This window comes from Alkalibacterium psychrotolerans, assembly GCF_054784355.1.
In genome coordinates, this window is record NZ_BAAGPH010000046.1 from 1 (window position 1) to 83,500 (window position 83,500).

75 protein-coding genes, 2 pseudogenes and 1 riboswitch are annotated in these 83,500 nt (G+C 42.5%); of the genes and pseudogenes, 16 read left to right on the forward strand and 61 right to left on the reverse strand.

Going from position 1 to position 83,500, the window contains the following annotated elements; translation table 11 throughout:
- The coding region (locus ACYVLS_RS08185) for a muramidase family protein (RefSeq protein WP_460323430.1) at positions 1 to 2,530 on the reverse strand (2,530 nt) is incomplete at its 3' end.
- A 173-nt stretch (positions 2,531 to 2,703) separates the two neighbouring features.
- Here ACYVLS_RS08185 and mnmM point away from each other — a divergent pair.
- Positions 2,704 to 3,267: a tRNA 5-(aminomethyl)-2-thiouridylate-methyltransferase MnmM gene (gene mnmM / locus ACYVLS_RS08190; protein ID WP_460323432.1), complete on the forward strand. Its 564-nt coding sequence runs from the start codon at positions 2,704 to 2,706 to the stop codon at positions 3,265 to 3,267.
- 72 nt (positions 3,268 to 3,339) lie between these two features.
- Here mnmM and ACYVLS_RS08195 read toward each other — a convergent pair whose 3' ends face one another.
- The 5 genes and pseudogenes from ACYVLS_RS08195 to ACYVLS_RS08215 form a co-directional block, all read right to left on the reverse strand.
- Positions 3,340 to 4,296 carry an ABC transporter permease gene (locus ACYVLS_RS08195; RefSeq protein WP_460323434.1) on the reverse strand — a complete coding sequence of 319 codons (957 nt, stop codon included), beginning with the start codon at positions 4,294 to 4,296 and terminating at the stop codon, positions 3,340 to 3,342.
- Between the two features lie 2 nt (positions 4,297 to 4,298).
- Positions 4,299 to 5,372, reverse strand: coding sequence for an ABC transporter permease (locus ACYVLS_RS08200; protein ID WP_460323436.1), 1,074 nt, complete (start codon positions 5,370 to 5,372; stop codon positions 4,299 to 4,301).
- Complete coding sequence (locus ACYVLS_RS08205; RefSeq protein ID WP_460323438.1) at positions 5,356 to 6,939, reverse strand: ABC transporter ATP-binding protein; 1,584 nt, start codon at positions 6,937 to 6,939, stop codon at positions 5,356 to 5,358. The genes ACYVLS_RS08200 and ACYVLS_RS08205 overlap by 17 nt, the downstream gene beginning before the upstream one ends.
- Positions 6,940 to 7,164: 225 nt before the next feature.
- Entirely contained in the window at positions 7,165 to 8,271 is a 1,107-nt protein-coding gene (locus tag ACYVLS_RS08210) for a BMP family lipoprotein (RefSeq protein WP_460323575.1), read from the reverse strand.
- 196 nt (positions 8,272 to 8,467) lie between these two features.
- Positions 8,468 to 10,755: pseudogene (locus ACYVLS_RS08215) on the reverse strand (FtsK/SpoIIIE family DNA translocase).
- 208 nt (positions 10,756 to 10,963) lie between these two features.
- Between ACYVLS_RS08215 and ACYVLS_RS08220 the strand changes: the two are divergent.
- Together ACYVLS_RS08220 and yidC are read left to right on the forward strand one after the other, a co-directional pair.
- Positions 10,964 to 11,332 carry an acylphosphatase gene (locus ACYVLS_RS08220; protein WP_460323440.1) on the forward strand — a complete coding sequence of 123 codons (369 nt, stop codon included), beginning with the start codon at positions 10,964 to 10,966 and terminating at the stop codon, positions 11,330 to 11,332.
- 87 nt (positions 11,333 to 11,419) lie between these two features.
- Complete coding sequence (gene yidC, locus ACYVLS_RS08225) at positions 11,420 to 12,415, forward strand: membrane protein insertase YidC (protein ID WP_460323442.1); 996 nt, start codon at positions 11,420 to 11,422, stop codon at positions 12,413 to 12,415.
- 663 nt (positions 12,416 to 13,078) lie between these two features.
- Here yidC and ACYVLS_RS08230 read toward each other — a convergent pair.
- The 4 genes from ACYVLS_RS08230 to gndA form a co-directional block, all read right to left on the reverse strand.
- Positions 13,079 to 13,993, reverse strand: a complete 915-nt coding sequence (locus tag ACYVLS_RS08230; RefSeq protein WP_460323444.1) for a nuclease-related domain-containing protein — start codon at positions 13,991 to 13,993, stop codon at positions 13,079 to 13,081.
- Between the two features lie 110 nt (positions 13,994 to 14,103).
- Positions 14,104 to 15,627 carry a HAMP domain-containing sensor histidine kinase gene (locus tag ACYVLS_RS08235; protein ID WP_460323446.1) on the reverse strand — a complete coding sequence of 508 codons (1,524 nt, stop codon included), beginning with the start codon at positions 15,625 to 15,627 and terminating at the stop codon, positions 14,104 to 14,106.
- Positions 15,624 to 16,316, reverse strand: a complete 693-nt coding sequence (locus ACYVLS_RS08240) for a response regulator transcription factor (protein ID WP_460323448.1) — start codon at positions 16,314 to 16,316, stop codon at positions 15,624 to 15,626. The genes ACYVLS_RS08235 and ACYVLS_RS08240 overlap by 4 nt, the downstream gene beginning before the upstream one ends.
- Positions 16,317 to 16,532: 216 nt before the next feature.
- On the reverse strand, positions 16,533 to 17,972 hold the full coding sequence (gndA, locus tag ACYVLS_RS08245) for an NADP-dependent phosphogluconate dehydrogenase (protein WP_460323450.1): 1,440 nt from the start codon (positions 17,970 to 17,972) through the stop codon (positions 16,533 to 16,535).
- A gap of 194 nt (positions 17,973 to 18,166) precedes the next feature.
- On the opposite strand from gndA, the gene ACYVLS_RS08250 reads away from it, so the two are divergent.
- Complete coding sequence (locus ACYVLS_RS08250) at positions 18,167 to 18,289, forward strand: hypothetical protein (RefSeq protein ID WP_460323451.1); 123 nt, start codon at positions 18,167 to 18,169, stop codon at positions 18,287 to 18,289.
- 36 nt (positions 18,290 to 18,325) lie between these two features.
- Here ACYVLS_RS08250 and recN read toward each other — a convergent pair whose 3' ends face one another.
- From recN to ACYVLS_RS08345, 19 genes are all read right to left on the reverse strand, one after another.
- A complete protein-coding gene (recN, locus tag ACYVLS_RS08255; RefSeq protein WP_460323453.1) occupies positions 18,326 to 20,047 on the reverse strand; it encodes a DNA repair protein RecN in 1,722 nt (573 codons plus the stop codon).
- A 27-nt stretch (positions 20,048 to 20,074) separates the two neighbouring features.
- The gene (argR, locus tag ACYVLS_RS08260) at positions 20,075 to 20,524 is read right to left on the reverse strand and encodes an arginine repressor (RefSeq protein ID WP_460323455.1); all 450 of its coding nucleotides are present in this window, start codon (positions 20,522 to 20,524) and stop codon (positions 20,075 to 20,077) included.
- 135 nt (positions 20,525 to 20,659) lie between these two features.
- On the reverse strand, positions 20,660 to 21,463 hold the full coding sequence (locus ACYVLS_RS08265) for a TlyA family RNA methyltransferase (RefSeq protein WP_460323457.1): 804 nt from the start codon (positions 21,461 to 21,463) through the stop codon (positions 20,660 to 20,662).
- 23 nt (positions 21,464 to 21,486) lie between these two features.
- Complete coding sequence (locus ACYVLS_RS08270) at positions 21,487 to 22,365, reverse strand: polyprenyl synthetase family protein (RefSeq protein WP_460323459.1); 879 nt, start codon at positions 22,363 to 22,365, stop codon at positions 21,487 to 21,489.
- Between the two features lie 48 nt (positions 22,366 to 22,413).
- Positions 22,414 to 22,626: an exodeoxyribonuclease VII small subunit gene (locus tag ACYVLS_RS08275; RefSeq protein ID WP_460323461.1), complete on the reverse strand. Its 213-nt coding sequence runs from the start codon at positions 22,624 to 22,626 to the stop codon at positions 22,414 to 22,416.
- 20 nt (positions 22,627 to 22,646) lie between these two features.
- Positions 22,647 to 23,999 (reverse strand): exodeoxyribonuclease VII large subunit, encoded by a 1,353-nt coding sequence (gene xseA, locus ACYVLS_RS08280; protein WP_460323463.1) that lies wholly within the window; start codon positions 23,997 to 23,999, stop codon positions 22,647 to 22,649.
- Positions 24,000 to 24,171: 172 nt separating this feature from the next.
- Positions 24,172 to 24,657, reverse strand: a complete 486-nt coding sequence (gene nusB, locus ACYVLS_RS08285; protein ID WP_460323465.1) for a transcription antitermination factor NusB — start codon at positions 24,655 to 24,657, stop codon at positions 24,172 to 24,174.
- Positions 24,657 to 25,073: an Asp23/Gls24 family envelope stress response protein gene (locus ACYVLS_RS08290; protein WP_460323467.1), complete on the reverse strand. Its 417-nt coding sequence runs from the start codon at positions 25,071 to 25,073 to the stop codon at positions 24,657 to 24,659. Before ACYVLS_RS08290 ends, nusB begins: the two co-directional genes overlap by 1 nt.
- A gap of 31 nt (positions 25,074 to 25,104) precedes the next feature.
- On the reverse strand, positions 25,105 to 25,662 hold the full coding sequence (efp, locus tag ACYVLS_RS08295) for an elongation factor P (protein ID WP_460323469.1): 558 nt from the start codon (positions 25,660 to 25,662) through the stop codon (positions 25,105 to 25,107).
- A gap of 121 nt (positions 25,663 to 25,783) precedes the next feature.
- On the reverse strand, positions 25,784 to 26,845 hold the full coding sequence (locus tag ACYVLS_RS08300; protein ID WP_460323471.1) for a M24 family metallopeptidase: 1,062 nt from the start codon (positions 26,843 to 26,845) through the stop codon (positions 25,784 to 25,786).
- Between the two features lie 304 nt (positions 26,846 to 27,149).
- Positions 27,150 to 27,533, reverse strand: coding sequence for a hypothetical protein (locus ACYVLS_RS08305; RefSeq protein WP_460323473.1), 384 nt, complete (start codon positions 27,531 to 27,533; stop codon positions 27,150 to 27,152).
- Positions 27,534 to 27,580: 47 nt separating this feature from the next.
- Positions 27,581 to 28,057: a competence type IV pilus minor pilin ComGF gene (gene comGF, locus ACYVLS_RS08310; RefSeq protein WP_460323475.1), complete on the reverse strand. Its 477-nt coding sequence runs from the start codon at positions 28,055 to 28,057 to the stop codon at positions 27,581 to 27,583.
- A complete protein-coding gene (locus tag ACYVLS_RS08315; protein ID WP_460323477.1) occupies positions 28,014 to 28,340 on the reverse strand; it encodes a hypothetical protein in 327 nt (108 codons plus the stop codon). Before ACYVLS_RS08315 ends, comGF begins: the two co-directional genes overlap by 44 nt.
- Positions 28,327 to 28,767 (reverse strand): competence type IV pilus minor pilin ComGD, encoded by a 441-nt coding sequence (gene comGD / locus ACYVLS_RS08320; RefSeq protein ID WP_460323479.1) that lies wholly within the window; start codon positions 28,765 to 28,767, stop codon positions 28,327 to 28,329. Before comGD ends, ACYVLS_RS08315 begins: the two co-directional genes overlap by 14 nt.
- A gap of 17 nt (positions 28,768 to 28,784) precedes the next feature.
- Positions 28,785 to 29,120: a competence type IV pilus major pilin ComGC gene (comGC, locus tag ACYVLS_RS08325; RefSeq protein WP_460323481.1), complete on the reverse strand. Its 336-nt coding sequence runs from the start codon at positions 29,118 to 29,120 to the stop codon at positions 28,785 to 28,787.
- A 23-nt stretch (positions 29,121 to 29,143) separates the two neighbouring features.
- Positions 29,144 to 30,208 carry a competence type IV pilus assembly protein ComGB gene (gene comGB / locus ACYVLS_RS08330; protein ID WP_460323483.1) on the reverse strand — a complete coding sequence of 355 codons (1,065 nt, stop codon included), beginning with the start codon at positions 30,206 to 30,208 and terminating at the stop codon, positions 29,144 to 29,146.
- On the reverse strand, positions 30,156 to 31,229 hold the full coding sequence (gene comGA, locus ACYVLS_RS08335; protein ID WP_460323577.1) for a competence type IV pilus ATPase ComGA: 1,074 nt from the start codon (positions 31,227 to 31,229) through the stop codon (positions 30,156 to 30,158). The genes comGB and comGA overlap by 53 nt, the downstream gene beginning before the upstream one ends.
- Before the next feature lie 137 nt (positions 31,230 to 31,366).
- Complete coding sequence (locus tag ACYVLS_RS08340; protein ID WP_460323485.1) at positions 31,367 to 32,092, reverse strand: YebC/PmpR family DNA-binding transcriptional regulator; 726 nt, start codon at positions 32,090 to 32,092, stop codon at positions 31,367 to 31,369.
- 112 nt (positions 32,093 to 32,204) lie between these two features.
- Entirely contained in the window at positions 32,205 to 32,726 is a 522-nt protein-coding gene (locus tag ACYVLS_RS08345; protein ID WP_460323487.1) for a VanZ family protein, read from the reverse strand.
- A gap of 102 nt (positions 32,727 to 32,828) precedes the next feature.
- Between ACYVLS_RS08345 and ACYVLS_RS08350 the strand changes: the two genes are divergently transcribed.
- Positions 32,829 to 34,631, forward strand: a complete 1,803-nt coding sequence (locus ACYVLS_RS08350) for a M3 family oligoendopeptidase (protein ID WP_460323489.1) — start codon at positions 32,829 to 32,831, stop codon at positions 34,629 to 34,631.
- A gap of 134 nt (positions 34,632 to 34,765) precedes the next feature.
- Here the strand turns inward: ACYVLS_RS08350 and ACYVLS_RS08355 are convergent, their stop codons facing one another.
- Positions 34,766 to 36,385 (reverse strand): C40 family peptidase, encoded by a 1,620-nt coding sequence (locus tag ACYVLS_RS08355; RefSeq protein ID WP_460323491.1) that lies wholly within the window; start codon positions 36,383 to 36,385, stop codon positions 34,766 to 34,768.
- 264 nt (positions 36,386 to 36,649) lie between these two features.
- On the opposite strand from ACYVLS_RS08355, the gene trhO reads away from it, so the two are divergent.
- Entirely contained in the window at positions 36,650 to 37,615 is a 966-nt protein-coding gene (trhO, locus tag ACYVLS_RS08360; RefSeq protein WP_460323493.1) for an oxygen-dependent tRNA uridine(34) hydroxylase TrhO, read from the forward strand.
- A 186-nt stretch (positions 37,616 to 37,801) separates the two neighbouring features.
- On the forward strand, positions 37,802 to 40,549 hold the full coding sequence (locus ACYVLS_RS08365; protein ID WP_460323495.1) for a transglycosylase domain-containing protein: 2,748 nt from the start codon (positions 37,802 to 37,804) through the stop codon (positions 40,547 to 40,549).
- Positions 40,550 to 41,190: 641 nt separating this feature from the next.
- On the opposite strand, the gene ccpA is transcribed toward ACYVLS_RS08365, so the two are convergent.
- On the reverse strand, positions 41,191 to 42,192 hold the full coding sequence (gene ccpA / locus ACYVLS_RS08370) for a catabolite control protein A (RefSeq protein WP_460323497.1): 1,002 nt from the start codon (positions 42,190 to 42,192) through the stop codon (positions 41,191 to 41,193).
- Between the two features lie 225 nt (positions 42,193 to 42,417).
- Here ccpA and ACYVLS_RS08375 point away from each other — a divergent pair, with 225 nt between their 5' ends.
- Positions 42,418 to 43,515 carry a M24 family metallopeptidase gene (locus tag ACYVLS_RS08375; protein WP_460323499.1) on the forward strand — a complete coding sequence of 366 codons (1,098 nt, stop codon included), beginning with the start codon at positions 42,418 to 42,420 and terminating at the stop codon, positions 43,513 to 43,515.
- Positions 43,516 to 43,609: 94 nt separating this feature from the next.
- Here the strand turns inward: ACYVLS_RS08375 and ACYVLS_RS08380 are convergent, their stop codons facing one another.
- The 4 genes from ACYVLS_RS08380 to ACYVLS_RS08395 all read right to left on the reverse strand — a co-directional run bounded on the left by ACYVLS_RS08380 (position 43,610) and on the right by ACYVLS_RS08395 (position 45,842).
- Positions 43,610 to 44,104 carry a DUF421 domain-containing protein gene (locus ACYVLS_RS08380; RefSeq protein ID WP_460323501.1) on the reverse strand — a complete coding sequence of 165 codons (495 nt, stop codon included), beginning with the start codon at positions 44,102 to 44,104 and terminating at the stop codon, positions 43,610 to 43,612.
- Positions 44,105 to 44,140: 36 nt separating this feature from the next.
- A complete protein-coding gene (locus tag ACYVLS_RS08385; RefSeq protein ID WP_460323503.1) occupies positions 44,141 to 44,653 on the reverse strand; it encodes a DUF421 domain-containing protein in 513 nt (170 codons plus the stop codon).
- A 229-nt stretch (positions 44,654 to 44,882) separates the two neighbouring features.
- The gene (locus ACYVLS_RS08390; protein WP_460323505.1) at positions 44,883 to 45,407 is read right to left on the reverse strand and encodes a YtxH domain-containing protein; all 525 of its coding nucleotides are present in this window, start codon (positions 45,405 to 45,407) and stop codon (positions 44,883 to 44,885) included.
- Between the two features lie 36 nt (positions 45,408 to 45,443).
- Entirely contained in the window at positions 45,444 to 45,842 is a 399-nt protein-coding gene (locus tag ACYVLS_RS08395) for a DUF948 domain-containing protein (RefSeq protein WP_460323507.1), read from the reverse strand.
- 165 nt (positions 45,843 to 46,007) lie between these two features.
- Between ACYVLS_RS08395 and ACYVLS_RS08400 the strand changes: the two genes are divergently transcribed.
- Positions 46,008 to 46,910: a mechanosensitive ion channel family protein gene (locus ACYVLS_RS08400; protein ID WP_460323509.1), complete on the forward strand. Its 903-nt coding sequence runs from the start codon at positions 46,008 to 46,010 to the stop codon at positions 46,908 to 46,910.
- A 66-nt stretch (positions 46,911 to 46,976) separates the two neighbouring features.
- Here ACYVLS_RS08400 and cbpB read toward each other — a convergent pair whose 3' ends face one another.
- The 4 genes and pseudogenes from cbpB to racE form a co-directional block, all read right to left on the reverse strand.
- The gene (cbpB, locus tag ACYVLS_RS08405; RefSeq protein ID WP_460323511.1) at positions 46,977 to 47,468 is read right to left on the reverse strand and encodes a cyclic-di-AMP-binding protein CbpB; all 492 of its coding nucleotides are present in this window, start codon (positions 47,466 to 47,468) and stop codon (positions 46,977 to 46,979) included.
- A gap of 181 nt (positions 47,469 to 47,649) precedes the next feature.
- The gene (locus ACYVLS_RS08410) at positions 47,650 to 48,171 is read right to left on the reverse strand and encodes a metallophosphoesterase family protein (RefSeq protein ID WP_460323513.1); all 522 of its coding nucleotides are present in this window, start codon (positions 48,169 to 48,171) and stop codon (positions 47,650 to 47,652) included.
- A 29-nt stretch (positions 48,172 to 48,200) separates the two neighbouring features.
- Positions 48,201 to 48,803: pseudogene (locus tag ACYVLS_RS08415) on the reverse strand (XTP/dITP diphosphatase); the annotation flags it as partial.
- Positions 48,799 to 49,623, reverse strand: a complete 825-nt coding sequence (gene racE, locus ACYVLS_RS08420; RefSeq protein WP_460323515.1) for a glutamate racemase — start codon at positions 49,621 to 49,623, stop codon at positions 48,799 to 48,801. The gene racE and the pseudogene ACYVLS_RS08415, both read right to left, overlap by 5 nt.
- A 226-nt stretch (positions 49,624 to 49,849) precedes the next feature.
- Between racE and ACYVLS_RS08425 the strand changes: the two genes are divergently transcribed.
- Positions 49,850 to 50,275 (forward strand): YslB family protein, encoded by a 426-nt coding sequence (locus ACYVLS_RS08425; protein ID WP_460323517.1) that lies wholly within the window; start codon positions 49,850 to 49,852, stop codon positions 50,273 to 50,275.
- Positions 50,276 to 50,335: 60 nt separating this feature from the next.
- Here the strand turns inward: ACYVLS_RS08425 and ACYVLS_RS08430 are convergent, their stop codons facing one another.
- The 8 genes from ACYVLS_RS08430 to pheS all read right to left on the reverse strand — a co-directional run bounded on the left by ACYVLS_RS08430 (position 50,336) and on the right by pheS (position 60,697).
- Complete coding sequence (locus tag ACYVLS_RS08430) at positions 50,336 to 51,793, reverse strand: FAD/NAD(P)-binding protein (protein ID WP_460323519.1); 1,458 nt, start codon at positions 51,791 to 51,793, stop codon at positions 50,336 to 50,338.
- A gap of 121 nt (positions 51,794 to 51,914) precedes the next feature.
- Complete coding sequence (locus tag ACYVLS_RS08435) at positions 51,915 to 52,196, reverse strand: hypothetical protein (RefSeq protein ID WP_460323521.1); 282 nt, start codon at positions 52,194 to 52,196, stop codon at positions 51,915 to 51,917.
- A 706-nt stretch (positions 52,197 to 52,902) separates the two neighbouring features.
- Positions 52,903 to 53,214, reverse strand: a complete 312-nt coding sequence (gene trxA, locus ACYVLS_RS08440) for a thioredoxin (RefSeq protein ID WP_460323523.1) — start codon at positions 53,212 to 53,214, stop codon at positions 52,903 to 52,905.
- A 102-nt stretch (positions 53,215 to 53,316) separates the two neighbouring features.
- On the reverse strand, positions 53,317 to 55,689 hold the full coding sequence (locus ACYVLS_RS08445) for an endonuclease MutS2 (protein ID WP_460323525.1): 2,373 nt from the start codon (positions 55,687 to 55,689) through the stop codon (positions 53,317 to 53,319).
- Positions 55,690 to 55,810: 121 nt separating this feature from the next.
- Entirely contained in the window at positions 55,811 to 56,371 is a 561-nt protein-coding gene (locus ACYVLS_RS08450; RefSeq protein WP_460323527.1) for a CvpA family protein, read from the reverse strand.
- 24 nt (positions 56,372 to 56,395) lie between these two features.
- On the reverse strand, positions 56,396 to 56,668 hold the full coding sequence (locus ACYVLS_RS08455) for a cell division protein ZapA (protein ID WP_460323529.1): 273 nt from the start codon (positions 56,666 to 56,668) through the stop codon (positions 56,396 to 56,398).
- 564 nt (positions 56,669 to 57,232) lie between these two features.
- Positions 57,233 to 59,647, reverse strand: coding sequence for a phenylalanine--tRNA ligase subunit beta (gene pheT / locus ACYVLS_RS08460; RefSeq protein ID WP_460323531.1), 2,415 nt, complete (start codon positions 59,645 to 59,647; stop codon positions 57,233 to 57,235).
- A 6-nt stretch (positions 59,648 to 59,653) separates the two neighbouring features.
- A complete protein-coding gene (gene pheS / locus ACYVLS_RS08465; RefSeq protein WP_460323533.1) occupies positions 59,654 to 60,697 on the reverse strand; it encodes a phenylalanine--tRNA ligase subunit alpha in 1,044 nt (347 codons plus the stop codon).
- 111 nt (positions 60,698 to 60,808) lie between these two features.
- Here pheS and ACYVLS_RS08470 point away from each other — a divergent pair, with 111 nt between their 5' ends.
- Positions 60,809 to 61,000 (forward strand): hypothetical protein, encoded by a 192-nt coding sequence (locus ACYVLS_RS08470; RefSeq protein WP_460323535.1) that lies wholly within the window; start codon positions 60,809 to 60,811, stop codon positions 60,998 to 61,000.
- On the opposite strand, the gene ACYVLS_RS08475 is transcribed toward ACYVLS_RS08470, so the two are convergent.
- Both ACYVLS_RS08475 and mgtE read right to left on the reverse strand, forming a co-directional pair.
- Entirely contained in the window at positions 60,997 to 61,353 is a 357-nt protein-coding gene (locus ACYVLS_RS08475; RefSeq protein ID WP_460323537.1) for a winged helix-turn-helix transcriptional regulator, read from the reverse strand. The two genes, ACYVLS_RS08470 and ACYVLS_RS08475, sit on opposite strands and share 4 nt — an antisense overlap.
- A gap of 114 nt (positions 61,354 to 61,467) precedes the next feature.
- Positions 61,468 to 62,841, reverse strand: coding sequence for a magnesium transporter (mgtE, locus tag ACYVLS_RS08480; protein WP_460323539.1), 1,374 nt, complete (start codon positions 62,839 to 62,841; stop codon positions 61,468 to 61,470).
- A gap of 198 nt (positions 62,842 to 63,039) precedes the next feature.
- Positions 63,040 to 63,204: riboswitch (M-box (ykoK) riboswitch) on the reverse strand.
- A gap of 153 nt (positions 63,205 to 63,357) precedes the next feature.
- Between mgtE and ACYVLS_RS08485 the strand changes: the two genes are divergently transcribed.
- Both ACYVLS_RS08485 and ACYVLS_RS08490 read left to right on the forward strand, forming a co-directional pair.
- Positions 63,358 to 63,819: a hypothetical protein gene (locus ACYVLS_RS08485; protein WP_460323541.1), complete on the forward strand. Its 462-nt coding sequence runs from the start codon at positions 63,358 to 63,360 to the stop codon at positions 63,817 to 63,819.
- A gap of 42 nt (positions 63,820 to 63,861) precedes the next feature.
- On the forward strand, positions 63,862 to 64,722 hold the full coding sequence (locus ACYVLS_RS08490) for an SDR family oxidoreductase (RefSeq protein WP_460323543.1): 861 nt from the start codon (positions 63,862 to 63,864) through the stop codon (positions 64,720 to 64,722).
- A gap of 91 nt (positions 64,723 to 64,813) precedes the next feature.
- On the opposite strand, the gene ACYVLS_RS08495 is transcribed toward ACYVLS_RS08490, so the two are convergent.
- The 4 genes from ACYVLS_RS08495 to ACYVLS_RS08510 form a co-directional block, all read right to left on the reverse strand.
- Positions 64,814 to 66,010 (reverse strand): YibE/F family protein, encoded by a 1,197-nt coding sequence (locus ACYVLS_RS08495; protein WP_460323545.1) that lies wholly within the window; start codon positions 66,008 to 66,010, stop codon positions 64,814 to 64,816.
- A gap of 120 nt (positions 66,011 to 66,130) precedes the next feature.
- Positions 66,131 to 66,658: an HD domain-containing protein gene (locus tag ACYVLS_RS08500; protein WP_460323547.1), complete on the reverse strand. Its 528-nt coding sequence runs from the start codon at positions 66,656 to 66,658 to the stop codon at positions 66,131 to 66,133.
- 188 nt (positions 66,659 to 66,846) lie between these two features.
- Complete coding sequence (locus ACYVLS_RS08505; RefSeq protein ID WP_460323549.1) at positions 66,847 to 67,605, reverse strand: TrmH family RNA methyltransferase; 759 nt, start codon at positions 67,603 to 67,605, stop codon at positions 66,847 to 66,849.
- Between the two features lie 253 nt (positions 67,606 to 67,858).
- A complete protein-coding gene (locus tag ACYVLS_RS08510; RefSeq protein WP_460323551.1) occupies positions 67,859 to 69,310 on the reverse strand; it encodes a peptidoglycan DD-metalloendopeptidase family protein in 1,452 nt (483 codons plus the stop codon).
- Positions 69,311 to 69,792: 482 nt separating this feature from the next.
- Between ACYVLS_RS08510 and ACYVLS_RS08515 the strand changes: the two genes are divergently transcribed.
- Both ACYVLS_RS08515 and ACYVLS_RS08520 read left to right on the forward strand, forming a co-directional pair.
- Entirely contained in the window at positions 69,793 to 70,557 is a 765-nt protein-coding gene (locus ACYVLS_RS08515; protein ID WP_460323553.1) for a GNAT family N-acetyltransferase, read from the forward strand.
- Positions 70,554 to 71,636: a GNAT family N-acetyltransferase gene (locus ACYVLS_RS08520; protein WP_460323555.1), complete on the forward strand. Its 1,083-nt coding sequence runs from the start codon at positions 70,554 to 70,556 to the stop codon at positions 71,634 to 71,636. The genes ACYVLS_RS08515 and ACYVLS_RS08520 overlap by 4 nt, the downstream gene beginning before the upstream one ends.
- Before the next feature lie 98 nt (positions 71,637 to 71,734).
- Here ACYVLS_RS08520 and ACYVLS_RS08525 read toward each other — a convergent pair whose 3' ends face one another.
- The gene (locus ACYVLS_RS08525; protein ID WP_460323557.1) at positions 71,735 to 73,432 is read right to left on the reverse strand and encodes a M3 family oligoendopeptidase; all 1,698 of its coding nucleotides are present in this window, start codon (positions 73,430 to 73,432) and stop codon (positions 71,735 to 71,737) included.
- Positions 73,433 to 73,541: 109 nt separating this feature from the next.
- Here ACYVLS_RS08525 and rpoN point away from each other — a divergent pair, with 109 nt between their 5' ends.
- The gene (gene rpoN / locus ACYVLS_RS08530; protein ID WP_460323559.1) at positions 73,542 to 74,819 is read left to right on the forward strand and encodes an RNA polymerase factor sigma-54; all 1,278 of its coding nucleotides are present in this window, start codon (positions 73,542 to 73,544) and stop codon (positions 74,817 to 74,819) included.
- 88 nt (positions 74,820 to 74,907) lie between these two features.
- On the opposite strand, the gene ACYVLS_RS08535 is transcribed toward rpoN, so the two are convergent.
- The 7 genes from ACYVLS_RS08535 to ACYVLS_RS08565 all read right to left on the reverse strand — a co-directional run bounded on the left by ACYVLS_RS08535 (position 74,908) and on the right by ACYVLS_RS08565 (position 83,129).
- Complete coding sequence (locus ACYVLS_RS08535) at positions 74,908 to 75,849, reverse strand: PTS system mannose/fructose/sorbose family transporter subunit IID (RefSeq protein WP_460323561.1); 942 nt, start codon at positions 75,847 to 75,849, stop codon at positions 74,908 to 74,910.
- Between the two features lie 19 nt (positions 75,850 to 75,868).
- Positions 75,869 to 76,666: a PTS mannose/fructose/sorbose transporter subunit IIC gene (locus ACYVLS_RS08540; RefSeq protein WP_460323563.1), complete on the reverse strand. Its 798-nt coding sequence runs from the start codon at positions 76,664 to 76,666 to the stop codon at positions 75,869 to 75,871.
- A gap of 27 nt (positions 76,667 to 76,693) precedes the next feature.
- Positions 76,694 to 77,668, reverse strand: coding sequence for a mannose/fructose/sorbose PTS transporter subunit IIB (locus ACYVLS_RS08545; protein ID WP_460323565.1), 975 nt, complete (start codon positions 77,666 to 77,668; stop codon positions 76,694 to 76,696).
- A 48-nt stretch (positions 77,669 to 77,716) separates the two neighbouring features.
- The gene (locus tag ACYVLS_RS08550) at positions 77,717 to 78,208 is read right to left on the reverse strand and encodes a mannose/fructose/sorbose PTS transporter subunit IIB (RefSeq protein WP_460323567.1); all 492 of its coding nucleotides are present in this window, start codon (positions 78,206 to 78,208) and stop codon (positions 77,717 to 77,719) included.
- Between the two features lie 213 nt (positions 78,209 to 78,421).
- A complete protein-coding gene (locus ACYVLS_RS08555) occupies positions 78,422 to 81,301 on the reverse strand; it encodes a sigma 54-interacting transcriptional regulator (protein ID WP_460323569.1) in 2,880 nt (959 codons plus the stop codon).
- A 360-nt stretch (positions 81,302 to 81,661) separates the two neighbouring features.
- Positions 81,662 to 82,231 (reverse strand): polymer-forming cytoskeletal protein, encoded by a 570-nt coding sequence (locus tag ACYVLS_RS08560; protein ID WP_460323571.1) that lies wholly within the window; start codon positions 82,229 to 82,231, stop codon positions 81,662 to 81,664.
- A gap of 367 nt (positions 82,232 to 82,598) precedes the next feature.
- Positions 82,599 to 83,129: a polymer-forming cytoskeletal protein gene (locus ACYVLS_RS08565; protein WP_460323573.1), complete on the reverse strand. Its 531-nt coding sequence runs from the start codon at positions 83,127 to 83,129 to the stop codon at positions 82,599 to 82,601.
- Positions 83,130 to 83,500 lie beyond the last annotated feature (371 nt).

Genomic DNA, 83,500 nt, shown 5'->3' on the forward strand with positions numbered 1-83,500 from the left:
AGTCACGAAGCTGAGTCACTGTGGTATTGTTTGTACGCGCAATCCCACTTAGTGTATCACCAGCTTTTACAGTGTAGCTTGCCTCACCTGGTTTGGCTGGTTCCGCTGGTGTTGGGGCTGGTGTTTCAGGTTGTGGAGCTTCTTCTTTCTGAGCAGAAATTACTAGGCGCTGACCTACAAAGATGCGGTCTGCATTTTCCAGGTTGTTCCAGTCACGTAGTTGGGTCACAGTTGTACTGTGAGTTCTCGCAATCCCACTCAAGGTGTCGCCTGCTTTAACTGTATAGCTAGCCTCACCTGGTTTGGCTGGTTCAGCTGGTGTTGGCGCTGGTGTTTCTGGTTTCGGAGCTTCTTCTTTGTCAGCAGTCACGACTAAACGTTGACCTACAAAAATGCGGTCCGCATTTTCCAAATTATTCCACTCACGAAGCTGAGTCACTGTGGTATTGTTTGTACGCGCAATCCCACTCAGTGTGTCGCCTGATTTTACAGTGTAGCTTGCTTCGCCTGGCTTTTCTGGTTTAGCTGGTTCAGCCGGTTTTGGTACTGAAGGGGTTTCAGCTTGAGCAGCAGGTAAAATCAACTGCTGGTTTACAAAAATAGTGTCCCCTTTCAAGTTGTTAGCTTCTCTAAGCTGGCTGACAGTAGTATTGAATTCTCTGGCAATTCGAGTCAGCGTGTCTCCTCGAACAACTGTATATAATTGATCTTTTGACTCCTCAGTTTCTTTAGGAGGTGTTTCAACTGGTTTAGACTCTTCAGGTTTAGTTTCTTCCTTAGGAGGTGATTCGACTGGCTTAGTCGGAGCAGTCTCCAGTTTTGGAACTTTCAATGTCTGGCCGACAAAGATTAAGTCACTCGAAATATTGTTGGCAGCTCTTAATGCTTGCACTGTCGTATTATAATCTCTCGCAATTTTACTCAACGTGTCTCCTCGAACCACCGTATAATTGGTGGTTTCCTTAAATGTATTCGATGGAGACGGTGTTGTCGGTGCAGGTGCCGGGTTTGGCACTGGCGTCGGTTTATTTCCACCAGATACAGGCATATCGAAACGAGTCAAATCAAATAACTGAATTAAGTTGTTCAATTTATTGGCATAGGTCGGATCTGTCGCGTAACGTCCCTGCAGCCATGCCGTAGCATCACGGTACGACGTAGTATTTTCAATCCAAGTGCCACTATAAAAGAGTGGATTCCAGCTCGTTCCGCTTCTTAGGAGTCTGGCGTTATCTCTTAACGACTCTTCGTAGCCAGGGTATTTTTTGAAGTTGTCGACTATTGTAATCCAGCCTGTGTGAGCATAATACTCTCTTGTCTGTTTAGCTACACTTTGACCATTGTAGCTTCCTTTGATTCCAAATAAGTTATGATTTGGTGGCAAAGATAAACTACTTTTTCCGTAACCCGACTCCAAACTAGCCTGAGCAATCATTACGGATGCATATAAGCCATGTTCAGCAGCGACTTCCTGAGCAAAGCCGGAAATCTGGTTAATAAATGCTGCTGGCGTGTTTGCCTGTCCAATATTACCTGGAGTTGTCGGTTGCGGTTGTCTAGCCTCTGCTACTCCTGCTTCGTTGATAGCCAAAACCTGCCCAACTGACAGTCGATTGACGTTAGTGATATTATTCAGACTGGCTATTTTAGCCACTGTAGTGTTGTAGGTCTGAGCTATTCTTCCAAGCGTGTCACCAGATTTAACCACGTAGACAATCGGTTTTTCTTCAGGCTTAGGTGCGGGCGTCGGCTCTGGTTTTGGTTCGGGCTTCGGTTCTGGAACTGGTTCGGGTTTTGGCTCGGGAGCCGGTTCGGGTGCAGTCTCAGGTTCAGACTTCTCCTCTTCCACTACTTCAGTTTCAGCTTCTTCATTAACGTTTTCATCAACATCACTGGAAGACTCTGAATCAGCCTCATCAGCTTCAATGGAATCCATGTCGCTTTCTTCCTGATCTTCATCAATAATCATATTTTCCTGCACTGATAAATATTCTTCAGCGAGCACTTCAGTTGCGGCTTCAAGTACTTCTTCCGATTCGCTGACCATTTCATCCGATTCATCTGACAAATCGTTCTCGGCTGCCTCTAGGTCATCATTTTGACTGTTTAAAGCATTTTCAACTAATGCATTAAATATTGTATCTAACTGTTCAACCGATAACTGGTCATTATGTAATTGTTCCAGTATCTCTTCTCCACCGGCAAGTTTTATCATGCTGACTAACTGGGTTCTGATGAATTCCATTTCTTCCGTCAATTCAGTGTGTTGGAATTCATCTAGTTCTAATGGTTTAGTTTCTTCACTGTTTTCAAGATGTGGGACTTCATCTTTTTCTTCAATTGTGAAGTTTAAGGCTGTATACTGTTCATATAAATCCAGTAATTCTTCCTTATTCAAATTCAGTTCCTGAGCTTCTACTGTGCTGGCTAAGGGGATGAATGCCATCAGACTGCTGAGAATTCCAGCGGACAACGTAATATTTCTCTTTAAATTCGGGGATTTGGGAGATAACGGTGTTGTTTTTGTCATATTCGTTTTGCTCCTCTCGGGATTACTGATTGTTGTGATACTATATTATACCCCGAGACTGAAAGAATCGGAATCATTATTATGACCATTTTCACTTTGTAAACTTACTGTAATATATCTTTGAGCAAACTCTAATATTTACTTAAATTTAACCCTCAGAAAGGACAATTTATATGCTTTTAAATCCTCTCCGCTTTTCCCATGCAGTACTTGAAAATACTGTTCAAGTAGGTGATGTTGTTATTGATGCGACGGTTGGTAATGGGCATGACACCCTGAAACTGGCCAGTCTAGTTAAAGACGACGGTAAAGTTTACGGTTACGATATACAATATGAAGCTATCCAATCAACTAGAGTTAAACTTAAGGAAACTGGTTTGTCTGACATTGTTGACCTTCTTCACAAGGGTCATGAAAATATAGCACACTTGCCTATCGAACATTCAAAAGTCAGTGCTGTAGTCTTCAATTTGGGTTACCTTCCATCTGGAGACAAAAATGTCATTACTTTACCAGATACAACTATTTCAGCTATAGACAGCTCCCTGCCTCTTCTAAAAAAAGGCGGAATAATTAGCCTGATGATTTATCATGGTCATGAAGGTGGAGAAGAGGAAAAAGATGCTGTGACGAATTACGTATCCCAACTTTCGCAAAAAAAGTTCAGTGTTTTGCGCTATGGTTTTATTAATCAGAAAAATAATCCTCCTTTTCTCATCGTGATTGAAAAGAAATAGCAGCACGACCTGTGATTAAACCATGCATATTAAAAAGGCAGCCTCATATAGGAGACTGCCTTTTTGTCATGCTTATTTAGATTTAATGTATGTTTTACCAATTGCAGCGGGTGCTTCAGCACGACCGATGACTCCAACTAATACTAGAATAGTCAGGAGATACGGTAAAACCTGCAGCCAAATGCCAGGCACATCTTGAATGATTGGAATATAGTTTCCGATACGCGCCAGACTTTGTGCAAAACCGAAGAATATAGCCGCTCCCATTGCACCCAGCGGGTTCCATTTACCAAAGATCATCGCAGCCATAGCGATAAACCCTTGTCCTGCAACAGTCAAAATACCGAATTCATTATGAATAGCCTGAGCTTGAATGGCTCCACCCATACCACCTAAGAATCCTGAAATCAAAACGCCGGCATACTTCATTGTATACACTTTGATACCTAGAGTTTCTGCAGCATGTGGGTGTTCCCCAACTGAACGCAGACGTAAACCAAAGCGTGTTTTAAAGAGAACGAACCAGGCAATAACTGCAATGATAATTCCCAGATAAGCCGGTCCAGATGTATTACGGAAAAAGATAGGTCCGATTACCGGAATACGGTGCAGCAGTAAAATATTTGAACGTCCGAATGCACGCGGCAGTGGACCTGTCTGTGCAGCGCCATGAATAGCTCGCGTCAGGAAGACAGCTAGTGCCGGAGCAGCCAAGTTGATTACTGTACCCGAAACGATATGGTCCGCACGAAGATTAATTGTAGCAACCGCATGAAGAACAGAGAACAGGAGGCCAATGAATCCGCCAGCCAATAACCCAATCCATGGGGTCATATTTCCAAACGTGCCGAAAAACTGAATATTAAAGATAGCTGACATGAAGGCACCCATAACCATGATTCCTTCTAGTCCAATGTTAACAACTCCACCACGCTCAGAGAAGGTCCCTCCAAGTGCTGTTAAAATCAAGGGAGCGGCATACATTAACGAACTTGATACTATAAGTGACAACAGTTGTACAATGTCCATGCCTATTCTCCTCCTTCTGTTGCTTGTTTATTTGTCTGTACTTTTTCAAGAACTACACGAATCAGGTAGTTTGCCCCAACAAAGAAGATGATGGCTGCAATAACGATGCTTGCCATTTCATCCGGAACACCGGCACGGTTTGGCAGGAAGCCTGCACCTACATCCAGCACACCAAAGAGGATGGCTGAGAAGAAAATACCAATTGGATTACCCAATCCTAATAAGGCAACCGCGATTCCGTTGAAACCGACGTGCGGCAACCCGCTTTGTGTAAAGATATTCCCGAAGGTTCCCAGTCCGTGAATCGCTCCGCCTAGACCAGCTAATGCTCCACTGATTACCATGGACAAGATAATGTTCTTTGTGGCACTCATCCCTGCGTAACTTGAAGCGTGAGGATTCAGCCCCACTGATCTTACTTCAAATCCAGCTGTTGTCTGTGTCATAAATACCCAATAAAGGACAACCACAATAATAGCGATAAAGAAACCGACATTCAGTCTGGAACCGGCAGTCAAATTGGACAGCCAATCCAGTCTTAAGCTTGCATTCTCACTGACTCTTTCTGTTGTATTACCACTAGAAATAACATTTCTAATTAAATAGTTTGTTAGATGTAAGGCCGTATAGTTAAGCATAATAGTTACGATAACTTCACTCGTTCCGAAGTATGCTCTTAATGCTCCGGCAATTCCTGCCCAGATGGCTCCGAAGATTATTCCTACTAACAGACTTAGTGTAATTAATATAATTCGTGGTAAATCGGGAAATGCTAGAGCAATCCATATAGCACTAACCCAGCCAATCAGTAATTGTCCTGCAATCCCAATGTTGAAAAATCCTGCTTTAAAAGCTATAGCAAACCCAAGTCCAGTAAAGGTCAGGACGGTTGCCTGTCTCAATGCTTCACCGAAGAAGTACGCACTGGTGAACACTCCGGACAGCATAGCCTGATAAGCTGCAATAGGACTGTAGCCGAAAAACAGCATGAGCAATGCCCCAAATATGAACCCCATAATTATTGACAGGATGGGGACGAGCAGATTATTTAATCGATTGTTACTTGTTGTTAACAAGGGAATCGCTCTCCTTTCCTTCTGTTTCAGCCACTTGTTCGTGTGCCTTTTCTAAAGGAACACCCGCCATCAAGAGACCCAGTTCTTTTTCATTTGTTTCATCAGCTTTTACAACGGCTATAATATTTCCGTCATACATGACAGCGATTCTATCTGACACGTTCATAACTTCGTCCAATTCATAACTCATCAGCAAAACGCCTTTACCGTTATCACGCTGTTCAATTAATCGTTTGTGAATGTATTCAATTGCCCCTACATCAAGTCCTCGTGTCGGCTGAGCTGCTATTAATAGCGCCGGATCACGGTATATTTCTCGTGCAATAATTGCTTTCTGCTGATTACCACCTGACAAAGAAGCAGCAGTGTGCTCTTCACTTGGTGTACGTACATCGAACTCTTCAATTAGTCGTTTAGCATGTTCTTTTATTTCCTTGTGATTCAGAAAACCATGATTACTGAAGGGTTTCTGGTAATAGGTTTGCAGTGACATATTTTCTTCCAGTTTCATTGGCAGAACGAGACCATAACGCTGTCTGTCTTCTGGAATGTGTCCCAGACCAGTTTCAGTAATTTTTCTAGGTTTCTTATTAGTAATATCTTTTCCAGCTAATTTGATGCTTCCAGAATCGACTTTTGTCAGACCAGTAATCGCTTGAATCAGCTCGGATTGCCCGTTTCCGTCAACCCCTGCTATACCCAAGATTTCTCCTGCTTTGACGTCCAGGTCGATTGCTTTAACAGCATCGTATCCTCGCGCTTCTTTTACAGTGAGGTTTTTAATTTCAAGAACCGGATCTTTCGGATTAGCTGGCTTCTTGTCCACTTTAAAGGTAACAGAACGTCCCACCATCATATCAGCCAGTTCCTGCTGTGACGTAGTGGCTACATCTACAGTATCGATACTCTTACCTCTACGAATAACGGTACAGCGGTCGGCCACCTGTTTGATTTCATCCAGCTTATGAGTAATCAGAATAATCGATTTGCCTTCTTTAACAAGAGATGCCATAATTTCCATTAATTCATCAATTTCCTGTGGCGTTAATACCCCGGTCGGTTCATCAAAAATAAGGATGTCTGCCCCTCGGTAGAGAGTTTTTAAAATTTCAGCACGCTGCTGCATACCTACAGATATATCTCTAATACGGGCTTTCGGGTCAACACGCAAGCCATACTGGTCAGACAGTTCTTTTACATCCTTTTCAGCAGAAGCCTGATCCATAAAACCAAATTTATGCTTCTCCTTACCTAACATAATATTTTCTGTAACGGTAAATTTATCTACGAGCATAAAGTGCTGGTGCACCATTCCAATACCTAGTTGGTTTGCTGCATCTGGTGATGAAATGGAGGCTTTCTCTCCATTTACCCATATTTCTCCTTCTGTCGGTTCCAGTAATCCAGACAAAATGTTCATCAAGGTTGATTTTCCGGCACCATTTTCTCCCAGCAGCGCATGAATTTCGCCCTTTTTAAGGTCTAAAGTGATGTTGTCATTCGCTTTGAAGTTGCCGAACTTCTTTGTAATGCCTTTCATTTCAATAACCTTGTTTGCCTCAGACATGACCGATCCCTCCTTCGTTTTTCATTCATTTAAATAGAAACAGTTATTTTATCATTATACATTATTGTATTACGTTGGTAAATTGCAGTTAGATAAATCCTTATTAAAAATCTTCTTAAAAGTAAGTTTACCTTTGCTTTTAAAGATGAAAAAAGCGCCAGCCCAGAGACCAGCGCTTTATTCAATTCACTTGTGCCTATTCAAGTTTATATCGGTTGGGTACTGTTATTCGCTGTATGAAAACTCAGGAACTTCAATTTCACCGTCGATAATTTGCTGACGCGCTTCTTCAACGACTGACCATGCTTCATCAGACATGTTTCCGCGAGTAACGTCAACACCTTCTTCTTCAATTCCGTAAGCGATATTTTCTCCACCTGGGAATCCTTCTTCCATAGTCTGGTTAGCAGACATTTCGATTGCTGAACCTACACCTTTCAATGTTGAAGTTAGAGTGAAGTTTCCGCCGTCCCAGTTTCCTTCTTCTTCCTGGTCACGGTCAACACCGATTACCCAGATTTCGTCATCAGGATCTGATTCCAGACGGTTACGTGCTTCTGTGAATACTCCGTTACCTACTGCTCCTGCAGCGTGGTAAACAACGTCCGCACCATTGGCAAACATACCCGCAGCAATCTGCTGTCCAACACCGGCATCAGAGAATGATTCTGCGTACTGAACATCCACTTCGATGCTATCGTCAACATGCGCTACACCAGCAGTAAAGCCAGTTTCGAAACGGTCAATAACTGGAGAAGCGATTCCTCCAATAAAGCCAACACGGCCTGTTTCAGTTGTTTCTGCAGCCGCTACACCAGCAAGGAACGCTGCTTCGTGGTCACGGAATGTCAAGGAAACAACGTTATCACGATCTGAAATGTCATCAACAATTCCGAAGTTCTGATCAGGGTTCTGGTCAGCTACATCATTGACTGAATCAAGTAGCAGGAATCCGATACCGTAAATAATGTCGTATCCGTCAGCATTAGCCTGGTTCAAGTTAGGAACAAAGTCAGCTGAATCATTTGACTGATAGTAAGCAATGTTGTCATCGCCAACGCCATGGCTGTCTGCCCAGTCATTCATACCTTCCCAAGCGGACTGGTTGAAAGAACGGTCATCTACGCCACCTTCGTCGGTAATCATGGCGATACGGAAGTCGACATCTTCTGTGTCTTCACCATTTTCTTCAGCAGTGTCTTCTCCGTTATCTGTTGTTTCTTCTGTATCGTCTTCGATTGTATCTGTTGTGTCTCCGGCATCTTCACCTTGACACGCAGCCAATACAAAAGCAGATGTACCTAAAGCGAGCATAGCTCTTAATTTTAACATAGTCACGAATAATTCCCCCTAAATAATTTTTATTACTGGACCGACCAAAGAGCTTCTCATTTAAATTTAATAGGCACCTATAAATGATTACGCTATCAGTCAGTCCTTTCAACGTTATAGTAACATTATTGTAACAAAAAGGAAAGTTAGAAATTGATTGCCAATATAATTAGATTGCTCTCATAGTAGTCTGTTTTTAACTTTCCTGATTCATTTCCATTTCATCTTCACCGGATGAAGTCTCGGAAACCAGTACCTCTCTCGGCTTCGATCCTTCAGACGGCCCCACTACGCCATTGATTTCCATCTCATCAACGATACGAGCCGCCCGGTTATATCCTATACGAAAACGTCTCTGGAGAAGTNTTTTGGAATCATTTCTTCTACATAATTCGCTTCCTGCTGATCTTTTACAAAATTAACGACTGCTTCGACTTCTTCATCTGAGATAAAGGCTCCCTGTACACGTGTTGCCTTATTGGCTCCCATCGGTCTGAAGAGCATGTCGCCTCGTCCTAATAGTTTTTCTGCTCCGTTGCCGTCTAAGATGGTTCGAGAATCTGTTCCACTGGATACAGCAAACGCAATACGTGACGGCACATTCGCCTTGATAATTCCGGTAATGACATCGACACTGGGTCTCTGTGTGGCTAGAATCATGTGAATACCGGCAGCTCGAGCCATTTGGGCTAGTCTGATAATGGCATCTTCCACTTCATTTGACGCCACCATCATCAGATCTGCCAGCTCATCTACGATAACAACAATGTAAGGAAGCGGCAGCAGGCCTTCATCGCTTTCGGCATTTTTCTTTTTAACGAAGACATTGTAGCCTTCCATGTTTCGCGATCCACTGGCCGCAAAGAGTTCATAGCGTCTTTCCATTTCCTGAACGACTTTCTGAAGAGCCTGAGCCGCTTTTTTAGGATTAGTCACTACTGGTGTCAGTAAATGCGGAATGCCGTTATACACATTTAACTCAACCATTTTCGGGTCAATCATCATCAGCTTGAGTTCATTGGGTTTAGCTTTCATTAATAGACTGGTAATCACACCGTTAATCGCTACTGATTTACCGGAACCCGTTGCTCCTGCTACAAGCATGTGAGGCATCTTAGCCAGATCGGCCATCGCTACGTTCCCGGCAATATCTCGCCCTAGAGGAACTTCAAGCAGTTTCTCCTTATTTTTCACTTGTCCTTCAATAATGTCTCTGAAGGACACCGTACTCACTTCAGAATTGGGTACTTCTATTCCAATAACTGCTTTTCCTGGAATAGGTGCTTCCATTCGAATATCTTTTGCCGCTAATGCCAAGGCCAAATCATCTGACAAACCGACAATTTTGCTGACCTTCACTCCTGTCGCGGGTTGAATTTCGTATTTCGTTACAGCCGGACCTAAGTTAGCTTTAGTCACTTTACAATTCACACCGAAACTTTCAAAGGTCTCTTCCAGCTTTTTGACGTTTTTCTGAATAATTCCGTACTCATCCGACTGGTCCACTGCTTCAATCTGATTTAATAAAGAGACTGGCGGCAGTTTATAGGCTTCGTTTTCTTCTTCACCAATTTCAAATTCGACAGGGCCAGTATCCTCTTCACTCGCATTGTCTTCAGACTCAGTCTGTTTGCTTGTTGATTGAGAATTCTGGGTGTCTTGAGGTGTTGCTTCGGCTAATTTATTTTCCTGGATCTGCTGATAGCCTTCAATTTCCAGAGCAGTCTGTTCGCCTTCTGAACTATGGTTGTCTTTAATAGGCTGATGTTCATCAGATGATTCGATTTGATTCGTTTTAGCCTGCTGTTTCTTCGGTTTGCTAGCTTTTTTCGTTTTCTTAGCTTTCTTCTTGGTTTTGCGTCTGTCTTTCTGCTTGGCAGATAAGGATTTCAACTGTGCGCTAACCCATTTGAAAAATGACTTGAGTGCCAGCCGAATTCGTTCAAACAAGCTTCGGTAAGAGAACTGAAAGAACGTCATGATACCAAAAAATACCAGAACCACGATCATCATGTAGGTCCCTGCCATAGCAAAAAGGAAATAACTTACTGCAAAAAAGACTGCACCTATCATGCCACCACCAATATTTCCAGCTATACTGTTATTCACAAATTGTGGCCAGAGTGCCTGCCAAGTTGCGGATACACTGTTGGTCGTGTCCGACAGCATCGGCAGTACCCATCGACTATGGACAAATACCAGCCAGGCCGTATATAAGAGAGCAGACCCTCTCGTTCGAGGTCCTTTGAAACTCGGCCATTCCCCTTTTAAAATTAAGTACACACCTGTTGCCAATAATAGAATAGCTAATAAGGCATAGGTTTCTCCTACAAACAATCTGAAGACGTTGGTTAAAAAGCGTCCTAAAAATCCAAATGATCCCAGCACGAGCAGGCTGAAGAAAAATAATATAAATCCAATTAATTCTGGGGCGACCTTGTGCGTTTTTTTCTTCGGTCGTCCACGTTTTTTAGTTCTTGCCATTGTATGTCTCCTTCCTGTTAATCCTGTGCCATTATAGCACGAATTGCTCTATTTCGGTAGCGAACACCGGACGCTTCATATGAATCGGAATTCTAACTGCACTTAATTTAACTGTCTTCAATACATGTGCTCAGGTACCGTTTTCTTTGACCTCTTAAAGCCGAAAGAAGTAAACTAAAGGTAAGAAATTAATCAGGAGGGATAAAGAATGGGATCATTATTTGGTGATTTTTTTAAAAAGGGACAGAATAGAGATTCAAGTGGAGAAGTCATTTATACTAACGAGCCATTTGGAGAGGATACACAGAAGTTCCGTGCAACAGTGTCCGGGCGCGTTCAAGGCGTCGGTTTCCGCTTTACAACGAAACAGGCAGCCGATGAGTTGGGTGTTCGTGGTATCGTGCGTAACGAAAGCGACGGTACAGTTTATGTTGAAGCGGTTGGATCAGAAGAAAAGATCTCTCAATTTATTGAAGCATTACGAAAAGGCCCGAGTCCGTCAGCTGAAGTGGACAAAGTTGTCGTAACTTATGACAAAAACATTGAAGAAAAATCTAATTTTTCTCAAGCCAATTGAATTATAGCTCCCTTTATTGTATAGTGTTGAATAGCGTGTTCGATTCGATGACTATGCTACAAACTCACAATTAAGGGATGAATTGATTTGAAAAACAGAACTAAAAAGTGGTTACTTTCAGGTGGAATGCTTTCCATCGTATTATTCTTATCCGGATGTATGCGTGTTGACCAAAGTGGTACACCGACTGGCGGATTTTCTCAGTTTTTATATGACTATCTCGTACTACCTACTCAGTCTTTCATTGAAATACTGGCGAATGTCTTTGGCGGAAGTTACGGTCTGGCGATTATTGCCATTACTATTATTGTCCGTATTCTGATTTTGCCCCTATCCATTAAGCAGCAGCGTACCTCAATGGAACAGCAGACAAAAATGGCTGTTGTCAAACCTGTAGCTGATGAAATCCAGGCTGAAATGAAAGAAACAAACGACTCTCAGGAAAAACAGGAACTCCAGCAGGAATTAATGGAAGTTTACCGTGAAAATAATGTGAACGCTCTAGGCGGTCTAGCTGGCTGTCTGCCGCTCCTGATTCAGATGCCCGTCTTTACTGCGATGTTCCAGGCCATCCGAATGTCTGAATCCATTCAGGAAGCTACGTGGTTAGGGATTCAGTTAGGTGAACGAAGCGTTCTACTTGCTATTTTGACCGGTGCAGTCTACTACTTGCAGACTAAAGTAATGATGGCTGGTATGCCAGAAGAACAGCGTAAACAGTCCAGCACGATGATGATGATGAACCCGATTATGATTCTGATGTTTTCTATCAGTGGTCCTGCCGGTCTGACACTTTACTGGTTTGCCGGTGGATTTGTAGCCATTGGACAGTCTCTGATTACAAACTTGTACTACAAGCCTAGACTGGAAAAAGAAATGAAAGAAAAGCATGGCGATAAAAAAGTCGTTGAGCGTAAGAAACGTAAACGAAAAACGGTCACTGCTGAAGAAACACCTGCAAAAGGTAAACGCGCAACTCAAGCGCCTTCTGCTAAAGATCGCCGTCAGACAAACAGTCCTTTCGAACAAAAAGCCGGCCGCAATGCCCGAAATTCCGGCAAGCAACAGCGCAACAACAGATAATAATGATTAGGAAGCAGAGAGCCGTGGCTCTCTGCTTTTTTCGTCTTATAATAGTGTAGAAACTCGAAGCGAGTTTCTACCTTTTTAGTTTATACGGTTGTTTTGGAGACTCGGATGAGTCTCTTCCTTTTGATTCCCTTAACTCACCTTACTTGTTGTTCGCCAGTTCATCGAATACTGAATTATTCCACTAACTCAGATTGCTCACTGTTCATCAGTTCATGGAATACTACTTTATTCCCCTAACTCAACTCGCTCGCTACTTGCCAGTTCATCGAATACTGCTTTTTTCCGTTAACTCAGCTTGCTCACTGCTCATCAGTTCATGGAATACTGCTTTTTTCCCCTAACTCAACTCGCTCGCTACTTGCCAGTTCATCGAATAATGCTTTTTTCCCCTAACTCAACTCGCTCGCTACTTGCCAGTTCATCGAATAATGCTTTTTTCCCCTAACTCAACTCGCTCGCTACTTGCCAGTTCATCGAATACTGCTTTTTTCCACTAACTCGTCTCGCTCACTGCTCATCAGTTCATGAAATACTACTTTTTTCCTCTAACTCGTCTTGATCAATACTCATCAGTTAATGAAATACTGGTTTATTCCTCTAACTCGTCTCCCTCGCTACTCGCCAGTTCACGTTATGCTACAAGCTTCCGTTACTTTACTCATAGTACCTTGCCTTAGAAGTACCTATCTTTTTGTAGTGATTCCCCAAGGTATTACCTATCTTATACTTCGAAACCTCTCCTCCCATCCAATTAAACAGATTCAGTGTCGTCAATTTTTTCTGAGGGAACAGTAATTTGTATTCATCAATTGCGTAGAGGATGCAGGACTGAATGGCTGTTTGTTTTTGGCAGGTTAAACAACTGCAGCTCCTCTGAGTTAATGCCACATTAAAGTTATTACACTGCGGACATTTAACGCCTTTTCTCAACTGTTCATATTCATAAGGAGGTAATTGTTTCTGAAATGGAACTTCCTGCTTGTTCATTTCTGATAAACGTTTGCCAAGTATGCGATTCGAACTAGACAGTGGTTTATTCTGATGGTTTAATTTCTTTAAAAACGAATCTAGCTGGGTAGGCAAAATGATGTGTTCAGGTGGAGTTTTAGTGAATAATGTAAAGCCTGGGTTTACACAAACCACTCTTCCGTCAATCGGTATTTGAATATTCCACTGTTTCAGTAACTGAGTCAAAATAGTTAAACTTCTATTCAGCTGATCCAAGGGGTTACCTATCACGTATCCATTTAAGTTTTTCATCACATTTTCGTTAAACATGTACTCACCAGTATAGTTTTTCACTTCAAATACATAGAGACAATTTTCAATAATCAATACCGCGTCAATTTGAGTACTCTTACCATTGATATTGAGCAGCAAATCACTTATATAAACAGCCTCATTGTCAATTGCTCTCATTATTTTCCAGTCAAAAAACTGTTCTCCTTCGTATCCTGACACTAGTGAGTTATAGTAGCTATTATCTTTAGGTGCCAGCTCTACGCGGTTGTGCAGAGCTTCCATCCCTCTAAGCAGACTGGATTTTTCTCTTTCTTTTATTACATTCATTTCATTCCTCCTCTCTCTTTATAGTATTACCCAATCAATTTCATTCTCACTAAATTTATTAAATTAAATTAAAAAAAGGTCCGGCGCATGGCCGGACCTTCCTAATTTCTTTATTCTTTCTCGGATGATTCTTCTTTTTCTTCTTTCAAAATAGGCAGTTCGATACGGAATATCGAGCCGTGATTCAAGACACTTTCGGCCCAGATTTTACCATGATAGCCTTCGACAAGTTGCTTGGCGATGGATAGTCCCAGGCCATTACCGCCTTTATGACGGCTTCTTGCTTTGTCTACACGGTAGAAACGGTTAAATATTTTAACTGTATCTTCCTGAGTCATCCCTTCACCGTAATCCTGGATTGCTATCTGAACCGTTGAGCCATGGTCGGATACGCTCATATGCACTTCCTGACGGTCCGTGGAGTACTTCACAGCATTGTCCAGCAGAATAATCAGAATCTGTTCCAGATGGTTCCGGTAGATATTGACATGTACATCGTCTTCCAGATCATCATCAAGGATGAACATGAAGTTCGGATGAACAAGCTTGAAGTTGTTGTACGTCTGGTGAATGATATCCGTAATCGCTGTGCGCTCATTTTTATAATGAATCTCAACCTGTTCGGCACGAGACAAGTCCAGCATTTCCTGAACCAGACTCTTCATCCGCTCGATTTCCTGAAGGGATGCGCTCAAGGATTCTTCCAGCACAACCGGGTCGTCTTTTCCCCAGCGGTTCAGCAGTTTCATGTGACCCTCAACTACGGCCACCGGTGTTCTCAGTTCATGAGAGACATCTTCCACAAACTGCTTCTGCTGTTCAATATTCCGCTGCATCCGGTCCAGCATGGCATTGTAGGCATTGGCCAGCTCGGTCAGTTCATCATTTCCGTCTCCTACATCGATGCGTTCTTCTGACTCCGGGTCTTTTTCAATAATGTGCATCGCTTCAGTTAAACGTCTGATAGGCTGCAGGAAGGAAATCGCTATAATGTATCCGATGACGCCACTGAAGAGCAGCGCAATGACACCTGTGAGTAAAATGGCACCCAGTACACTTCTGAAGAGCTGATGATAAGACGACAAGGTGTTAATGACTTGAATATAGCCGATTTTCTCATTATTCAAAAAGGAGTAGACCGGGGTTACCGCAGAAAGTGACTCCCCATGAGGGCCCTCCTGAACGGTTTCAATCTGCAGATTTTCACGGGTTTCAAAGCCGACATCGACTGAGTTTGTTTCGTAAAGCAAGTCTTCATTCGGACTGTAGACGCGAATAACAATATTGCCCTGACTCGCTCGAAGCGGCGTACTTCTCTGATTTTGAGTTTCTTCCATGATGGGCATTTCGGGTGTCAGGTAAAGCTCCTGCTGGTCCAACGTGTCTTCTACATCATTTTCATCCAGTTCATAGAAATGCTGTCCGAAACGCTCGGTTAAGTTAAACACCACGTTACGAACAGCCTGTTGTTCATTATCTATCATGATTTGCTGAAAGGTAATAAACAGTATGGTAGAAAAGATTGTATACGTTAGAAACAGTGCAATTGCAGCCCCGATCGTCCACTTCCATCTCAAAGAAATCCGCTTCTCTTGATTCACAGCAGTCGTATCTAGTGCTGCTTGTGGTTTCACGTACGCATCACGTATCCTGTTCCTCTTACTGTTTGAATGTAGCTTTCTTTACCCGCCACATCGATTTTATTTCTCAAGTAACGAATATAGACATCAACGACATTGGTCTCCACTTCTGTCTCATAGCCCCAGACTTTATTCAAAAGGACTTCACGTGACAAGACAACATTGACATTCTCCATCAGTTCAACGAGCAATTCATATTCTCTTTTAGTCAGCTCAATAACTTCATCACCGCGCTTAACGACACGGTTCTCTTTTTCAACCGTGATGTCTTTGTAGGTAATCGTCGTTTGACGGCTGACATTTTCTTCTGTTTCAATTTCAATTCGACGAAGCAGTGCACGCATACGCGCAAGCAGCTCTTCTATCGCGAATGGTTTGACGACATAATCGTCTGCTCCGTGATCGAAGCCGGAAACGCGGTCAATAACAGAATCGCGTGCGGTCATCATGATAATCGGAACATTGCTCACCTGGCGGATACGTCGAGCTACATCGATACCGTTAAGTTCCGGAAGCATTAAATCCAGAAGGATAATGTCCCAGGAGTAGTCATCACTGATAGCCGCTTCCAGACCGGAACGTCCATCAAAGCGTACTTCTGTTTTGAAACCTTCGTGGTTTAGTTCCAGTTCGACAAAGCGCGCCAGGTTTTTTTCATCTTCAATAATTAAAATATTTGCCACTCTATTCACTCCTTGCTTAATTTACCTATTCACTATTCATAACCAATTGTTAAATCTATCAAATACTATCAGTAGGCCATTTTAGTGTACCATAATTTATTGTTAAAAGGAATGTGTGAATAAGTTATTATCGCCATTATAACAGTAAAATAGCAGGCTTTCTAATCGAAAACCCACTATTTTACAATCTTTATTTAATTTAAGGTGCGATTAAGCTTAATCCCAGCTTTCTTCCCCTTCATTTCCATACCAGTCAAAGTGGAATGTTCCTTCTTTGTCCACACGTTCATAAGTGTGGGCTCCGAAGTAGTCACGCTGCGCCTGAATAATATTTGCAGGCAGGCGTTCTGAACGGTAAGAATCGTAGTAGGCAATCGCTGAAGAGAATGCCGGTACGGGTACGCCAGCCTGAACAGCCAAGCCAACCAAATCTCTAACCGATTGCTGGTAACGTTCTGCAATATCCATGAAGTATTCATCCAACACTAAGTTTTTCAACTCAGGTTCACGTTCATAGGCTTCAGTAATCTTCTGCAGGAAGCGTGCACGGATGATACAGCCAGCGCGGAAGATTTTGGCAATTTCACCATACTGAAGGTTCCAGTCGTATTCTTTTGAAGCTGTACCCATTTGAGCAAAACCTTGAGCATAACTCATGATTTTACTGAAATATAATGCTTCACGCATTTTTTCGATGAGTGCTTTCTTGTCGCCTTCAAACTTTTTAGCGGCCGGTTTAGGCAAGACTTTGCTTGCTGCCACGCGTTCATCTTTTAGAGCCGAAATGTAACGGGCAAATACTGATTCAGTAATCAGTGGCAGTGGCAGGCCTAAGTCAAGCGCACTCTGAGATGTCCATTTTCCAGTTCCTTTGTTACCGGCACGGTCAAGAATAACATCAATCATGTGCTGACCGGTCTGCGGATCTTTTTTAGTCAAAGCGTCTGCAGTAATTTCGATAAGGAAACTGTCCAGTTCGCCAGTGTTCCAGTCTTTGAATACCTCGGCAATCTCTTCATTAGTTAAACCAAGCATGTCTTTCAGCAGGTGATACGATTCAGCAATCAGCTGCATATCGCCGTATTCAATGCCGTTATGCACCATTTTTACGTAGTGTCCTGCTCCGTTTGGACCAATGTAAGTGACACACGGTTCACCGTCTGCTGGTGCTTTGGCTGCAATCTGTTCAAGGATAGGTGCCACTAGGTCATACGCTTCTTTCTGACCACCCGGCATGATAGCTGGCCCTTTCAGTGCGCCTTCTTCTCCACCAGAAACACCTGTACCGATAAAGTTGATACCGGAATCTTCAAGCTCTTTGCTGCGGCGAATGGTATCCTGATAGAAAGTATTTCCTCCATCAATCAGAATGTCGCCTTTATCTAAGTGAGGCAACAGCTGCTTGATCACTGCATCTGTTCCTTTACCTGCTTGTACCATCAAGACTATTTTTCTAGGTGTTTCAAGATTATTTACAAATTCTTCCAGTTCAAATGCCGGAGTCAGATTCTTGTCCGGATTTTCTTCGATTACAGCTTCTGTCTTGGAACCTGTACGGTTATATATCGCAACAGAGTAGCCTCTGCTTTCAATATTCAACGCCAGGTTTTTCCCCATTACCGCCATACCAATAACGCCGATTTGCTGCTTGCTCATATTCAATCTCCTTCCAATTTTTAACTGCTGCTAAGCTATTTCAGTGCTTTTCAGCAGTAAACTCTCTCATTAATAGTAACAAAATTTGAACACTTTTGGAACACTCATCTATTGACCTTCATATAGACTTGCAATTTCGACTTACTTTGAGTAAACTAATACGTGTAAGAATCAAGGAAAGTTGGTGTACACTTATGCCTAAAAAACAACGTGAAAAAGGATCGACCAGTTTAGCATCAAAAGTTATAATCTGGGTTTTAGTCCTTTCAATGGCGATTCCAGCCTTTGCCTCTATCTTAAGTATTGCTTTTAATTAATGAAATCAAGCCCTGTTTAGTCTTTTAATTTAAGGACTAAGCGGGGTTTTTTGCTGCCGTTTTTTTTCGGTCAGCCAGCTTCAGCAGCTCTTCTGCCGTTTCGATTGTCAGCTGAGTCAGTTCTTCACCGGAAAGCATGCGGGCAATTTCTTCTGTCCGGTCTCCTTTGACAAGCTGTTCGACAAAGGTTCGTGTGCGCTCTTCATTCACTTCTTTTCGAATATACAAGTGATGATCCGCCATGGCAGCAACCTGCGGCAGGTGCGTGATACATAGAACCTGTGAATGGGAGGCTACAGAATGAATCTTATCTGCTATCGCTTGAGCGACCCGGCCGCTGACTCCTGTATCCACTTCATCAAATATGATGCTCGTAATGCCTTGTGAATGCGAGAAAATCGTCTTCATCGCCAGCATCATCCGTGACAGTTCTCCTCCAGAGGCTACTTTTGCCAGTGGTTTCAAGGGTTCTCCAGGATTGGTCGCCACATGAAATTCCACTTTATCCATTCCATTTTCGTTCAGAGGACTGTCTGAATCTTTAGACGAACTGACTGATTTGAACTGAACAGAAAATTTCACTTTTTCCATATACAACTGATTCAGCTGTTCCAGGATAGACGTTTCGAGCGATTCGGCTGTTTTCTTTCGTATGGCTGACAGTTTTTCTGCCAGTTTTAATGCTTCCTGTCTCAAGGCTGCTGTTTTTTGAGCCAGTGAATCCACCTGCTCTTCGCGGTTTTCCAGTTTCTCAAGTTCTGACTGCGCCTGATTATAGTGAGCGAGGATATCGGAAATGGAATGCCCGTATTTTCGTTTCAGCTGCTGAATGAGATTCAAGCGTTCTTCTATTTCGTTTAAACGCTCTTCGTCGTACTCAAGCTGATCCATCTCATTGTACACATCGCTTGACACTTCCTGCAGCTGGAAAAAGGCACTGGAAAGCGTATCGGCAATCTGTTTGAATGACTCGTCAATCGCACTGATACCATCCATCCGTTCCATCGCCTGGCCGACCAGATCAAGGCCACTCAGTTCCTCTCCTTGAAGCAGAGAATAAGTAGTGGACAAAGCCTCTACGATTGCCTGGTGATTCGCCAGTTTCTGCTCTTCTTCCTTAAGCTCTTCCTCTTCATTTTCCTGAAGCTTGGCTGCTGCAATTTCATCCACTTGATACTTCAAGACATCGATTCGCTGAGCCAGTTCCTGCTCGTTAAATTCCCAGTCCCTTCGTTCCCGTTCAAATTTCCGCAAATCCCTGTAGACCGATGTATAGTCCTGCTTCAGGGAAGCGAGTTCCTTTGAACCGAAATAATCCAGCAGGTAAATATGATTCTCGGGCACCATCAGTTCCTGGTGTTCATTCTGACCATGGATATCGATGAGCTGACTACCAATTTCTTTTAATATCGCAATCGTCACAATACTTCCGTTGATGCGACAGACATTTCGTCCTGTAGAGAAAATTTCTCTCTGAATCAAAAGTGTCTGATCTTCGGCCTCTATTTCATTCTCTTTTAACAGCTGTGACAGGGTTTCAGTTGGATTATAAGAAAACTGTCCTTCCAGAATACATTTCTTTGACCCGTGACGGACAAATTCACTCGATCCTCTTCCACCGGCAAGTAAACCGACCGCATCAATGATAATGGATTTACCTGCACCGGTTTCTCCCGTCAGGACTGTCATCCCTCTTCTAAAATCTAGAGAAAGGTCTTCTATAATAGCAAAATCTTTAATTTTCAACGATTCAAGCAAAGATTAACCTCCTACTCCTGAACAAAATTAAATAAAGGAAATGATTCTTCTTTGAAAACTTTCGGCCTTGTCCGAATCCCGACAGATAACCAGAACGGTATCGTCTCCGGCTACACAACCGAATACTTCCTGATAACTGGCGGTTTCAATCAGATTTCCAAGCGCAAAAGCATTGCCTGGGAGCGTTTTGATAAGAACTAACTCTTTTTGAGTATCTATTGAGACAAACGCATCTTTCATCATCCGTGCCAGTTTCTTGGATACGTTATAGTTCATTTCGGGCGGTAAATTGTACTGATAACCTCCGTCATTTGCAGGAACCTTTATCAGCTGCAGTTCCTTGATGTCTCTGGAGATAGTAGCCTGGGTAATGTCTATACCTTTTCTTTGAAGTATTTCAACAAAATCTTCCTGCTTACGAATGACTTCCTGCTCAACTAATTGTCTAAGCAGTTGATGCCGTTCCTTCTTTTTCACACGATTCACTCCTACGTCTGTTTATAAACTAAAAGGGTATATTTATACACTGTATCACTCTAAGTATACTGCATAATCTCTCCAGTTCCAATAGAAACAAATCAGTGATGAGAAATAAGTCCTCTAACTGCAGTTTCAGCTGAAAAGTGCGTCTGAAATCAGGTTACTCAGTTCTTTTCTTTCTCCCTGACTATCTGATGACCTCTTCTGAATATAGGCTAAAAATTCTTTATTCCCTTTTCCACCTTTTATAGGTGACTGTATAATGCGTTCAACAGAAAATCCGCTATCATGCAGAAAAGCAACAATCTTTTCCAGGACATAGCGGTGCACCTCCGGGTCGCTGACTATACCGCCTTCGCCGACCATTTCTCGCCTCGCTTCGAACTGAGGTTTAATCAAGGCAACCACTTCTCCCTTTTCCGACAGGATCGGCTTAAGAGCAGGGAAGATTTTTTCAAGGGAAATAAAAGACACATCTATCGTAGCAAATTCCGGCCGGCCGTCTTTGAAATCCTCAGGCACGGCCGTACGGAAATTAGTCTGTTCCATCACAACTACTCGCTCGTCTGTTCTTAGTTTCCAGGCCAGCTGATTGGTGCCCACATCCAGTGCATACACCAGTCTGGCTCCATTTCGAAGAGCAACATCAGTAAAGCCGCCGGTGGACGCTCCTATATCAAGAACCGTTTTTCCGTTCAAATCTAAATTAAAGGCTTCTATGGCCTTTTCCAATTTAAGACCGCCTCTGCTGACGTAAGGCTGATCTGCTCCTTTAACATAAACAATTGTGGTGTGAGGCAGTTTTTCTCCAGCCGTAAAAACTTTTTCCTCTTTACCTGTATAGACTTTCCCTGTCATAATTAGTCTCTGCGCTTTTTCTTTCGTATCCGCCCAGCCTTGGGCTATCAGTAAGTCATCTGCGCGTGCTTTTTTCATAACCATGCCCCTCGTCCGTTATCTTATAAAGCAAGTGAATGAATGAAAGAGGCTAGAATTTCCTCTTCATATGTCTCTTCTCTTTGTTTAATCCGTTTATTTAAAGCTTGCGCTTTTTCAAGTTTTTCCGAAAACAGCGCATTAGCCTGATTCAAACCAAGCAAAGCGGGATACGTACTTTTACCAAGTTTGGCATCCGCACCGGTACGCTTGCCGAGCTCTTCTTCTGTTCCCTGCACGTCTAAAATATCGTCACGTATCTGATAGGCAAGACCCAATGTATAGGCCATCTCCTCCAAGTCGGTTACCGTTTCGACTGAAGCGCCGGCCAGTGTCCCCCCCGCCAGAAAAGCAAAATGAATGAGCTGACCCGTTTTTCTGGCGTGAATACTTTCGAGTTCATCAACTGTCAGATTGGCAAATTCACCGTCCATATCTGCCTGTTGTCCGCCGACCATTCCCTCATGACCAGATGCCTTCGCCAACTCTTCTATCAGCATCACTTTCACTTCGGCTGAAGCATCGCCGCGTGTCATCAGTTCAAAGGCCTTGGTCAGTAGGGCATCACCGGCCAGTATCGCTGTCGCTTCAGAATACTTAATGTGACTGGTCGGCTTTCCTCTTCTTAAATCGTCATCATCCATCGCCGGCAAATCGTCATGGATTAAAGAATAAGTATGAATCATTTCCAGTGCCGCTCCATAGTAATAAGCAGGTTTAACAGGTTTATTAAAGGCTTCCAGTACGGCAAATAAAATCAGTGGCCTCAGTCTTTTTCCCCCAGCTTCCAGAGAGTAGCGCATGGCCTCTTCCAGATGGGTCTGACTTTTAAAGGACACTGTATCAATCATGAATTGTTCAAAAGGATTTTTATGTGTGTGAGTTAATTCTGTAAAATTCATCTTCTGCTCCTTTGTCCATTAATCCGGTGTACGTTAAAGCGTCTGGCATTAGCTTTCAGATGCATCCGTATGCTCTTCGCTCGCCATATTAGTAACCGTTTTTTCTGCCTCTTCCACAATACCTCTGCAGTAACGGCTCAGTTTAATGCCTTCCTGGAACTTATCCAATGCTTCTTCCAAAGGAACATCCCCTTGTTCCAGTTTCTGCACAATCTGCTCGAGGTCTTTCATCGCTTCATCAAATGTCTGCTCTTTTTCCATTTCTTAATTCCTCACTTCTATTAATTTCTCAAATCACTCTTTTTAGTATCGATTACTTTGGCAGATATCGATCCGTCGGCAATTCGTATATCGATTTCATCTTCTTTCTCTACCTGACTGACAGAACCGATGATGGTCTCGTTCTTTCGCGTAATTGAGTAGCCTCTGCCGAGAACGTTTAATGGAGACAAGTAGTCCAGAGACTGAATCAGATAGTCCAGTCGTTTAGCTTCTTGTTTCACGGCATTATTTGAAAGGCTCAGCAGCTGTTTTTCAAGACGATCTGTATCAATTTTTGCCTGTCTGATTAACGTGTTCGGATGAGAAGCCTGTAATTTCTGCGTAACAAGCTCGGTTTTCTGCTTCTGAATCCGCACCTTCTGATCGGTTACCCGAATCAGCTGTTCGGTCAACTGGTCAAGATTCTGACTGTAGCCTTCATAGAGCCTGTTTGGCTGTCTGAAGATATAAGACGTACTCAGCTGAGTGATTCGCTCGCGTTCACGTTTCAACAACGTCTGTACCGCTTGAAATAAGCGCTGTTTAGCCAGGTCTATTTTCCCCAGTTCTTCCGTCAGAACGGGAACAGCAATTTCTGCAGCTGCAGTAGGTGTTGCTGCTCTGACATCTGCGGCCAGATCAGCCAGTGTCGTATCTGTTTCGTGACCGACTGATGAAATAATAGGCGTCGCCGCTTGAGCGATAGTCAGTGCCACTCGCTCTTCATTGAAAGGAAACAGGTCCTCAAAAGAGCCACCCCCTCTGGCAACGATAATTGTGTCATAGATTCCTTCTTTATCGGCTTTTTTAATACTTTTTACAATGGAATCCGCTGCTTTGTCTCCTTGAACAAGCGTTGGAAAGACGGTCAGTTCCGCTATTGGAAACCGCCTGGCGACAGTCGTCTCGATGTCTCGTATGACCGCTCCACTCGGGCTAGTAACTACTGCAATTTTTTTAGGAAAACGGACAAGCGGTTGCTTTCTATCCTGATCGAACCAGCCTTCTTCTGTCAGTTTCTTTTTAGTCTGTTCATAGGCTGCATAGAGCTGTCCTAGACCTTCGGGTTCGATATGGTCCGCATACAACTGATAGGTGCCGTTTTTTTCAAATACTGACAAACGTCCGACAGCGAGAACGGACATGCCATCTTCCAGCTCAACCTTAAGTTTTTTCGCTTCTCTCTGGAACAAAACAACAGAAAGCTTGCTTCCTTTATCTTTGATACTAAAGTATTGATGGGCATTTCTTCGATGCGGATTATAGTTTGATATCTCCCCTTTTACAAACACCCGCTCCAAGTAGGGATCCTGGTCAAATTTACGTTTCACATAGGTAGTGAGCTGTGAGACAGTTAAGTAGTCCTCAGTCATGACAAACTCCTTTCTAATCAGGCATCATTTATACCTGGCTTATATTTTAAAAAAAGAGGGCCAAAAAACAGAATGTAAGGTACACTCTATTTTTCCACCCCCACTTACGTTTTCACTTTATATTCGGTATATCCCTGCATTGCTCTTTGAGGTTTATATCAGAAACTAGTGTCTAAACTTTATTTTCATCGACTATACTCTGCAGCACACCGTTGATAAATTTACTGGCTTTTTCATCATTAAATGTCTTGGCCATTTCAATGGCTTCATTCATGACAATACGTTTATCTGTCTCGTCTTCAAATAGAAGCTCATAAGCAGCCAGACGCAGCAACAGCAAATTTGTACGCTCCAGTCGGTTCAGAGACCAGTTTTTCAGATGTCTCGTGATTGTTTCATCAATCACTGCATTGTTTTCCCGCACACCTACCACCAGTTTTCTCAAATAGTGGAGCGCATCGGTGACAATCTGCTGGGTATTTTTTTCTTCAGGCAAAGCCGCTTTCATTGCTTCTTCAATCGTTCGCTCATCGTTAAAGTCCAGATCGCTTTCCAGAGCTAATCGAATGGCCTGATCTATCGTTAATTCATCATGTGTCGATAACTGGAAAAGAGACTGAAAGGCCTTTTCCCTAATCACACGCCTTACAGTACTCACTATTCCTCATCTTCTTCCCCATCCAGATCAAACAGTTCCTGGATTGTAGTTTTTTCAGGTACGATGTCTGCGATATGGATATTTACTTCAGCGAGTTCAATATCGGTCATATGCAGAACCTGCTCGCGCACACGCTGCTGAATTGTTTTGGCTACTTCCGGCACATTGACCCCGAAGTTGAAGTAGCAGTAAATCTCCACTTTCAGCCCCTCTTCATCCGATACCAGATGAATGCCTTTTTTATGGTTAGTCTTGCCAAAAACATTTTTCATTTTTTTGGTGAATTTACCCTGCATTGCATGAACGCCGTCCACTTCATTGGCTGCAATTCCGGCAATGACCTCCAGCACTTCCGGTGCAACTTCAATTTCACCCAGTGTATTCATTTTGTTTGTTTCATTCACTTTATCAACCATTATTGTTCCTCCTTCGCTTCTTTAAGAGTAGTTAGGCACGAGAAACATAACTGCCTTCATCTGTATTAATAACCAGTACATCATCAACGTTTACAAACAATGGAACCGTGACAACTGCACCAGTTTCCAGAGTTGCAGACTTGGATCCGCCACCTGATGTGTCGCCTCTGATTCCTGGTTCCGTTTCAACCACTTTCAGTTCAACTTTTTTAGGTAATTCGACGCCCAGCACTTCACTGCCGTACATCATGATTTCAACTTCCATATTTTCTTTCATAAATTTCAGCTGTTCTACTATGCGTTCTCCGGGAATCTCCAGCTGTTCATATGTTTCAGTGTTCATGAAGACATAGCTGTCGCCGCTTTCGTATAAATACTGCATCGTACTCGTTTCGATGTGCGCCGCTTCCATCTTTTCGCCTGCACGGAAGGTTTTATCCTGAAGAGCTCCGGTACGCAGATTTTTTAATTTTGACCGAACAAAGGCAGAACCTTTACCTGGTTTAACATGCTGAAACTCTACTATTCTCCAGATGCTTCCATCGTACTCAATAGTCAGTCCGGTTTTAAATTCACTTGTTGAAATCATTACATTTCCTCCTAATATAAAATGCCTGCCTAAAGCAAAAAGCATTTTATTTCTTTCTCTATTGTATCATGATTTATTCCGAAAACCTATTCGCAATTATCTTAATTAGTCGCTTATTTGACTACAGCTGAATGCGTTCCTTCGATACGGACATAAGGTTTACATTGCCGTCTTTTGTAATGAGCAGATCATCTTCAATTCGAACCCCACCTAGTCCAGGAATATAAATACCCGGTTCATTTGTGATGACGTTGCCTTCAACCAGCTTGTTTTCATTACGGAAATGAATACCAGGGCCTTCATGCACTTCAAGACCAATACCGTGTCCGGTTGAGTGTCCGAACGCTTCACCATACCCCTGCGCTTTGATGTAGTCTCGTGCAACAGCATCCAGTTCTTTACCGGTCACACCAGCCTTGGCCTGTTCGGTTACTTTCAAGTTTGCATCCATAACAATCTGATGAATTTTTTTCAATTCTTCTCCCGGATCACCCAGAGAAAATGTACGGGTCATATCAGACACATACCCTTTATAATAGCAGCCGAAGTCGATAGTAATCATATCGCCTTGTTCAATCAGTTTGTCACTGGCCACTCCGTGCGGCATCGCTGAACGTTTTCCACTCGCCACGATTGTGTCAAAAGAAACACCGGTTGCACCCTTTTCACGCATCAAAAAGTCCAGACGGTTCGCCACTTCTATTTCTGAAACGCCCGGTTTGATGTAATTGAGTATTTCTTCAAAGGCATACTCTGTAATTTTTATCGCTTGCTGGATGGTCTCGATTTCTGCTTCTTCCTTGACTTCTCTGAGTGATTCAATCAAGCCGCTGACTGGTTTTAAATCGGCGGAAAGCAGAGACTTCAACAAGTCATAGGTAGCAAAGGTTACGAAATCTTTTTCAAAGCCTAAAGTTGAAATGTGTTCTTTTTCGACAATGGCTTTAACTTCTTCGTAAATCGAGCCTGTATTTTTGATGATTTCAAATCCTTTGGCCTGCTCAGCTGCCTGTTCGGTATACCTAAAATCAGTCACAAAGTAGGCTTTATTTTCTGTTATAACGCTTAAACCTGTCGATCCGGTAAAATTGGAGACGTAACGCAAGTTATACGGACTGGTAACCAGTAGTGCATCCACACCGCTATCCTTTAATTTCGATTGAACTGCTTTTACTCGTGACATCCAAACACCCTATCTTGTAGTTTTTATTTTCAATTTATTCCGTCCTTATCATTATAGCAAAGCTGTTGTGAAAAATAAATGAATGGCCTCTATAGACTGCTTTCATTATTCTCCAGCCCCTATACATTGTAGTATGAAACACACTGAAAAGGTGTGGACGAGTGTTAAACTACCGTCCACACCTTTTCAGTTTTCTCTTGCTGTATTTAAAATATATTACTGGGTTTCTTATGCTTTACTAGCTGTTTTCCAGATAGTAAAACATAAGTGAATCGATGATAATAGTCCGATAATCTTTTCCCAGTTAATCACTAGAATGGTCACTTTCGGCTGATTCATTTTCGTTGATTGTTTCATTGACAGTATCGTTCTCAACATCAAGCGGCATGTTACCTGGCCACGTGACTTCTTTTCTGCTCGTGTACCGGTTATGGAGTACTGCTTCCAGAAGATAAACAGAAGATTCTTTTCTCGATACTGTCACGTTTCCTGTTGAAAACTCTACTTTTTTAAGGTAGCCTTGGTCCGGATTTCCGGTCTCCAACAGTAACACTTCTGTCATTTCAATTAGAGCTTTTGCTTCATAACTGTAGGCTGTCTGCCTGTACTGGTGAATCTGATGCTTCACTACACCTGTAACAGAGGTGAAAACAACTGACAGAAACACCAGCAGAAGCAAGGTAGACATCAGACTGCTCCCCTCTTCTGAGGAGAAAAGTCCGTACCGGCTGCTTCTCATGTGTTTTCCATCACTTTAATTCGGCCCGAATAAGCTTCGCCATTCTGGAAGGTGACATGGATATCTATTCGGTTCCCGTCTCTTTTGAGTGACATCGATTCAATCTTCAAGAGCATCAGTTGCTGTCCCGTTCCGTTCCGAGTACGGACATAGCGTTTATTCGTATTCAAGTTATAGGCGATGACATCGCTTTGAACCACTCCGTCAGTCACTTCCCACATTCTGATGCGATTGGCAACGACATCTCGCAGAACATTATCCTTCATGTCATACTCCAGCTGATTCAAAAACAGATGCCACTCAATTTGTCTGTCGTCATGTGTGTGATTTCTCAGCGTGATAAGCTGAGTTAGAGCAGCTGAAAACAATAGAACACTTATACTGGTCACACTTAAGGTAACCAGCAGCTCTATTAGTGTGAAGCCTTCATCACTCCTGCCAGCTGACCGTCTGAATTTCCACTTTTTTCTCATGGCCACTTTCTCCTGTGATTAGTATTGAAAACTGTCCTGTTTTTGACTGCAGCAGTTTCTCTCCCGATAACCAGTCGCCTTCTGTTTCCTGACGAGTCCAGAACAGGGCTTCTTCATAGAGGGCCCGACTGAGCTCCACCGTATCCTTTGACAAGTCCCTGACGTGATACAGCTCGATTAAAAACGGGAGTGTGACGAGTAGAAGTGCGGTAATGAGCCCGAAACTGAGTAAGGCATCCACTAAAACAAAGCCGTTATCTTCTGTCACTTTACCTGATATCAAAGCGGCCACTCCCTATCTGAAATACACACTCAACTTTTCCGTTCACCGTTTGAAAAGCCAGTGTATGAGGATTAGATATGGTTCCCGACTTGCTCAAAAAACGCACTTCATTGGCTGTACTGAGTATTGTCATGTGATCTGGAACCGTCAATACATGATTAACCGGGTGGCTGTTGTCTCCCAATACTTTAAAATAAATGGTGCCTCTGCTCGGACGGTATTCCATTGCTGTCCATTCATTATTTAAAACAGCATAATTCTGAATCAGGGTAATACTGGACGACAGCGAATCAAAAAACAGCTGGGTTTCTGACTGCTTTCTCACATGCGTCAGCTGCAAAACAGGCAAACCGATAATAAAACTGATCACGCTCAGGACCATCACACTTTCGATAAAGGTAACTCCTGTATCATCTCGATACTTCATCCTTATCCCTCTTCATTTCATTTTTCAGTCAATGATCCATTGGAATAAATAAATAATTCATTAGCTTTCTTAAGTTGCTTAGCAGTTAAGTAATCGTTGCCTTCCAATATCTCAAGTGTTGCAGGTGCTACGTTATTGTTGTCCATTTTATACAAATCGATTTGCGTTATCAGGACAGTTTCCATCGCGTCTTTCCCAGTTGCAGCCGCACTATCCTGTCTTCCTGATAAATTGGGTATGAACAGTATCAGCAAAAAGGAAATAACAAACAGAACCAGTGACATTTCAATTAACGTGAACCCTTTGTCCAGCTTACATGTGATAACCATTTTTCTAATCCATTTTTTTATCATGACTGTGTCTCCTCTTATTTTTTTTATAGTGTATCCAGTATACTAAAGGTCGGCAGCAGCAAAGCAGCATAGATGGCTATAATCATCACAGCCACAATGGCAAAGACAATCGGCTGAATGAGGGACATCAGCTGTTCCACCTTCGTATCAAACTCTTCTTCACAACTGAGCGCATACAGTTTCAGTTCAGCTCCCAGCTTGCCGCTTTGTTCCCCATGCCTGACGACATCTTTCATCTGACTTGTCAGAAAATTGAAGGATTCCAGAGACTGACTGAAGGAGTAGCCTTTTGACATGTCCTCCTCAATTCGCCTCCCTGTTTCTTTGACTAACATTGAATTGTCCTGTCCTTTCATTATCGTGACTACTTCAAGCAGACTGCAGCCACCTTTCAGCAGCTGTCCCCATTCATACGCAAAATACTGGCTCCAGTATAACTGAAGCACATATGAACGGCTCACTCTGCAAAGGATGATAAGATTATCGAGCGGATTCTTTCTAGCAGCTGCTTGTTTGATAAAGACTAAACCGGCGAGCACCCCTATGGCTGAAAGCATTAGAATCACAGGCGAGTCATATACAAACTGTACAATCAGTCGCGTGCTGAAAGGAAGCGCCTCTGTTCCAAGAGAGGTAATCTGCTCGATATGCGGAATGAGAACAGTTCGCATGACAAAGAGCATAATGACTATAAAACAGAGAAGCATCAGCGGATAAGTCAGCACCGCGGTCAGCTTCCGTTTCTTTTCAGACTGCTTGATCAACTGGTCGCCCGCGCGTGCCACTGCAAGGGGAAAATCGCCGTGAAACAATGCAAAATACAGCTGCGTGACGCTCTTTTCCGGAAACTGACAAGTTGCGAGTCCTTCAACAAGTGAATGCCCTTCCAAGACACTTTTCTCCAATTGTGCAACCCAGACTTTTGATTCTTTTTTAGATACTGTACTTAAAAAACTCAGCGCTTCTCTGAGTGAAAAGCCTTCCGACAGCATTTTCCCCAGTCTGCTCAAAAAGAGACCTTTTGACTGCAGGTGCTTACTGGTTCGGAATTTGGAATCGGTTGTGCGTCTGTTCGGAAATAAACCCATATGCGTTCACCTTTTTCAGCAGCTGATTAAATTCTCTCTTTGGTTGACTGGCTCCTATCTGAGAGTTAACGTCGTCTTCAAGCCAGCTCATCAAGTCTGTACCGGTCTTCACTTCAAACAGTGCGGCCCGTTTCTGATCCCTAGGGTAATGGCTGCAGTCCACCTGGCAGTTTTGTCCGCACAAGGGACAGTACAGCGGCAGGAGGTTCTGAAAGGATACGCCTATCAGTGTCTGTTTCATCAGGGTCCGACTGATTCCCAATTCATTTAATCGAGAAATGACTCCGCGACAGTTTTTGGCATGGATGGAAGCCACGATTAAATGGCCGGTCAATGCTCCGCGCATCACCATCCGGGCCGTTTCTTCGTCTCTTATTTCCCCTACAATGATGACATCCGGATGATGCCTGAGCGAACTTTTTAACAGATGTTCGTAAGAAACACCCGCGGGCTCGTTCACCTGACACTGCAAAAAGGCAGACTCTTCAATTTCAACCGGATCTTCCACTGTAATAACCTGCTGTTTTTCACCTCCCAGTCTATTTTTGACCAGATGGTACATGGTTGTAGTCTTGCCTGAATCAACCGGTCCGGAAAACAAGAGCAGCCCGGATTTAGCGTCCACCAGCTTTTTCAGCATCGCATATTCATAATTGAAAAAAGTCTTGATATCCTGGTCACTGGTTTCCTTCTGTTTCAGCAGGCGTATAACCAGCGACTCCTGGCTCTGATAATTACTGATGGTTGAGAACCTTAAATCCACTCCTTTTTCCTTCAACTGAAATGTCATGGACCCACTCTGCGGCCGTCTTTTTTCGCTGACATCCATGTTTGACTTGAATTTGAAATATGAAATCAATCGACTCCCTTCTTCATGATCCAGATAAAACTGCTTGGACATTTGACCGTTTAAACGAAAATAGATGTCATAGTGTTTCTGTTCGGGCAGCACATGAACATCACTCGTTCGAAACGAATCCGCCAGTGTTAATAAGTGTTCGGCAAATACTTCCGCATTCAGTCGTCATCACTCCTGTCGAATCATAATAATTGTACGCATTATATATATTGTGCTTTTATTTAAAAACTAACGAAAAAACCTGCAGAAAAGTAGAAATAATTTCCACTTCCTGCAGGTTTCTCTATTGTAGGGGTTATTTACATAGCGGCGTTATGGTAAACGTCACTAACGTCATCGTCATCTTCAAGCGCATCAATCAGTTTTTCAAATACACTGACTTTATCTTCAGGCACCTCAACTGTTGTCTGAGGAATCATGGTCAGTTCTGACTGGTCCAGCTCAAAGCCGGCTTCTTTCAGTGCATCGCGGACAGCAGCAAAATCTGTCGCTTCCGTATAAATTTCAAACACTTCATCAGACGTTTCCAGGTCTTCACCGCCGGCTTCCAGTACATGCATCAGCATATCGTCTTCATTCATATCAAGATTTTCACGGCTGATGGCAATGTAGCCTTTACGGTCGAACATGTAGTTAACGGTTCCTTTTTCACCCATTGACCCGCCGTTGCGGTCAAAAGCAACTCGGATATTGGTGCTGGAACGGTTCAGGTTGTCGGTCAATGCATAAACCAGAACAGCAATCCCGCTTGGTCCGTACCCTTCATATAGAATTTCCTTATAATCGGCACCCTGGCCGGAATCTGTCGCCCGTTTAATCGCACGGTCAATATTATCGTTTGGCATGTTATTGGATTTCGCTTTGTCTATAGCCAGTCTCAGTGCTGCATTCGTTTCAGGATCTCCGCCGCCGTCCTTGGCTGCCTGATAGATTTCTTTGGACAGCTTCTGAAAAATCTTTCCTCTTTTTGCATCTTGTGCGCCTTTACGGTGCTGAATGTTACTCCACTTCGAATGTCCTGCCATATCATTTCCTCTTTCCTTGTCATTAAGTCTCTAATCCTTAGTCATTATACCAAAATAAGGGTAGGATTCAAGCAGTTAGGGTGCGCTTACATCTCGTCTCCATAGCCCTTTCTTATGCGCGGACTCTTTTTCGCCTTCTTCTTCTGGCTGGCTTTGTCGGTAGTATACCCATGACAATCCCAACCAGTGCCCCAGCTGAATCCAGCATCACATCTTCCATTAGAGCCGTACGATTCGGATGAAAGGACTGTCTCAATTCATCAAAGGAAGCGTAGCCGACAGCCAAAAGCAGCGCCAGCAGAGCAGTTAGATAAAGATTGTCTACCCTGTTTCTCAAGCCGAGAAACCAGAACAACCCAAGGAAAAAGTAAGACACAAAGTGAGCACCTTTTCTAATAAAGAATTCGATAAAACCTATGTAGCCATTTGACTGGACACTAATTTCACTGCCTGCGTACATAAATTCAACGCGTTCCAGCAATCCTCTGAGCGGTTCATTTTCCAGCCACTGATGCAGCAAGGACTGAACGGACTGGTCCTGGTAACTCATTGACGAGCTGTAATACAATACAGCCATGACGATAAAAGCAAGGGCAAGATACACATTATCTGCCGTGCCGGGTTTTCTTCTCATCTATTCCACCTCTTTATTCAATAGCTCTATTCTAACCGATGTGACTTTATATGAAAAGCAAAAAACGATACAATGACTGTATTACTTAAAGGGGGAGAATACATGTCAACACAATTAACATGGGATATGGATACCATTTTCAAAGGGGGAAGCGAGTCGGAGGAACTGCAGAGCTTCATGGAAAAGCTGGACAAAGATATCAGTGAGGCTCACGAATTGATAGCTGACTGGAACGAAGAAAATCCGGATGCGAATCATTTAAATACCTTTCTGGACAAGCGCGAAGAAGCTTATGACGGCTTGTCTGAAGCGTCAACCTTTTCCAGAGGACTATTGTCCGCCAATGTGGACGATTCCGCAGCCGCTAAGGTTGTCAACAAGTTAAGCCATACAGGCAGTCACATGTGTGAAGTCGAAACACTGTTCATGAAAAAACTGAAACAAATCGATGACTCAACCTGGGGTGATCTTTTAAAAGATGAGAAGCTGGCCAAAAGTGCCTTTAATTTGAGTGAAAAACGCGATAAAGGGAAAAAACTTCTATCTGAACAAGAGGAAAAAATTATTCAGCAGCTGTCTCTCGATGGACTTGAAGGCATGAACAATATTTATCAGTCACTGGTCAACAGTGTCCGAATTCCTTATAAAGAGGACGGTGACGTAACGACACTGTCAGCTGGGCAGGCGGCGAACAAACTGACAGGACATAAAGATCCGGAAGTACGGAGTCACCTCCTGACGGTATGGGAAGAAGCCTGGCGCGCTAAGGCACCACTCTTTGCCGATACACTGAACCACCTTGCCGGTTTCCGCCTGCAGACGTACAAACTTAGAGGGGAAGATGATTTTCTTAATCCGCCACTAGAATATAACCGTCTGAAAAAAGAAACCCTGGATACGATGTGGGATACGATTACGGAAAACAAACCGGCGCTGGTCGATTTCCTTAACCGAAAAGCCCGTCTGATGAATAAAGAAAAGCTGGGCTGGGCTGACATTGCTGCACCCCTATCACTAGGGGCATACGAACCAAAAACCTATTCCTTTGAAGAAGCTCAGACCTTTATTACTGATAATTTTGCAACATTCAGTACAGAAATGAAGGAAATGGCTGAAACAGCCTTTAAAGACAACTGGGTGGAAGCAGAAGACCGAGAAGGTAAACGCCCAGGTGCCTACTGTGCCAACCTTCCCGTCAGCAAGCAGTCGCGTGTCTTTATGACTTTTTCAGGGACAGCCAATAATGTGTCTACACTGGCTCATGAACTTGGCCACGCCTACCACAGTCATGTGATGCGGGACCTGCCACAGTTGAACAGACGGTACGCAATGAATGTCGCTGAGACAGCATCCACACTGTCTGAAATGGTCATCTCAAGTGCAACAGTGGATGCGGCTGAATCTGTGGAAGAAAAAATTGATTTACTCGACAGCAAGCTTTCCCGGGCCGCTGTCATGTTCATGAACATTCATAGCCGCTTCCTCTTTGAAAAACGTTTCTACGAGAAACATCAGGAAGGTCTGGTTAATGACAAAGAGCTGCGCTTACTAATGGAAGAAGCTCAGAAAGAAGCCTTCCAGAATTCATTGGAAAGCTATCACCCAATGTTCTGGGCAAGCAAACTCCACTTTTACATTACAGGCGTGCCTTTTTACAATTTCCCTTATACGTTCGGTTTCCTCTTCAGCCTAGGTATTTACTCTTATGCCAAAACTCAAGGCGATTCCTTTGAAACAGATTACCGTAATTTACTTCGGGACACGGCCAGCATGACAACGGAAGATCTGGCTCAGAAACACTTGAATGTTGATTTGACCCAGAAAGACTTCTGGCAAGCTGCCATCGACGAGATTTTATCAGATGTAGAGGAATACATGGCTTTGACTGAAGATTATATTAAATAAAAACTGAGACCTGGTTTGTCTACTCCTATTTTACAGCTCATCTACGGATGGGCTGTTTTTTATACAAAAACAGTCCATCCTCTTAGATTAACTAGAGAATCGACTGTTTTAATTATACAAACGGTGACACTTTTTTAATACCTTCCGTATCCGACTAAACGGGAGCCCCAGTAACCAGTCGTTGCACTCGTATAGGCGACTCCTGTGCTGGTCTGCGATCCGATAAACTGCCCACCGCCAGTATAGATACCCACATGAGTCATACGGCTGCCTTCAGCAAAGAAAACCAAATCTCCAGGCTGAGGGTTGGACACCTTTTGAGCGGATGCGTATTGTCCTGCCGCTGTTCTCGGAAGAGAAATGCCGACTTGTCTGAATACTAGACTGGTGAAACCTGAACAGTCCAGTCCGCTCGCTGTACTGCCCCCGTATAAATAAGGCGTTCCCAGTAAACGGGTTGCATGTGGACTCAAGCTTGACCAGCTTGTTCCCGTATTCGGTGCAGGTGTCGGTGCTGGAGCAGGTTTGGGTGTTGACGTAGTGCTTTCAGACGGTGTACTCTCGCTTGCACTCGCACTGCTTTGACTTGTCGTGCTTTCTGATGACTGTGCACTCGATGCACTTGGACTGGACGCTTGCGTTGATGAGCCAGTGTTTGTGCTGCTTTCTGAAGCTGTGCTCCCTGCTGATTCCGAGCTGCTGGATGAACCAGAGCTGACAGAAGCTGGTGGAGTGCTTTGGCTTTCAGTTCCTGCTGTTGCGTTCGAGTTTGCGGAACTCGTCTGCTGCGCATTGCTGGATGAAGATGCATTGCTCTGAGTTTCAGATGCAGTAGATGATGATGTACTCATTTCTTCTGACTCAGAAGCCGACTGATTGGACTCTTCAGGCGGTTCAGATGATTCAGTAAAAGAGAGTGCCCGTTCAGCTTCAGCGGCTCTTTCTTCTTCCAATTGCTGAATACGTCGCTGCTCTTCAGCTTCACGCGCCGCTTGTGCTGCTTCTTCTCGAGCAGTCAAGAGTTGAGCCACTGCCTGTTCAGCCTGCGCTCTCTGAGCTAGAAAATAATCGCGTTCAGACTGAGCCGTGGCACGTTCAGAAGCTATCTGGGCAATCAGCACTTCTTTTTCAAGATGCTGCTCTTCCAGATTCTCTGCCGTCACTTCAAGCTCTGCAGCTAAAGCATTCTGCTGCACAATTGTCTGCTCTGTTCTTTCCTCTTTTTCTACAACTGCTTCCATGTCTCTGACTTGAGCACGCACGAGTTTGCGGTTGGATGAAATCAAGTTGGATACGATATCCAGCCTGCCGATGATGTCGGTTAAGGATTCGGCTTCGATAATAAATTCTATATAATTAACCGGCTGACCGTTTACTTGAATTTTTCTAGCCTGCTGCTCCAGCTGGTCTGTTCGTTTCTCGATAATCAGGTTCAGTTCAGCGATTTCTTCCTGAAGTAGGGTCATTTCAGTATGAGCCTCTTCCAGGCGATTCACTGTCTCTTTGATTTTAGCTTCATTGGAATCTATTTTCTGTTCCAGTTTGCCCAGTTCTTCTTCTGCATTCTGAACTTTTTCTCTAAGAGCACTGATTGTATCTTCCAGGGTATGTACTCTTTCTTCTGATTCATTGATTGTGTTCCTATTTTCTTCAATAGCCTGATCAAATTCGTCTGCATGTACGTTCGGAGCAACTGCTAAAGTACTTAATAATACTGTACTCGTGAGTGATGAAACTATTAACTTTTTAATCAAAAAAGTTCCCTCCATTTATCATAGCCAACTGAAATTAGTGCAGTTATTTTATTGTTTTTACTAACTGGATAAAGTATACCACCCTTGTTCGTTGTAAACGTTTCAAATCCATTACACTTCAGCTACACTTGTGCATCTTTCACATGACAGCAAAACACTATGATTACTTGCAATTTGTAAGCAAAAAGACTATACTTTTTAGTGATTCAGTTTACTTTTTACCGAAAAAGAAGTAAGTGAATAAGTAATGAGGAGGAATAAATAATGAGCGACTATCGCGTACTGCTATACTACAAATATGTGACTTTAGATAACCCGGAACAATTCAGAGAAGAACACCTTAAGTTATGCAAGGACATTGGACTGAAAGGACGTATTCTGGTTTCTGAAGAAGGGTTTAACGGAACAGTGTCCGGTACCATCGAACAGACAGACCGTTATATGGAAGCAGTCAAATCTGATGAACGCTTCAAGGATACGTTCTTCAAAATGGACCCTGCAGATGGTCATGCCTTCAAAAAAATGCATGTCCGCTACCGTCCTGAAATAGTTTCTTTAAAGTTAGGTGAAGACGATTTGAACCCAAATCAGCTTACCGGACAGTATCTTGAACCAAAAGAATTCAAGGAAGCTCTGGAAGATGAGAATACGATTGTTCTAGATGCGAGAAATGATTATGAATACGATTTGGGTCACTTCCGCGGATCCGTTCGCCCGGATATTCGTTCTTTCAGAGAACTACCTGAATGGATTAAAGAAAACAAAGAACAGTTTATGGATAAGCGCGTGGTTACTTACTGTACAGGTGGCGTTCGCTGTGAAAAGCTGACCGGCTGGCTGTTAAAAGAAGGCTTTGAAGACGTTGCTCAACTGCATGGCGGCATTCATCATTACGGAACAGATCCTGAAACCCAGGGTGCGATGTGGGACGGTAAAATGTACGTTTTTGATGAACGAATCAGTGTTGACATTAATCGAGTCGACAAGCGGGTCATTGCTAAAGACTTTTTTGACGGAACCCCCTGCGAGCGTTACGTCAACTGCGGCAATCCTTTCTGTAATCGTCAGTTGATTACTTCAGAAGAAAATGAACACAAATATTTAAGAGGCTGCTCACATGAGTGCCGTGTCCACCCTGAGAATCGTTATGTTAAAGAACATAACCTCAGCAGAGAAAAAGTAGAAAAGTGTTTAAATGAAATCGGTGAATCTTTACCAGAAAAAGTATAGTCAACTAGTCCCCTTTGCGAATGAACCTTCTTTTCGCAGAGGGACTTTTGTTAATGGAAGCAGTGACAATTCTGTCACACTCTCCTTCAATCCAATACTCAAGCTGCCTAATATATTTTATTTTTCCAGCTAGTTTGCTATAATATAGCAAGCTATAACAAACAAATGAAAATTAAGGAGTTCATAATGAAACGTTCTGAAGAAAAAGAACCAAAACAGACAGAAGAAACGAATGAACCCTCACGATTTGCTTCATTCGTCTACTACTTTGATATTTTTTATCGGGTGATTAAAGCCCTCGTAATTATGATTATCGTCCTTGTACTTGTTGGGGGCTCCTTGGGTGCAGGAACAGCTATCGGCTATTTTGCCTCACTCGTGCATGGAACGGAAATCCCGGAACATGAAGATATGGTTGCCCAAATTTATGATTACAATCAGACATCGACTATGTATTACGCAGGCGGCGAAGTCATCAGTGACTTGCGTGCCGACTTGATGCGTTCTCCAGTGTCTCTTGATGAAATGTCTCCCCTTCTAGTTGACGCCATTGTTGCGACAGAAGATGAGTATTTCTTTGATCATGAGGGAATCGTTCCTAAAGCAGTAGCACGTGCACTGGTTCAGGATTTGACTGAATCAGGTGCTTCAACGGGTGGGTCCACTCTAACCCAGCAGCTCATCAAGCAGCAGCTGATTGGAGCAGAGGTCTCCCACGAGCGGAAAGCCAATGAAATTCTCTTGGCTATGCGCATTGAAAACCATCTGGATAAAGATGAAATTCTGGAAGCTTACCTTAATGTCTCACCGTTTGGCCGAAATAATAAAGGACAGAACATCGCAGGAGTTGAAGAAGCAGCCCAAGGTATTTTCGGTGTTCCTGCTTCAGAGGTAACACTTCCGCAGGCCGCCTTTATAGCAGGCCTGCCTCAGCGTCCGATTGTTTTCAGTCCATACACGAACACTGGAGAAATTAAAGAAGACCACGAACTCAGTTTAAGACGTCAGCGGGAAGTTCTCTTTAGAATGCACCGTGAAGGCATGATTACTTTCGATGAGTATCAGGAAGCTGTGGAATATGATTTATCACAGGATTTCCTGAACCGCGAAGAAATTGACTATGAAGACATGTCTTACTTGTATGACCGAGGCGAATATGAAGCGAGACGTATTCTCGTTCGACAGGCTATGGAAAATGACGGCATTACGAACGAAGATATTGAAGAAAACCCGGATCTTGTCAGTGAATACGAAGAAGAAGCCCGCTACCTTATTCGTAACAGAGGCTACCAGATTCATACAACCATCGACCGTGATGTTCACCGTGCTATGGAAAGTGTTGTAGAAGAATATCAGGATGAACTCGGTGTCGAAAAAACATACAATTGGGAAGATGCGGACGGCAATATGCAGTCTACCAATTATCCTGCACAATATGCTGGAGCCCTTGTCGACAATGAAACAGGAAGAGTGATCGGCTTTATAGGTGGCCGCGATTATGATATCAGCCAATTTAACAATGCCTTCCAGATGACCCGAAGTCCCGGGTCAGTTATAAAACCATTGGCTTTATATGGACCAGCGTTCGACCAAGGTCTGATGACGCCCGCAACGATTATTCCGGATACTGAAATAGAGGTACCTACTTGGGATAGCCAAACTAACAGAATGTCGTCTTACTTCCCTACTAACGTCGGTCCGACAACCAATGAATGGATAAGCGCTAGACAATCGCTAATCGAATCCAAGAACCTTGCATCATTCAGAATTCACGACCTGTTGATGGACAACGAAGTAGACATGGAAGGCTATATCCGCCGAATGGGTATTGATGAGGAAACTATTCCTTCAAATGAAATTGATAATCCATCGTTTTCAATCGGAGGTCCGGATGGTCCCTCACCTGTTGGCTTAGTCAGTGCTTTTTCAACTATGGGTAATAACGGTCAGCATACTGACTCTTATATGATTGAACGAATTGAAGACAGCACGGGTGAAGTTGTTTATGAACACACGCCCGAACCCACTGAAGTCTGGAGTCCACAGGCTAACTACTTGCTCGTGGATATTTTAAGTGAGGTTCACGTGTCCGGTACAGCCCAGGGAACTATGGATATGCTCAACTTTAATGCCGACTGGATTTCGAAAACTGGTACGACTCAAAATCTGAACGATGTCTGGTATGTTGCCAGTACCCCTCGTGTATCGTTTGGAACATGGCTGGGATATGGAACAAGCGAGCTATCTCTCACCACTGATTTCGGTGTACACCCTAGTCGACGAAACCGAAACATGTGGGCTCGCGTAATGAATGCTGTTCATGACGTTAACCCTGATATATTAGGTATTGGAGACAGCTTCGAACGTCCTGATGGCCTGACGGAAGATTCAGTTATCGCTAACACAGGAATGAAAGCTGGTGAAGTGGAAACGCCAGATGGCGATACCTTCCGCTATTCCGGCGATACAATTACAGAACTCTTTGACGAGGATCATATACCTGGCGAAACAGTCTATGATTTCCCTGTCGGAGCAAGTGATGAAGAATTGGAAGATTTCTGGAGAAGCTATATTTCTAATCGTTCTGATGACGATGAAGATGACGAAGATGATGAAGATGACGAGTCTGATTCTGAACCGGAAGAACAAGAAGAATCTGATCCTGAACCTGAACCTGAGCCCGAACCTGAACCGGAAGAAGAGGAAGAAGAACCAGAACCAGAACCTGAAGAAGAGGAAGAGGAAGAAGAACCCGAACCAGAACCGGAACCTGAACCAGAAGAAGACGATTCTTCCAACGGTAATGGGAATGGCTCTTCCAATGGTAACGACAACGGGAATGGAAATGGCAATGGATCAGACAACAATTCTGAAGCGACGCCTCCCGAAGAACCCGAAGAAGACGATGACAACGACGATGATGAAGAAGAATAATTCATAAGTTAAACCCTCTCCACTCTGAATATAGAGTTGGAGAGGGTTTACTTTATTGGATTCAATTCACTTGGTTATTAAAGCAATTGGTTAATTTAGATGATAGATTATGTATATCAATAGTTCTTCGATATTAACAAGCTCGAGTATCCTTATTTTTCTGAGTTGCCCCTATCTCTTTTTATTCCACCAACTGAGCACCTCACTATACTCTCAGTTTATGTTATTTCCTTTTATTCTATTAACTGGCTCATCATTGGCTTCCTGAGTTACCCCTATTCCCTTTTATTGCACCAACTCAACACCTCACTATACTCTCAGTTAGTGTTATTTCTTTTTTTTCCATTAACTGGCGCATCCCTGGCTTCCTGAGTTACCCATATGTCCTGTTATTGCACCAACTCAACACCTCACTATACTCTCAGTTTGTGTTATTTCCTTTTATTCTATCAACTGGCGTATCCCCGGCTCCATGAGTTACCGCTATCTCCTGTTATTGCACCAACTCAACTACATACTGTAAGCTCAGTTAGCACTATCCCCTAATCTCCCATTTGACAATAAACTTATTAAATAGAAAAACCCCCTAAACAACCATACTACATGATGATTAGTTTAAGGGATTTTTATACTTTTAATTCTTACTTAGTTGAGCCTTTACCTGCAATAGTATAAGGCAACTTAACAGTTTTTTCGTCGATTTCTTCTTTATTCATCAGTTTTGTCAGCAGTCGCATGGCTACCGCACCAATGTCATATAGCGGCTGGACAACAGTACTTAGCTGTGGTCGAGTCATTTCGGTCAGCTTTGAATTGTTTGAAGTAATAATTTCAAAGTCTTCCGGAACAGAGACGCCTCTATCCAGTGCCGCATTTAAGATTCCCACTGCCAGTTCATCATCAGCAACTACAGCTGCTGTGGCACCTACTTTAACTAGCTGCTCGTAGACAGCTTCTCCTACTTTATACGTGTATTCGGATTGGAATACAAGATCTTCATTATAGTCAATTGAAGCGTCTTTAAGGGCCTGCTTGTAACCATTCAGACGGAACTGCCCATTAATCGGCTCATCGTGACTCTCGGAAACGAAAGCGACGTTTTTGTGGCCGTTATTTAACAGCATTTCTACACTGTCTTTAGTAGCTGTTTCATAGTCGATGTTGACACTGCCTACCTGCTCGTCTGGATCGACTGTTCCTGCAAGAACAACCGGTGTACGTGAGCGGGAAAACTCTGCACGAAGCTCTTCAGTAATTTTATTACCCATGAAAATAACACCATCGACCTGTTTCGCTAATAGTGTATTCAGCACCTGAACTTCTTTCTGCTCATTCTCATCAGAGTTTGCCAAAATGATATTGTACTTGTACATCGACGCAATATCGTCAATCCCTCTCGCTAGAGATGAGAAATAAAGATTAGTGACATCGGGAATGATAACCCCTACTGTAGTAGTCTTCTTGCTGGCAAGTCCTCTGGCAACAGCATTCGGTCGGTAATCGAGACGGTCAATGACTTCCAGAACTTTCTTGCGAGTCGTCGGCTTGACATTCGGATTTCCATTGACTACTCGCGATACTGTAGCCATGGAAACGCCGGCTTCTCTTGCCACATCATAAATTGTAATTGTTTGTTTATCCATTGTTTTATTAACTCCTTCATATAAATGTATGTTCGTTCAATGAGAGCGCATACTTCTTTTATTAGAATAACAAGAAATGAAAACAATTTCAACTGTAATCATTCTATTTTCATGAAATTTTCAAAAACTTTTCAGAAAGGGCTTTCTTCGGAATTGGTTAACCGTGCTAATCAACCTTTTATTTGTTACACTTAACTCACTAATTTATTTTAAAGGAGTCTATTTATGACAAAAATCAGCCAACTAAAAGATTATATGCGCTCTAATGATGTATCCTTGATTTTTTCGGATAATCCCGATACTGTGGCCTACTATACTGACTATTTCAGTGATCCACATGAACGGCTGCTGGCACTTGTTGTATTCAATAGTAAAACGGTCCTCATCGTCCCTAAACTGGAAGAAAATGAGGCAAGACAGTCCAGTTCCGTTGATAAGGTCGTTGGCTACAAAGACGACGAGAATCCCTGGGAAACCCTCGAGCAGCTTGTTAAAGCCAACGGACTAATGGTTACTTCTGTCGGAATTGAGACAGATCAGTTAGTCGTTGACCGCTATTATCAATTAAGACACCTCTTCCCTGACGCTGTCTATCGTTCAATCACTTCAGACGTTCAAAATCAGAAGGTAATTAAGTCCGAGAAAGAAATTGCCCTTATGCATGAAGCTGGCCAACTTGCAGATGCCGCTCTACAGACCGGAATGAATGAGCTAAAAACCGGTATAACTGAAACTGAGGTCGTCGCAGCGATTGAGTTCGAAATGAAAAAACGAGGGGTCTCTGACATGAGTTTTGACACTATGGTCCTCTTTGGTGATCATGCCGCAAGCCCTCATGGGACACCGGGTGACAGGCAGCTTAAGCCGGGAGAACTTGTATTGTTCGATTTGGGAGTGGTCTGGAAAGGCTACACCAGTGACGTCACCAGAACTGTAGCCTACGGAGAGGTTGATGATGAGATAAAAGCCATCTATTCAGTCGTTTTAGAAGCCCAGCTTGCTGCCCAAAATGGAGTAAAACCGGGGATGACCGCTGACGAAGTAGACAAATCTGCACGGGATATCATCACCAAAGAAGGTTTTGGAGACTACTTCACTCACCGCCTAGGACACGGTCTTGGTCAGTCTGTTCACGAATTCCCGGATATTGCTCCTGGCTCGGAAACGGTCCTTCAAAAAGGGATGTGCTTTTCAATCGAACCGGGGATCTATATTGCCAATAAGGCCGGTATTCGAATTGAGGACTGCGTGACGCTGACAGATGAAGGGGCTGTCCCCTTTACTGCTACCTCTAAAGAGTGGACAGTTGTTCCTGTCAAATAAAAACATAATAAAGACCAGTTATTCTCTCATCAAAAAGAATAACTGGTCTATTTTTATAGCATAAAATAATCGTTAACCTAGCAGAGCGAACCTCTTAGATAAAGAAATCATCTTTTTCAAGGTGCTGTTTTTGAGACCGTTCCATCACTGTAAGGGTTCCATCTGACTCGAGAATAACGGCAGCTATGCTATCGAGTGAAACATACCCATCCTTACGAATGGATTGTATGACTTCCGCTTCGGTTATGCGTTCCTGTTTCATTTTTTTCTTATCATACTGATTATCATAATAAATGAGAGAAGGCTGCGATTTCAGTAGTGACTGAACTTTTGCGGATCGCGCTGATAGCCAAGTAGACACATATTGCAGGAAAACGAGCAGACAAAAGGCAACTATCCCCTCCCAGAACAGCGTCTCATGGTTTACTATGATATTAGCGAGTACCGACCCTAAGGCGACGGTCACAATAAAATCGAATGCATTCATTTTTGACAAGGTCCGTTTGCCCGAGAGCCTAAGTACCAGCACAATCAGAAAATAACTTAGTGTACCAAGTAAAAGCATACGTAAGAAGTTTTCAATAGTCATCATATTCTTCCTTTACATTAAAAATTTCTCTTGAATTTAAGCTTCTTCGTTTTCAAGATTTTCTAGAACATTCAAGTTTTCCATTTCATTATTCTCTTTCGGCAAAACAGATATCGCTCCATCCGTTTCCAATACAACAGCCGCTACTTCTTCTACTTTTCCGATACCCGTCTCTCTGATTGCCTGCATCACTTCAGATTTTGGAATTCTCTCTTTTTTCAGGTGATGGTCATAGTACCGGCCATCATAAAAAAGCAACGTGGGATGAGCTTTAACAATCCGACTGAATGTATTACTTCGAGACGATAGCGTACTCGTTCCATATTGAAACAATAGCAGAAGACAGAAAATTAACAAGCCTTCCCATAATTTCTCTTCCTGGTTAATCAAAATATTACCAAACACCGTCCCTAATGATACGGTTATGATAAAATCAAAGGCGTTCATTTTAAGCAATGTCCGTTTCCCAGACAATCGGAGGACGAACAAAGTAAACACGTAGACAACGAACGATACACCAGTTATTCGAAAAAAATCGACTATAGTCATTATTATACACCTGCATTCTAAAAAGCTTTGAATTCATTTTTTAAAGGTTACGTATCCGAACAACTTACACCAGCTGAGTAATAAAGCAGCGCCACCTGCTTATAGTATAAGGATAACATCGCCTGATTTATTTAGCTGGCTTCTTGCAACTTAGGACAAGCTTGAATTATTCTTCTGTACAAAAAGGATGCGCAGTGCGCATCCTTTTATGTGTACGTATATTAACTCATTATGATTTGTTGACGTTAGAGCTCACTGTCTGACCTCTAGAATCAGAATCAGTTGATTGGGAATCAGCAATTTCTTTTTCTTCTTCCACGCCTTCTTCAACAGTGTCTTTTATATCTTGAGCCGCATCTCTAGTAATTTCTTTGTCGACTTCCGTTCTTTCTTTCATGATATTTTTAGTGTCTTCAGCTGCATGCTTGGCTTCCTGTTTAATGTTATCCAGGTTTGCTTTTGTTTCATCCATATCGGATCCCACTTGGTTACTTAGCTGATCATAGGTTGCTGAAGCATTATCTAGATAGTCAGAGCCAGCTTTTTCAACTGTTTCTTTCAACTCACGGCCTTTGTCTTTTGCGACATTTAGATATTCACGTGCCTGACCTTTTGTCTTGTCTGCCTGGCCTGCGATGTCCCCTCTAAGGTCTTTTCCAGATTTAGGAGCCAGTAATAAAGCTGTTAACCCTGCTACTGCCGCGCCGACAAATGTTCCCATTACAAAGCTTTCCAGATTGTCATGATTTTTCATTATCAGTCATCTCTCCTTAAGTATTGTATTGATGGTTTACCCTTTTACTTTTCCGCCGACTTTCTTGGCGATACCGATTGATGCACCTTTTTTAGAGGCACTTGCGAGGTGTGAAGTCAGGTTACGCGTTGAGTCGTTTAAACTTGAAACGGACTCACCTAAATCTCCAACTGCCTTGAACAGCGGATCTGTCAAGCCTAGTTTACCGTTGACATCATCCAGTGTGGTATTTGTTTTATTCAACAGTCCCTCGACTTCAATAAGTAAATGGTCTGCATCTTTGGTAATGGTGCTCAGACTCTTGTTTGCTTCTTCAACTGTTGTATTAAGTTCCGAAACGACATTCGCCACTTTAAACAATACAAAGCAAAGTCCAAGAACAAGAATTGCAAAAGCGCCTGCTGCTATAAGTGCTGCTATTTCTCCACCTGTCATAGTTATCCCTCTTTCTTGTTTTCTGTATAAATTAAGATTACCATTATCACATAATTAATTGCAAACAAGACGGCCTTTTCTACCAAATAATATAAAAATTGAAAACTTCATAAAAACTGGTAAAATAAGGTTACTTCAAGTTATAAGTAAGGAGAGGACGCTTAGATGTTATATTCAGCTGAAGATTCGGATACAGGCACCGGTCTCGGTTCAGATATAGATGAGGGGGTTAATTTTTTCATCGAGTTCTGGAACGATATTGACTGGGATGCCATATTCAGTTCCATCATTATTGCTTTAATCCAGATACTAGCTGCTGTGATTATCTTTTTCATTTTAAAGAAACTCGGGCATTACCTTATTGATCTTGTATTCAAAGGCTACATGAAAGATAAACACACTGTACCCAATCGTTTGAACACTCTATATAAACTCAGCAAAAACAGTTACCATGCGATTTTATACTTTTTTCTAGTCTATACAATTTTAGAGGTTATGGGCATACCTGTAGGGACCCTCGTAGCCAGTGCCGGTGTGGTCGGTCTGGCCTTGTCTTTAGGCGCTCAGGGTTTCGTGTCAGATATTGTTAATGGCTTTATGATTCTTCTGGAAAAGCAAATTGACGTTGGCGATGTCGTTGAGCTCAGCGGCATACTGGGAACCGTTGAGGATGTGAATCTGAAAACGACCCGCGTCAAAGATTTTGACGGAACGACTCATTTTATACCCAATCGCTCCATTACCATCATCAGTAACCGTTCCCGAAGCGACATGCGGGTAATGATTCAAATTCGACTGCTGCCTCACACAGACTTGCATTTTGTCAGAAAAGTGATGGAAGAAGTTAATGCTGAGATGATTCCAAAGCAGGATGAGATTACTATTGAACCAATGGAAGTGTCTTTTGTTCCAATTGGCACAGCCCAAATGGCTGCTCAAATTATTATGTATACAAAAGCCGGTACAGAATTTGCCATGCGCAACCTTTTTTATGAGAAGTATGTGGATGCCTTGAGACAGGCTGGCGTTACATTACCTACGATTAATGTCGATATGCAGAACCAATAAAAAATCCTCCGTCAGATGCTTTGAATCAGACGGAGGATTTTTATTTTTTTATTATAGCAAAAAAGCTTACTGATTAACCGTTTCTCTAGCTTCCTGCTTTTCTTTTAATGTGTATTTCTTTTCCAGATCATGCGCAATTCGATTGGTTCCCTTGAGAATTTCACTCCGGGTAATAATTCCCTTGAAATTGTTATCTTCGTCCACCACAGTAATAAAGGCATGATTCACCAGCATTCTCAATACATCTTCCAGCTCATAGTTTTCATAAACATACGGGTAATCTGTATCCATAACTTCCTGAACTTCAATTTCACCTAGTTGTTCAAAGTGCACATTTTCAATATTCATAATAGCCTGCATGATTATCGGCATGGAAATAAGACCACACATTCTTGACTGATCGTCTAAAACAGGTACAACTGCATATTTATCAGAAGTTAATATCAGTAAGGCATGATTCAGACGATTCTTTAAACTAACGACTGCAACTTCTTCAGCGGGCTTCACCAGTGACTGCTCATCGTCAATTAAAAAGGCTTTAATTTTCTTACTTATCATTTCTTCACTCCTTGTAAGCGTTCTATTCCACTTCTATTTTACCTGTTATGAAACATTTTCCCAAACAAATATGACTATTAAAAGAAAATTCTTAGGTGAAAATAATACATTTTTATCCTACACCCCTATATAGCAAGGATATGTGATTATAAAGATTGGAATATGATGAGAGATTGCTTTCTCACGCTTTGAGTGAGTATGTGCCTGATAATTCATCTAGTTTATTATGATCCTGATCAAAATAAGTTAACGAAATATCTTCAGAATCCTGATTCATTTCCATAAACACATACGTACCGATATTTCTATCTCTCGGTTGAGTCAGACTTCCCGGATTGATGAATAAAATACCATCTTCCTGCTCGACCTTGGCAATATGCGTATGACCGTAAAAAACAACATTAACTCCTTCTTCTTTTGCTCTTCTTTTCATCTCTTCATTGGATTGTTTAACCGCATGCTTATGACCATGAACGACTAGAAATTTATGGTTATTGAATTCTATCAGTCTTTCCAGTTCAAAACCTGTGGCGTGGTCCATATTTCCTGTTACTGTTTTATAATTCTGCCATAGGGGTTGATCTTCCATGAGTTCGGAATCACCACAGTGAATCCATGTGTCTACGTCATTTTCGTATATAGATAGTATTTCTTCCATGTAATAGGTATTTCCGTGAGTATCGCTTACTGCAATCAGCTTCATTTTTTTGTCATCCCTTCGAATTTCTTACATTAGTTTAACCAGTCATCCAGTTCTTTACTCAATTTTTGTAGTGCCACAGCCCGGTGACTAATTTTATTTTTCTCTTCTTGAGAGAGTTCAGCCATTGTCTTGTCTTTTTCCGGAATATAAAACAAAGGGTCATACCCGAAGCCGTGCGTTCCTCTAGGCACATCGGCTATGCGTCCTTTTACCTGGCCTTCAATCACGAGTGATTCTTTCCCCGGCTCAGCCAGTGCGAGTGAACAGTGAAAAGCTGCCTGACGTTTGTCACTCGGCGTATCTGCCAATTCGTTAAGCAGCTTTGCATTGTTTTTCGCATCGTTCTTTTCTTCTCCAGCATAACGCGCGGAGTAGACACCAGGCTGGCCATATAAGGCCTCGACAATTAATCCTGAATCATCTGCCAAAACGAGAGTATTCAGTTTTTCAGCTATCGTTTCTGCTTTCAAAAGAGCATTTTCATTAAAGGTTGTGCCGGTCTCCTCTACGTCATCGAGTTCCGGAAAATCAAGCAAGGTTTTTATGGCGAAGCCTTTTTCATTAAATAAGGCTTCGAATTCTTTCGCTTTTCCTTTATTCTTTGTTGCTATTATAACTGTATGGGCGTTACTCTGCATTCTGTTTCAGTCCTTCTACATCTATTTTCTTCACTTCAAGCTGGTCATCTTCCATCCATTCTCCCGCGATAGCTTTGAACAATTGAGCATCTCCGGTGGTATAGATTTCAGTCGTAACTGGACTGGTGGTCTCTTCCGCGGCCATCTGATATTCATCCAGTACTTGATCAATTTGCTCAGCTGTCAGTGCACCTGAGTCAATCAGTCTGACTTCTTTACCCATTTCCTTTTGAATAAAGGGGGCGAGCAGCGGGAAGTGTGTACAACCCAAAATCAGGGCATCAATTCGAGAATTTTTAAGCGGAAATAACTTCTTCTTTACTAAAGCTTCAGCTTCTTCAGACTGATGCTGATTTGTTTCAACCAAATCAACAAATTCCGGACAAGCGAGACTTGTCACTTTTACTGCAGCGTTCATCTCACTGATTTTCTGGTTATAGTAAGAAGAATCTACTGTACTTTGCGTGGCCAGAATTCCAATTTCTTGTGTAGCTGTATGCCGGACCGCTTCCATACTTCCTGCATGAATAACACCGAGCACAGGTATGGGTAAAGTGGCTTTCAGTTCTTCAAGCGCAACAGCAGTTGCAGTATTGCAAGCTATGACTATCAGCTTTACCTGTCTGTCTACAAGAAACTGCGCCAACTCTAATGTATACCGTCTGATTTCTTCTATCGAGCGCGTACCATAAGGATTACGTGCATTGTCTCCTATATATATAAATGATTCATTCGGCAGCCTTTTTCGGGCTTCCTTTAGAACGGTGAGGCCACCTATTCCTGAATCCAGTAAACCAATTGGTCTTTCTGACATAGCTAACATCCTCTTCTAACTCACTGACTAATAATAAGTCAATTTTACAGTTTGTATTTTATGATTACTCGCACAAATATGTGAATAATCTCCCTTTGACTAGAATCTTTTCTTTGAACACGGTAAAATAAAAACGCGCGTCAGTTTACTCCACTTTAATTATAAAGAATTGACTTGTAAATATAAAGACTAAACCATTACTATACTTGATGAATGAGGTTTTAAAATGACTAACGATCAAACCATACATGCTTCCCAGTCGGCAGTTCTATTGCTGCGAGACCGCCTGCTGCCTAACTTATTCAGAGATGACGAAGCGGATATTTTATACTGGGCCGGCAAGGAACTCGCTCGTGACTATGATTTGTCATCTGTGGAAGACTTAACCGCTCTAATGACTCAACTCTCTTTTGGAAAGCTGACTTTGGTAGAAAAGAAAAAAACGTCTTATACTTTTCAACTTCAGGGCGAAATCGTCCACGAACGCCTGAAGGCAAACAGTGAGGCCAATTTTTCTCTAGAAGCCGGCTTTATTGCTCAAGCCGTTCAGAATTTTTCCAAACATTACACCGAATCCTCCTATACCGTTGACAAAAAAGCACGACTGGTGCGTATGCAACTGGAAACAGACCCTAAAGAACCTTTACATTAAAAAACTTTCTTCAGATTACTGACGTCACTTGTACGTCCTTAATTGAAGAAAGTTTTTTCGTCAAATCTGTTTCTGTGTTGCCGCTATCATGTGTCTAACTCCGCTTCGTGCACTCAGAGAAATCAGCTCCACATTGTTATTTCCAAACTGTACTCCCGATACCATCTGCCCGTAAGTTTTAAACAGGCTATGCTTGAAGTCGGAGGTGTCAATAACACTCATACTTGGGTAGTCAATCTTGACTCCCCCATATTTATGAGGAGACAGCTGTCCATTTTTGATTAGATTCTGAACAAGCTTGGTCTGCAACGGCAGAGAGTCTGCTACGTTCATATTTTGACCGGTACAATTAATCAGATAGGTTTCCGAGTAACTGTTCTTCTCGCTATCTAAAAGCTTAAATCCTTGTTCGGTTTTTTTGATGGATTCCAAACCACTGACGAGCCGCACAGCATTTTCATTAATCTGCCTGATTAACAGCCGTGCAGTATTTTGCGGAATAGGTGCCTTGAACCGCTGCCACTGGCCGCTGTATTTAGATAGAAACAGGTCTTTTTCATCGTCAGACAAGGCATTCCAAATAAACGGGTAGCACGTCCGCATATGCCGAATCATCGATTGAAATTCGCCTAATTCCTTACTGTACTCTAAATCAAGTTCCATTCCTTCTAAAGTACCTTCTCCTAAATGATTCCAAACCCAGTTCGCATCAATATGATGCTCTTCCATTTCTTTATAGAACCATTCTTTAACTTTGTCCAAAGAGAGCTCAGGCATATGATTCAACAAATCCTTTACCCGGTCATCACAGAAGTAGTGCAGTTTAACAGCTGGTTCGTCCCCTCGTACTGAAGAAAACAAACCATTTCTTGAGTAAAAGGTCACCTTTATATGTGGGTAATTTTTTTGAATATAGAGCATTGCGTCAAGAGCTGTCAAACCGGATCCAATAAGGCCGATTGATTGTGTGTCTTGCGGAAACTTCAATACCTCTTCAGCAGGATAGGGGTTGTAAATATAGCCATCTTTTCCTTTTAGATTATAAGGATCCTGGTAAGCTAGGTGCCCCGTCGTCAAATGAATCGCATCCACTTTTTCAGCGGACTCGCTACTAATAACGGTATAATGCCCCTCATCAGCCTGTTCAATCTCCTCAACAGTTTCAAACCTGAGTTCTGTATTGAGTTCTTTCATGCAGCTTTCTGCTTTTTCTCTTAAATAATCCCCAAACCACTTTCTAGGCAAATGAGTATGGTAAGGAGTCTGGACAGTTTTATTCTGTTTGACCCAATTCATAAAGTCCTCTTTATCATTCAAATCGATGGACATTGTTTCCGTATACTGGTTAATCAGTAGACTTTCGTCATCGTTCTGATACGGAAAGCCGGTTCCCCATTCTTTTTTCGAGGCATAGATTATTATCTTATACGTTTCTTTTTGTTCATCATTCAACTGTCTGGAAAGTTCCCGCAGCACGCTGACTCCTGCCACTCCCAGACCTATAACTGCTATCTTCATGTCGTGTCCCCCACTATGCGATTCTACTCTAAATAGTTTACCAAAAAAAGCGACTGATACCTATGCAAAATAAAAAGTGCCATCTTATTCTCGGTTAAAAGGTAAGATAAACACTCTGAATTTATAAATTAACATTTAAGGGAACACTATTAATAAGCTGAATATCTTCATCTACCAATTTAACGAATTGAATTTCGCGGGCATCCCAGCTCATTAAATCATTAAAGGAGTAGTCATTCTTTCTAAGAACCACATCTAAAGGGCAGTCAATTTCGTCATCCGCGTTATGGAACACATCGCGGTCCTCCACTTCTAGTTCAACATCTCTTTCCTTGCATTTAATAATGTATTTGTACTGAATCGTCTGTGTCAAAACTGGTTGACCGGGTTCGTTCTGTGTCATATGACCACTCTCCAAGCTATAATATTATATGTACGATTCAAAAGTTAAATTTGTGCTTTCCAATCAGGGACGGAATCTTAATGTACTATTCTATTATATGTGTTATTTTATATCACACTATTGTAAAAAGATAGTCCATTCATGGGATTTTTAGTAAAATATGTCAAAGTGTCATATTCTTTTCACATCTCTAGTCTTGCAAAACCACTAACTTACTATCCAGTAAATCGAACCATTAATCAAGGACTTTCTCTAACATTCAGAACAAATTGGCGTAATGTTCTTGTAACATTTATTAAGCACTCATATTGCTTTTTCCGTTCTATCTCTTTTAACAATTTAATTGCATTATTGACTTAAATTTTCCGAATGTACAAAACTTATGCGAACGTTTAGTTCACTATTTATTAATATCAATATTAATTTCGTCCTCACTTCTTTCTCACTATTCAATTAACTCCTTAAAATTAATTGCTATTCGGTACGACTTTTTATTTTTATATGAGTAACTTGTTCCGATTAGATGTTTTCGAAATGATTTTTCCATTTTAAGAATCAAAGTTGTATCGATTACATTCTATTCGATACAACTTTATCCCGCTTGAGCTTGAACTCGTTTCGATTAGTCCGTAGTCATTATAAATGGGAATTAACCGTAACAAAAAACTCCAGCCCATTTTGGACTGGAGTTTCTTTGATCAGTTCATTATTTGTGTTTTGCTAATGCTGATTCAATTTGTTCTTTGCTGTGGTAGCCAATTAGTTTTTCTACTACTTCGCCATCTTTTGTTACCAGTAAAGTAGGAATACTCATGATTCCGAATTTGCTTGGCGTTGCCTGGTTTGCGTCAACGTCCATTTTGAAGTAATTGACGCTGCCATCAGTTTCTTCGTTTAATTCGTCGATGACTGGTGACTGCATACGACAAGGTCCGCACCATGCTGCCCAAAAGTCGGTAATTGCCAATCCTGATCCTGTTTCCTGGTCGAAATTCTGATCTGTTAGTTCTCTAGTCATTCTTAATCCTCCTAATAGTTAACTTACTTATTAAAAGTAAGTTATTTAATCCATTGTTAGTATAGCAAACTTTTCCAATGTTGTCTAGCACTTGAATTGGATTTACTTAAACGTGACTATTGTTGCTCCGCTGCCACCCTGATTACCGGGTGCATCTTCGAACTTCGACACTTGAGAATGTTTTTTCAGATACTGGTGAACGCCTTTTCTGACGGCGCCTGTGCCCATCCCATGAATGATAGTGACTTTAGGGTAATTGGCCAGAAGTGCCTGATCTATATACTGGTCAACTTGATTGACTGCCTCTTCTACCCGTTCGCCTCTTACATCTATCTCAGTCGATACCCCTGCGGAAGAGGTTCGTCTGACTGATACGCGCTGTTTCGGTTCCTTCTCTTGAGCAGTCTGCAGAAGGTCTGCTTCAGGCAGCTTCATTTTGAGCATACCCATTTGAACGACCCACTGGTTGTTGTCTGCTTTTTCTACCAAGGTTCCTTTTTGACCAAAGGATTGCACTTCGACCGCATCGCCGACTTTCAGCTGTTTCTTTCTTTTTTCCTTTTTCAGGACTTTGTTTTTCTTCAGTCCTTCTTCTTCTGTCTTCAGCTTATTCAGCTTGGTCTGGGCATCAATAAATTCGTGTTCCTTAAGCGCCCCCTGCTGGCCGCTCTCCAATTGACGTTGACGGATTGCTTTAATCACATCATCAGCTTCTTTTTTCGCTTTTTCAACATAGGCATTTGCCTCTTCTTCAGCCTGCTTTTTCAGTCTATCTTTTTCCTGCTGGTATGATTCGTAGGCTTCTTTCAACTCTTTGTGCAGAGTCTGCGCTTCTTTTAAATCCTGCTGCGCTTTCTCAGCCTGCAACTGCGCTTCCTTGCGTTTGTCTTCAAGATCCCGAATCATCGTATCAATGCTTTGACTCTCTCCACTCATCAATTGACGGGACGAATCGATGACCGTGTCATCCAGTCCCAGACGTTTCGCTATTTCAAATGCGTTACTCCGACCAGGTATGCCGATAAGCAGCCGATAAGTTGGACTCAGGGTATCGACGTCAAATTCCATACTGGCATTGATTGTTTCCGGCCGGTTGTAGCCATATGCTTTGAGTTCAGGATAGTGAGAGGTAATCATGACGTAGCTGCCTTTTGACGCAATTGCATCAAGCAAGGCAATAGCCAGTGCTGCACCCTCCTGGGGATCTGTCCCCGCACCCAACTCATCCAATAGAACCAGACTCTTGTCATCAATTTTTTCAAGAATAGATACGATATTAGTCATATGAGAAGAAAAGGTCGACAGACTCTGTTCAATAGACTGTTCATCACCAATGTCTGCGTATATTCCGGAGAAGATACCAATGGTGCTTTCTTCTTCCACAGGTAGAAATAGGCCAGCCTGACCCATAAGCTGCAGGAGACCCAGTGTTTTCAGGGCCACCGTTTTCCCACCGGTATTCGGACCGGTTACGATGACCGTTTTATAGTCTTCTCCAATAATGATGTCATTTGCCACAACTTCTTCTTCAATAAGCAGCGGATGACGGGCTTTCATTAATGCTACATGGCGACTCTCTGAAAGCAGTGGTTTGACCGCTTTTATCTGCTGAGCATAGCGTCCTTTTGCCTGAATGACATCCAGTTCCACCAGCTGATTCAGTTGAATAGATAAAGATTCTCTATACGGCTCAATGGTCTCCGTCAGTTCTCTCAGCAAGCGGGTAATTTCATTCTGCTCTTCGACCTGATACTGCCGCAGCTGATTGTTTAAATCCACGACACTTTGAGGTTCAATGAAAAGCGTCTGCCCGGTTGAGCTCTGGTCGTGAACGACGCCTCCGAATGTGTTTCTATTTTCAGCTTTTACCGGAATAACGTAGCGGTCATTTCGCATGGTAATAAGGGAGTCCGTCAAAAAGCGTGCCTGTGAGCCTCTGACAATCGATTCCAGTTTCTGACGGGTTCGACTCTCCGTCTGTTTAATCCCTTGTCTGATCCCCTTTAATTTAGCACTGGCATCATCCAGCACATAACCGCCTTCATCTACAACTGAAAAAATCTCTTTTTCCAGCTCTCTAAAAGGTTCAATCTGCTGCACTTTATCATATAGTCTATTTAATGGGATAGCTTCTTCTTTTGCTTTGGCAAAAAATGTCCGAATCTCTCTCAGTGTCCGAAGAATTCTGCCAATATGAGCCAGTTCCTGCCCATTCAGTGTTCCTTGCATACGAACGCGATTCAAGTGCGGCCTTATGTCTTCGTAAGCCGCCAAAGGCATGCCACCTTTCAGACGAATCAGCATGACGGCATCGTCTGTTTCTTCTAAAGTGGCCTGAATCAATTCCCGGTCAGTTGTCGGTTTTATTTTCATACAGGCCGCTTTTCCAAGCGAGGATACTGTGTGTTCAGACAATTGTCTGATAACTTTTTCAAATTCTAACTTTGCATAAGATGCCTGAAATAGTTCAGTCAATGCTTTCTCTCCTTTAAGTGTGCTTCAAATATACTAATCGGGTTAATCGGCTGTAATAAAAAACGGGCAGTTTGCGGAAGATTGTTCGTCTTCTCAAAACCACCCTTCCTTTATACTGATGTTAATCCTGAACGCCCTCTACTATCCACCACTCGTAAAACTGGCTGGATAGTTCTGGTGTGGTCGTGACTATATTCCGCGCTACATTACTTGTTTCGAACTGATTCTGAATAAAACCTATTGGGATTGTTGAAAGTAAAAATAACACTAAAAAGAGACCGATATAATGAATAACGAAACTCAGTACGGCTCCTCCCAAAGCATTCACAGTACGAACCACAGGAATATCGGCAAGAAAATTAAACAATCCGCCTATCAGTCGTGTAATGAGCCAGCCGACAAATAATATCAGGATAAATGCGGCTCCCTTGTAAAAGGCACCATCCAGGTTGAACAGAAAATCGATGCTGTACAACACATAGGGATTATCCACTGATGATGTCGGTGTCGGGAATGGAATCAGCATTTCTGTCCACTCACTCAACTGCTGATAATATGTCAGTGCCATCCAGAATGAGACAGCATACCCTATGGATAAGACCAGCTGCAGCACAAGGCCGCGTCGTGCCCCGCTGTACAGCGATAGTAACAATGTAAATAATACGATAACAGTTAAAACCATTTTATTCTCCTTATACGAAACATTTTACTCTTGTGTATCCTTTTCAGTATCCTGTTTCATTTTCTCTTTAATTTCTTCAAGTTCTTTATGCATGCTGAGCTGATCCGATACAGCATTAATGGCCAGCAGCATCGCTCTCTTTTCGCTGCTTAAGCCTTTGGTCAGTTCTTTCAGTTGGCTTAACTGTTCATCAACCGTTTCAGCTACCGTCTTCATGTGTTCTTGAGATTTCGGTCCTACAATCGTATAGCTTTCTCCGTCAATGGTTGCTTTATAACGACGCTTCCCTTCCGGCATAAAAAAAGCCCCCTCGCTTCTCAAATTCTTTATTATAATAACACGAATTTACACTTTATGCATTATTTCCCGACTCTTTTGATGGATTGGCAATAAAAATTAGTGGAGAAAAGCGATCTTAAGTAGACTCTACAGTTCCGTATTTGTTCAGTTTACCTAAAAGAGCCAATGTTCAGCAGACTCGCAATCTCAAGCGCATTCACATTACCGAAGTGAGCTTCCGTTTAGCAGACTCGCTGCGCCAAGAAAGTTGAGTCTGCCATACTTGGAAGATGTTCGGTTAACTCAGCTCTGAAAAAATCTCAGTATGCTGAAGTATTGTAAACTTTGGCAATCTCATAGACGTTGGCTGGTCCAGTTTACTTAACCACCGCCTACTATGGTAAACCCACTCAACAACTAGCTCTCAGTAAACCGAAGCACAAGCACATTCGGTAAACTCGATTAACTATCTTCCACGAGTCTACCTAAGCCACACCCAAATGCACTTTAAAATAAGGAAAAAAAGCCTGAAAGCTTTTTTTTCAGCTTCCAGACCTTCTTCTGTTAAGAAAACTACAATGATTAACGTATCTCTGCTTTAAATTCGCTGATCAACGCTTGCTTGACCTTGTCAAAATCACTTGAGATATGTTCTTCTTTTAACGTTTCCTCTGGGTTCACATAAGACAAACTGTAAGCCAGAGACTTTTTACCTGCTTCAATGTTATCACCCTGATAGAGGTCAAAGAGTCGGACAGACTGCAGCCATTTTCCGCTGTTGGCTTTAATGACATTCACAATCTCTTCGTGCAGAACTGTTTCGTCTACTACGAAAGCAATATCCCGTGACGTTCCCGGGTATTTCGGAATCGCTTCAAAAATCACTGTTTCATTGGCATCCGTCAGGAATGGTTCCATGTTCACTTCGAATACGAAGGTTTCATTCAAATCACGTTCACCGGATACAGAAGGATGAAGCTGGCCGACAAAACCAATTTCTTCATCATTCAAGAAAACTTTGGCTGTACGGCCCGGATGCATCTCTTTTAAGTCCTTGAACGGAACAAAAGAAACAGACTGGTCAGGGCTTAATGTTGCGAACCATTCTTCAAGAATGCCTTTAACAGTAAAGTAATCCACTTGAACTTCAGAATCCTGCCAGCTGTTTTCCATTAAGGCGCCAGTCATAATGCCTGCCACATGCATGGTTTCTTTCGGCAGCTTCTCTTCCTGTCTGGTAAATATTCGACCCAGTTCAAATAATGCCACTGATTTCGTCTGACGGGCCACATTGTACTGAACATTATCCAGCAGTCCGCTAATCAAGTTCTGTCTGAGCGCTTTGTGTTCTTCACTCATCGGCCAGTCCAGCTCAATTGGATCAGCATCAAACAGAGTAAAAGCCCCTGCTTTTTCAGTCGTTGTCAAAGCATAACTGATTGCTTGAGACAGCCCGCAGCTTTCCATATAGTGACGGGTGAAACGGCTTATTTTCTGGCTGTAAGTCAACTCTCCCGGATGGGATTCACTATGCGGCAACGTGGCTGGCAAGTTGCTGTATCCATTAATTCGAGCGACTTCTTCTATAATATCTGCTTCAATTTCAATATCCCAGCGTCTAGGCGGAATAGTGACAACTACTTTTTCTGTCGTAATGTCGCTGTCAAAATTTAGTCGGTCAAAAATGCGTTCCAAATCGTTGACAGATAACTTTGTTCCGAGTGTACGGTTGATTTTCTCTGCAGAGGTTACCACAGTCTTGGACTGGGCTTCTTCTGATTCAATCTGAGCTGTTCCACTGACCACTGTTCCGTGACCCAGCGAAGCAATCAGAGCTGCTGCATGATCAAGAGCTGCCTGGACATCCGCCAGATTAACCCCTTTTTCAAAGCGTGAGCTCGACTCACTTCTTAAATTTAATGACTGAGCAGTTTTTCGAATCAGACTGGATTCGAAAACTGCCGCTTCCAGTGCCACTGTTCGTGTCTCTTCTGTCACATGGGTATTCTGACCCCCCATGACACCTGCCAGAGCTACCGGTTCATCATTGTTTGTAATCACCAGATTTTCCTGAGACAGTTCACGCTTTTGTCCGTCAAGGGTAATCAATGTTTCCGATCCGTTCGCCCGTCGCACAAGTATCTCTTTGGACTCAAGTGAATCGTAGTCGAAGGCATGCATAGGCTGTCCGTATTCCAGCATAATATAATTTGTTACATCCACCACGGCATCAATCGGTCGAATGCCGGCATGCATCAGTTTACGCTGAAGCCATAACGGACTTTCTCTAACCACTAAGTCCTTAATAACACGCATTTTATAAATGGGTGTCTCTTCCTGATTCTCCACAGCTACAGAGACATAGTTTTCCACTTTTTCAGTGGGCTCTTCATTCAAGTTAACACCTGTGAAAGATGGCTTCTGGTTTAAAATAGCACCCGCTTCAAAAGCTACTCCACGCATACTCAAAGCATCTGCACGGTTCGGTGTAATATCCAATTCAATAAAGGCATCCGTTAAACCGAGATACGGCAGTGCATCCATACCCGTTTCAGCCTCTTCAGGAAGGACGTAAATACCGTCTTCAGCTTTTTTTGGAATCACTGCATCTGAAAAACCCAGTTCTTCCAGAGAGCAAATCATACCATTAGATGTGTACCCTCTCAGCTTGCTTTTTTTTATTTTCAAGCCGTTAGCCAGCCTTGCCCCCGGAAGAGCTACAACCACTTTCTGGCCGGCTTTGACGTTAGGCGCGCCGCAGACTATTTGAACTATTTCGTCTCCTGCCACATCGACTTCAGTCAGGTTCAGATGGTCTGAATCAGGCATTTTTTCTGCCTTCAGTACGTTTCCAACTACAATATTTTTAAGCTCTGTTCCGGGTTCACTTACCCCGTCCACTTCAATTCCTGTCAGGGTAATTTGTTCTGCTAAATCACGAGGCGCAACGGATGATAAATCCAGCGACTCACTTAACCAGTTATATGAAACTTTCATGTCAGACTATCCTTTCCTCTTGAACTGTTTTAAGAATCGTTGATCATTTAAATAGAAATTACGGATATCGTCCACACCATATTTCAGCATAGCGATACGGTCAGGTCCTAAGCCAAAGGCAAAACCACCGTATTTAGACGAATCGACTCCCGACATTTCCAATACGTTCGGATGCGTCATGCCGGCACCAAGAATTTCAATCCAGCCGGTCTTCTTGCAGACGTTACAGCCGGTTCCGCCACATTTGAAGCAGCTGACATCCACTTCCACAGAGGGCTCAGTGAAGGGGAAATAACTCGGACGCAGTCTAATTTCACGCTCTTCGCCAAACATTTTCTTAGCCAGCAGTTCCAAAGTCCCCTTTAAATCAGCCATGGTAATATTCTCGTCAATGACCATGCCTTCAATCTGGTGGAACTGGTGAGAGTGTGTTGCATCATCCGTGTCTCTTCTGTACACTTTTCCGGGACTAATCATTTTAAGTGGTCCGTTTGAAAAGTCATGCTGCTCAAGTGTACGGGCTTGAATAGGCGACGTGTGCGTACGCAGAAGAATATCAGACGTAATGTAGAACGTATCCTGCATATCACGAGCCGGGTGGTTCTGAGGCAGGTTGACGCGTTCAAAGTTGTAATAGTCGGACTCCACTTCACTGCCTTCAATAATCTGGTAGCCCATGCCTAAGAACAAATCTTCAATGTCTTCCATGATTTGAGTCAGGACATGAGTCTGACCCTTTGTGACCTGACGTCCTGGAAGCGTGACATCGATTGTCTCCTTTTCAAGCTGTCTGTCCATCTCTTCTTTTTCAAGACGCTCTCTTTTACGCGTCAGAACAGTGGTCAGTTCATCTCTGACTTCATTTGCCTTTTTACCGATGACTGGGCGTTCTTCTGGAGAGACATCTTTCATGCCTTTCAGGACACTCGTCAACTCACCTTTTTTCCCTAAATAATTGACACGAATACGTTCCACTTCACTAATTGATTCGGCCGAATTAATTTCCACCACTGCCTGACTTAACAAGGCAGTTAACTGATTCTCTATCATTCTATTCTCTCCTTAAGTTGAATTCATTGCATAAAAAAAGACCCCATCCCCAAAAAAGGGACGAGGTCAACACGCGGTACCACCCTGGTTCAGAAGTCAGCTTCTGCACTCATGCATAACGGCGCATACCGGGATAAACTATTACCCACGTTCTGTTCAGCTGCCAGTAGAAAACTACCCGCTGCCCAGATTGGCGATGAAAGTGAACTTCCTGACGTGCTTCAATCAATGCTTTCAGCCTGGGCATTGTTCTCTAGAATTGAAGCAGTGTCAGTACTCTTTTTCATCTGTCGTTTTATTTAATCTATATCCGCATCACAAATCCACTGATTTGCCCACAGCTGTACTTCATTCATTACATTTTCTAATGATTTGCCTTTTTCTGTTAAACGGTAGCCTGAACGAATATCACACGTTTCATCTAAATCTCTCGTGACGATTTCCTGTTGTTCAAGCTCTTTTAGACGCTCGACTAACACGCGGTCACTGACGCCTGGTATGGCATGAGAAACATCCTTGAAACGGCGAGGTCCATCCAACAATACATCGATGATTAAACCAGTCCACTTTTTACCTAAGATTGCAAAGGTCTGCTCAAAACGCGGGCAGATTATTTTGTCTGATTCAGTATTTTTTGTCTGAGTCATATCTATCATCTATTGTCACCTCTTCTTTCACATCATTCACTATACCATTATAGCAAACAAATGTGTAGATAACAGGTCTAATTTCGACTAATCTTAAAAAAATGTTCACAACTTTAAGCTTTCTTACAATCTTTCAATGAGCATTGTAGCAATCGTAAAGTAAATAATCAGACCAAGAGAGTCGTTGATGGTCGTGATAAACGGACCAGATGCCACAGCAGGATCGATTTTAAATTTATTAATAATCACGGGAATAACAGACCCGATTACGGTCGATACACTGACAGTAATGAACATGGATACACTGATGATAAATGCCAGAACGGGATTTCCGTAAACAACAGTAACAATTCCGACCAATACAATTGCTGCAACCAACCCTATCATCATTCCAGCGCCAAATTCGTGCTTGATGGTCTGGAAAATGCTGGTTTTGTCTCTGTCATCATCAATGTTCAAGTTACGAACAGCAACGGCAAGTGACTGAGTTCCGACATTCCCCGCCGTATCCATAATCATCGGGATAAAGGCAGCTAGCAAAACTACGGATTCCAAAGTTTCTTCAAAGGCACCAATGAGTCCCCCTGTAATCATCCCTAAGAACAATAGAATTACTATCCAAGGCGTACGTGACTTTGCTGTACTGAATGGTGTAGATTTTCTTGAACGGCTGTCGTCATCGCTTCTTTTAATCGCAGCGAATTCATTAAAGTCTTCCGTTACCTCTTCTTCCAGAACGTCCATAACATCATCAACAGTTACAATACCTTTCATAATGCCGTCATGTGACAAAACGGGTATAGCCAGCAAATCATAATCCTGTATGGTTCGAGCCACTTGTTCCTGGTCTTCGTCAATTTTGACAGAGACAACCTGTGTGAACATAATATTTTCCACTGTTTCTGTTTCCGGTGACAAGAGCAAGTCGCGAAGAGACAGTACTCCAACGAGTCGTTCTTTTTCATCTACGACATAGAGATAATAAATCGTTTCCGCTTCACGACCGATTTGTCTCAATTGTTCGATCACTTCACTTAATGTCTGTTTGTAGTGTATGGCAATATATTCTTTCGTCATGATGGAACCGGCTGTTTCCGGTGCATAAGAAAGGAGCTCCTGAACTCGTCGGCTTTCTTCATCGTCCATCATATCAAGCAGGGTCTGATTATCTGTCTGGTCACTTTCAGTCAGGAAGTGAGCCACATCATCGGCAGCCATAAAGTTGAACACTTCGGCCATATATGCGTCAGGCAAGTATTGAACCGCATCTTCCTGGTCTTCAGTTTCCATCCACTCAAAAATTTCTGCAAATTCTTCCGGCGATAGAAATTCAGAGATTTTACGCTTCTTTTCCGGATAAAGCAGGTGAAAAACTTCATGCTGATCACGATCATGCAGTCTTAAAAATAATTCTCTGAATTTTTCACGGTCATTTCTTTTGGCTGCCAGAAAAACCTGTTCATAGGTCTTCTGTTTTGTGCTTTTCATTAATTTCATAGTTAATCATCCTTTTTACAATGGTTTAGCGAATCATTATTAACTGACTTATATGACATTTCAACTGACTTACACAAGGGAACTTTATCCAATTCGCCTCACCTCCAAAAAGTTAGGGTTATTTACAGTTCGTGTTTAAAGCAAATAAAAAACACACTGTTTTAAGAGCGTGTAAAGAACATGAAAAAGCTTCATCTTCATACACCTCTGTCGTTGAGCTTCAGCTTCATATGGCATAGAGACAATCTCAGCTACATTAAAAATCCCCTTCATCCGAAGATTCTTGCTGACCCATTGGCGTCTTTAGACATTTCTGGGCAGTAGCGTTTCTCCATATGGGAGCCTCACCTAACAAGGTTATTTATTTCCTATTAATCATAACGAAAGTTTACAGTTTCATCAAGCAATAATTCTTATCAAAAAAACATGGCCGGTTCAATCGTTATTTTTGTACGATTTGACATTGTTGGCTATACTAATAATGACAGTTAGTTAAATTTATTAGGAGGAAATGACATGAATTTAAAAAAATTAGGCATCTTACTGGCCGCTGGAGCAGTTTTATCCGCCTGCCAGACAGACGAAACAGAAACCAATGACATTGACACGGAAGAAGTCCAGGACACAGAAGATGTCAACGGAGAAGATTTGGATACTCAAGAAGATGAAGCGGCACTGGAAGACGAAGCTGATGAAGCGGTTGTATCCGATGAAGATATGGCACCGGTCAGTGACGAGGAACTGGAAAATGCGGAAGCCATTGGAGATTTAACCCAGTACGAAGAATTTGAGGAACAGGATGTTTTCGTACCGGAAGATTACGTGGCTTATCTCGTTTCTGAAGAAGGCGGCAGACGTGTCTTTGTCTTTACTGAAAATGATGAACAGGTCTTTAAAACAATTTATGTCATGCCGGATAATCAGCTGCAGGTCATTGATCTGGTTAATGATGAACTGCTGATGAATGATCCTATTTAATCACACCGTCCATATAAGATAAAAAGGAAAGGTTGTTTGTACATGGAAAACAAATTTGACACACAAGAACCTAAAAAAGATTATCTGATAAACGATGACAGGAAAAATGTCACACCAGTCCCTCAAGTAGAAAGTGACTCTTATAAGCCTGCAGGCAAAATGAAAGGCTTCAATACGATTGTCACAGGAGCAGACAGCGGAATTGGCCGTGCAGTTGCGATTGCCTTTGCTAAAGAAGGGGCTAACGTTGCTTTAGTGGATATTGAAGAAAATGATGACTTGAAGTCAGCCCACAGCCGTATTGAAGAGCTGGGGGTAAAATGTCTGAGCTTTGCCGGTGACGTTGGGGATGAAGACTTTGTAAAGGAAACTGTTTCTGCCATTCAGTCTAAATGGGGAAGCATTCATACTCTGGTCAACAATGCTGCTGAACAGCACCCGAAAGAAAGCATACTCGATATCGATTCTGCTCAGCTGGACCGGACATTCCGCTCAAATATATACTCAACCATTTACTGGTCAAGAGAAGTCTTTCCACACTTATCCGAAGGCGGAACCATTATTAATTCATCCTCAGTGACTGCTTATAAAGGGTCTCCAGGACTAATGGATTACGCTTCGACAAAAGGTGCGATTATCTCCTTCACCCGCTCGCTGTCTCAGAACAAAGAAATTCTGGAGAAAAAAGTGCGGGTCAATGCAGTAGCTCCCGGCCCAATCTGGACACCATTGATTCCAGCTACTATTGGCAGTTCCTATAAAGAGCACGGCGGCGTGCCTTTGAATCGTCCGGGTGAGCCGTTCGAACTGGCCCCAGCATATGTTTATCTGGCTTCCAGCGATTCAAGTTATGTCACTGGACAGACCATTCACGTTAATGGTGGCACAGTAGTCAACGGATAGGTTATTTAACTAGACTAAAAAGCCCGACCTCGCATTTCAGGAGGCCGGGCTTTTTCTGTAACTCTGCTAATTTAGTTGATTTAACGCTTATTTAAATTTCTACTGTAGTTTGCGGGTTCAGTTTGTCTCTTAACAGACCTGAAGTAATAGCTGTCAATGGAATCGTCAGAATCAAGCCGATACTGCCGGACAATGCTCTGATGACTTCTGTTGCAACGATATCCATATTTATGATGCTCACGTAAGGCTGCTGATAAGCTGCAAACAGAAGTAATAGCGGAATCATACTTCCGACATAAGCAAGAATCAGTGTGTTGGCCATCGTTCCCATAATATCTTTCCCAACGTTCATACCTGCCAGAATCAATTTTTTAGTACTGATGGACGGGTCAACCTGTCGTATTTCTTCCATAGCAGAAGCGATGGACATGCCCACATCCATAACCGCTCCTAAGGCCCCCATTATAATACCCGCGAACAAGAGCCCGCTGAAGTCAAAATTGACTTCCTGAGGTATATACATCAGCATCGATGCTTCCGGACCAGACAAGCCTGTCAGATTTATCATGCCCCCGACTACAAAGGCAATCATTCCGGCAATAAATACGCCGCCGAGGACACCAATGATTGCTGAGTAGGATTTACTGTTCAGCCCTCCCACAACAAGAAGGGTAAAGATTGTCACAACTATGGAAATTCCAATCGTTAAAAGTACTGGGCTGTAGCCAGCAAGTAAGCCGGGGATTAAAACACCCAGCATCAGCAAGACTGTCAAGCCTAGGGTGAGTATCGTTTTAAGTCCTTTAAGTCCACCTAAAATTAAAAGAAGCAGGACAAAAACACCCAAGACAATATATATAACTCTATCCCGCTCGTATTCGATTATGAATACTTCTGATACGCCACCGATTTCCAAAGTGCTGATTAGTACACGGTCTCCCGGTTCAATATGCATATCGTAGGCTGGATTCCCAGTTAACGTATGCACAGCATCTATTTCTTCTCCTCTGTTTTCTCCTGAAAGAATTTCTAGACGGACGGCTAGTGACTCATTGTAAAATTCATCATCACCTGCCGGGCCTACAGCTTCTTCAACTTCCAGCACTCTCGCCCGCTCGACTTCTTCTTCATCATAATCTTCAGGCAAATCTTCCATCATTTCCGGATCCATTGGGTCCCCCATCGGATCGTCAAAGCCATCATCCAGCTCACCCGCCTGTGCTTCAATTGCCAAAAATGGCAACAACATGGTAAGGAGCGTTAAAATCAGTATCAGTTTTTTCTTCAAAGTAATCTGTCCTCTCAGTTCTTCGTAATGAAATTTGCTAAAAAAATAAAGACCAGGTCACTTTTCCCTAGTCTTTGATGTTTTCATTTTAAAATAAGTAAAGAACTTATTTCATTCTTATTAAGCGTGCACAACTCTTAGTCTCAAGCTCCACTCCGTTACTTTTTCTTTCACTTTCATGCGCACGGGTGTAGAAACTTCGTTTATTGCACAATATTTGTCTACCCAAGTGACAATCATGCTTTCTTTGTAACGCGGTAAACCGACACCGGTCGTAGTCAAAAACATGTGCTTCAGAATAATATCTTTTTCCAGTTCAGTCAGCTCTGTAATGGTTTGGGCATTTTTTACGGCAATTTTTGGATGAACGAAGTTGTGAGACCCTTCCTCCATAGCCGCAATTTCATCTCTTCCTTCATGGAAGAAATCATGCAGAAGGCCAGCTCGTGCAACCGCTCGGACATTCAGTTTGAAACGTTTAGCAATTCGGTAGCTGACATATGAAACAAATATAGAATGAATGAGTCTAGTTGTATAATGATGATGTGTAATCTCATCCAGTTTAAGTAATTCTTCATTTTCAATTAAATCTTCAATTAACGCCATATAGTCACTGTCATTTTCCCAAATTGAACGAACAAATTCCATGGAATGTCTCCTTTTTAATAGTCTCGTAAGTTATACTGTCATGTTTAGATTGAGTAAGTTTATATAAGAACGGTACGTACCGCCCATCCAGTAACTATCTTACTCCTAAACGCGTTATTTTTAAAGTAGTTAGGCCGTTTTAAAAACGTTTACATGGTGTTTGTGTCCAATTTGTCATAATTTGAGCTTTATTTAGACAGAGCGAACATAAGAACACCTGCTGCGACCGCTACATTTAGAGATTCAGCCTTTCCTTTAATGGGAATATATAAATTTTCCGTCGTTTTATTTAGAATATCCGCATTCACTCCACTACCTTCATTTCCTACTATTAAAGCGAACGAGTCAGTTGGGCTCAGTTCACGGTAGGAAATGGCTCGGCTGTCCAGTGCAGTCCCATACACAGCTATTTTTCTTTCTTCAAACCAATCAATCCACCGAGATAAGTCAGCATGAATGACAGGTAAATGGAAGTGGCTTCCTTGAGCAGACCGCAGAGCTTTCGGGTTATATAAATCAACGGATCCTTTACCTATAATAACTCCCTCAAACCCAGCAGCATCTGCAGTTCGTATTAATGTACCTAAATTCCCAGGATCCTGCACCTCGTCCAGCATCAGCACCGGCTTTTTGCCTTCAATTTTTTCAGTTTCTTCTATTATTTCCATCACTGCGAATACACCTTGATTGGTTACTGTGTCACTCAGTAAGTCAGCTATTTCCGATGTAATAATCACCTGATTTACTTCTAAACCAAAAGTATTATACTCATCAGCTCTATCGCCTCGGATAATAATCGTATCAATTGACTGCTCAGATTTTATCGCTTCCTCGACTAAATGGTCTCCTTCTATCAGGTACTTTTGCTGTTTATTTCGTCCTTTTCGTGTCAGCAGTTTTTTCCATTCTTTTACCTGTTTGTTCTGTACTGATTCTATTCTCTCCACTATATACGTCACTCCTATTTATATTGTTGTAAAGACTCAGAAATTATTTAAATTATCTATATTTCCACTAAGCCTTACTACCCGAGTCTCCAATGTTTTTTTAATGAGGCTAGTTCTGAGTAACCTACCCGTCTATGCTTCGTATTAACCGGATCAATCAATTAAATCTTAAAAAGGACAACAGCTGTGGCTGTTGTCCTTCCAAATTATAACACTTTTTCAAGTATGGTGTCTTAAATTTATTAAGGTATCCTTACATTCCTACATATGGCGCAGGGTTGACGGGACGACCATTTTTGTGGATTTCAAAGTGCAAATGAACACCGGTTGATGTTCCAGTTGTTCCCATAATTCCCAACTGCTGACCTTGAGACACTTGCTGTCCACGTGAGACAGACAAATTAGGAGTCATGTGGGCATACATTGATGAGTAGCCACCACCGTGATCCACAACCACGTAATAGCCTAATGAACTATGGTAAGATGCTGTTGTTACAGTTCCTCCACGAGTTGCACGGATAGGTCCGCTTCCTGCAATATCGATTCCGCTGTGCATTGCTCTTCCACCGTGAACAGGGTGAGTACGGTAACCGAAGCCTGATGTCAGACGACCGCTTGCCGGACGTGTCCATCCTGAGTTGGACTGAGCTGGCGTGCTGTTTGCAGAGCTGGAATTGCTATTTGAACTACTATTTGAGCTGTTATTTGAATTGCTGCTTGAGCTGTTGTTTGAGGAAGACGTCTGAGCTGCCTGTTCCTGACGTTCAGCAGCTGCTCGAGCTTCAGCTTGTGCTTTTGCTTCGGCTTCTGCTCTGGCTTTCGCTTCGGCTTCCGCTTCTGCTCTCGCCTTAGCTTCCGCTTCTCTTCTGCGCTGCTCTTCAGCACGGCGAATCTCTTCTTGTCTCTTACGTTCCGCTTCAATGATTCGCTCTTGTTCAGCTCTCATTTCATCGCTTAAGTTGCTTGCGCGTTCTGCAATAAGATTCTGTTCGTTAATGAAAGAATCGCGTTCATCTTCAGTCATGTCATAACGTTCTGCGATTTCAATGATTTTGGTGTCCAGTGTTTCGCGCTGAGTTAGTAAAGTAGCACGGTCACTTTCCATTTGAGCTTTAACTTTTTCCATTTCTTCCTGTTCACTCACGACTTGAGCTTCAGTGTCTTCTAGTTGCTGCTGATCGTCAAGTTGAGCCTGCATGATGTTCTGGTTAGCAGAAACAAGCTGGCTTACGACACCGATACGTCCGATTAAGTCAGATAGGCTATCAGCGTTTAACATTATATCTACAATGTCAGCTGGGTTTGCCTGAGTCTGTACGGAACGGGCTTGCGATTCAAGCTGTTCATTACGGCGGTTAATCTGTTCAATAAGCAGTTCGATTTCTTCCTGCAGTCTTTCAATTTCTTTTTCAATGCGTTCGATTTCTTCTTCCTGTTCTCCAATTCTTGTGACTAGGTCATCTATATCTAATTGAAGTTCAGCAACTTCCGCTTCCAGAGTAGATTTTTCATTGTCAAGTTCCTGCATTCGCTGTTCTCTATCAGAAATCGCACCGTCAACTTCGTTTGATTTTCTGTTCAGCTCTTCTTGCTGCTGTTGAAGTTCTCTCATTCGTTGTGATGAAGCTTCTACATTTAATGTACTAAAGGTTGGTGCTGCAAATGTCGCTACAGCTACCATGGTTAAAAGACGTTTTTTATTCAATTCCAAGACTCCCATTTCTATTAATATTCATTTAAGTTTAGTATTTTTATTTTTCCAACTGCTTCGTTTGCTTATATAGTAATAAAGTCTATTAAAACGTCAGAATCCAACGTCCTCTCGAAGCACTAAGGAAATCATAACATGTGAAAAACACCAATAACTTTTAAATCGTGTGACAAAATACAAGCCCTTTTGTTACATAACTGTATTATTTGGCTAAAGTTTGTCTAAACGGAAACCTCTTATTGCCTGTTACGAAAGCATTCTTCGTGAATTTTAGTGTTACATTAGTCATTTCGGACAATATTAATAGTGAACAAATAGTGACAAATATTAGATTCCTCTTAACAACTGAATATTTACGAAAGCGATAACATTGAGTTTTACATGTATTTGAATAACTTATCACTCTCCATCACTCCTTTCTTTCTATTTATTTTTTTATTTGCTATTCTAATAAAGTATGAGAAAGGACTGAGACCATGCCATCATTTAAAGACCTATTTCCTTATAGCCAACGTATTGATTCCAATGAATTTTTCGAGCAGTATTATAATTCTGACGTGCCGTTCAGATATGATTCCAATTTCTTTCAGCTTCTATATTCTCCTTCCGTGGAAGAATTTAAGCTGATCGAAAACATGCACTCCACTTTTTCAGAAGAATATGGCCTGAACCATGTAAAGTTTTACTGGCCCCAGAATACTGGAATCCTTCCAGATACTCTCGCCTACTTAAATGAGAAAGAATATGGGTTGGAGAAATTAGAGCTATACTCTATAAACCCGGAAGATTTTTTAGGTAAAGAATCGTCAAACTGGAGTATCCAGAAGGTACAGAAAGATACTCTGCCACTGTTTAAAGCAATTAACTACAAACAGGATCTGGAAATATCAGAATCATTTGCCGAAGACAAGCAACCTTTTTATGATGACCTGCATAGTGATGAACATGTCGAACTCAGACTCGTTTTTAAGGACAGCGAAGCAGTCGGTTCCTGCCTGACTATTGAAGCGGATCATACCATTGAGCTGGATGAGGTGTTTATCCTTCCAGACTACAGGCATCAGGGAGCAGCTTCCGCCCTTCAGCATGTCATAATGAAAGAAGCACGAGATAAAAATAAAACAGTTATTCTAGCGGCGGATGCTGAAGACAGCCCCCGTACGATGTATCAGAAACAAGGATACAGCTACCAGGGTTTTAGAATTGGTGCTGTAAAAACGATTCAGGAGGAAAGAAAATGAGTTTGTCATTTAGACAACTGTACCAGAATGATTTTGCGTTATACGAACAGATGGATACCCAGCTGGAAGACGATTATATGCTTCGTGTGTTTGATCGCATTACGAGTGAGGGCAATGCGCTTTTCGGCTTATTTGAGAATGATATACTTGTAGCTGTTGCCGGTTATACTTTATTTGCCGGGGAATTTGCCATGATAGGACGACTGAGAAGTGACAGCCGCTACAGACAGAACGGTTATGGAACGCTTATTACTGAATACATTTATAATGAAGCGAAACGAACCGACGGAATTAAATGGATTGGGGCAAATACTGAAAAACGTAATACCCCCGCTCAAAAAGTTCTAAAGAAACTGGATGTCCCACACATCACTACACTTTATGCGGCACAAGCGGATGATTTAAGTTCCCTAATTACTCAGAAAGATGCGACCAACTGGCAGCGGGTAGAGTCGGTTGACAAAAAAAGAAAGTGGCTCGAAGAGACATACCTCAACCCTGATTTTGATAAATCTGTCTTTCCGTTTGAAGCCTACTATCCTTTTCCTGCTCGCCCAGCATTGTTTACGGATGACCGTTTAGGCGAATGGCTGTGTTTTGAAAACAAAGAGGCCAACAGAGTTGTATTTATGTGGGAAGAAGAAAAAGGCAGGAAATATCTACATGTTGTCTATCCCTGGTCAGACTTCATGGAGCAACCAGGTCTCTTCAGTCTAATATCAAGTGAGTTCAAGAAAAGTCAAGACCGATACCAAACGGATGCTATCTGGATGGACCTTACTGAAGAAGAAGCTAAATTGCTGCCTGATAACCATTCATTCGACTTGCCTTCTCCTTGGATGCTTCACGGGCATTTTGTAAGTGAGCAGGAACAAGCGGAATTTCTTTCTAACCAGCATTTACAAGAAAGAAACAATGTAGAAAACGAGAGATCGGTTAATGACTCAATCAATAAAGCTGATGAGCTTCTGTCGGATTTAGAAGCCGAACTGACTGCTCTCGAAGAGAATGTCCTTAGCCAGCAATCTGAAATAGATGACCTTCAGGACAGATTGGACTTGCTGGACTCGGATTCCTGACAGCTTTTTAAGTATACAAAAAAGCCTTCGGTTGAACGCGCCGTAGAATTATTCTACAGCCTGTTCGACTAAAGGCTTTTTTTTTAACTTGTTAAACTTTAGAGTGCCTTGTCATCCACTTGTTCGAGTGCCTGATCAATGGTAGAAATAACACCTTCCAGAGATCCTTCTTCAAATGGGGAGCGCAGCTTAGCTGTCTCGACTGTTTCTAGGAAGCTCTTCGTTCCGCCAGCCTTACAGATGGCCAGATAATCCGACCAGGCAGTCTTATCTTCGTCTACTATCGCCCGTTTCCAGAACTGGAGGGCACAGACTTGCGCGAGTGTGTAGTCAATATAATAGAATGGCGAAGCAAAGATGTGCCCCTGTCTGAACCAGAACGTTCCTTTGTCCAGGAAGCTGTTCTCTGAAAAATCTCTTTCCGGCAGATACTGCTTCTCCAGCTCTCTCCAGACCGCTTTTCGCTTGTCTGCAGACCACTCCGGATTTTCGTATACTTCATGCTGGAAGTGATCAACAAGAACACCATAGGGCAGGAAGCGAACGGCTCCACTCAAATGATCAAACTTATATTTCTCTGTTTCCTCTTTAAAGAAGAGTTCCATCCATGGATAGGTGAAGAATTCCATACTCATCGAATGAATTTCACAGGTTTCAAAGGTTGGAAATACTATTTCCGGCTGCTTAATCCAGCGTGATTCAAATACCTGGAAGGCATGGCCTGCTTCGTGAGTCAGAACATCAATATCCCCAGATGTGCCGTTAAAGTTGGCAAAAATGAACGGTGACTGATAGTCAGGAATATAAGTACAGTAGCCTCCCCCGGCCTTTCCTTCTTTAGACAGCAAGTCCACGAGTTCTTTATCAAAGAGAAAATCGATAAAATCAGCTGTTTCACTGCTCAATTCATGATACATTTTACGGCCGTTTTCAATAATATAATCCGGATTGCCTTGAGGTGTAGGGTTGCCGTTTAAAAACTGCAGGGATGAATCATAATGCTTCATTTTCTCGATACCAATTCGCTCAGCCTGGCGTTTGGCCAGTTTTTGAGTCACGGGAACCACATAATCCATAACTTGTTTACGGTAAACTTCCACCATGTCGCGGTCATAGTCAAAGCGTTTCATACGCACATATCCTAGCTCAACGAAATCTTTGAAGCCCAGTTTTTTGGCAATGGTATCTCTAACCTTAACAAGGTCATCGTACAGCTGGTCCAGTTGACTTTCGTTTTCCTCAAAGAATGACCATTGCGCATCTGAGGCTGCTTTTCTCGTGTCGCGATTGGTTGATTCCAGATACGGACCAAACTGGGATAAGGTCAATGTTTTTCCGTCAAAATCAATTTCAGCCGATGCCAGCAACTTCTGATAGTCGCTACTCAACTGGTTTTCTTTTTGAAGCAAATCTATGACGGATGAATCGAAGGAATCCAGTTCAAACTGCATGTTCTGAAAAAAGGTTCGGGGGTACTCCCCTTTCAGTTCTTCCAGATAGGGTGAATCCATGATTGCCTGATAGTATAAGGTACCCAGTTCCTGATAATAGGGACCGTATTCATTCCAGTACTTGTCTTCTTCTAGGTAAAAGGAATCTTTTGTATTAATCGAATGGCGAATGGATGCCAGCGTTCCCATTGTTTCCAGTGAAGCAGAGAGTTCGGACACCGCATCAATAGCCTCCTTCACTTCCGCAAGCGACTCTGCATCCTTGAGGTTCTCAACGAGATGGAGAAAATCTTTTTTGTAGCGGTCAAATTCCGGACGTTCATAAGTATATTCTGAAAATTTCATAGTGTTCCTCCTAATATAGTATTAATTTCCTTAAGTATAGCATACGGTTTCAGAATGGTAATACCCTTTCTCTGTTTGTGGTAAAATAAGCAAAGAAAGGAGCGATAGTATGAATCACAGACAAGTCCCTCATCAGTCTCAAAAACAAAAACAGACCTATCTTCCGAATCTCGTACAAAACGTCCAACTGCTTCAGCTGAACCGAATCGAATTATCCAATCATTTAAACAATCTTATCCTTGGGAATCCGCTAATTGACCTTCCGGAAAACGAGAGCCGTCTCACACAAGTTTCGGCAAAAGACAGTACCACTGTCATAGAAGAAACTGCGGCTGATAAGCCTTCACTGTTCACTTACTTAAAAGAACAGATAGAACTGCTTTACCGGCCGACTTATTTAAGAGAGCTCCTATTCTGGTGGGTTAATCAGCTTGACCACAAAGGCTATGTTACCAAATCTGTTGAAGAGGCGGTCAAAGAAACTGGCGCAACCAAAGTCCAGTTGATTGATGCCCTGACCCTGCTTCAGCAACTCGACCCACCCGGCATAGGCGCCCGTTCGCTGCAGGAGAGCCTAATGCTCCAGACCGAACGCCTGGACTGGTCACCGGAAATGGCTTATCTTATTCTGGAAGAGCAGTTCGAGGCTCTGAGTCAAAAGAGATGGCGTTATCTTGCTGAATTTTACGGCATCCAGGAAGAGACTGTCAGAGAAATATTCGCTTTTATTCAGAAGCTCTCACCTGCGCCGGCTGAGCAGTTTATGGACCGCCAGACCCCTTTTATTCTTCCCGAGCTGAGTGTAACCACTGAGAACGGCGAGCTGACTGTATCGGAAACGAAATATAAGACGCCGCTTCTGACTTTCAATATAGACTACTTTAATGAGCTGGCAGAACGAGAGGACCCGTCAGTCACTCGTTACATTAAAGAAAAGAAACAGGAATACACTGTTCTCCAGAACGGTCTGAAAAAAAGAAGGGAAACAGTCTTACGTGTCGGCACGGCCATTGTCATGCATCAACGTCAATTCTTTGAACAGCCAGAAAATGGACTGGTCCCTCTCCAATTAAATGATCTCGCTCAGGAACTGCAGCTGGATGAATCAACAGTCAGTCGAGCGGTTAGGGAATCCTATATTCAGACAAAAACAGGTACCTTTGAATTGAAATCCTTCCTGTCTCGCCGAACAGCTGGTGGAGGCTCTCAGGACCAGATTGACAGACAGCTACTAAAACTGATTCAGGAAGAAGACAAAAATAAGCCTTATTCAGATCAGGCTTTATCTGATCAACTAAAAGCATCCGGAATACAGCTCTCAAGAAGAGGCGTAAACAAATACAGGCAGAAGCTGTCGATTCCCTCCTCTACTGAACGTAAAGCGTGATACCCACAGAAACTCGCTAATCCAGAGAAAACAAAAAAATCCTGCAAGCTCGAATAGACTGAGCTTGCAGGATTTTTTTATAAACTATTTACCCAAGAATACCTAATACATAACCGAGTGTTCCTAGTACAAACAATCCGCCAATAATAGTAATTGGGCTGACTTTCCGACGAAGCAACCAGACACAGGCAAGAGTTAAGAGAAGAGGTGCCAGTCCTGGCAGCAGTTCATCCAGTGTGTTTTGAAGAGTAGTCACTTCTACCGGTTCAATGGCTAAACCAGCTTGAATTTCCTGCACCACGCCTCTCAGCATGTCTCCAGAAAGAAGTCCTTCATTAGCCGCCTCGGCAATTTCACCGAAGTTAACCATTTCCTGCGGGTCATTTTCCACCCGGCTGAGAACCATTGGGAAGTGCATATTGGTCCACCTTGGAACCAGTACTCCCAGGATGAACATACCTAAAACAGAAGCACCTTGAGTCAGTTTCTGCATCAATCCACCAGCTAAGTTCTGAGTAATATTCGAACCCTGAACGTAGCCTAGTTCCTGAGTGTACCACAGGAACGCCATACGAATAATGTTCCATGCCAGGAAGAAGATGATTGGCCCTAACCAGCTGCCGCTTAAAGCAAGCGATGCTGCAAAGGCACCAAGTACCGGACGAATGGTTCCCCAGAAGATTGGATCGCCGACACCGGCCAGAGGTCCCATCATACCGATTTTAACCCCTTGAATCGCCGCGTTATCAACTTCTTTACCGTTCGCACGTTCTTCTTCAAGCGTCAGTGTGACACCTAAAACCGGTGCTGCAAGGTACGGGTGCGTATTAAAGAATTCCAAGTGTCTTTTTAAAGCCAGTGAACGTTCTTCTTTTGAAGAATACATTTTCTTCAATGCCGGAATCATAGCATATGCCCAGCCGATATTCTGCATCCGTTCAAAGTTCCATGAAGCCTGCAGGAACTGACTTCTCCAGAATACATTTAAACGGTCTTTTTTCGTTAATTTGTATTTTTTTTCTTCAGCCATGTTTAATCAACGCTCCTTTTTAGTAGTCATTCAAGATATCATCAAGTGGATCGCCGCCAGAGGAATTTCCTCCACCGCCTCCGCCTTGGTTAAATTCAGGTGCAAACTGCAGGTAAAGCAGAGCCAGCACGACTCCGATGATACCCATTGCAATCAGGTTCAATTCGCCAATTGCTGACAGAGCAAAACCAAGAGCGAAGAATAACCACAGCTTGGCAGTTGCCATCATGTTGATAACCATTGCATAACCAACGGCTACAATCATTCCCCCGGCAACGGCCAGACCACCTGTTAACCATGCAGGAATAGCATTCAATGCATCGGTAACGAGTTGTGGTGATACAGCTAAGATGATTGCTGCTGGTACTGCAATACGCAGACCTTGAATCATCAAAGCACCAATGTGGTAGAATTCAACAGCTTTGAATGAGCCTTCGGTTGCTTTTCTGTCGGCAGCATGTGCAATAGCAACTGTTAGTGTACGAACAAAGATTGTCAGTACCTGACCGGCAATAGCCAATGGAATCGCCAGTGCAATCCCTTCTGATACACCTGCTCCGTGATACGTAACTAAAATAGCTGATGCTACGGATGCAAGTGCCGCATCGGGTGCTACTGCAGCACCGATATTCATCCACCCCAATGCAATAAGCTGAAGTGTTCCTCCAAGCATTAGTCCTTCAGTCGGATTTCCTGTTGCCAGTCCAATTAACGTACACGCAACAATTGGCTGGTGGAATTGAAACTGGTCTAAAATACCTTCCATTCCCGCTAAGAAAGCGACGAAAACAACCAGTATAATTGATATAAAGTCCATATTTATTTGCCCTCCTTGATAGGTTTATTAATCAACATATTTTGTTTTTTTCAGTAAGTTCCACATATCTTTTCTCTGATCGGATGGAACTTTACGGACGTCGAATTTGACTCCATGGTCTTTCATTTTCTTGAACGCTTCTGCGTCTTTTTCATCAACTGAGAGTACATTGTTAATCATGACTTTTCCTTCGGAGTGAGCCATTGACCCAACGTTAACTTCTTCGATTTCCACTCCGCCTTCAATAACACGCCAGGCATCAGTTGGATTTTCAAAAAGAAGCAGTGCGCTTGTCTTGCCAAAGCGTGGGTCGTTCCAGACTTCAATCATCTTGTCAATCGGCACAACGTTGGCTTTAATTCCCGGTGGTGAAGCTTGAGTGATAAGTGATTTACGCAGCTCATCTTTCGCTACATCATCAGATACAACAATAATACGGGTCGGGTTGACATCTTTTGACCAGGCTGTTGCTACTTGACCATGCAGCAGACGTGAGTCAATTCGTGCTAGACGAATATCGATTTGTCCGTCTCCCACTACAGTCCCTTCCGGAAGTGGTTTGGATGGTTCCTCAGATGCTCCTGCTTCTTTTGCTTCAGCAGGCTGCAGTTCTTCAGGTCTGACTTTGACACTGTCTTTTGCCACATCAATTAACGAAGCGGCAATATCATGTGCCTTGTCCATTGAGAAACGAGCGGTAAAGGATTCAATCAGCATCGGCAGATTTAACCCCGCTACAATTGCCCATTTATCCTTATTTTCTTCAAACAGCGTGTTAGCCTGGTTGAACGGAGTACCTCCCCATAAATCAACTAAAAATAGTACTTCATCTGAATCAAATGATGCAACGGCTTTTTCCATCTTTCTCCGAATATCATCCGGCCCTTCACTTGGAAGAAGCGTCACAGCTTTTACATTTTCCTGTTCGCCTACAATCATAGTTCCTGACTGCAGAATGCCCTCAGCAAATTCGCCGTGGCTTGCCAGTATAATTCCTACCATTTATTTCCCTCCTACTACTAGCGACTATTCGCTTTTTATAGTTACTACTTACAGAAAACTCCCTTTTTTCAAGACATCCATCATCAACTGACTGCGGTCTCCGGGAACTTTCCTTATCTCAAGTTCGATTCCAATAGAATCCAGATAAACGAATGCATCAATGTCCTGCTGGTTTACTGAAATAAAGTGGGTAACCATCTTCTTTCCTTCAGTAAATTTCATGCCTCCAATGTTGACGCTGTCAAAATGTATCCCCTGCTTGTAACAATTCATTACATCAGTTGGATTGGTAAATAAGAGCATTACTTTAACGTCTTCTAAAAGAGTATGAGAAGCTATTTCTATCAGTTTTTGCACTGATATGACATTTGCTTTTATCTCAGGCGGCGCTGCCTGCTTTAACAATGCTTTCTGAAGTGGATTGCCCGCCACTTCATCGCTTACGACAATGATACGGCTGATTCCTGTAACTTTTGCCCAAGTAGTTGCCACTTGGCCGTGTATCAGACGATCATCAATGCGCAGCAGTCGAATATCCATCGATATGACATCCCTCCTTTTAAGGTCCTCTCCTTTCCTTTAATAGTGTCGGAAAAAAACTGAAACTCATACAGATTTTTCCCCTCTACTTTATATAAGCAAGAAGTGTGCCAACGCTGTTCGGTGAAAAACACTGACTTGCCGGGATTTGTATCGACACACTAAAACGACACACTAATTATCTGTATCAACTAGTGTGTCGCTTTGCGTTACTTATTCAAATAGTGTATCGATTTCCTCTATCTCGCCTTCGTCATTAGAGATATAGTAATTAATGTAACTGTATTCCTGAAGTGGAATAGTAATGGACAAGTCCCGCTCCAGTTTTTCTATATGGGCTTTTACTTTTTTAACCGTATCCTCGTCAATATTTTTATCGTCAAGCGTGTTTTCAGCTAGGCTATCTTTGTGTATCAGCCGTTCAATGACCCCCGCCATATGGAGAATCAAATTGATGTGAAAAGCATAGTCTTTTAAAGGTTCTGCTTTCAGAAGAGCACATTCATCCGCGAACTGCCATAACGGGCGTATGACTTTCCTGGGATTCAAAAAGGTATAGTTCTCATCGAGAAAAGACAGTACGGTATCTCGAGCAGACTGCTCATCCGTCAGAGCTGACAAATCTGTTCCGTTGTTGCGAACGAGTTTCTCAATCAGAACGACCGGATCGTCTTCTATGAACCTCTCCAGCGGTATAAAAGGTGCAGAAATTTTCGGATCGGCTATGCCCGTGGCAGCAATGATGTCATAGCGTTCCTGCCATAAATTAATTTTATCGGCCATATCCGCCACTGAACAGGTTTTCACTTCAATGGATTCGTGCCTGCTCTGATTGAGTGGTTTTTCAATAATTTCCTTAATCTTTCGGGCAGTACCCTCACCGCTTGCACAGATAGCCAGAATGACTGGTGGTTTTCTCGAGATAGTCATTCCTGAATCGTGTGCATTCTTAATTTCATTTGAATAGCCGCTGAATTTTTGAAGCGCCTCGTGAAGCATGTCGATGTCCACATCCATTAATGAGGCTTTTCTGACCGCTTCAAGTACCATTGGCGTGGAGACCATGTCTACTGAACGGACAACTACGCCCGTTTCTCTCTCCAGCGTGGATTCAAACGTCGCCAGCGAACCCATGTCGACCAGCAGCAGCACACCGCTTCCCTGGCTGACATTCAAGACTGCCTGCTTAATGCGCTCATAGGCAGTGGTCGGTGACATATCCAGTGGCATATCTATTGCTTCAATGCCCGTACGGTCCAGTAACTCTTCAGCCACTTTGGCCATACTGCTTGCCGTTGATTTACCGTGAGTGGCAATAACGACACCGACTTGTCCAGCGGCTTCCTCTTCTTTAAGAGAAACCAGCAGAACCGTCAGGTAGTATACTTCACTTTCAGGGATGACAACTTTGAAATGGTCTCCTATTCTATCTTTGATAACGGATGCCACTTCATACTCTTTCGCATAATTCATCGCCATTTCACGAATCCGGTCATTCATTTTCCGTTCCTTGCCACTGTAAACATTTTTTAGCAGCGAGCTGATATGCAAACTGACTGCGTAAAGAAAATTCTGCTTCACCTTGTATTCCAAAGTTTCTTCAACGAGAGAAGATACTTCTCGGGAAAACTCGATGACTTCCTTAGTGACCACATCAGCCAATTTAGATTCAGTTTGAAGAGAAAAGCCGTGATTGCGGTAAAAGGACTTTAAATGTACATTGATATCCGTGGAAATGTACTGATTGATTGAATGCTGATCGAGTCCTTCTGCTTCCAGGAGCGCTGCTTTATCTCCAATAATATTATAAATATTGTAGGGCAGCTCGTAGGAGTCCATCTCCATCTTGTAAAAGGGTTCATTTGGACTAACCGTTATTTTAGCTTCAAGATAATTGGACAGTTCTTTCTGTTCCAAGCGGCTGGAAGACAGGCCAACAAGCTGAGACTGTACCGTATCTGGAATATCTTTTACGGTTAGATTTATTTCATCTCGATTCAATTGGTTCATAAACCCTCTTGCACAGACCAGTTGAATTGTTGATTTTAACTGACCAATATTCCCGTAACCAACACTGGCTATCAAGCCTTTTACAACATCTTCTGTCAGTGTTATCTTCCGTTGAATACGGTTTGCTTCCAGTCCGGTGAGTAATTTCAGCAAGTCAAGCTGTTCGATGACCGGTCTTTCTTTAAAAGCAGGCATATGAATAGTAATGGGAATTCGCCGCATAAAGGTATCCAGAAACGTTGACTTGGGATCTTCTGTGGTTGCACAAACAATACGGACATCCGCTTCTTTGTTTTTATCTGTTTCACCAAGCCGGCTGTATTTTCCGGTATCCATAAAATAAAAAATCATTTCCTGACCTTCTGGAGGCAGGCGGTGAATTTCGTCTAGAAACAGCATCCCCTGGTCGGCTTTTTGTATCAGTCCCTCTTTCGAGTTTGCCGCACCGGTAAATGCGCCTTTTGAGTAGCCGAATAAGTAGCTCATTAACAATTCAGGGTTATTGGCATAATCTGCACAGTTGAATACAATCAGCTCTTTTTCCGGGTCAATCAGTTCGTGTGACTGGGCAAAACGGAACATCGCATGAGCGAAGAAGGATTTCCCGGAACCAGTCGGTCCAGTTATGAGTGTATTCAATCCTTTGGGCGGATACATAACTGCCGCTTTCGCCTGATCCACTGCATTTTTCATGCTGCCATTTGCACCAATAATGGACTGGAAAATATCTTTGGACTCTTTGTAGGAATAGTCAAATACTTCCTGGGTCACGCCCTTGTTTTCTCGCTTTTCTTCCTTGTAACTGGGAACGTGCTCGGTAAGCGGTTTGTGTCTCAGCGTTTCGACTGTTACAAAGCGAACCGGTCGTCCATCCAATTTTCTAAGTTTATCTTCTCTAACCAGTTGATTTAAGTCCTTTGATACGTTGCTTCTCAGAATATCCAGCTCTTCTGACACCTCTTTTGTTGTGACACCCATGCCTAGTTCAATTTCTCTAGGCGAAAATTGAGCACTGGTCTGTTTAACAAACGCATATACGCGATCTTTTCGATTCAACTGGTTCACCTCCTTAATTCTTTCCATCAACTTTTGCATTTAGTTAGTCACAGTATACTACATATATCAACACAGTGACACACTAGAATACACTATAAATAAATCCGTAAATAATCGATTTCCCAGGGGTCAATTACGGGGTGAGTTGCCAGTATCCAGTGAGATAATGAGAACTGGAGCACCTATCGTATGTTGAGCTAGCAGCATAACGAATTCCGTCAGAAAACTGTCATATTGCTTAACATGACAGTTTTTTTCTGCACACAAAAAAGCAGCTCTATGTGATAACACACAAAGAGCTGCCCCCTTTTTGCTTAATCTTTATAATATATACCTTTCTCTCCTATGTCCGTAGGTGGTATAGTCTGTTATAAAAACTGAGAATGCTTATTCGTCTACGCTTACTTCGCCTTCAACAGTACCTTCATCCAGCATTGCTGCTTCGTGCAGGTCTTCTGATGCAAATGTTACGTTACCTGTTACAGTAGCGTTGTATAATTCGAATCCTTCTGCGTCAACATAAACGTCTCCGTCAAGAGTACCTTCTTGAATACGGAAGTTTGGTGATTCAACAGTCATTGTACCAACTGATAATGTATACTCGTCAGTTACGTTACGGTCTTCGTCTTGAGCGTATAATGCTAACTTACGGTATTCATCCTGGTCTTCGTCACCTTGGTTGTGGAAAGTTCCAGCAACTGTAATGTCGTCATTTACATCTACGTCAGCTGTAATAGCTGTAATCCAGTTTCCGTCAGTGCTCAATGATGCAACAACCTGATCTGCATCGTCAGTGATAGAAGCAGCTGTTACTGCATCTTCATCTTCAGTTTCTTCGCCTTCGTCCACAACTTCCATATCTTCTGCTGCGTCGTCGTCTGTATCACATGCTGCTAAAAATCCGCCTAAAGCGATAACTGCAGCACCTGCTGCTAATTTCTTTTTCAAAAATTCCATAATTATCCCTTACCTTTCCTGATGGAAATTTTATTAAGTTCATAGAATGAAAGGAGAAGATGGAGAGAATACATCCGGACAGTTCTTCTCCTATTCACTACTACAGTATACTATAGACTAGAATTGTGAAGTAGTCAACAATAGACCGTAATAGAATTAATTAAGCTATTCCTCATCTTTTTCTAATAATTACTGCTGTTTTTCACAACTTCGCCCAAGCCTTGTTATCGAGTCTATTACTACTATACAAAAACAGACCCGATTTATCTATTATTTTATACTACTTATTTACTAAAAAAACCAGATCAGAATGCTACAGACAGCAAAAGCCCGACCTTTTGGCAGGTCGGGCTTTTGCTTCTTATTATTAGTCTACTCTGATTTCGCCAGTAATTTCTGATTCATCATCAATTTCAGCTGATGCTTCATACTCTTCACTTGCAAAGATTAAGTCGCCATCAATGGTTCCGCCAACTAAACGGAAGTTTTCTGCGTCAACATAAACATCACCCTCGAATGTTCCGTATTGCAGACGTGTGCTTTCCTGTTCAATCGTAAGCATAGGCGCACTTAAAGTGAACGTGTCAGTAACATTACGGTCTGCATCCTGTGCATAAAGAGCCAGTTTACGTTCGGCTTCACCGTTGTTATTTTCGAATCCACCAGTTAGAACAAGTTCTTCATCTGATGATACGCTGTCTTCAAAAATAATGATCCAGGCGCCATTATCAGAAATTCCCTCTAGTAATGATTCTTCGTCATTAACACGGACTTGAGTTGCTCCAGTAGTAACGTCAGCTGAATCATCATTGTCGCCGTTGTCAGCTTCTACACGAGTTTCTCCAGTAATGGTTGCTTCATCATCGATTTCAGCAGATGCTTCATACTCTTCACTCATGAAAATAAGGTCTCCGTCAATTGTTCCACCGATAAGACGGAAATTCTCTGCGTCAACATATACGTCACCTTCAAATGTACCGTACTGCAGGCGTGCGCTTTCCTGTTCAATTGTGATGCTTGGAGCAGTTAAAGTGAATGTACCTGTAACGTTACGGTCTGCATCCTGTTCATAAAGAGCTAGCTTACGTTCAGCTTCTCCATTGTTATTTTCGAATCCACCAGTAAGTACTAAATCTTCTTCATGTAAATTTCAAGTTTAAGTTAGCCACTTGTTAAAAATAATTTTCATGTGAAATTTAGCGTTCGTTTTCCTTGTAGAGATGGCTTGATAATGAGCTGAGGCATGATAGTTTTTTTGACAAGCTGGCT

What these genes read in the sequence shown, in the direction of transcription:
- mnmM (WP_460323432.1), top strand. Translation starts at nt 2,704, where the DNA reads ATGCTTTTAAATCCTCTCCGCTTTTCCCATGCAGTACTTGAAAATACT.
- ACYVLS_RS08195 (WP_460323434.1), bottom strand. Translation starts at nt 4,296, where the DNA reads ATGGACATTGTACAACTGTTGTCACTTATAGTATCAAGTTCGTTAATG.
- ACYVLS_RS08205 (WP_460323438.1), bottom strand. Translation starts at nt 6,939, where the DNA reads ATGTCTGAGGCAAACAAGGTTATTGAAATGAAAGGCATTACAAAGAAG.
- ACYVLS_RS08210 (WP_460323575.1), bottom strand. Translation starts at nt 8,271, where the DNA reads ATGTTAAAATTAAGAGCTATGCTCGCTTTAGGTACATCTGCTTTTGTA.
- ACYVLS_RS08220 (WP_460323440.1), top strand. Translation starts at nt 10,964, where the DNA reads ATGGGATCATTATTTGGTGATTTTTTTAAAAAGGGACAGAATAGAGAT.
- ACYVLS_RS08230 (WP_460323444.1), bottom strand. Translation starts at nt 13,993, where the DNA reads ATGAATGTAATAAAAGAAAGAGAAAAATCCAGTCTGCTTAGAGGGATG.
- gndA (WP_460323450.1), bottom strand. Translation starts at nt 17,972, where the DNA reads ATGAGCAAGCAGCAAATCGGCGTTATTGGTATGGCGGTAATGGGGAAA.
- ACYVLS_RS08250 (WP_460323451.1), top strand. Translation starts at nt 18,167, where the DNA reads ATGCCTAAAAAACAACGTGAAAAAGGATCGACCAGTTTAGCATCAAAA.
- ACYVLS_RS08265 (WP_460323457.1), bottom strand. Translation starts at nt 21,463, where the DNA reads ATGAAAAAAGCACGCGCAGATGACTTACTGATAGCCCAAGGCTGGGCG.
- ACYVLS_RS08270 (WP_460323459.1), bottom strand. Translation starts at nt 22,365, where the DNA reads ATGAATTTTACAGAATTAACTCACACACATAAAAATCCTTTTGAACAA.
- ACYVLS_RS08275 (WP_460323461.1), bottom strand. Translation starts at nt 22,626, where the DNA reads ATGGAAAAAGAGCAGACATTTGATGAAGCGATGAAAGACCTCGAGCAG.
- xseA (WP_460323463.1), bottom strand. Translation starts at nt 23,999, where the DNA reads ATGACTGAGGACTACTTAACTGTCTCACAGCTCACTACCTATGTGAAA.
- ACYVLS_RS08290 (WP_460323467.1), bottom strand. Translation starts at nt 25,073, where the DNA reads ATGGTTGATAAAGTGAATGAAACAAACAAAATGAATACACTGGGTGAA.
- efp (WP_460323469.1), bottom strand. Translation starts at nt 25,662, where the DNA reads ATGATTTCAACAAGTGAATTTAAAACCGGACTGACTATTGAGTACGAT.
- ACYVLS_RS08300 (WP_460323471.1), bottom strand. Translation starts at nt 26,845, where the DNA reads ATGTCACGAGTAAAAGCAGTTCAATCGAAATTAAAGGATAGCGGTGTG.
- ACYVLS_RS08305 (WP_460323473.1), bottom strand. Translation starts at nt 27,533, where the DNA reads ATGTCTACCTTGCTTCTGCTGGTGTTTCTGTCAGTTGTTTTCACCTCT.
- comGF (WP_460323475.1), bottom strand. Translation starts at nt 28,057, where the DNA reads ATGAGAAAAAAGTGGAAATTCAGACGGTCAGCTGGCAGGAGTGATGAA.
- comGD (WP_460323479.1), bottom strand. Translation starts at nt 28,767, where the DNA reads ATGAAGTATCGAGATGATACAGGAGTTACCTTTATCGAAAGTGTGATG.
- comGC (WP_460323481.1), bottom strand. Translation starts at nt 29,120, where the DNA reads ATGATAAAAAAATGGATTAGAAAAATGGTTATCACATGTAAGCTGGAC.
- comGB (WP_460323483.1), bottom strand. Translation starts at nt 30,208, where the DNA reads ATGGGTTTATTTCCGAACAGACGCACAACCGATTCCAAATTCCGAACC.
- ACYVLS_RS08340 (WP_460323485.1), bottom strand. Translation starts at nt 32,092, where the DNA reads ATGGCAGGACATTCGAAGTGGAGTAACATTCAGCACCGTAAAGGCGCA.
- ACYVLS_RS08345 (WP_460323487.1), bottom strand. Translation starts at nt 32,726, where the DNA reads ATGAGAAGAAAACCCGGCACGGCAGATAATGTGTATCTTGCCCTTGCT.
- ACYVLS_RS08350 (WP_460323489.1), top strand. Translation starts at nt 32,829, where the DNA reads ATGTCAACACAATTAACATGGGATATGGATACCATTTTCAAAGGGGGA.
- trhO (WP_460323493.1), top strand. Translation starts at nt 36,650, where the DNA reads ATGAGCGACTATCGCGTACTGCTATACTACAAATATGTGACTTTAGAT.
- ACYVLS_RS08365 (WP_460323495.1), top strand. Translation starts at nt 37,802, where the DNA reads ATGAAACGTTCTGAAGAAAAAGAACCAAAACAGACAGAAGAAACGAAT.
- ccpA (WP_460323497.1), bottom strand. Translation starts at nt 42,192, where the DNA reads ATGGATAAACAAACAATTACAATTTATGATGTGGCAAGAGAAGCCGGC.
- ACYVLS_RS08375 (WP_460323499.1), top strand. Translation starts at nt 42,418, where the DNA reads ATGACAAAAATCAGCCAACTAAAAGATTATATGCGCTCTAATGATGTA.
- ACYVLS_RS08380 (WP_460323501.1), bottom strand. Translation starts at nt 44,104, where the DNA reads ATGACTATTGAAAACTTCTTACGTATGCTTTTACTTGGTACACTAAGT.
- ACYVLS_RS08385 (WP_460323503.1), bottom strand. Translation starts at nt 44,653, where the DNA reads ATGACTATAGTCGATTTTTTTCGAATAACTGGTGTATCGTTCGTTGTC.
- ACYVLS_RS08390 (WP_460323505.1), bottom strand. Translation starts at nt 45,407, where the DNA reads ATGAAAAATCATGACAATCTGGAAAGCTTTGTAATGGGAACATTTGTC.
- ACYVLS_RS08395 (WP_460323507.1), bottom strand. Translation starts at nt 45,842, where the DNA reads ATGACAGGTGGAGAAATAGCAGCACTTATAGCAGCAGGCGCTTTTGCA.
- ACYVLS_RS08400 (WP_460323509.1), top strand. Translation starts at nt 46,008, where the DNA reads ATGTTATATTCAGCTGAAGATTCGGATACAGGCACCGGTCTCGGTTCA.
- cbpB (WP_460323511.1), bottom strand. Translation starts at nt 47,468, where the DNA reads ATGATAAGTAAGAAAATTAAAGCCTTTTTAATTGACGATGAGCAGTCA.
- ACYVLS_RS08410 (WP_460323513.1), bottom strand. Translation starts at nt 48,171, where the DNA reads ATGAAGCTGATTGCAGTAAGCGATACTCACGGAAATACCTATTACATG.
- racE (WP_460323515.1), bottom strand. Translation starts at nt 49,623, where the DNA reads ATGTCAGAAAGACCAATTGGTTTACTGGATTCAGGAATAGGTGGCCTC.
- ACYVLS_RS08425 (WP_460323517.1), top strand. Translation starts at nt 49,850, where the DNA reads ATGACTAACGATCAAACCATACATGCTTCCCAGTCGGCAGTTCTATTG.
- ACYVLS_RS08430 (WP_460323519.1), bottom strand. Translation starts at nt 51,793, where the DNA reads ATGAAGATAGCAGTTATAGGTCTGGGAGTGGCAGGAGTCAGCGTGCTG.
- ACYVLS_RS08435 (WP_460323521.1), bottom strand. Translation starts at nt 52,196, where the DNA reads ATGACACAGAACGAACCCGGTCAACCAGTTTTGACACAGACGATTCAG.
- trxA (WP_460323523.1), bottom strand. Translation starts at nt 53,214, where the DNA reads ATGACTAGAGAACTAACAGATCAGAATTTCGACCAGGAAACAGGATCA.
- ACYVLS_RS08450 (WP_460323527.1), bottom strand. Translation starts at nt 56,371, where the DNA reads ATGGTTTTAACTGTTATCGTATTATTTACATTGTTACTATCGCTGTAC.
- ACYVLS_RS08455 (WP_460323529.1), bottom strand. Translation starts at nt 56,668, where the DNA reads ATGCCGGAAGGGAAGCGTCGTTATAAAGCAACCATTGACGGAGAAAGC.
- pheT (WP_460323531.1), bottom strand. Translation starts at nt 59,647, where the DNA reads ATGAAAGTTTCATATAACTGGTTAAGTGAGTCGCTGGATTTATCATCC.
- pheS (WP_460323533.1), bottom strand. Translation starts at nt 60,697, where the DNA reads ATGATAGAGAATCAGTTAACTGCCTTGTTAAGTCAGGCAGTGGTGGAA.
- ACYVLS_RS08470 (WP_460323535.1), top strand. Translation starts at nt 60,809, where the DNA reads ATGCATAACGGCGCATACCGGGATAAACTATTACCCACGTTCTGTTCA.
- ACYVLS_RS08475 (WP_460323537.1), bottom strand. Translation starts at nt 61,353, where the DNA reads ATGATAGATATGACTCAGACAAAAAATACTGAATCAGACAAAATAATC.
- mgtE (WP_460323539.1), bottom strand. Translation starts at nt 62,841, where the DNA reads ATGAAATTAATGAAAAGCACAAAACAGAAGACCTATGAACAGGTTTTT.
- ACYVLS_RS08485 (WP_460323541.1), top strand. Translation starts at nt 63,358, where the DNA reads ATGAATTTAAAAAAATTAGGCATCTTACTGGCCGCTGGAGCAGTTTTA.
- ACYVLS_RS08490 (WP_460323543.1), top strand. Translation starts at nt 63,862, where the DNA reads ATGGAAAACAAATTTGACACACAAGAACCTAAAAAAGATTATCTGATA.
- ACYVLS_RS08500 (WP_460323547.1), bottom strand. Translation starts at nt 66,658, where the DNA reads ATGGAATTTGTTCGTTCAATTTGGGAAAATGACAGTGACTATATGGCG.
- ACYVLS_RS08515 (WP_460323553.1), top strand. Translation starts at nt 69,793, where the DNA reads ATGCCATCATTTAAAGACCTATTTCCTTATAGCCAACGTATTGATTCC.
- ACYVLS_RS08520 (WP_460323555.1), top strand. Translation starts at nt 70,554, where the DNA reads ATGAGTTTGTCATTTAGACAACTGTACCAGAATGATTTTGCGTTATAC.
- ACYVLS_RS08525 (WP_460323557.1), bottom strand. Translation starts at nt 73,432, where the DNA reads ATGAAATTTTCAGAATATACTTATGAACGTCCGGAATTTGACCGCTAC.
- rpoN (WP_460323559.1), top strand. Translation starts at nt 73,542, where the DNA reads ATGAATCACAGACAAGTCCCTCATCAGTCTCAAAAACAAAAACAGACC.
- ACYVLS_RS08535 (WP_460323561.1), bottom strand. Translation starts at nt 75,849, where the DNA reads ATGGCTGAAGAAAAAAAATACAAATTAACGAAAAAAGACCGTTTAAAT.
- ACYVLS_RS08540 (WP_460323563.1), bottom strand. Translation starts at nt 76,666, where the DNA reads ATGGACTTTATATCAATTATACTGGTTGTTTTCGTCGCTTTCTTAGCG.
- ACYVLS_RS08545 (WP_460323565.1), bottom strand. Translation starts at nt 77,668, where the DNA reads ATGGTAGGAATTATACTGGCAAGCCACGGCGAATTTGCTGAGGGCATT.
- ACYVLS_RS08550 (WP_460323567.1), bottom strand. Translation starts at nt 78,208, where the DNA reads ATGGATATTCGACTGCTGCGCATTGATGATCGTCTGATACACGGCCAA.
- ACYVLS_RS08555 (WP_460323569.1), bottom strand. Translation starts at nt 81,301, where the DNA reads ATGGAAAGAATTAAGGAGGTGAACCAGTTGAATCGAAAAGATCGCGTA.
- ACYVLS_RS08560 (WP_460323571.1), bottom strand. Translation starts at nt 82,231, where the DNA reads ATGGAATTTTTGAAAAAGAAATTAGCAGCAGGTGCTGCAGTTATCGCT.
- ACYVLS_RS08565 (WP_460323573.1), bottom strand. Translation starts at nt 83,129, where the DNA reads ATGAGTGAAGAGTATGAAGCATCTGCTGAAATCGATGATGAAGCAACC.